Raw genomic sequence first — 111858 nt, 5'->3', positions numbered from 1 at the left:
CACTCGGACGGCAGCTCTGACCCGTGCGCGGGGCTGAAAGGAAAGCAGGCTTTCTGATTTGTGATCCCTCAAGGGGTCGAGAAAGCAATCCCGGATGCGCTGGCAAGAACGTCAGGCACCGGCCAATCCAAGAAGGAACTATCCCATGTTCGCAGGAACCCTCACCCGCAATGTCGAGACCGCCGCCGCTGAATACACCGGCATGATCCACTCGTCACGCTTTGACATCGCCATCCAGCTCGAGGCACGGGCCAAGATGTCCGAACGCAGCCCGGATTACGACGTGACGGCGATCAACAAGTCGGGCCGCAAGGTCCGCATCGGCACGGCCTGGAACGAAACCGGCACGACCAGCGGCAACCCCTACATCTCCATGCAGATCGATGTCGGCCTTGGTCCCTTCCGGGTCAACGCGGTGCAGACGAAAGAGGCGCGCGCGGCCAAGAGCGGCGAATTCGAGATCATCCCGCTGGTCTCGAACGGCCTGATGAAATCCGGCTCGATCTCGGGCGAGCTCACCGCCATGGACGCCGACAACGCCTTCACCGGCTACATCGCCAACATGATGTTCGATCTGGAGTTCATGCTGATCGAGAACAGCTACAAGACCGAGGAGACCCACCCCGATTACCGCATCGAAGTCAGCTCGCCCCGGGGCACGCCGATCCGCGTCGGCTCGGCCTGGATGGCCAAGAGCAGCCGCACGGGCAATGACTACCTGTCGCTGCTGATCAACACGCCTGATGGCGACCTGCGTGTCAACGCCGTCCAGAACGAAGAACAGCGCGGTGGCCAGACTTTCTCGATCATTCCGTTCATCGACAGCGGTGATCAAGCGCAAGACGCGGGCGCGGGGCTGTCGCTGGTTGCCTGATCAGCGCGCGAGGTGAGACGATCTGAACCGAAAGGGGAGCCGTGGGATCACGGTTCCCCTTTTTCTGTGCTGATAGGGTGTAGATACGCACTTGAGTTTGTTGAGTGCCGAACCGCCCTACTGTGGTTCTCAGGATTATGCGCCGCCGTTGCCTCACGTCTAAAACAACCATCCGCCACAGTCACTCGGTTCCAACTCGGTTCACATCATACAATGAGATTAACAGCGGATTTTAGCGTTGTCGTTGAAGGCTGCGCCTCAACGCACGGTTGCTCTCGTTTGGGTCATCCTCTCCAGGGTGCTTCCCTCCGCCCTTCCATTCGTCCGATGCAAGCCATTCCTCGAAATAGATCAGCCAGAGGTGGGTCCAGGGGATAATGGTGAGGTCCAGACGCTTGCTGGCGTCCCATTGTCCGGTTCCGGGCAGATAGAGACAGAGCCGATCAGGGTCATGGTAGATATGTGGCAGGTCGCGTTCACCGGCGAGCAACCTCAAGTCAGGATCTACAACCCGAACGTCCGGCGTTCCGTCCCTCTCCAGGACAAGGGTGACCTGATACGTCCGAGAAAGCGGCGTAGGTTGTGCGTGAAAATGCCATTCCAACCGGCGCGGACCGAGCACCCCCTCGCCGGCTACTGTCTTGGACTTCTGCAGGAACAGGTACTGCTGGGGCAGTGTCAGCCGGTTTCTTGTGGTCGATCCCGCCATCGCGCTTAGTCCCCGAAAAACTCGTTCTTGGGAACGGGCGTCGACGCGGCCGATTTTTGGGTGGTCAGGCCAACACCCGCACCAAGCACGAGTGCCCCCGTCTTTCGCCCCTCGTTCAGCGCATCCATCCGCCGGTTCATGGTCCGGGCAACAAGTTTGTCACCCAGGCTGTCCTTCATGGAGCCTACAATCGCGTCGAGGCCAACGAGGTCACGCAGGGATTCGAAATTCGCAAGCGCCTTGCTGTGCCACTTGTAGAAGGCTTCGACCCGCGCGGGTTCTTCATTCCAACGCTCGGCAAAATTTTCACCTTCGGTGGTCTCGTTCCAGACCGCGTAGATCTGACGGCCATTGACTAGGGGCCGCTCGATGAAGACCGGCATCAGGCGGATCGTGTCGATCAACACCTGGAGTTCGTCTGCGAAAACGTGGCGCCTGACGCACATCTCATAGGATCGCATGGCCAAGGTCGTGATGATGATCGAGATCGGTGCGATCTCCTCCTGAACATGCAGGAATTCCAGATCCCGGTGACGCTTTAGGAGTTGCACGGTCCGCCGCAGAATGCCCTTGACGGACTGACGTACCGGGAAAGGCTCGGTCGTCGCCGCATCGCGCTGCGCCGCGATGATCGACTGCGTCATCTGCGGGACTAGGGCCGCCCTTTCGTCGAAAAGGGTCCGATAGGCCCGAGGATTCGTCGCGTGCCAATCCCGAAGCTTGCGATCGGGTACCAGCTCACCGCCGTTCATGCAGTTCGGGTTGGCAATGGTCGGGGAGATGTCGAGGTGAAAATCGCCGGCGTAGTTCAGGCGCCAGCAGCGCTTCTTTTCTTCCAGGATAGAGGCATAGTAGGCGTGCTCGCGCAGGCGCTTGCCGATCGCGGCCTTCAGGCGTGCCGGTGCGATTTCCGGGCCGAGGCCGAGGATGAAGCTGATCAGGTCGACATCGAACTCGTCGCGCCCGATCGGTTTGATCGAGGTGCCGAGTGCGCCGGAGCCGTGCAGGTAGACATGGAGGGAAGCAAGCATCGGGTCGCTCGATCCGGCCAACCAGTCTGCGACGGCTTCGTAACTGGTACGCGCCTTCTCGAACTGGGTCTGGGTCCATTCCAGCTCCTGGCAGATTTCTTCAAGGATCGTGAAGACCTGCGCCCGCCGCTGAATGGCGGTATCGGTGAGGGGGTGCGAGAAGATCTGGTTCATGCGGCGTTCCGTTCGAGTTGATGCACGGGCACGAACGGCTCGGCAGGTTGCTGGAAGAAGATGGGGGTCAGTGTGGGGCTCGCATGCCGGGCACTCGAGGCGCCAAGCCCCTTGAGCCTCTGGATCTTGGTGGTGTCGTCGAGGGAAAAGAAACCCTCCGGCACGCTCGGCGAATACCGGTGAACAGCCGTCCGGTCGTGCGGATCGCCTGTCAGATGACGGGCAATGCCGAGCGCTCCACGGGATTGCCCGTCCATGAGAAGACTGAGGGCCTTCAACCCGAGACCGGCCTTGCCAGGGGATTCAGGCAGCATGTAGACCTCGTCGACACAGCCGAGGCTCAGGATGTGCAATTCCTGCGGAGACCAGCCGAGCATCGAGATCGCTTCGACGGTCGCGACGCCCACCGGATTGTTGCACCAGGTGCCACCATCGAGAAGCCCGACATCATCCACCGTCTTGTGACGCGCGAAATAGGTTGGAGCGGCCGACGTCGCCATCGCGGCGTCGAGGGCCGGCTTCCGGTAATCCTTAGTGAGCCGCGGATGATGCGACGTCTTGTAGATGTAGACGCTGCGCTGGTCGGCATCCCAGGCCGGGATCAGCAACCGGGTCTCAGCTTCGCCGATGAGCTTGTCGCCAAGGACGGCATGGAGTTCGTCCCGAAGCGTCGATGCATCGTGCTTCGGCTTGACCAGGTGACGCAAGGCGGCACGCGCGTCCCGAGCCTTTCGCCCGAACCAGCTGTTGTCCCCCGCTTGCCCGAAAATCGTCGGCCCGCGATTTTCGTAGAGTTCGAGGAGGGTTTTGGCCGGGATGCCGAGGGCAAGGCCGATCGCGAGAATACCCCCGGTTGACGTTCCCGCAATCAGGTCGAAGTAGCGGCCAATCGGCTCATCAAGATCTTCTTCCAAACCCGCCAGGAAAGCCGCGGGTTGGGTGCCTTTGATGCCGCCACCATCGATGCTTAGGATGCGTCTCATGATGCACCTAGCTTTTCTAAGACTGGATCAACCAGCCCATTATCAGGCAGTCCTACGATGCTCTGAAACCTTGGTGTCAGCTCGCCCGTAAACGGTATGTTCATGGCTGCTTCCTCGCTTCGTTGCCTGTCTAACGCCTCTTGGGGCGATTGGGCGGTTTACAAATTTGCCTTCCTTTTGGCCTCGTGTTACAAAATAGGGACAAAAAGCCGCGCTTTCAAGCGTTGCAGTTTACAAAATATCAATCATATGGGTGAAATGTAAACCACCCACTGGGAGGACGTTATGATTGGCAATAGACTCAAAGGAGCCCGGGCGGCATCTGGCCTTTCGCTCCGTGCGCTTTCCGATGCCATGGAGAACAAGGTGTCCGCTCAAGCCATAGGCAAGTACGAGCGCAATGAAGACATGCCCGGATCGGGCGTGCTGCTGAGTCTTGCCCGAGCACTCGAGGTCTCTGTTGATTTCCTGCTGAGCGATGACGAGCTTGAGTTGGAGGGCGTTGAGTTTCGCAAGTCAGCCAGTTCGTCAGCCAAGGAGATCGCGACGATCGAAGCCAAGACGCTCAATATGGTTGAAAAGTACCTGGCTGTCGAAAGCTTGCTGAATCTTTCGAGTCAGGAATGGGATGCCCCGCATGAAGCGCCCTACTGGGTGACCGATGTTCGTGATGCCGAGGACGCGGCTCGCAACATGCGTGCATCTTGGCAGCTTGGTCATGACCCGATTCCAATGCTTGCCGAACTCCTCGAGGAGCACGGGATAAAGGTGTTGTCTCTGGACGTTGATCGGATTGATGGCCTTGCGGCCAAAGTCCGTCGAAAAGAGCATCACTCCGCACGTGTTATCATGATCAAGAAGAAGACCTGGTCTGAGCGGAAGCGCTTCAGTTTGGCTCACGAACTGGGCCACATGGTTCTTAGGGTCGCCGAAGGGTGCGATTCAGAACGCGCCGCAAATCGATTTGCTGGCGCATTCCTCGTTCCGGCAGAAGTGCTTCGGCAGGAGATTGGTGCCCGCAGAACTGACATAAGCATTGGTGAGCTCATTAGTCTGAAGGATCGTTTTGGCGTTAGCATTCAGGCGCTGACGTATCGATGCAAGGATTTGGAGATCATCAACCAGGCAACATTTGCGCGCCTCTTTAAGGTCTATAAGCAACGAGGTTGGCGGGATGAGCCGTTCGAGGAGCCGAATTCCATTCCTTGGGAACGAGAAGAACCGGACCGTTTTCAAAGGTTGTGTTTTCGTGCCCTCTCCGAGGGGTTGATTGGGTTGTCTCGCGCAGCTGAGCTTCTCGAAATACGAGTAAAAGAACTGGAAGAACGTTTGGACCACATGGCATAGTCGCTGTGTGCAAGTTCTTGTTTCTGATACTTCTGTCCTGATCGACATCGAGAGAGCCTCGCTGACCGCGAGGCTCTTTGACCTCCCCTATGATTTCGTTGTTCCAGATATTCTTTATGAAGCGGAACTCCTTGAGTGGATGGGCCCTGATCTGATCGATCTGGGACTGAGAGTGGAGGAGCTTACGCCAGAAGAAACCACACGCGCGACTGAGCTGAAGCGGGCGAAAGCTATGCTATCGACGCCAGATGTCTTTGCATTTTGCCTCGCGGCTGAGAGGGGCTGGGTTCTCCTTACCGGCGATGGAGCGCTCAGGGTTGAGGCAGAGCGCCAAGAAATCGCGATGCACGGCGTCCTGTGGGTCTTCGATGAGATGGAACGTCACGAGGTTTGTTCGACCGTCCTCCTCAAGTCGGGCCTCGAGGCGGTTCGTGATCACCCGAGATGCAGACTTCCCATTAGGGAAATCAATAGGCGCCTTGCGAGATACTAGCTTGTTTATTCGGCTTGCTGGAAGGAAATTGTTGCGAAGCTCTTCTTCGCTTTAGCCTTGCGGCCTCCCCAGCTCGGCTTCGCGTGTCGCAGTGGAGAACGGCCCTTCGGTCCGTCGCGCATTCGGCCATGCGGCCTCACCGCGGCGTTGCACCCAGGCCCCCGGTTTGCCCGCCTCGCGAGCACGCCCCTCCTCGGCCGCTCCGCCGGATTGCGCTTTGGTCTGTTTTGCGGGGCAAAACGATCCCGCCGCTTCATCCGTCTCCCGCGTCCGGTCGCGCCGTTTGCCTGCTCGGGTCGGGCAAACCTACCGTCAAAACACACACACATGAGCGTGGAAGCATATCCTCCGGATGGCCCCCAAATCAGCCCGCGTCAAGGATCGCAAAACTTTTCGGCGAGGGCGGGGCATGTAGCGTGGGCCGGTCCCGTGCGTGAGCGCGCGCATGTGTCGGGTGCCGCGCGCAGAAAACTTTTGCGCCCGGCAAGCCGGCGGCTGCGCCGTCCCTGACCCGGGCAGATTCGGAAACCAGGCATTCGGCCATGCCCCCACACTCACGTGGTGGCCTTGGAACCGAACACTGGAGACCAAACATGGCTTACGACACCGCAAACACCTACGAGACGATCGAACTTTTCGGGATGACCGAGAAGGACGCGCAGCTGCCGATCCCCGAGGATCACATCCTGACAGACCACATCATCCGCGAGAGCTTTGAGGCATTGCTCGGTCAGCTGCGCGGGACCGGGCTTGAAGCCGAAATCGAACCGCTGGCCCATGGGCTCGCGACGATCCTGCAGCGCCGCAAGGTGGCGCTCGGCAAGGAGGTCGACCGCACCGCCGACAAGATCGGCGCGCTGGCAAAATCCCACGACGGATCGGAGATCGCCGAGACCGCGCTCGAAGAGGCGCAGGCCCGTTTTCTGCAGCTGCGCGAGATTGTCGGCGCAATCGAGGTGATGAGCGAGGCGGCGGCGGAATGCTACGAGGTCGAGACGGGCCACGCCTTCATCCCGGCAGCCGGGTCGCGCGCAAGCGTCCGGGCGCAGGAGACGGGTGCCGTTTTCGAGGCGCGGCAGCTGCTGGAGCAGCACGACCGTGAAACCGCCGAGAAGTCGAAAGTCGCGGGGGTGCCCCTGATCGTCTCAGGCGCCACCGACTGGACCGATGTCGATGTGATCTTCAACACGCTCGACAAGGTTCGCGAACGGATCAAGCAGAACCGCAATCAGGAGATCTTCCTCTGCCATAAGGGTGGCAAGCACGGGGCGGAGATGATTGCGGCTCGGTGGGCCCGGGCACGCGGGATAGCACAGGCGCGCTTCGATCCGCGCTGGTCCGCGCATGGCCGGGCGGCACCGTTCAAGTGCAACGACGAAATGCTGGACGACAAGTTCGCGGCGACGGGGGTTGTACTCTTCGGCGGCAACGGGGTCGCGCTGAACCTCGGGCAGAAGGCGGAAGCCAAAGGCCTGACAGTCATGCGGGTTGCGGACCCGGCGAAGAAAACCGCGCAGGATTGAAGAGAGCGGGTCGCGCTTGGCGCGGCCCTTTCGTCATGTCTCATGGCGCGTGCGATCGGTCATGCGCGATCGGCAGTCTGCGGCGTCCAGCACCGTTATCCCTCTACCCAGTCCGTCAGAGTGCGGCCCATCCGCATCGGTACAGGATGGGGATGGTGAGCCCATCACGCACATCGTCAGTAGCGCAAGACGCGAGGGGTCGAGACGTCGCACATGAGGCTGAAGACCTGCACGTCCCTCGGGGCGTGTTTCGGAACATCGCATCCACGCGGGCGGGCTCCGTCAGCACCCCGGCCAGGCTCGGTGGGACGCGGACGCGGATGGTGGCGGCTGCGTGATAGCAAGGGTCATCCGGGTCTCTCCTTTTTGCTCATAGATGTGGATCGCACGGGGTCGGCCCAATCGTGCCCTCAGCTCACGCTTCGGCAAGCACAAATACGGCTTCCACGGCTAGCCGCGGACCCTCCGCATTTGCGCTTGCGACCGGCCCTCTTGCCCCCGTGCCGGGTGATCCCCATCGCAACAAGGAGAGACCCAAATGACCAACCACTACGTCGCCACCGTCCCCGTCAAGTTCACCGATACCGATGGCCAGGAGCGCACCCGCTTTCAACGCGTGGGCGCCATGTTCCGCAACACCCGCAACGGGGATGGCTCGGAGTTCTTCAGCCTCAAGCTCGATTTCCCGGTCGCGGTCTCGGAGCTGGTGATGTTCCCGCCGAGCGCGAAAGATCCCCAGGACTAAATCCTCTGGCGAGGATGGGCCGCCCCAGGACGATCTTGGGGCGGCCCGATCCCTGTTCCAGGGATGCCGTGTCCGGCGGTCAGTTCGCCCGAGGTGACCTCCTCTTGGTGCCGGTCGCTGCGCGCGCAACGGACGATCGCCGCTCGGAATGATCCGGCCGCGACAGACCGGCCAGTCAGCCTCAAGGGGGCCATCCACAAAAACAGGCAGGCCAGGGCCTCCCGGTTTTTGCGGCAGAGATTTGGCGGAGCCAAATCTGGCCCTCCTTGACCCTGCCTGTCCGCCCTGTCGGTGGGGTTTGCGCCCGCCCGCGGTTCCGTCCGAACACGTGCGTGTTCGGCCAGACCCTCGGGCGGTGCTGGGGAAGGGGACCCATTGGACAGGTGGGTCTCCCGATGGTGAGGGTGGCAGAGCCGCGTCCCTGCGGGCCGCGGCGCGAAGCGGACACCAAGGCTGCCTGAGCCTGAATGCTACGTAAGTATATAATTGACAGTGTAGTATATTATCGTAAGGTGGGGTCAGCCTTGGTGGAAGGTGGCAGGAAATAGGGGGTCTTTCTTCCGCATGTCCCGAACAAAACGCCTGACAGAGATCGAGAAGATGCAGATCGTCCGCGAGGCCGCGGAGGGTGTGTCGACGTCTGAGCTGGCTGAGCGTTTCGAGGTCACATCGCGGGCCGTGCGCTACGTTCTGAAAGCCGATGCCGAGCGTCAGATGGATGCCGCGATCCCGGTCTCGGCGGTCAGTGTGAAGGTCACGGCTGCGGAGCTTGAGGCGCTCGACGAGGTGTTGGCGAAGGCCGGGATCGAGAGCCGTGCCGAGGGGCTGCGGCGGCTCATTCAAGCGGCCGGCGGGGTGTTCGTTCCGGACGCGCAGATGGCGGCCGAGATGGCGCGCTACAGGGCCTCGCTCCATGAGGTCGGCAATGGGGTTGCGCAGATCGCCAAGCAGATGACCAAGGTCAACCGGATGGGGCAGGGGGCTGATGGCGGCACGCGTGCCGAGTTCTCCGAATTGCGCCTCGCGCAAATGCGCGGGCTGGCGCGGTTCATCCTCGATTCCGCTGACGAAATCGACCTGCTCCTGCGGCGCCGTCGGGACGCGATGCAGCTCGAGGCTACGGCCGCGCTGAGGGAGTTTGCCCATGCGGCTGAATGATGCCGTCGATGCCGTCACCGGCGAGGTCTTCCGGGATGGCTGGAGCCGGATCCGGGGCTCGATGCAGGGGCTGCATGTCGCCAAGCAGAGCCAGCTTGTGCGCGCGGCGGCAGGGCATCGGCCAGCCGTCTTCAAGGCGATCCGGGGCGGGGGCACGCATACCAAATCGCAGCTGATGAACCAGCTCGATTACCTCACCACCAAGTCCACCCATATCGTGGACAGTAGCGGGTTCCTCGATGGCAAGACGAAGCTCGAAGCGAAGGACATCAAGGACCTCACCGAGCGCTTTGCCAAGCGGTGGGATGCGGGCTTTAAGCCCAAGCTCGGGCAGACCACCCACATGCTCATGTCTTTCCCCATCGGCACGCGCGGTGAGGATGTGCGTGACATCGCGACGGATGTGGCCGAGCGGTTCTTCCAGAGTGACGCGGGGCATTTCGACTACATCATCGCGGTTCATGAGGACCGCGATCACCCCCATGCGCATCTGGTGTTGAACCGTCGCTCGCAGGAAGGCGAGTTCTTCTTTCTGGGGCGCAACCACCGCTTCAACTATGACGACTTCCGCCTCGCCATGGTCGTGGAGGCGGAGAAATACGGCGTGCGCCTGGAAGCCACGCGCCGGGTCGATCGCGGTGTCGTGCATTACCCCGCCCGGACCCGCGAGGTCTATGCGGCGAAGGAAGAGGGGCGCGCGCCCCGCGAGCGCGAACGCGTGGGGGCCGACCTGACGCGGACGCTGGCGGAGATCGCCAATACCAGAACCGTCTACCACTCGCTTGCCGCGGAGGCTTCGCGCGAAGCCCGCGAGGATATTGCGGCGGCGCTCTTCCGCGCGGGCGAGGTGCTGGCGCGCGGCGGGCAGGTGGATCGAACAGGAGATGTGTATATGGCCGAGGATCAAAGCTTCGAGGATCTGAGAAGCCTCTATGCGGAGAAGCTCGCGCGGGTGCAGGGCATGATTGCCGAGAAGCCCGATGCGGAACGTCCAGTGCTGGAAAAACGCCTCATCGAAATTCAGGCGCAGGTCCAGCACATGCAGCCTCTCGGTTTGCGATCATCCACGCTGTCAGAGACACCCTCGGATGGTGGGATCTATTCCGAGGCGAACATCGACACCAACCAGCTTGAGCGTTTGGCCGAGCCCGACCTGAGAGCGCGCATTGACGCGGCCCTGCGCGGCACCGGGATCAGCACATCGGAAGTGGTGGCCCGGATCGAAACCAGGGCCTCGAGTGCCGCGCTCGAACATCAATGGATCGCCGATGATCTCTCCAAGGTGGCCGAGGCGCGCGATCTGAACCTCGAACGCCGCGCCGATCTGGAACAGGCGCGCGACATTCTCAATGACGTGCATGTGGAACTTGGCACGCTGTTGGAGCGCGAGAACGTGCTGCGCCGGGATGGCGTCATGGAAGCGGAACCGGTCAGCGAGCGGTTCCATTATCACCGGGACGCGGTCCGGGCGATGGAAGGGACAATCCGTCAGGAGATGCGCGCCGACGGCCTGACAGCGCAGCAGATCGAGGACCGGGATTGGGAGGTGGTCTCAAGGGCAGAGCGCCGGATCGAGGCGGAGCAGCGCGCGTATCTCGAGGCACATGCGGAGCTGCTCGCACGCCCTGGCGATGTGATCGACCGGTCTGAGCCCTACCGGGAGACCATCACCGATGTAGCCCGCGCCAGTGCGATCACCCGCGAGGTCGACCGCATCATGGAGGGACGCGACCTCCGCACGCCCGTTGCAGATGCAGTCACGGATGACTTACGCGCGCGCTATCCGGACATGCCGTCCCACCTCGCCCGCGGGCTCGGCGCGACCTACGCGGCCGTCGCCCGGATACGCGACACGGAGGTCATCAATCAGGTCCGCCGTGAAACCGAGATGCGCGAGGGGCTGGGGTCTGGAGCGCGCGACGCTCTCCTCGCAGCCCGCGGTGAAACTGCGCCGCAGTCTGACCGTGCCGACCGCCTTGCAGACGAGATTGCGCGTGTTCTGGAGCATGAGCGGGCGGGGGAGTTGTCCGCGCCCTTCGAGACCGAGGCGGAGCGGGACGCCTTCCGGGGCGAGATCGCGCGGGTGCTGGATGACCGCCAATTGGGCCGCCTCACATCCGGCGATGCCGATGCGCTGGACAAGGTTCTCGAGGACCGTCTCGACCGGCTCTATGTCGCCAAGGTCTACCTGCAATCCGATGCGGCGACGGCCAACACCGAGGCCTTGCGCCAGGTGGTCGACGAACTTGCCGACGCCGAGTATGAAAAACACCGCGCGACAGACGTGGATGGCGAGACCGAGCGGGGCCAGGTCCATTGAGCACCGCCATGGGAAAAGCGCGGATCGCGACCGGTGTGCTTCTTGTCACGCTGGTGACCGCCGCCATGGGCTATACCATCGCCTCGGCGGTGCTGACCTACCAGGACCTTGGCTTCGGGGCCGAGATCGACTTTGCCTATATCGCGCAGAACTACATGGCGATCCGCGATCGCCGCCCCGAAGATGCCCAGCGTATCCACCTGATCATCGGCAGCTTTGCCGCCGCCGGCATGATGCTGAGCCTCGCCCTGTCGGGGGCCGCGCTCACACGCTTTGGCCAGACCCATTGGCAGAGCGCGCGCGAGATGAAGACCAATGGGTTTTTCGGGGCACCGGGAACCGGGTTCATCCTCGGCAAGCTCGGTACTCCAAAATCTCGCGCGAAACACATCTGCTCGAAAGTCTTCCCTCATGCGCTGATCGTGGCGCCCACGGGCCGCGGCAAGACCACGGGCTTCGTCATTCCGAACCTGCTGACCTGGCAGGGCTCCGCCGTCACCCTCGATGTGAAGGGCGAGTGTTTTGAGGCCACGGCCCGGCACCGCGCGGCCCAGGGCGACAAGGTCTATCGTTTTGCCCCAACCGATTGGGAGGGCAAGCGCACGCATCGCTACAACCCGCTCCTGCGCATCTTTGAGCTGAAAGACCCCGCGCGCCAGCAGATGGAACTGCAGCTCCTGGCGACGCTCTTCCTGCAAAGCGACAACGACAGGGTGCAGGGGCTTCTGAAAGGGGGGATCGATCTCTTCGTGGCGGCCGGATTGCTCGCCTTCCAGCGCAAGCGTCCCACCTTAGGCGAGATTTACCGCATCGCAGCCTCGGGCGGGAACAAGCAGAAGGAATATTTCGCGCGCGGCCACGAGGTGGACAACAGGGCTGCCAAGTTGATCTTCACTCGGCTGGCCTCGACCAATAATGACACGCTGACCTCCTACGTCTCGCTTCTGATGACCTCTGGGCTGGACCAGTGGCAGAACCCGGCCATCGACGAGGCGACGGCGGTGTCGGATTTTGATTTCCGGACCATCCGCAAGAAGCCCTTTTCGGTCTATCTCGTCGTCCAGCCTCTCATGGTGAAACCCCTCGCGCCGCTGATCCGCCTCTTCTTCTCCGATCTTCTGTCGGCCATGCAGGAAAAGGATCCCGGGCCAGACGAGCCGTGGCCAGTGATGATCATGCTCGACGAGTTCAATCGTCTCGGCAAGATGCCCATCGTGGTCGAGAGTATCGAGACCCTGCGCACCTATCGCGGTCACCTGGCCGTTGTCACGCAAACCATCCCCGCCCTCGATGAAATCTACGGTGAGAACACCCGCCGCGCGCTACAGGGCAACGCGGGCGTGAAGCTCTACCTAACGCCTTCGGATGAAAAAACCGTCGAGGAACTGAGCAAGGCGGTCGGCAAGACCACGAAGACCGTCATCACGCGATCCCAGTCCATCGGCAAGAACCCCTTTGAAGGGCGCAGCCAGTCGACCCGGACCGAAGAAAGCTCTCTCCTGCCCGAGGATGAGGCGCGCCGCCTACCGCTCGACGAAATCGTCATGGTCATCGATGCCCAGATGCCGGTCCGGGCAAAGCGGATCCAGTATTTTGACGACCGGCTGTTTAAGGCCATCCATGCAGCGCAGACGGGGGAGTTGCCGTTTCCGGAACCGGGGGGAGGGGGATCGCAAGGCACGCTGCCGTTGAGTATGCGGGCCATGCCGATGACACCGCCACTGGACGGGCCAGGCGGATCCGAGGCCGACGTTGAGGCCGCACGCCAGGCTGCTGATGGCCAATCGTCAGGGCAAACCGAGGTCGCCCCAAAGAAGACCGCGCCCGTCGTTCAAGCTGTTATCTCTGAGGAACAGCGACAGATGGAGATGGATTTTGGCAGCCAGGTTGCGGATGCCGAGACAATGGGGGTGGATGATGAGGCGCAGATGCGCTCTGCCGTCGATGGCTTGGACGATATGGAAGCGATGCTGCAGGAGGGTGATGTCGAAAAGCTGCTTGCTCGATAGCGTGTTGGGCATGATTTTCTGCTAGGCGGGGCGGGAAGCCGTCATCCGCTGCATGAGCATACTTTATGCACGGGATAGACCAGCACGGACTTCCAATCGCTTGGCACAGCCGCCGGCACATGATTTCAAGTATGGTCTTATGCTGCCTCGGCTTCTCCGGTAGGTTGTGAGGAATCTGGTTCAGGAAGCTCAGTATTTTGCCGAAAATTGTCTACTTAAATGTTCAAAACTTCAGATCGATAAAAGAATTATCGTGGAAGCCTAACAACGGCATGAATTGTTTGATCGGGGTCGGTGACAGCGGCAAGACTACTGTGTTGGACGCAATTGACTACTGTCTTGGTGCGAGACGCTCCGCACAGTTTTCTGATTACGATTTTCATAAGACGGACACCAGCGAGCCAATAAAGATCTTGGTTGCACTCGGTGCGCTTGAAACGTCACTTCTCTCAATTGATGCCTATGGCGACTATTTTTGCGGCTACAACTCCTCTACGGGAAAATTTGAAGATGAGCCTGGCCACGGATTAGAAACAATTTTGGTGCTCCGACTGAAGGTTGAAAAAGACCTAGAACCACAATGGTCACTTTTGTCGAAGCGGGCGAAGGCTAAGGGTGCCGAGCGAAATCTACGGTGGGAGGATCGCCAAACCTGCTCCCCATTGCGACTCGGAGATCACCCTGACTGGCACCTCGCATGGCGACGTGGTGCACTGTTTGAAAGATTGACGGATGAAAAGCTGGCACTGACAGAAGGTTTGTCCGATGCCGCTCGAAAAGCCCGAGCAGACTTTGGCAGTACAGCAAACAAGGAACTGACGGACAGCCTCGATGTGGTGAAGAAGTCTGCTGATGAGTTGGGCGTACCGACGGCTGGGTCGGTACACGCGTTACTCGATGCAAACTCAGTCAAGTTTGGTACTGGAGCGATTGCGCTGCATGACGCGAACAACATTCCGCTTTCATCTTTGGGTACTGGATCAAAACGCCTGCTGGTTGCAGGCTTGGCAAGAAAGGTCGCAACATCCGCTAGCATCGCCTTGGTTGATGAGTTGGAAACGGGTCTGGAACCGCATCGGATACGAAGCTTGCTCAACACGCTGGGCGCGAAGGACACGTCGGCTACCCAACAGGTTTACGCAACGACCCATTCGCCAGTTGTTTTGAGAGAGTTAGACCACACCCAGTTGACGTTGCTGCGTCTTGACAAAACCACCGGAAAACATCTTGCCCATTCTGCTTCTGATAGTGCTCAGGGATTGCTGAGAAGTAACCCAGAGGCATTTCTGGCCAAACGAGTGATCATTTGTGAAGGCAAGTCTGAGATAGGCTTTATAAGAGGGTTCGATCAGTATAGTTGCGGCCTTGGAAATGTTTCAATGGAAGCGCTTGGAACCGTGCTGGTTGACGGAGGTGGAGCGAAAAAGGTGCTTTCTCCAGCGAATGAACTTCTCCGCCTCGGGTACAATGTATCAATTTTCATGGATAGTGACGTTCCTCTCGGGGCCGATGATGAAGAGGCGTTTGTTTCTGGTGGAGGCACAGTATTCAAGTGGCCAAACCAATGTGCTCTAGAAGATGCGATTTTCCGGTGCGCCACCGGGCAGGTCATTGCGTCGTTGTTGGACTACGCCGTTTCTTTGCCAAACGGTGATAAGGTCGACGCACAGATCCGTACTGCATCAAAAAACCAATTCAATCTAGCACAAGCAAAGAGTTGGGCGGAAACAAATACGCTTCAGCCTGCAACCGCCGGCATACTGGGCCTCGCAGCGCGCAGTGGAGACGGTTGGTTCAAGCGGATTGCGCCATATGAACATATAGCAAAGAACATTTTAGCTCCCAGTTATTCCTCGCTACATGCCGATCTGACGGGCATTACTACAGCGTTGATGAATTGGGCTTGGGGTCACAATGACCGAACCTGATCCTCTCCAGATATCAAGAGGATGTATACAGGCTCCCGCTGGATGCGGGAAAACGCACCTAATTTCAGAAAGTTTAAAGCGCTGTAAAACTGAGAAACCAATCCTCGTTCTGACTCATACGAATGCGGCCGTAGCGGCGCTTCGGCAGAGGCTGGACAAGGGTGCAGTTCCTCGATCTAGCTATCGTCTCGCAACCATTGACGGGTGGGCTATGAGACTGGTCGGCATGTTTCCATTGAGAAGTGCCGCAGACCCATCCATTTTGGAGCTGTCCAGACCAGAAACTGACTATCCAGCTATCAAGCAGGCTGCGCTCTGTTTGCTACAAGGACGCCATATCGACAACCTTCTTGCAGCAAACTACTCTCGGTTGCTAGTCGATGAATACCAGGATTGCCTGAGCGCCCAGCACCGAATTGTATGTGAACTTGCGAGAGTGCTGCCGACTTGCATTTTCGGCGATGTCCTTCAAGGAATATTCGATTTCGGGGACACACAGGTAGACTGGAACACTGAAGTGCTTCAGGATTTTCCGTTGGTAAGTGAGTTATCTACACCGTGGCGCTGGAACCTCGCAGGGGCGGGATTATTGGGCCAGTGGCTGCTGGACTTGCGACCAACACTTCTGAGCGGTGGCCAAATTGACCTCTCTACGGCTCCATCAGAATTGGAATGGGTTCCCGTTGCGGGCGACCAGGATTTTGGAAAGATTCTTGCAGCAACACATGGTATGCCAAAGGGCATCGAGAGTTCGCTGATTATTTGCAGCAGCCGCAATCGTCAGAGGCAACAACAAATTGCTCAGTTTACAAAAGGTGCGTCAGTCGTAGAGAACGCTGACCTTACAGACCTAGTTTCTTTTGCTCGGCGTTTCGATTTTTCTTCAACCAACGCCACCGCAGAATTGCTCAATGAAGCCGCAAGCGTTCTTCGCGGAATAAGCGCGACCGAAATGATAACGAGAATTGCGTCACTCAAGGCAGGCACGAACCGAAAGCCAGCCACAGCTCAAGAAATGGCGGCACTGAGTTTCGACGCGGATAAGACCCCTCAAAAGGCGGCGGCCCTCTTGTCAGCTCTGAGCAATCAGTCCGGTGTGTCGGCCTTTAGAGAAGAAGTGTTTAGAAACCTTCTGAAAGCACTTCACGCATCTGCAAGCGCAAACGATTTTGCGGATATGGTGCTCAAGGCTCGAGAGGAGCGGCGCTTCCATAGCCGTGCCCTTGGAAAAAAATCTGTCGGCAGCACGCTTTTGGTAAAGGGCCTGGAAGCCGATCAGGTCGTGATTGTTGATACACATGAAATGAATGCCAAGAACTTGTATGTTGCGCTCACCCGAGGGGCGAAGAGAGTTGTCGTATGCTCAACATCTCAGTATTTGCCAGCCACTTAGCCAGTCAGTAAATTCCGCTTCGTCCGCGCTGTCTGTGTTCGCTTCTTGAAATTACTGCGCGATGCACAAATGACTGGTCCAGGTGACGCTGCGGCGCGGTATCGGTCACATCGACAAATGTCGGGAATGGGCCGTAGGTTGCGGTTCTAAGGAGCCGTGATTGGCGGTGGTTTTATTCGCTTGCCCGAAAGCGCATTGCCAGCAATAGCCACGAGCAGAACCGCACCTCCGATCAGTGTGTTCGCAGTCGCGGTTTCTCCCAGAAACATCCAGACCCAGAGTGGGCCGAGCAGGACTTCGGCTAAGGACAGCAGGGCAAGCTCTGCAGCGGGTAGGCTACGCGATCCCAACGTGTAGAGGATCAGACCTGCCCCGACCTGGAACACGCCCATGCCCATCGCAATTCCGCCATCACTGGGGCTCAACACGAAGGAGAGGCCGAGGCCCAAGCAAATGGCCGAAGTGATTACGATCGCGAAGAGGCCCGACAGGAAAACCGCGGGCAGCATTTCGCCTGTGCGTCCCCATCGCAAAGCCACGGTGAAGACAGCAAAACCGAATGCCGATCCAAGCGCGGCGAGGCTGCCTTTCAGCGCGACGCTTCCGGACTTGTCGGCGACCATGATCCCGATCCCGCCGATTGCGACGGCAATCGCTATCCAGGTTGCGGCGCGGACAGGTTCTCGCAGCACAATCCATCCGAGCACCGCAGCCATAAACGGTGCTGTCGCAAACAGAAGCATGGCATTTGCGACCGAGGTGTTCTGGATCGCGTAGATACCGCCTGAATAAGCCGCGACCAGTGAAAGCCCTGCAATCACGGCAGGGGCGCCGATGCGGCGGATCTGAACAAATGGGCTTTCGCCAGACCGCACGCGGATGAGCACGTAGAGAAACAGCGACAGGCTGATCGACCGGTAGAGCAGTATCTGCCACACGACGGCGTCTTCGATCAGGCGAATACCGAGGCCGACCGTCGACCACAGCACACCCGCCGCAAAAACGAAGAGCACACCGTACTTGTGGGCATCCGCAGTGGAAGGGGCTGTGGTGATCGATGTCATGTCCGGCCGATTAAAGAAGTCACTTCGTTAAGATTAACCTCCAGGCCAGTGTGCCGATCACCCATTTGCGACATTGCAGGCGGTTGCTGCCGAGTTCTAGCTGGACCAAAATCGCCATTAATTTCACGATCGGCTAAATTGGTGCCGTGGTACCAACGCACGTCATCTCATTGAAGACGGCCCAATTGGGCGCTTTCAGGCATAGTCGCTATCGTCATCGTCCCAAAATTTCTGTAGCATTCGTATGAGTTTACCGACGGACCCTAAATGAACCCGACAGAAATCGCAGACGCCTTGGAAGAAATCGCAAGCCGCCCGTTCGACGGCGGCGAGTTCGCGTTTGCGTTCGCTGCCGCCATGGGAAGTCCGCAAGCCACGGTTTCAAAGCTACGCAGTGGGACAATCAACAAATCGAAGGTGCCCGGCGCGGTCCTGATGAACCGCAAGTTCTATGCCATGGTCACCGACACGGGCGCGGTGGACCAGGGCCTGTCGATGATCCGGTCGGACAAGAAGACCACCAACCACAAACCGGCGATCCTTCTGGCAACTGACGGTGTTGACCTGTCCGCCGAACATGTCGCTTCGGGCGACAGCTTGCACATCAAGTTCGCCGACCTGCATCATCACTTCGGATTCTTCCTGCCAGCGGCTGGGATGTCCCGCTACAAGGCGGCGGAGGAAAACGAGGTCGACGTCAAGGCGGCGGGTCGACTTGCCAAGCTCTATGATGCGCTTCTCAAGAAGAACCCCGACTGGAAGACACCGGAACGTCGGCATGACCTGAACCAGCTGATGACGCGGTTGATCTTCTGCATGTTTGCGGAAGACGTGGGTATCTTTGATAACAACCTGTTTTCGCGTCTCATCTTCACCCATGCGGGCGACAAGGGGGAGGAGGCGCAGTCCTGCATCGCGTCGGCCTTCGCCGCGATGAACCTGCCAAGGGGCCAGCGTCAGAACCTGCCGGCTTGGGCCGATGCCTTTCCCTATGTGAACGGCGGGCTGTTCGCCGATGCACTGGATGTGCCGAAATTCGACCGCGGGGCCTATCGCTACCTTCAGGACGCCTGCCAGCTCGATTGGCAAGAGATCAACCCGGACATCTTCGGGTCCATGATCCAGTCGGTCGCCGATCCGGACAAACGGTCCGAACTGGGGATGCACTACACTTCGGTGCCGAACATCCTCAAGGTGCTGGGGCCGCTGTTCCTGGATGATCTGGATGAGCAGATCGAAAAGGCTGGCGATAGCCGCAAGGGGCTGGCGCGGGTGCTCAAACGGATCGAGGGGATACGGGTGTTCGACCCGGCCTGCGGATCGGGCAACTTCCTCGTCGTTGCCTATCGGGAACTTCGTGCGCGCGAGATGCGCGTGCTGGAGCGTCTGGCGCGGCTGGATGGCGGGGCATCGGCGCAGATGTTCTCTGGCGTGCGGCTGGCGAATTTCTACGGCATTGAGATCACGGATTTCGCAGCGGAGACGGCCAAGCTGGCGCTGTTCATTGCCGAGTATCAGGCCAATGCGCGCTTCGGCGAAATGTTCGGGAACACAGCCCCGGCGTTGCCCCTGCGGGACGGTGGGAACATCGTTTGCGACAATGCGCTGCGATTGGATTGGGAAGCGGTGTGTCCGCCGCCGAGGGAGGAAGAAGAGGTCTATATAGTTGGCAATCCGCCCTACATCGGAAAAGGGAAGCTCACCGACGACCAGAAAGCAGACATGGAGTCTGTCTTTGGCGAAAGTGGAGTCAAGTTCGGGTACATCGACTTTGTTGGCGCATGGTTCCTCTTGGGCGCGAAGTACTGCCAAGCGAAAAAAGCAGAGTTGGCCTTGGTCGGAACGAACTCAGTCGGGCAAGGCCGCCAAGCTCCTGTACTTTGGCCTCTGGTGCATAAATATGGCGTAGAGTTCTCATTTGTTAGGACATCGTTCAAGTGGGCAAATAATGCCGCAAAGAATGCATCCGTTTATTGTGTGGTTGTTGGCTTGCGGAACTTGTCAAAGAGACCAAAATTTCTCTTCACAGAGGACGTTCAGAAGGAAGTCTCCAACATTACAGCCTATTTTACGGAAGGAGAGACAATTTATGTGTCGCCGAGGAGCAAGCCCCTCGCGTCGTTCGTGCCAGAGATGGATCTTGGCAACAAAGCAAATGATGACGGCAACCTAATTCTGTCACCAGCCCAATATGAGAAAGTCTTGGAAGACTATCCCGAAGCTGAAAGATTCATTCGCCGCTATCTTGGCTCAAAGGAACTAAACAACGGAAAATCTAGATATTGTCTATGGATCGAAGATGCCGACCTCGACGCTGCAATGCGTATTCCCGAGATCAGACGACGAGTCGAAACCAACCGAGACTGGAGGGCAAAAAGACCTGACGAGGGAAACAGAGCACTGGCATCGCGACCTCATCAAATGCGAGAGATGAAGGTTGCATCACGTCATACTCTTTTTGTGTCGATAATGACGTCTCAGCGCCGTCATTATCTTCCTTGCGGTATAGAAGGCGCTGACGCGATAATGTCTGGACAAGCATTTGCGATTTATGACGCACCCGAATGGTGTCTCGCCCTAATCGCTTCGCGACTACACTTTTCATGGATTGCTGCAATATGTGGCCAACTGAAAGAGGACTACCGGTACTCGAATGATTTGGGTTGGAATACATTTCCGGTGCCTCGCTTCACAGAGGATCAGATGGAGGCACTCAACGCGTCCGCACGCGCGATCCTCAAGACGCGATACATGCACCACCCCAAGACCATTGCGCAGCTGTACGATCCCGACGACATGCCGGACGACTTGCGCGAGGTTCACCGCCAGAATGACGAATTGCTCGAGACGATGTATATCGGGCGTCCGTTTCGCAACGATACCGAACGGCTCGAGCGGCTGTTCAAGCTCTATGCTGCCCGGATCGAAAAGCTGAAGAAGGAAGAGGCCGCGTAAATGGTTGATCTTGTGCGTATGACCTATGGCCATTCCGGCGCGGACTCCAAGACAAACAGCCTCGGCCAGCGCCCGATGCAGGCCCGCGTCTATGAGGCGCGCGCCGCGCAGTTCCTGCTGTTGAAGGCGCCACCGGCAGCGGGCAAGTCCCGTGCCTTGATGTTCCTGGCGCTCGACAAGCTCGAAAACCAGGGCGTGAAGAAGGTGGTTGTGGCGGTGCCCGAAACCTCTATCGGCAGTTCATTCCGCTCGACCGACCTGACCGCGTACGGCTTCTGGGCCGATTGGGACGTGGAGCCGCAATGGAACCTTTGTCTGTCTGGCGAAGATGGCATGGCGAAGTCCCAGAAAGTGAAGGCGTTCGAAGCCTTCATGGATAGCGACGCCCGCGTGATCGTCTGCACCCATGCGACGTTCCGCTTTGCCTTCGACGCGATTGAGAAGGCGCGCGGGGTGGAGGCGTTCGACGATTTTCTGATCGCAGTCGATGAGTTCCATCACGTTGCAGCGGCGGATGACAACCGTCTGGGCGAGATCCTCCGCAAATTGCTTGCCCGCGAGAAAGCCCACATGATGGCGATGACCGGGTCCTATTTCCGGGGCGACAGCGTGCCGGTCCTGCGCCCCGAGGATGAGGCGCGTTTCAAGTCCATAACCTACAGCTACTATGAGCAGCTAGAGGGATACGAGCACCTGAAGTCGCTGGGGATTTCCTATTCGTTCTATCGGGGGCGGTATGTCTCGGCGATCCCCGATGTGCTCGACACCGACCGGAAAACGATCATCCACATCCCGCATCGCGGGTCTGCTGAAGCGTTCGGCGAAAAGCACGACGAGGTTGGGCTGATCATGGGCGCGATCGGCGAACACGTCGGCCGTGACCCGGACACCGGCTTTGATCTGGTGAAACGCGCCTCGGACGGCAAGGTTCTGAAGATCGCCGATCTCGTGGACGACGGCGACGGGCGCGACGGCATCAAGGCCGCGTTGCAGGCAGAGGCGAAGGGCCCCGATGGCAAGCGGGACGACGCGGCGGATCGAGCCAAGGTCGACATCATCATTGCGCTAGGAATGGCCAAGGAGGGGTTTGATTGGCCGTGGTGCGAACATGCACTGACCATCGGCTATCGCAATTCGCTGACGGAGATCGTCCAGATCATCGGCCGGGCCACCCGCGATGCACCTGGCAAGCCCCACGCCCAGTTCACCAACCTGGTCGCAGAGCCCGGTGTGGAAACAACAGTCGTCGCCGACGCGGTCAACGACATGCTCAAGGCAATTTCGGGCGCGATGCTGATGGAGCAGGTGCTGGCGCCCAACTTCAAATTCTATCGCCGAGAAGACGGGGATATCCGCGCGCCTGTGGAAACGATGAAAGACGGCACTGTGCATATCGGGATCAAGGGCTTGATGGAGCCGCCTACGGCCCGCGCCCGTGCGATTGTCGAAAACGACATGAACGAACTCGTGGCCAAGGCTTGCCAAGCCATGGACCGGCGCGTTGTCGCGGATGATGTGGCCCCGGAAGTCGCCACTCAGATGGTGCTGACGGATATCATCGAGACGACCTACGAAAACCTGTCCGACGACGAAACGGAATCCGTGCGCCAGGACCTCGCGGCGCGGATGAACCTGATCGGCATGGCGAAACGCGCGTCGCAAGAAGGCGGGTTTGCTGAAGAGGGCGAAGAGTACGACGCTGAGCCGTCAGAAAACCTGTCCCTGATGAACATGGTGAAGCGGTTCGTCAATGTTCGTGAATTGGATATCGATCTGATCGACAGCGTGAACCCATTCAAGGAAGGTTTCGACGTCGCCTCGCGCGCGTTCGACACGCCACTCCTGAAAACCATCCAGGACGCGATGATCTCGCAGCGCATTCAGATGAGCGAAAAGGAAGCGCTGACACTGTGGCCACGCATTAAGCGGTTTCGGGCGCAGGAAGGCCGCGAACCCAACCCGCATTCATCGGATCCATTGGAGAAGCGCCTCGCGGAAGCTCATGCATACATCAAGACGAAGAAGGCCGAACGCCAGCGAGCGGCTCAGTCGGGAACCTGAGCCACATGCCGCGCTATCGATCTCTCGATGAAATCTTCGAAGAGCCGGATGAATTCGGGCTTCTCGACATTAAGGAAACAAACCGCGGCGCGGCGGCAACACCAGATGCTCGAAACGCCGAGATCGTCTCGCAGGTGAATGCTTTCTACGAGTCGAACGGTCGGATTCCGGACGACAACAGCTTGGACCTCGAGGAGATGAAACTCGGGACAATCTGGCGGTCAATTCGGACCAGTCCATCGGCTGCGATGATGGCGGCAGACCGGAACCGGCTGCTTGGGCATGGCCATCCAGTGGTATCGATCGCAACCATTCCCGAAACGGAGTCTCCGGCTGTTCCTGAGCCCGATTGGCGCGAAGAAGTTGCCGACGAGGAAGTTCCGGCAAGCCTCGACGACATCTTCGGCGATGATGACTTGGACGTGCATGACGCGGTTCTCAACATCCGAAACGTGACGCCGGCCTCAGAGCGTCAGTTGCCTGACCACCGGGCTGACATGTTCCCGTGCCCGGATTTCGAACACTTCGAAGACGGCTTTGCCGAGATGCAGTCGAAGCTCGAGTCCGGAGATCGAAAGGTTCTCCCGGTTCAGGACAATGTTGAGATCACGGTCTATGAAGGCGATTTCTTCATTCATCGCGGCCTCCTGGTCTATGTCGCCGAAAAAACAGAACTGTCGCGACGAAGCGGCAAGCCTGATCACCGTTTGAGGATAATATTCTCCAATGGAATGGAGAACGATCCTCTGTCGTCGTCATTTCGCAAAGCGCTCGCAGCAGACAAGACCGCACGGATCGTCGAAAGGGCCGGGTTTGGGCGGCTCGATCCGGAATGGGATCAGGATAGCATGGCGGTCACCGGCACAGTGTATGTGGCGCGAAGCCTGTCGACAGCCCCGGAAATAGCAGAAGTATCAAGGATCCTGCACAAGGTCGGTGTGACCAGTCAGGATGTCCGGCGGCGCATCGCTGATGCGAAGAACGACCCAACATTCTTGCTCGCGCCTGTCGAAATTGTCGCCACCTACGAGTTGCACAATCTGGAGCGCATGAAGGTCGAAGACCTTTTACATCGCTTTTTTGATGCAGCGCGGCCGCAGGGTCTTGTGATCACGGACCGGTTTGGCAAGGCGGTCCATCCTCGAGAATGGTTCTACGTGCTCCCTGAGCATGTGAGCCAAGCCGTTCAGCTCATTCAGGAACGCAGGTTGCACGAGTACAGGTACGACAGCCAACGCCAGTTGATCGTCAAGGTGGAGCCGGGCAATTAGGCGTGCTTCTCTATTGAAACAGGTTCGTGCGGAGTAGGGCGCGTGATCCGAGTTCAGAAGAAGGTGACCTCCCGCAGACCTTGAAAGGCGCCTTCTTTGAACGCGCCAGCTTTATGCAGCTGCGGGAAATCCGGGAGCCTGTCTACCTCGACTAACGGAAGCAAAATGTCAGCGCTGAACCATGGCATTTTCGCGCATCGACTTTCATCATACATCTTCGAAAGTGCCCTTCCGACCGCATAAGCTCCGGCCAGGTCAATTTTGGAAACGCGTGTTCGATTTCGAGGCAGCAGGCTCCCAGTTGTCGATTTACCACCGACATTGAAATAGAGCAGGTCATGGCCCCACCCGAGCCGTATGATATGTGTCCGGTCGGACCGTTGGATTGAAACTCTCGGGAATAGGTCTCTGACCCAAACCTTATGTTCATCGCACCAGTCGAGGGCTTCCTTCAACATCGCTACGCCGCCTAGGTCTTTTTTCCAGATCGAACATAAATGCTGAAACCCGGCGAATTTGACCCGCTTCTCACTTCTGATGTCATTAGCAACGAAAGCGCCTTCGCGCGTGACCTTTGGAGACCACATTTGTTCCTCGAGCGCGGCTGCGTCCTCCAAACCTATTTGCATGTCATCAATCGCAACTTTGGTACTCGCAGAAATGGCTCTGTGTCGTGCTTCAAGCAGTGTGATGGGCGGTAGCGGTTTCCTCGGATATTGGTCGAGGATCGAAGGCCCGTTGGGTCGAACGATATCGTCAGAAACATCAACTGGTCTGTCCGTTTTCACGTCGTGGTCGACCAGCCAACGGTACGGTTTCTCGAGGTCCATAGGATCATCATTCATGAGCGAGAGATGTGGCAGACCCTTTTTGAGGAACGCCATGATCTCGCGCGTATCCTGACGTTCCGCCACCATGAGCCTCCCGTGGAAGGATTGGCGGTCTGACCTGCTTTGACGTGCCTTCAGTGCATTTTCGATGCGCTTGCGTTCGATATCGCTTAGCTGACGCCGCATGTACGCAATCGAAACATCTACGTCCCCGTAGTCGTCGCGCTCCTCGAGCGCGCTGCCGAATAGCTTCAAGGTGATGCGCTGCAAGCGATCGGGATCGCCGTTGATCACCTTGGCCCGGGCGAGAAGTGCAGAAATGATGGTCTGGACCTTGTCGCGACCGATACGCTTTCGCTTGGGTTCTAGTGCGAGGCGTGTCCCATTCGGGGTGAGCTGCCAATAAAACAAACCGTCTAGGATGTCGGCAGGCTCCAAGTACCCAGCCTCGGCCATCTGGCGCAAGACGCGGTTGGCATGATGCGCATCGCAGTCCAGAACCCGTATTGCCTCTTCAAGCCCGACAGATCTTCCATTGACTGCTGAACGCAGGATCGTTTGCACCAGCTCCAATGGTACCGTTTTTACTGGTGAATGTTTATGGGACCCTCGTTCATCCATGGCTCAGCGGCCTTGCAAAACAAAACGTCATCATCGTCGCCCCAGCCTTCCCAACCGGGCCAGTTGCGCCAGCATCTGAGACCCGGCCCCCGGTGACCCAGTGCCGCTTGCCTGACCTGTCTGTCCCATGCCTTGCCGCACTGGCATCTGCTGCACACCAAAAAACTGCCGCGCCCTGAGGGCTGCGTATTCGGCGCCACTGGCACCGCCGATCAGATAGCGGTTGTAGGCCTGCTGGCTGCCCATGGCGGCACGGGCGAAGTTGTAACCACCACCTAGACCGCCCGAGAGGGCGGGCATCATGATGTTGCCGGAGATCGCGCGGACGATGAATGGCGTTGCGATGATGAAGCCCTTGGCCATGAGCACCATCATGAAAAAGGGGATGAGCGCGCCGATGTTTGAGGCCCCTTCTGGGTCGCCAAGCTCACCAATCAGGGCGGAGGAAACGCCGGTGATTGTCGCGAACACGCCGGCCACGACGATGGGGTAGAGCGCAAAGGAAACCAGTGCCGAAAGCCATCGCGCGAAGTAATCCTTGGTCACTTCGAATAGGGTCAAGAATATCATCACCGGCGCGATCCCGATCAGAAGTGCGATCATCAGGCGGGATGCCACGAGTATGAAGGCGGCCAGCCCGCCGAGGATCGAAAGTAACAGCACCCCGACAATGTCGAGCATGGCACCTGCCATCCAGTTCAGCTCTGATCCGGCTGCATTGAGGTAGTCGCCGAGTTCCGCGATCAGCCGGTCAAACTCTTCGGCGAAAGTTCCAGAGGGGCCGGGAGTTCCACCACCAACCGAAGCAACCAACGAGCCTGCGATGCTGTCGATGCCCGTCAGGATAGCGGCGGAAAGCGCGTTGAACTGCACCCAGTTGGTCGCGAATATCCCGATCAGTCCGATCTTGACAGCGAGCCAGAAGGCCGTGCGGCCGTCCATCGCCTTATATTGGTAGATCATGTTCAGGAAGACGAGGATCACCACGAGCGTTGTTCCCAGGATGAGAAGCGTGCCGACCGTTGCCGCGACCGACCCGAACTGGGTTTCTGCGGCGGTGTCGAGATAGCCCTGGGAGGTTTCAACGAAATAAGTGACGACGCTCATAACGGGACTACTCTACCAATTGCCTGCAGCTTCGCAGATGGCTTTGGCGGCAAGGCGAACGTCGTTGGCGCGGCGGTTGTAGGCGTCCGAGGCCTGCAGCATTTCCCAGCGTTCGTCACTGGCGTGGTGCTCACGAAACGCCCCCTCGGCATCGTCCCAGGACGGGAACCGGATCTCGCAAGCGCAGCTGCCAGTCTCTACGATGCGTTCAAGATTTTGGGCTCGGTAGATGTCTTGAACCAGCACGCGCTGATAGGCTTGGCGCAGGGGGATCTCCTGCATCCACACGGGTTCAGCGGGCCGTTCTGGACAGACGTCGAAACTGCGCTCGAGGGTCGGCACGAGATTGCGCTCAGCGAAGCCGGGTGCCGATGTCAGGCCCAGGACCAGCGCAGTCAGTACGAGGGTACAGCCCGCCTGCCTCATGCCGTGGCTCTGGCGGGTGTGGTCTCGCGCTTCAGGAAGACAGTGTGTCCCACATTGGCGAATTCCGAGGAGCTGATCGACACGACCTCCCAGCCTTCGGCCCCCTTCGCGTTCAGGCTGGCCTGCATGTCGGTGAGACTGGTTTTTCGGGTCATGGGAAAGGACAGGATGTCGTATTCAAATGTCTTCATCGGGAAGTTCCAATCTCAGTTGCGCCGGGGAGGTAAAATTCGGTGATGCCGCGCCGGCCATCGTGGCGACCGGCCTGGATGATCACATCGATGGAGTTCTCGATGTATTGGATCATGTCGGCATAGGTCATCGGGATCTCGGTCTTGAGTGCGGCGATGGCCAGACGCTGCACGGCAAGTTGCGGGGTTTCTGCGTGCAGCGTGGTCATGGACCCGCCATGGCCAGTGTTGATCGCCTCGAGGAAGGTCATGGCCTCCTTGCCGCGCACCTCGCCCAGGATGATCCGGTCGGGGCGCATGCGCAACGTTGCGGTGAGCAGCACATCGGCGGTCTGGAACTCCGCATCGCGATTGGCGATGAGGGTCACGGCATTAGGCTGGGTCGGCAGAAGCTCGGCGGCTTCCTCGATGGTGACGATGCGTTCCTCGGATGGCACGTGCGAGAGGATCTTGCGCGCAGCCACGGTCTTGCCGGTGGAGGTGCCGCCAGAGACGATCATGTTGAGCTTGTTGTAGACGCAAAAGGCCAGCGCATCGTCGATCACGCCTGCGGCCACCACTGCGCGCAGTTCGTGGGTTTTCTCGAGGCGGAGTTCTTCGAGTTTGCGCTCCTTGCCAAAAAGGAAATCAAGCGCAATCCCGTCAAGCGGCAGGCTTGAGAAGAACCGAAGGCTGATCGACATGGCCGAGAGCACGGCGGGCGGGGTGATGACCTGTGCGCGGATCGGGCGCCCCTTGTAGGTGATCGAGACTGAAACGATAGGGCGGTCCTTGCTCATCGTGGTGTTGGCGGAGGAGGCGATCTGGTTGCCGAGATCCCTGACCTGAACGCCGGTCAGCCTCTGGTCCAGCGCGCGCATGAAGTGATCGCCCTGGAATTCGCCCCAGCAGGTTCCGTCTGGGTTGATGCAAATCTCGATGACATCGTCGCGGGCGGCGGCGTCGATCCGGTCGAGTGAGGTTTCGAGATAGCTCAGCGACATGGGCTCAGAATATCTCCAGATCGCGGTCGACCATGACCGTGACGCGCGCGCCCTGGTCGACATAGATGACGGGGCCGATGGAGAGATAGTCGCCGATGACGCTGTCCGTCGCATCTGCCAGATCATCGCCCACGTCTTCGAGAACGTCGGCGGCTGTTTCGTCCTGGACATTTGCGGCGGCGGCGCTTGGTGCGGCGGAGATCAGTGAAATCAGCGCTGCCGAGCCAAAGCGCTCATCAAAGCGCGTATCGACAAAGCCGGTCACACCTGAGCGACCCAACTCATCACCCCCGAAGGAGCTGATTTGGACGGTCTGATTATCGGGCAGGATGATCCGGTCCCATGCGATGGTGACCCGGCGCTGCGCGATATCTACGCCCGAACGATAGCGCCCGATCAGGCGGGACCCGCGCGGGATCAGGAGAAGGGAGCCATCGAAACTGAATACGTCCTCGGAGACAACGGCCCGGGTCTGGCCGGGCAGGGAGCTGTCGAGGGCGGTTTCCATGACGGCCTGGATCATCGTGCCCTGGATGATGGTGTTGGACGGGTTGGCGATGACTTCTGCCTGCGTCACCGAAGTGGGCAGCGCACCGTTCAGCACAAAATCCGTCACTTCGCCAAAGGTGCGTTCGGTCAGTGCCGTCTCATTTGCGCCCGAGGTACCGCCAAAGGCGATGGTGGGCGAGGCGATGCGGCGATCCTGAAACGCGCGCTCCTCGGCCGCGCGGCGTTCAAGTTCCGCAAGCCGTCTTGCTTCCTCCTCGCGGCGGAGCCGTTCTTCCTCCCGCGCGCGCAATTCGTCTTCCGTAGGCCCGACGGGTGCAGGGAGAGGGCGGTTGGCCTCAAGCTGTGCGAGTTCGAGGTCCATGCGGAGTTGCTCCAGTTCGCGATCGCGCGCCGTGAGCTCATCGCGAAATTGCTGCTGCGCGGCTTCCGACGCGGCTTGCAGAGCGGCGATCTGCGCGGTCAGCACATCGATGGCTTCGGCAGCAGCCGTGTCTTCTTCGACCACCGGTTCGGGCGCATTGCGCAGTTCCTCGATCTGGGCCTGAAGGGCGGCGAGCTGCGCCAGAAGTTCTGCATTGGGCTCCACCGGTTCGGGTGCTGCCAGAACCACTTCGGGTTCGGGTGGGGGAAGGGTTTCGATAGCTCCGAACCCGTCGCCTTCGTTTTGGAACACGTCCGGTGTCGCCGTGGGCAGGGCTTCTTCCTCCTCGGGTTGGGACATGAAATAGAGCAGTGAACCACCCGCCCCGATCACGAGGACAACGACCAATGCGAGCAGCGGCGAGCGTCGCGGGGCAGGGGGCGACCCTGCGCCTTTGCCTTGCTCGAGGGCGGCGAGACGTTTCTCGAGGTCTGCGTTTCCGGTGTCGCTCATGAGCCCACCCCCGCAGGAGGCGTGGCCTCGATACAGACCACCTCCTCCCCGATCCGCAGCACCCATTGCCCATTCACCCCGGAGACCCGGATCACGCCGTCCCTGGTCGCTTGCGTGTTGACCGTCCGCTCGCGACCATTCGTGTAGCGAAAGATCGCAGGTACCGGTGCGTTCCGCGGGAACTCGAAATACGTAAAGGTTCCGTCATCCCAGACGCGGGTTGGGGTGAATTCGGTGCGCGCGCTGGCACCATAATTGTAGTTCGGGGCCTGGGCCGCGATGGCACGTGTGGGCCGTGCATTGTCTTCGGGGTAGCGGAACTGGACCACGTAGAAGGTGGGGCTGCGGGTCTCCTGGACGTTGAAGTAATAGCTGCGGCGGTTGGTATAGACGGTCACGTTGGTATGGACACCGCGCGCGACGGGCTTGATCGCGAAGGCCTGCCCACCCGGCACGCCGTCGATCTCGAAGCCCTCTGTGTCGCCGGCGATGATCGAGCGGATGCTTTCGCCCTCGCCGAACTCGATGGTGGTGACATGGGTGAGCGAGACGTTGAGACGATAGACCTGACCTTCCTGGTAGGTGGCCAGCCGCACGCGGTTGTCATTGGGACCGCCGCGCGGGATGGCTTCCGCGAAGGCGAGGCCGGGCAACAGAGCAATGACAAAAACAAGCGATCTCATAAGCAACAACGTCAGTTCTCCAATCTGTCGGAGCGGATGGAATATTCGAGGACCGTGAAGCCGAAGGGGTTGGTCCAGACCTCATCGATGGAGCGGCGGGTCTCGGGGCGGAACTCGAAGAGAAGCGTGGCGGTGAAAAGCCCGGTTTGGACGCCGTTGATAGATGTCAGGCGCTTGCGCAGGCGGACCGTGGCGCGGTTGGTGCCGATGCGATTGATGCTGAGGATCTCCACGTCGAGCCGCGCATTGGGGCCATAGACCGTCGGCGGGTAGTTCTCATTGGCGCTGTTCCAGATCTGGCGCAATCCGCTCTCAGCCGCATCGTCCGAGCGACGCAGAACGCTGCGGATGCGCAGATCGTTGTCGAGCTGATTGTAGACCTCGCGGTCGGTCACATAGCGGAACACCTCCGCCTCGATGATCGCCTGGTTGGCAGTCACCGACGTCGCGCCCACTGAAGCCTCGGGCAGGGCAAACCCGGTGGCGGGATCATAGGGCACGACCACAGGCGGCGGATCGACATCGAGGATCGTGACAGCCGCGGCGCTCAAGCATCCGAGAATGCCGAAGATGAGCCCGATGAGGCCAAGGCGCTGCCAGAGCCGTTCGCGGCGCAGGGCACCATAGACCAGCTCTTCTTCGATGATTTCCTGTTCAGTAGCCACCCCTCATTCCCTCACGATCAGTCAGCCCGCAGGTCCGGCAGGGTGAAATCCATGAAGCGCTGCTCCTCGGCGATGGTGGCGGCATCGATCACGCCGCCGGTGCCGTCACCCACGGTTTGCACGGCTTCGAGTTGCCACATGGCGACCAGCGCGATCGCCAGTTCCGCCGTCACGCGCGTGTTGAGATCGATGCTTTCCTTGAGTTCGTCCATGTCATCGATGAGCCCGACGAGCCGGTCGACGCGTTCGAGCGACTGGCCCGCATCCTCATAGCTATTCTGGGCCGCCGCTGAGACGAGGGCACCGGTGGTGGCCTGCGTCGCCACGCGGTTCGCGCCCGGATTGCCGCTGGTGGCCATTTCCAAAAGCGTGTCTTCGTCAAACCCGAGATCGGCCAGGACCCGGTCCATCTGGGTTTCAATCTCGCCCGCCCCGGAACCCGACAGGCCCGAGAAGTCACCTGTCTTGATGGCTTCGATGGTGGCAAGGATGTCTCCGAATTCCTGATCGAGCAGGCCGTTCAATTCGTCTTCCATCTCGGTGCGGATGATTTCTGGAAGTTCGGCAAGACGGGTGAGCGCTTCATATGTCTGTTGCAGCTCCGCGAGTTGATCCGTGAGAAGGCCGAGCTGTTCGCGGAGCTGCGTCAGCTGCTCGTTTTGCAGGATCTCGTCTTCGATCATCTGCCGGAGCTGCTGGATATTTTGCGCAATGTTCTGGGTGTCGACGACGGGCACGCCTTGCGCCAAGGCAGGGGGCAGGGTGCCAAAATGCAAACCGATCCCAAGCGTCGTGGCCAAGGCCGTTCTCACGAGTAAATCTCTCATCAGTCTATCTCCCTGATCGTGAATTCCATGAACGCGCCCTCGGCCATACGGGCGCTGGCCTGGGCCAGCTCCTCGGCGGAGAGAACGCGGGTGCGCGCCGCCTGCAGCCGAATACGGGCGGCAATGAGGCGCACGAGTTCGGCGCGGGCATAGGTGTTGAGCGCGACGCTTTCCTGCACGTCTTCGGTCTCGGAAATCCGCTCGACGATGTCCGCGATGCGCAGGGCGGCCTGCCTGATCGCGGCGGGCGCGTTGTTGCCATAGAACGCCGCACCGTGCCCGGTGATCGAGAGGTTCGCATTGGCGAGAAGCGCCGGATCGATCGTGCCGAGCGCTTCGATCCCGCCGATGCGGCTCAGATAGAGATTGTAGCGTTCGGGGATGACCTGAACGTAGTGCTGGGTCTCAGTGAAGGGCGGCACCCCACCATATTCGAACACACGGCCGGGTCCGGCATTATAGGCCGCGAGCGCGTTGATGACATTGCCGTCGAAGGTGTTGAGCTGGGCTGCGAGATAACGCGCGCCGCCATGCACCTGTAGATAGGGGCTGTCATAGTATTCCGGGTTGATGCCGAGATCGCTGGCGGTGCCCGGCATGATCTGGGTAAGGCCAAAGGCCCCGACCGGCGAGCGGGCACCGATGGTGAAGCGGCTTTCCTGCCAGATGAGCGCCTGCAGAAGGGCGCGCCATTGAACCGGAGAAAGGCCCGCGCGGCCCACGCCCGCAAAGTCGCTGGTCTCCCGGGCCACGCGGATGATGAGCTGCTCGATGTTTTCCGCCGCATCCCCGAACATCTGTGCGCCGCCGGGATTGGGATCGATTTCGCCACTTCCGTAGACCGCCGCCACCGAGCTTTCGGGATCGCCGCTGCCGCTTTCCAGCCCCGAGACCATTGCCGGCAAGCCCTGACCGCCGAAGCTGGTCTGGGCATCGAGGATGCGTTGCAGGGTTTCCAGCTGCTCCCGTTCGATCTCGGCGATGAGCTCGCGTGCGGCAAGCTTGTCCGCCTGGACCGCGAGGTCAGCCTCGCGATCGCCAGTCTCGACGATGTCACGCGCGGTCAGCCCACTGTCATTGGTCGGCACGCCTTGGGACAGGGCGAGACCGGGCAGCAGGCAAAGCGCCAGGATATGTGGCAGCCTAGACTTCAATTGCACCCTCCGGTGCGCCGAGGGGTGTGAAGGTGCAATCTGGCGCGACGAGGGCCGTCGAGGCCAGGAAGGTGAAGCAATTGGCCTGCGGTTCCTGGTATTGAGCGCAGGAGGCCAAAGCGCCGAGCGCGGCGAGAAGCAACAAAATGCGGGTCATGAAAGCCTCCAGAAGTCCGGGCGGTCGCGGTAATCAGCGCCGACGAGCGCCTCGCCTTTCTCCATGCCGCCGAGGATGGTGAGATTGGGCCCGAGGGCACTGAGATCTGCATCGACCACGATCGAGCCCTGGTCGTCACGGATGAGGGCGAGACGGCTGTCGCTGCCGGTGTTGAGAAGCACGTCGAGTTCCTTCTCAAAGAGGTTCAGCATCGCGTAATCGGCGGCATGGGCGCGGATGTTCGGGAGCAGGATTTGCGTCGGCACGGCCTCAACGATGGTCTTGCCGGTCCGGGTACGTTCCAGTTGGCTTGCGTATTGCGTCATCATTACCGCAACGGTGTTCTGCTTGCGCGCTGTCACCAGCCAGTTCGACAGCCGCTCGGCGAAATACGCGTTATCGAGGGCCTTCCAGGCCTCGTCGATCACGATGATGGTGGGGCGGCGGTCCTCGATTTCGCGCTCGACCCGGCGGAAGAGATAGGACAGGACCGCCATCCGTTCCTTGTCGGCCTCGCTGTCGAGAATGCCGGTCAGATCGAAGCCCACCACATCGCCCTTGAGCGAGAACGTGTCCTCGAGGCTCTGCCCGAAGATCCAGCCATAGCGGCCGTCCTCGGTCCATTCGAGCAGGCGCTGGTGCAGATCGCCGCCATCGTCGGTGGACACAAAAAGCGATGCGAAATCCCGCCAGTTCCGCAGGGCCGGGTTTGTGGCCTGCGCGTTCTGGCGCACGACTTCCTGGATGCGATTGGTCTGGGCAGGAGTGAGCGGCTTGTCGGCGCGGTAGAGCAGGGTGGCAAGCCAGTCCGAGAGCCAGGCGGTGCCGCGCGCATCGGTCTCGGTCCAGAGCGGGTTGAGGCCCGTGGGCTGACCGGCGTTCAGGGACGCGTAGCGCCCGCCATTGGCGCGGACCGCCATCTCCATACCAAGACGGTAATCGAAGACGAAGATCCGCGCGCCTGCGCGACGGGCTTGCGTCATCAGAAAGGCGGACAGCACCGATTTGCCCGACCCGGGCCGACCCATGATCAGGGTATGCCCGCTGGTCGGTTCTTTGTCCGGGCTGCCCTGCTCGTGGTAGGAAAACCGGTAGGCGCTCTGCTCCGGCGTGGGCAAATAAGTGACGACCCGGCCCCAAGGGGTAAGTGCTGCGGGTTTGCCGAGCTGCGTCCGGTGGAAGGCCGCAAAATCCGCGAAGTTGCGATTGGTGACGGCGCTCGCGCGGACACGCTTGGGCTGGTTGCCGGGGTGCTGGCTGAGGTAATGGGCCTTTGCGGCGACCCGCTCGCCGATCATTTTCACGCCCTCGGTCGCGGCGGCATTCACGATCTCGGCGCTGAGCGTCTGCAGCTCTTCGAGCGTTTCGCAGAAGATCGTCACGACCATGTGGTGCTCACCGAAGCTCTGGCGTTTGGCCTCCAGATCATCGGCGGCGATGTCGAGCGCTTCCATAAGCGATAGGGCGGCGTCCTGGCTCGCCTGCATCTGGCGCTTTTGCCGCTTGATGCGGCCCGCCATGAGGTTCGAATTGATCGGCGTGAAGGAGTGCGTCACGATCATGTCGACTGGCAGGTTCAGCATGTCGAACATGGTGCAGGAGGTGCCTTCCGAGTATTCTCCGATGGTGAAGCTCTTGCCGTAGCGGTGGCCCACGACGCCCTCGGAGAGCTCGAAATGGTCGCCGTGAAACGTCACGCGGGTATTGGCGACGTTGAAGGACAGAAAGCCGTAGGTGTTGGCCGGGTAGAGCGGCAGCTCGGTGCCCGTGTTCAGCGCGCCCAAAAATCCCACCAACTCTCCCGATCCTGCTGACAGCAGGCGCGGCTTGAGCTCGGTAAGCCCCGAGAGGAAGACGTTCACGGCCTCACCGAGGCGCTGCAGGCGTTTGCGGGTCTCCTCCTTCAGTCGGTCCGGCGCGCTGCGGCTCAGGAACGGCAGGAGGCTTTTCGGGGGCGGACGGTGAATGACGGTGAGCGTCAGCGTCTTGTCGCGCAGCCCGCTGGTCTCGAGTTTTGCGCGCCAGCGCCGGTCCACCTCGCCTGCGAAGCTGTCCTCACGGATCGGGTCGAGATCAGGTTTGATGGCCTTGGAGACCTTGTGGACGTAATAGCTGAATTCCGGCCCGAGCTGCGCGACGATGCGGGCAAAAAGCGCCGTCACCTTGTCGAGATAGGCATCGTCTGTCGTGTAGCTATTGACCCCATCGAGCCGGATGCACTGGAAAAGCTCGTTGACCCGCGTCCGCACGGTGCGGTCATCAACTAAGCTCACATAGGGCAGCATATGCGCGAGGCGGGTTTCGCGGGCATACCAGTCCGGCGTCATGGTGCGGGGATCGAGCGTTTCGTCCAAGGCTGTATTAGGGCGCATAGCTGTCCCCGCCATGGATGGAGCGGTTCCGCGTCGGTGGCGTCTCCTGCAATGCCGTCATCATCACGTCGATGAAACGCGGATCCCAGTCCGCGGCCTTCCAGAGAACCGGGTAGAGCAGGGCGGCCACGCCCAGCACCGAAATGTGCTGGACCCAGACGAACAAGAGCACCGAGCCGAAAAGCCAGACCATCGCGTACATGATGGGCAGGCCCAGCAGCTTCGGCGGGCGCACGAGGCCCAGAAAGAGAGGTGAGCGCTCAGCCACCGGCGAAAACCGCGGCGACGATGGTGGGGGCGGCCGCAACACCAGCGATCCCGACGAGGACCCAGAGCGCCTGACGCAGATCGATGATATTGAAGAACCAGCTCAAGAAAACGCCAAGGACCGCGAGTGTGGCGATCACGACGCCGAGCGGGCCGGTTAGAGCATCGACAATGCCCTGCAACAAGCTTTGGATCGGGGAGAGATCGATGCTTTGGGCAAGGGCGGGCTCGGCAATGAGCAGGAATAGCGCCAGTGAGGCGACAAAGAGGTTTGAAATCTGTCTCATGAATTTGATCCTTCCAATCGGGCCACGACAGCCATGACGCGGGCCACGTGGTTCTGGGTTTCTCGGTAGGGGGGAACGCTGCCATACTGGCGGACCGCATCGGGTCCGGCGTTGTAGGCAGCCAGCGCCAGGTGCGGATCGCCGAACGTCTCCAGCATCATCGCGAGGTAGCGGGCGGAGCCGTCGAGGTTCTGTTGAGGGTCACGCGGGTCGACGCCCAGATCACGCGCCGTCGCTGGCATCAATTGGCCAAGGCCAATGGCCCCTGCACTTGAAATCGTATCCTGGCGGTAGGCGCTCTCAACCTCGATATTGGCCCTATAGAGAGCCAGCCAATCCCTCACGGAGAGCTCTGCGCGCCGCAGGCCCGGATGGCCGGCATAGCGCAAGGCCGTGGTCTGAATCCCGGAGAGGACATCGGCGCGGGGCAGGGGAGTCGGGCGGGCAAGGGCCGCGACTTGGACGCCCTCTTGCTCGGCCTCTACCTCGCCGAAGATCGCGATCCCATCGGAGGCCGAACTCTGACCAATCCCTTCATTGTAGTTTCGAGCAAAGCTGCTCTGAGAGCGGGACGGGGTCAGGGAGCCGTCGCTCTCCATGACCAGGACCATTTGCGCTGAGGCAGGTGCTGCGACCAGCCAGAGACAGACGAGGTTAGCTGCCAGCGCCCTTGTCTGATGGGGCTTTGTCTGGCGGCGCAAATTTGTGCGTACGGCTTGTCCCCGCCTCAAGCGGCAGGTCGACATGCGCAAAACCAAGGCCAATGAAGAAAGACACCACGCCGGAGATCGTCTTGAACTCGCGGATCTTGATATCGTTGTAGGTCGTCCGCGTGCGGGCGGTGACGAGGAGCTTTTCCACCCCGTCATCAGAGACAACACGCATGATCCAGACCCCGTAATAGCTGGGGCCTTTCTTGTGTGCCGACTCTTGGCACAGGATTTCTGCGCTATAGCCGCTTTCCACGAGTTCGCGGAACCTGGCTTCCGTAACCACATTTGGTGCTTCGATGTCCCAGTTCATGGCCCGGCTCACGCTTTCTCCAATGGCGCGACCCCAGGCATTCCTACTTGAAGCCCAGAGTTACGATAGTATATTATCAACCGCAAGATGTAATATCGTGCTTTGGCTGTAGTTTGGTTACGCAAACACTAGTCACGGCCAGTGTCCGCGATCAAGGAGATAACAGGTTTGAGAAACCCAAGGTTGACATGCCTGCTCCCATTGCAAGCTATGGCCCTTCTGATCTGCGTTCCTGGGCCGGTTTTGGCGGAATCCTGCTTTGCGCCATCCCGTCCTTTCCTGCCAAGCGATTCGCAGGCCGCGCGGGACTATGCGGATATCATCCGCGGCGACTTCGAAGATTACATTCAGGATATCCAGAGCTACTTCCGTTGCCTCGACGGTGAACGGGCCCGCGCCTTCGAGGAAGCGCGCGAAGTCAGCGAGGAATATGGCCGGTTCCTGCAATTGGTAGGGGATTGATGGGCAACCTCGGGAGCATCAGACTTGCAGCCCATGGAAACCAGACGCCGATAACACCCTCATATATCTACTTTTTAGATAACAGATTTCATCCGCTAGCGACGTCACAAAAGGTATGTGACGCGTGGCAAAGACAATCAGAAGCAAGGGACAAGTGGCACTCTGTCAGGCGTTGGTCGACGCCCGTGTCAAAGCGGGCCTTGGTCAGAAAGACCTGGCAGACAGGCTCAGATGCCACCAGTCCCTTATTGCCCGCCTTGAGAGCGGCCAGCGCCGGGTCGACGTTGTCGAGCTGGTCGTCTTGGCGCGCGCCATCGGCTTTGACCCGTTCGAGGTTCTGGCGATCGTTGAAGCCGCCACGGAGCCCGACCACAGGATTTGAAGCCAATGAATTGTTGAGAACACGGGAACCCACTTTCCCGGTCTGATGATCATTTCCTCATCGAGGACCAGTTAGCCAACATCAAAGAAGCCCGGCGCGCGGTCGTAGTGAACGCTCTGCAACCCCACGCCGCAATTCGCAGCGCCGCAGTGCAGGAAGCCAGTAAACAGTGAACGAAGATAAGGGTGAGGGCGTCGCGATCGCCAATCTGATCGGGACCGATGGGTGCAGTGTTGTTGGTTGGGTTTATCGCTGGAGGACAGGCTCACATGCGGTGATGTGGGACGTCCAAGGGCCCCAGCCGGTATCGGAAACCCGGCCGGATATAAGTGACGAACAGAAGCAAGAAATCGACTTCGATGCGCTGACGAGGATCGGAAGAAGCGACGACGGGTGAACAGAGCGAACCCGCGGTGTTTGCCTAAACGCCAAACAGCATGTGGACCGCGAAGCGTATGCGGTGCGGTCGTGCAAGCCAAAGAAGCCGTCTTCCATGACAAATCTACGTAGCGGCAGGTCAGTAGTTCACCTGCTCGAACCCGTAGTTGCCGTCATAGTCACGCCAATCGACGAAGACGGATCGGTGATAAATGCCAGGGCAATGCTCGCCCCAACGTTCAAGTCCCACATGGGCCTCGGGCAGGGCAGTTATCGAAGATCGCTGCCATGAGAAATCGCCTTGGGTCCCGTAGGTGCCGAGGACCACGGTCGCGCTTCGGTTACAATCCCCATCGCGCCCGGACTCGTGCTGTCGTGCATACCGTACATCGAAGACGCGGATGGACCGCACGAAATTGAACTCTGGCCCGCTGATATCGATGTCCGCGCGGTCCTGAACGAGCCGCAGGGCGAGGTCGGTGGGAACGAGATTATCTACTGGCAAGGATTGAAGCGGTCGACGGCTGTCGGTTCGGTACAAGGCTTCAAAGATGCCGCCAGCGTTGTTTTGTAACCGATCGTTCTCGTAGGAGGCGCCCATGGGACAGCGCCAGATTTGCAGCGGTGGTTCGACCGGCCAAGGTGTAATCCGCCGGATAAATTCGGCGCGGGCTCGGGCGCAAGGGACGGAAGCAGGCCAGCCGCCAGACAGGCACAAGAGGATCGCGCAATCGATCGGGTATGTCTGCGCGCGGGCGGGTATTGGCAGCGAAGAACCTGTCACGGTCAAAGCGACTGCGACCGAGGGGAGGAGCTTCTTGAGTAAATGGCGCATGCTGTGGAGCCTCCGTGATAGGAGTTCAGCATACATACAATAATATACTATCGCAACGCTAAGTATAAAGTCGCATAATGAAGTTTATGTTAACCAACTGGCACCCTGAGCCGCTAAAACATTACGATTTGGTAGTGCTCCGGCAAGTGCAGTGCCAACGTACTGAAGTTACTCCTTTGCGAAAGGAGCGACTATGTTTAGAAAATTCGGATTGCTCTTGGGCCTCGCAACTGCTGTAGTTCTTCTGTTTATGGTTTCAAACAGATGCTGCCTTCTGCGAAGGCATCTGATTGAAAGCTCCCCTACCTTTCACTTACCCAAGCGATTGCCGCATCCGTTCCCGAGGGGTCGAACTGGCGGAGTTCGGCCTTGGTCAGCACATCGGCGAACTTGGTGCCCCACTCCATCAAAGCCCCTTCGCCCACCACAGCAACGCGGTGGAAGTCGTTCCTATGGGCTGTGTCGATCTTCAGATCTTCGAGCAGAGCGGACGGCCCCTCGTAGCCTTCAAACCTCGTAAGATCGAGAACCAGGCCGGGCTTGCTTGTCTCTTGCAGGCGCTGATGAAGCAGGGCGTGCATCCGCTTCAGGTCGCTTTCGCTGAGCTTGCCCTCGCAGGCAAGGCCAATCATCTCGTCATGATCTGTCAGTGTCTCGGTGAACATGGTTTTTCTCCTCTTCTTCCGGCTTGCCGTGACCGTAAAGGTTAGCGTTTTGGTGCGCGCGGTCTTCGTGCTCAAATTCCAGACTCGAATGACCGATGCTGAAATCGTCCTTCAGCCGGTCCTTGATCGTGGCCTTGATCTTTTCGATTTGACCCCAGCCGTCCGCTGTCAGCACGACGTGGCAGTCCAGAGCCGCCTCGTGCTCCTGCATCTGCCACAGATGCACGTGATGAACGTCCGCGACACCATCCACACCCCGCATCGCCTCAACGACGGCTTCATTGTCGATGTCCGGTGGACTGCCGAGCATCAGCGTCCGAATCGGACCGCCGATCTCGGTAAATGCGAGGTAGAGGATGTAGAGAGCGATGCCGATGGTGATCGCCGGGTCGACCCACCGCATGTTGTAGAGGAGGATGAGCGAGCCGCCGATGATGACCGCCACGGAGGCCAAAGCGTCCGATAGGTTGTGCAGGAAGAGCGCACGGATGTTCACGCTGCCTTTCTGCATCGAATAGGTGAGCAGCGCCGTCAACGTGTCGACGACCAGTGCCACACCGCCCAGGATCACCACCGTCCAGCCCTGTACCTCTGGTGGGTCGATCATGCGCATGCCACCCTCGTAGATCAGGTAGAAGCCGATCAGGATAAGTGTCGTGTAGTTGATGAGCGCTGCGACGATTTCTACCCGCCCATAGCCGAAGGTCATGCGCTTGTCCGCCGGGCGGCGAGCGATCTTACGCGCGAAGAAGGCGATCACCAGCGACGCCATGTCCGAGAAATTGTGGAGGGCATCCGCGATCAGCGCGAGGCTGCCGGAAAGGATCCCGCCGACGATCTGCGCGACCGTCAGGAGGCCGTTGGCCCAGATGGCGATGGAGACGCGACGATCACCGGATTGAGGATCGATGTGGGCGTGGCCGTGATCATGCGGCACGGTTCGTCTCCTCATGGCGGTGGTTCGGCCGATTGAATCCGGGGACCGGCGGCAAGATTCCGCGGCGGATGCGGCGAACCCTGGCATTCATCCAGTGACGGATGACGTGGCGATAGAGCAAGTCGCGCACAAATCCGAAGTTCTGGCGGTGCTTTGAGTAAAAATCGTCGGGAGCGTCAAAGGTTCCGAGATCGCGAGCAATACCGGTTTTCTGGATGTAGGTGTCATTCCCGGTCCAGGCAACAGGCGGGGCGCTCAGACTTTCCGTTCCAACCCCGTAGCCGCACAGACTATCCGTGTCGCGGAATTCGTGCTGCAACGCTTGCAAGAAGGACGCGTCCAGGATGAAGCCTTCTAGATTGACCCATCCGTCCCGCAAGTGCACCTCTACCCAGGAGTGGAGGATTTCGGACGGCGCGAGGGGATAGACGAGTTCCGGAATGACGCCTCTCTGAAGCGCCTTGTGGATTGTGAATCCGTGCAGTCGGCAGCGAACTCCCACGCCACGCAGCAGGGCCATGAGGAGCGTGCCCTTGGTGTTGCACTGCCCGTGGCCATCTGCGAGGACCTCGGACGCCGGAATGTCGTCGGCGCGGTTGTAGCCGAAGGTAATCTCGTTCCTGACGAAATCGTAGATGGCCCCAATTCGGTCGTCGCTGGGAAGGTCTGCCCAGCCGCGCTCCTCGATCAGTTTTGCAATTGAGGTCGCGTCAAATTCCAGCAGCCGGGTTTTGGCCAAATGAGGGTCGGCGGGGTTCACGGGATATCTCCTCGAATCGTTCACGAGAATATGTAGTTGCTACAGTCACTGTAGCTTCAAGCCCCGATTTCAGGCGATGTCCTCACTTGCCTGATTGTCATCGTGCACCGCCTTGTGGTGTTCACCATGCGCGTCTTTCAGGATTCCGACGCCACCCCAGGCCGCGATGCCGGCGACAATCACACCCACGACAAGGTCCGGCCAGTTCGTTCCGAGCCAGGCCACGAGCCCGCCTGCGACGACGATTCCGAGATTGGCTGCGAAGTCGTTCCAGCTGAAGGTATTCGCCGCTCGGATGTTCACGTCCGGATCGCGAAGCCGCGCCAACAGCCAGACGCAAAGTGCGTTGATGGCCGCCGCTACCAGCGCCATGACAATCATGATCGTGCCAAGAGGATCCGATCCGCCGACGTAGCGGCGCCAGGCGTCATACAGGATGCCAAGGGCGAAGAGGATCAGCAGGCCGCCCGAAACATTTGCCGCTCCGCGCTTCCACTTGGTGGAGCGGGACAGCGCGAAGAGGCTGATCGCGTAGACGAAACTGTCCGACAGATTGTCGAGGCCATTGGCGATAAGCGCGCTCGAATCGCCGAATGCGCCCGAGGCGAAGAAAGCGATTGCCAGCCCGATGTTGAGACCCAGCACAATCCAGAGTGTGCGTCTTTCCGTAGCGTTCTTCTTCTCTACCACAAGCTATTGCCAATCCTCGAACCTTACCGAACTGCAACCACGAGCGACGAGCTAATGTTCTGAGAATCTTCCGTCGATCTTGAATGAATCAAAGGTAATCGAATCCGATTTCGCGCTTGAGCCGGACGAGCCCATTTCTTAATCGCCTCGCGGCGCGGCAAGAATAACTGTCGCCCCCAGCAAACAAACGGCTGTGCCAAGAAGATCCCACCTATCAGGCCTATGTCCTTCGGCCAACCACATCCACAGAACCGAGGACGCTATATAGACGCCACCATAGGCTGCGAATGCGCGGCCCGCGGCGACAGTCTCTACCTGCGCCAGGAGCCATCCGAACACCACGAGGGCAGCAATGCCAGGCACAACCCAAAGTGCCGAGGCGCCGAGACGCCACCAGGCCCAGATGGCGAAACACCCTGCAATTTCGGCAAGTGCCGCGAGCGGATAGGCAAGCGCAGCGGGCATCTCAGGCGCCGATTTCTTCATGCTCGGTCAGGCATTCGGAATGGTCGCGCAGCACCTCGAGCACACGGCAGTCGGAAGTCTGCCCGCCGCTGCACTCATGCACCATCCGCTTCAGTTCCGTCCGCAGCGCCTCGAGCCGCGCCAATCGTTGCTCGACCTGTTTGAGTTGCCGACGGGCGATTGCATCCGCCTCCGCGCACGACTTGTCTGGATGATCGCTCAGATCAAGAAGCTCACGGATTGCGTCCAGCGAGAACCCGAGTTGCCGCGCATGCCGGACGAAAGACAAGCGGTCAAGCTCACTATCTCCATAGCGCCGCTGACCGCCAGCCGATCGCCCGGGCTCGGGCAGGAGTCCGATCTGCTCGTAATAGCGGATCGTCTGCACCTTCGTCCCGGTCCTTTTTGCCAAAGTGCCGATTGTGAGCATATCACCTCTCCAAACTATCTACAGCCCGTGTAGCTTTAAGCGTTTTTTTGCACAAGTTCCGCTCGGCATCTCACAGGTCAGTGAACATCGCTCTTTCATCCAGAATAGGTCTTGAACCTACAGTAGCTAGAGGGTGTAAACGCGCCTAAAATATAGAATCAAATTCGGGCGGAGCGGCGTGCGGCTATCAGGTCTTCAGAAAGTACTACGGGTTTTGGCGGGTGTGGCGGCGCTCGTTTTCATCTGGTCGTTGTTGTGGTGCGACTATTTTGTCGCCCAGCATCGGGTCTCGACGGGCGCACTATCGTAAGTATCGTGAACAGACAAAAAAGGACTAACCTTGAAACGGCGCTAGCCTGAGAGCGCGACACCATGGAGAGCGGGTCCAGCTTGTGTTCGACGCGGAAAAACGACTGTTTTGTAGGAAGCCCAGACGAGCATCGCTGTCGCCTAGTTAGTCGGAGTCTTGGCTCTGCCCACTGTTTGAGGGGTCGACGCCGTCACAAAGGCGTTCGGGACTAGCACGTTGCTGTAACTTCCCGAGACTGAGCGCGAAGAAAAAGAGGTCAGAATATGCGTACAACCTTGGCAGGGTATCAGGGATTGCTTATCAGTCTCGCACTCTTTCTTGTTTTTGTGGCAAGCCCTGTTCGCGCCTTGGAATCCAATGCGTATCGTTCCGAAGTTCTGACGGCACGTTTGATCGTCGCGGAAGCAGGAATCGCCCCAGGATCGCAGTTCCTTTCGGCGGGTTTGAAGATTGAACTGGAGGAAGGATGGAAAGCGTACTGGCGGTCGCCAGGCGAGGTTGGCCTGCCGCCAGAGATCGATTGGGAGGGGTCCACAAACCTTGAATCCGTCGACATGCTTTGGCCCGCACCCACGCGTTTCCGCGCCTTCGGAATTGAAAATTTCGGCTATGCCAAACAAGTAATATTTCCATTGCAGTTGCGGCTTGCGAACTCTGATAGAGCGGCCGAGCTGAAGGGACTCGTCGATCTGCTGATCTGCTCCAATGTGTGCATTCCGGAAAGGTTTGAATTGACACTCCCTGTGCCATTGGGAACGGGCGTCGATGCGAAAGCCGCGACCGATATCGCGACATGGGCCGCTCGCGTACCTGTTGCAGGGCCAGAAAGTGCAATAGCGGTCTCGGGCGCATCGCTGAAGCAGGATCAGGCATTGGTTGTTCAAATGACGCGGCCTTCTGGCTGGAACAATCCCGATCTTTTTCCAGAGTTTGGTGCAGGCTCTGCATTCGGCGCACCCGACATCCGCCTTACAAGTGATCGCACCGGTCTCTGGGCAAGTATCCCGATTCTCGCGTTAAGCGAGGAACAAACCTCCCTTCGAATTACGGTCGTAGACGAGGATGTCGCGGTTACATTCGATGATGTGAACACTACCGACGTTGTACCTGCGCCACCTTACGCATCCGAGACCAGCCAAGATAGGGGTCAGTTTTTCCCGATTCTCTTGCTGTCCTTCCTGGGAGGGTTGATACTGAACGCAATGCCATGCGTCTTGCCAGTTCTATCGATTAAGTTCGGGTCGGCGCTCCGAATGAAGAATCGCTCCCTTTCACAATTGCGCGCGGGATTTCTCGCTACGGCTGTGGGAACTGTTGCTTTTATGTGGGTGCTGGCCTTGGCGGTCATAGCGCTGCAGACGCTCGGATATGCCGTTGGATGGGGTGTGCAGTTTCAGAATGCATATTTCCTAATTGCACTCATTCTCGTTGTCGGACTCTTTGCGGCAAATTTGTTTGGAGTTTTTGAAATTTCTTTGCCCAGCAGCTGGATGGTTAGGCTATCTGGCCGCTTTGGGCGGGGGTATGCCGAAGACTTCTCCACCGGCGCTCTGGCTGCGATACTTGCAACGCCTTGTTCAGCCCCGTTGCTGGGGACAGCCATTGCCTTCGCCCTTTCTGGCACGACAGGCGATATACTTGCGGTTTTCACAGCGATGGGGATTGGGCTTGCACTGCCATATATTCTGGTTGCCGCTTGGCCTGGTTTCCTGTCTCGACTGCCCAAACCGGGACCCTGGATGATAAGCGTGAAGATCGTTCTCGGATTGCTGCTTGCCGGAACCGTTGCATGGCTATGCTGGGTCTTGATTGGTGTGACGTCGCCAACTCTCACAGGCCTGGTGCTGCTGGGTCTTGGGCTCATCGTACTGGCGGCGAGAGCCTATCAGGTTCAGCCTCGTAACGGTTTGCTGTGGGGAATGACTGCGGTTTTGGGCATGACGTTGGCGGCCCCTGCACTGCTGCCAAAAAGCTCCGATGATGTAACAGCCTCGATCACTTCTTACTGGGTCGAGTTCGACCGGTCCCGGATCGCGCGTGAAGTGTCGCAGGGCAAAACTGTCTTCGTGGACGTTACTGCGGATTGGTGCATCACTTGTAAAGCAAACAAAACCCTGGTCCTGGATCGTGAACCAGTTTTGGGAGCACTTGGCGAGGAAGGCGTGATTGCGATGCGCGCGGATTGGACGCGACCGGACGCGAAAATCCAATCCTATCTCGAGGCGCACGGCAGATACGCAATTCCGCTCAACATCGTCTACGGTCCAGATGCTCCTGAAGGTATCATTTTATCTGAACTACTATCTGCGGATGCCGTTCTCGAAGCACTGTCGGCTGCCAATCTCAGCGCTGTCCGAAAACGATGACATAGTGCCGTTGCATTGCTCAAGGGAGGCAGAACCTACAGTGGTTTAGTTTCAGGTGAAAGGAAAGCTGTTATGTATCTGAGACCACGCGGCCCCAATTTATTTGTTGATCCGATCCAATCGGGCCGTGGCGGCGGCACGCATAGGGTCGGTTTCCGGAAGGCTTTCGGCCAAGGTGCGCGCATTGTCGGCGGCGTTCTGGGCAGCATCAAAGTCACCCAATACACTGTACGCCTCCGCAAGCCGAAGCCATCCTTCAAGATTGTCTTGGTCATCCAACAATCGCGCCGCCAAGCGGTCAACCATGGAGCGGACGAAAGCGCTGCGTTCCTCGACCGACATGTCCTGAGCGGCCTCGATATCGGCCGCACCGGGGCTACGCGCGTCCCGAGAGTCCGGAAAGAAATCAGCTAGGGTGACAGGGCTCTCTCCAACCTGTTCCCCCAATCGGTTGGCGACAGACAGGAAAAGTTCCATCCACGGATAGGCGCGATCCGCTCTCTTGAGGCGCTCGATCAAAAGCGTCCTCGCTTCATCTGGAACCCCGTCCTGTTCGAGGATCCGGGCTCTATAGAAAATTGGGCCTGGATCATCGGGGTCCATCTCCGATGCGCGTTCGATCACGCTTTCCGCTTGCGGCGTCACGATCCCGTTCTCGGCTGCGATCAAGGCCTCGGCATATAGCAATAGGGTTGAGATATCTGCATTGTCGCGGACAGTGACGCGTTCGAATGCATCGGCGGCATCATCGTAACGAGCCATACGCATATAGGTCTGACCGAGCAGAACCCAACCATCACTTGGTCCACCAGACTCGTCTGCTTCAAGCCGGGTTTTTAGTCTCTGGGTCAACTCTGAGAGGTTTGCGGCTTCCTGGGTTTCAGATGCGCGAGACGCCAGAGGCTGGCTTTCGATCTGTGGCGAGCCGATTTGAGAATACAGAGCGAAGGCTACCAATGGCGTGGCAATGGCGGACGCGAAGATGGTGCTTCGCCCACTTGCGCGCGACGATTCACGTGTCGCAAGCCGACCGGCAGCCAGAATGCGGCGTTTGATTTCAACCCTGGCCGCGTCGGCCTCGGTAACGGATATCAGATTCCGCTCTTGATCAGTATCAATTTCGGAAAGCTGATCCTTGAGGATAACCAACGCTCCATCCTTTCTGTTCAGGACTTCACCCGTTCGATAGAGACCGGACAAGAACAGAAGGACAGTGATGGATGCCATCGCGCCTAACACCAACCAAATCATGGGTCTCTCCGTCCTTCATTTTCATGAAAAATGGCTTCGAACTCACGCTCTTCATCGGGGCTCAGTGGATCAGCAGTGCCATCAAGAACGGCCCTGCTTCGGCACCTGATTGTGACAAAGACAACGCCAATCCCAACGGCAAAAAGAACCGCTGGTCCGAACCACAACAGATACGTGGCGGGTTTCAGTCGCGGCCTGAACAGGACGAAGTCACCATATCGATCTACGAAAAACGCAATGATCTCGTCATTTGTTTCACCTGCAATCAGACGTTCGCGCAGCAAGGTGCGCATCGTTCGGGCAACACCCGCATTTGAGCTATCGATATCCTGATTCTGGCAGACAACGCAGCGTAGCTGCTTTGAGAGCTCCCGGGCGCGCGACTCAAGCACCGGATCATCCAGCAACTCATCTGGCTCCACAGCCCATGCCGCGGTTGTTGCGGCAAGCATCAGCACCAGTGAATAGAGCCAACTCTTCATGATTGACCACCTGCTGCGGCCAACGCAGCACGAATTTCATCCTGTGCCTCTGGCGTCACAATGGGACCAACGTAGCGATAGACTACGATACCGTTCGCATCGATCACAAACGTCTCAGGCACCCCCGAAATACCCCATTCGATACCGACCCGGCCCTCGCTGTCTGATCCGATCCTCTCATAGGGGTTGCCAAGCTCCTCCAGCCAGTTTGCGGCATCTGCTGGTTTGTCCATGTAGTTAATCCCCATCAGCCGAACACCGTCCTGTTCAACAAGCCTGGTTAGCACCGCATGCTCAGCACGACAGGGCACGCACCATGAAGCGAATACATTGACCAAAACCGGCTCGCCAATGCTACGAAGGGCTGCGGCCGACAGTCCGGGGGTCTGCGTGCTCTCTACCGGTGGAAGCTCAAAATCCGGAACTGGTTCGGAGACCAAAGCGGAAGGAATTGCGTTAGGATCTCGGTCTGGGTTGAGCCCCCAGAACAAAAATCCACCCAAGACCACTGCGACCAGCGCTGGCATCGCGAGAAGGATTTTCTTCATCATATCATTCCGCCGGTTGAAGCGCTGACGACCGGCTTTTTGGCGACGGCGCACCCACCCGCAATCTGCGGTCCGATAGCGAAAGGGACCCGCCAAGCACCAGCATCGTCGCTCCGATCCATATCCAATTAACCAGTGGTTCGTAGAGAATGCGCAAATTCCACTGGCCCGACGCCTTTTCGGTCGCAGGCTCACTGATGGTGACGTAGAGATCACCTCTGAGCGTTGATCGGATTGCAGATTCGGTTGTGGACGTCCCCGCAACTGGATAGTTTCTGCGCTCCGGACGAAGAAGCGTAATCTCCCGTCCATCTTTCAAGACGCGAAGCTGGCCTTGTTGTGCGATGTAGTTTGGACCACGCAACCGTTCGACACCGTCGAATATTACCTCAAAACCGGCGATTTCCACGGTCGTCCCCGGTTCTGCGAAAAGAACACGTTCTTCCTTCCAGGCTGTGGAACCTACAAACCCAAGCACAAGCATTGCAACGCCAAGATGCGCGAGCGTCATACCGTGCGCAGCGCGCGGCAAGTTCCGCGCGCGACGCAGCGACTGTGAAAGGGGTAAATCAAAGAGCTTGATGCGCAACGCCCATTCGCGCAACGTTGCAACAAAAACCCAGGCTGCAATCCCTATTGAGACCACTGCAAGCAGGGGCCCGTCTGTCTGAAGGTACCAAACGATCCCCGCAACACCAATCGCGATACCAAAAACCAAACGCAGCCGCTGCCAGATACCGGGAAGATCGGCCCGTTTCCAAGACAGGAATGGGCCAATTCCCATGATGATGACTAGCGGCAGCATGAAAGGGATAAACGTCGCGTTGAAATACGGTGGTCCTACAGAGATCTTTTCATCAGTCACCGCTTCCACAAACAACGGATAGAGTGTTCCAAAAAGGACGGTCGCCGTTGCGGTCGCGAGCAGAAGGTTGTTGAGCAAAAGCCCCGCCTCGCGGCTAATCGGCCGAAATACGCCACCCGATCCAAGCTGAGGCGCGCGCCATGCGTAAAGTGTCAGTGAGCCGACAATGGTTACGCCAAGAAGGCCGAGAATGTACACGCCGCGCGCCGGGTCGACCGCGAACGCGTGAACGGATGTCAAAATGCCGGATCGGACGATAAATGTCCCCAGAAGTGACAGTGAAAAGGTCAGGATGGCCAAAAGAATGGTCCAGCTTTTGAACGTGTCCCGCTTTTCCGTGACGATAGCGGAGTGCAGGAGTGCCGTACCCAGCAGCCATGGCATGAAGGATGCGTTTTCCACCGGGTCCCAAAACCACCAGCCGCCCCAGCCAAGTTCGTAATAGGCCCACCAAGAGCCGAGTGCGATCCCCGCAGTGAGGCTGATCCAGGCCGTCAGAGTCCAAGGCCGCACCCAACGCGCCCATGCGGGATCCACCCGACCCTCTATCAGAGCCGCGACCGCGAAGGAGAAGACGATCGAGAAGCCGACATACCCAAAATACAAGAGCGGGGGATGCATCGCCAACCCGATGTCCTGCAGCAGAGGATTAAGGTCTGTGCCATCCAGAGGCGGCGGAAACACCCGCTCGAACGGATTGGATGTAAAGAGCATGAAGCTCAGGAAACCGACGCTGATCCAGGCTTGAACGGATAGAGTTCGCGCTTTGAGACCAACCGGAATGTTTCTGCCCAGCAGCGCGACCCCAGCCCCGAAAAGTACGAGAATAAAGGTCCAGAGAACTAGAGACCCTTCGTGGCTGCCCCAAGTGCCGGCAACCTTGAAGATCATCGGCTTCAGAGAGTGGGAATTTTCAACCACGTTTCGAACCGTGAAATCACTGACAACAAAGGAGCGCATGAGCGCGCCAAACGCAATTGCAACTAACGTCACCTGAAGCACCGCTGTTGTCTTTGCACTTTCCATCCAAAGCACGCGTCCCGTGCTTGCTCCGACAATTGGCAAGATGCTTTGAACAATCGCGACGGCAAGCGCGAGGGTAAGGGCGAATTGTCCGATCTCAGGTGTCATTTTGCGTCCTCCTGAGTAGCGCTTCTGCATCCGAGCCGGACAAGGTTTCCGCATCGGGATAGTTCAGCATGTTCATCGTCCATTCTAGTGAGATCATATCGCGACATTCTCCACTTTCCGCCTGTGTTCGCTTCTGTGAATCGCAACCGAGTTGGGGTTGGGCGGAAAACCGAATGGGATGAAGTTCTTTGCGCGTGCATGCCGTGAGCAGGATCCGACAGTTGATTCGCGTCCTTTGTAGTTCCTGCAGTCGCTGTAGGTTCAAGCGTTATTTTAGACTGATACCTTAAAAAATGACCCATGCTTGCAGTGCATCTGCGTAGCAGCTTTGTATCTGCAGGCCCGGTTTCCGCAGGCGTCGGATTTAGCGGAAATTGCCGTTGCCTTCCCTTGATGGCCACCTGCAGGGTCAGACGAAGCAGCGAAACATTGAGTGACGGCAGGTTTTGAAGCGCTGAATAGAGAGCATTAGCTTCACAGGTGCGTGACGTGCTGCCGCAGGGCAAGAATCACGCTTGAACCTACAGTAGCTAGAGGGTGTAAGCGCTCTGAAAATATAGAATCAAATTCGGGCGGAGCGGCGTGAAGCTTTCAGGTCTTCAGAAAGTGCTATGGGTTTTGGCGGGCGTGGCGGCGCTCGTTTTCATCTGGCTGTTACTGTGGGCGGACTATGGCGCCGATATTACCCAAGCCGAGAATGAACCACCTTTCCTTGCGCAGTTCGAACTGACGGACCATCGCGGCATGGTCCAAACAGACGAAGATTTCGCAGGGCGCTGGATGCTGGTCTTCTTTGGTTTCACCAATTGCCCCGACGTCTGTCCTACAACACTGTCCGAAGTCGCGGCCGTGATGGAGGGCTTGGGCGACGAGGCGGCAAAGGTCCAGCCGATTTTTATAACGATTGATCCGGAGCGGGATACGCCGACAGCACTTGCCGGGTATGTGCCCCTGTTCGACGCAGGGATCATCGGGCTGACCGGCACGCCGGAGCAGATCGCCGCAACATCCGAGACCTTCCCAATTTTCTTTGAGAGGATCGAAGAGGCCAGCGCGCCGGATGGCTATACAATGGGGCACACATCGCACCTGTTCCTTTTTGATCCGCAGGCGGGCTTCGCCGATTCCTGGCCCTACGGCACACCCGCCGAAGAGATCCTTGCGGATCTGAGAGAGAGGATCTGATCGCCATGACCCGACTTTCCGGAGAAACGGCCCTTGTTCTTGCTTGGATCATTGCGCTTATCTCATCGCTTGCCGTGCTCTTTATTGGCGAGGTTCTTGGTCAAACGCCTTGCGTCCTTTGCTGGTTCCAGCGCGCCTTCATGTTCCCCCTGGCTGTCGTTCTTGGGCTCGGGCTGTGGTGGCAAGATCCTCGCGTGGGGCGCTATGGCGTTGCGCTGGCGCTTGGGGGGGCGGCGGTGGCGTTGTATCACATCGGCCTCTATGTCGGGCTGATCCCCGAGGCGATCCAGCCCTGCAAGGCGACCGGCCCCTCTTGTACCGACGACAACCAGGTGGTCTTCGGCATTCCGATTCCGCTGATGGCGCTTGTCGCCTTCACGATGATCGGGGTGCTGTCGGCCATTTCACTGAAGGAAAAACAAACATGAATCGACGCGGTCTCGTTCTATCCGTTCTGGCTGTTGGTGCCGCAGGTTTTGGCGGCGCGGCCTGGTATGCCACCCGCCCCCAACCCATTGCAGAGGCAGTCCCTGTCGCGCCTGAAGTGAACGATGTGCTGATCCGGCCCTATTCCCCGATCCTCGGCCCCGAAACGGCACCTGTCACGATTGTCGAGTTTTTCGATCCAGCTTGCGAGGCCTGCCGCGCCTTCTATCCCGTGGTCAAGGATATCATGACTGAGCACGGTGATGCGGTCCGTGTCGTCATTCGATACACTGCCTTTCACGGGGACGCTTCGGTGGAAGCGATCCGTGTTCTCGAAGCTGCGCGGATGCAGCATGTGTTCGAACCCGTGCTGGAAGCGGTCCTGCGCGAGCAGCCGCGATGGGCGTCCCATGGCACTCCGGCACCGGGTTTGATCCTTGAGATTGCCGCAAGCGGTGGTCTGGATGTCGAAGCTGCTCGGACACAGATGCTGGCCCCCGGTGTCGTGGCCGTGCTCAATCAGGACCGCGCTGATGTCGAAGCGGTTGGCGTTCGACAAACGCCCACGTTCTTCGTCAACGCCAAGCCATTGGACCCGTTTGGTGAGGCAGAACTGCGGCGACTGGTGGCGGCGGAAGTTGCGGCCAGCCAAAGTTGATGCTCGGCCAGATACAGGAGAATTCTTCATGACAAAACTATCTTACATCAACGGTTTGACCCTTGTCTTACTGCTCTCGGGCATGTCGACTCCGGCATTTGCCGGTTCGGAGGATGTGGTCGTCGAAAACGCGTGGTCCCGTGCTTCAATCGGGGTCAACCGCCCTGGTGCCGCCTATATGACTGTGCGCAACACCGGTGAAGACACGGTCACGCTGACCGGGCTTACAACACCACTGGCCGTGATGCCCCAGATCCATGAGACGAAAACCAACGCCGACGGCGTCAGTTCTATGGCGCCTGCTGACGAAATCACGATTGAACCGGGCCAAAGCGTAGCATTGGAACCGGGCGGACTGCACGCCATGCTCATGAAGCTGCAAAACCCGATGATCGAAGGCGAGACCTTCCCACTGACACTGACGTTCTCGGACGGTGGTGAAGTGACTGTTGAGGTCCCAATTCTGGGGATCGCCGCGCGCGGGCCGGAGAGCTGATGCAGCGTCGGCATGTGGTCCAATACGGTGCAGCCGGTGTAGGCGCTGTCGCTCTGATGCTCGGGGTCGGCTGGTGGCGGGTAGACGGTCCCGGCGCACCAAAACCGGCCGGCCAAAGGCCTCTCCCCCTGTCGGCGATGGATTTCCGACTGACCGATCACGAAGGCAATGAAGTGGGCCCAGAAGCCCTGATTGGACGCCCGACCATGGTGTTTTTCGGGTTCACCTACTGCCCGGATGTCTGCCCCACGACGTTATCGGATATCTCAGGTTGGCTTGAAGATCTCGGGGACGACGCCGCGCGGATGAACGTGGTCTTCATCACAGTCGATCCAGAGCGGGACACGGCCGAGGCCATGGCCGAATATGTCGGCTATTTTCATCCGGCCATTCGCGGCTGGACGGGACCGGAAGACCAGATTTCCCGCGCTGTAGAAGCATTTCGTGCCTCGTATGAGCGCGTTCCGACCGAAGGCGGCGACTATACAATGAACCATACGGCAAGCGTATTCCTGTTCGATGCCAAGGGTGAACTCGTCACCATGATTGACTATCACGAGCCAAGAGAATTCGCAGTGCCGAAGATCCGGCGTGCACTGACAGAAGACGTAGAGGGGGCAACATGAATATTAGAATTGTTTTGGCGAGCGCTGTGGTCGCAGGCGCTTTTTCGGTGACCGCCATCGCCATATCTGGCGTTCTTTCCAAAGAGCCAGTGCCTCCTGCGATTGCTGAAGCCACCCTCTGGACTCCCGATCCGCTCTCGATGCCTCAGATCGCCGACTACGATGTGACACCGCCCGCTGCATTTCACGCCGACAATGCTAGCCCAATGCGACCTCTGCCGCTCTTGCAATCCGTCTTCGCAGAAACCGCCTTGCCCGAGATTGAACCGCCTTTGATAACCTGGTCGCGTGAGATCGCGTCGGGCGAGACGCTGGATGCGGTCCTGGCGAACGCGGGTATCGCTGCGCCTGCGCGTGCCGAAATCGCGCTCGCGCTTGGTGCAGAATATGACCTGCGCCGATTGCGCCCGGGCCATGAGATCACTGTGATCTCAAAGGTGGACGGAAATCCGAGCCGCGTGGAACTGGCAGTTGACGATGGGGTGCGGATCGAAACGGTCTTTGGTCAGGAACTTGTCACACGCGTGTTGGAGCCAGACCCTGAAATGGTGACGTTCGCGGGCGAGGCAGTGATCGAAAGCTCTGTCTTCGCGGCATTGGACAAGGCGGGCATCCCTGCTCGCTTTGCGGTCGACATGGCGCAGATGCTGGGCGGCACAGTGGATTTTCGACGCGAACTTTCCGGTGGCGAGACGATGCGTCTTCTTTGGCGCGAAGCGCGCGACGGAAACGAGAGGATCGGTCAGCCCGAACTTGCCTTTGCCGCACTGAATCTTGGTGAAACGGTCTACGAGATCGTCTGGCCGGATGACGGCAGCGGCAAAGCGACGATCTATGTTGATGGAGAGGTCCTGCGTGTCTTTGCCCAACCGGTGGAAGGAGCGCGGCTGAGTTCCGTCTTTGGCCGTCGCACACACCCAGTCTATGGGAATGTGCGCATGCACACCGGCGTCGACTTTGCTGCAGCAAGCGGTACGCCGGTGAAAGCGACGGCGCCCGGACGCGTGAGCTTCATCGGACGTCGCGGTGGATATGGCCGGGTGGTGGAGATAGCGCATGGATCCGACACCCTGACACGATACGCACATCTCAGCGAGGTGCCGGACACACTCGAACAAGGGCAGCGCGTGATGGCCGGAGACATGATCGGTCGCGTCGGTGCGACCGGCACCGCGACCGGCCCCAATCTGCATTATGAGGTTCTTGTCGATGGTCGCCCGACGGATCCTCTCTCAGACGACCGACTGGCAGAGGCGGCCGAGCGGGATGCGGATGACACGGCTGCACTTGAGCGATTGGCTGAGGCACGCACGCTACTGGCCGAGAGGCTCACCAGCGAATTTATGCAAACAACAACCGAAAGGCTTTAATCCATGAAACGACTGGCTCTCGCCCTTGCAGTCACGCTGGCCTTGTTCCCCGCGGCGCAAGCTGTCGCCGATGCGATCCAGATTGATGTCCGGAAGACAAACGGCTGCGGCTGTTGTCTGTCCTGGATGAAGCACCTCGAGGAAAGCGGATTCGCGCCGACAGGCGAGGACATGTTCGGGGGATCTCTTGTGCGCTTCAAACTCGACAATGGCGTGCCTCAGCGCATGGTCTCCTGCCATACGGCTTTGGTCGACGGCTACGTGATCGAAGGACATGTACCGGCATCAGACATTCAGCGTTTGTTGGATGAGCGTCCAGATGCAGTGGGGTTGGCGGTGCCCGGAATGCCCTATGGATCGCCGGGCATGGGACCGGAAGACGATCGTGAGGCTTATGAGGTCTTCCTGATCCGCGGCGATGGATCGACCGAGATCTTTAGCAGTTATTCGGCCGCTGACTGACGTATCGGCGAGACCTCAGCGCTTGGAACCCTTCTCCCCAATTACCCTTGGCTTTCTTGGAAGCCTGGCCGCCGGATCGCTGACCGCGGTCGGGGCGATCCCCGTTCTTTTCGGGCGCATCCCATCCCGGGCTACACGCGATCTGCTACTTGGCTTCGCAGCGGGTGTCATGCTCGCGGCCTCGTTTTTCTCGCTGATCATCCCGGCTCTCGATGCAGCCGAAGGACAGTTCGACAACGGTGCTCTCCCGGCGGCCATCGTTTGTGTTGCGATCCTGCTTGGCATGGGCGCGGTCGCTCTGATGAACGAATGGCTGCCGCATGAGCATTTCAAGACGGGGCGGGAAGGCCCAGACGCTGCTTCGCTGCGCCGCGTCTGGCTCTTCATCATTGCGATCACGATCCACAATTTCCCCGAAGGACTCGCCGTTGGTGTCGGGTTTGGGGCTGACGGTCTGTCTGGTGGCTTGCCGCTTGCGATTGGCATCGGGCTGCAAAACGCTCCCGAGGGTCTCGCCGTAGCGGTCTCATTGCTTGGTGAGGGTTATTCCAGGCGCCGTGCGTGGGGGATTGCCGCCCTGACAGGTCTTGTCGAGCCGGTAGGCGGGCTTCTTGGGGCTGGGATCATCAGCATCTCGCAGCCGCTGTTGCCATGGGGGCTCGCCTTCGCCGCCGGGGCGATGCTCTACGTCATCAGCCACGAAATCATTCCCGAAACCCACCGTTCAGGCCATCAAAACAGGGCGACACTCGGTCTCGCAGCCGGCCTCGTGATCATGTTGTTCCTCGATGTATGGCTGGGAGGATGAGATGAAACTGACCCATTTCCAAGGTTTCATTGCGGCTGGAACTGCTTTTCTTGTCGATCAGGTGACAAAAGCAATTGTCGTCGCCAATGCGGCAGATTTGAGCGCCGGAATTCCGGTCTTTCCCGGTTTCAATCTCATCTACCTGCGCAACGATGGCGTGACATTCGGATTACTTGGTGGCGCGCCATGGTGGAGCCTTACGGCGTTGGCCCTCGCTGTCTGCGGCTGGTTGACCGTCATGTTGGTGCGCACTGCCAACCCGGTTGAGGCTATCGCCTATGGTGCGATTATCGGTGGCGCGCTCGGCAACGTCCTCGACCGCATCCGGTTTCGGAGTGTGACGGACTTCCTCGATTTCTATGTCGGATCCACGCATTGGCCCGCCTTCAACATGGCGGATGTTTTCGTGGTCAGTGGCGTGGGCCTACTGCTCATAGCCCCTTGGTTGAGCGCCAAGTTGAAAACAGGCACATGATGGCGGGCTTGCGACCACTGACGGGTCGTGGCCGTTACATTCCCCTGCGATCAGGGATTAGCTTTGCAGCGGGCGGTTTAACGGTTTTAACCCTTCCACCATTCTCATGGCTCATCGTTGTTCCAGTCGCCTTCTCAGCACTCTTTCTCGTCCTCCGGCAGGTTTCGACAGCGCCTGCCTTCTTCATCGGCTGGGTCTTCGGAATGGGCCAGTTCGGGTTTGGAGTTTCCTGGATCGCCGAGAGCTTTTACGTCGATTCCGAACGTTTCGGTGCCCTTGCGATCCCGGCAGTCGCGGGACTGTCCGCCGGACTGGCCATTTTCCCGGCGATTGCGGCGATGTTATTTGCCACCATCATGCAGCGCCGTGCTGTCGGCGACACTACGGCAGGTCTTCTGCTTGCAACCTGCTGGGTTGCCGCAGAATGGCTGCGTGGTCATGTCCTGACAGGGTTTCCCTGGAACCTTGCCGCTTATGCCCTTGTCGAACACGCCGCTCTGCGCCAACCCGCCGCCTGGGTAGGAAGCTATGGGCTGAGCTTTCTCACGGTCTTTATAGGGCTGTTGCCCGGTGTGTTGATTGTGGCGGCACCAAACAGACGCGTGCCTGTTCTCGTGCTCTTCGCCGTTGTGGTGATGGGCCTCTGGGGTGGCGGCGCGCTGCGTTTAGGGACGAATGTGCCTCCGACGGACAGCGCTTTGCGCATCGTCCAAGGCAATGTGCCGCAAGTCGAGAAGTGGGCACCGGGCAGCCGCGAGCGAACGCTGGAGAAATATTTGGGCTTGTCGGCGCAACCTGGACGCTTCGACCTGTTGCTGTGGCCGGAAACGGCCTTTCCCGGTTTTCTGGACGAGGACGCCTTGGCGCGTAGGCGGCTATCCACGGTTCTGCCAGACGGCAGGATCCTTTTGACAGGCGTGCCTGACCGCGTAGAGGGCGATGGGGGAACCCGATATTTCAACACGGTTCAAGCCTATGACGGCAGCGGCGAAATTCTGACGGGATATGCAAAACATCATCTTGTTCCGTTCGGGGAATATGTGCCCCTGAGAGGCTGGCTGCCGATCGAGCGGCTGACCGAAGGTTTGGGTGATTTCACGCCAGGACCAGGGCCACGCACGCTGGCGATCCCGGGTGCGCCTCTGGTCGCGGTGGCGATCTGTTACGAAATCATTTTTCCGGGCCAGGTAGTCGATGACCTTTTTCGCCCCGACTGGATTTTCAACGCCACAAATGATGCCTGGTTCGGGACCAGCATCGGACCCGAGCAGCACCTCGCCTCCGCGCGCATGCGCGCGGTCGAAGAAGGGCTTCCTGTAGTCCGGGCGGCCAACACCGGGATTTCCGCGATCATCGACGCCAAGGGAGAGATCATCGCGCGCCTCGAGACCGGACAAACTGGAGTCATAGATGCCAGCCTGCCGACAGCGCTTGCGCCCACACCTTACGCACGTTTCGGTGATTGGACATCGCTGGCGCTCATCTGTGCGGTCTGGGCTCTAGCCTTTACCGTCGGATTGGTCAGACGACGTTTCAATTCAGAAAAATCAAAATCGGAGGAATCGTGATGCTGGTGCTCGCAGGCTTTGTCGGAGGGGCGCTCTGGGGTGGCTATCTGGCGCAACGGCGGAAAGGGAACCGCCTGGATATACTTCAATACGCGACAAGCTTCGGTATTGCTTTCGGCCTGCTCGCTTTTTTCGCCTCGGTGATCCTCTTGCGCATCACGTCTTGAGATTACTTTGGCACCGGCAACGAATTGAAACGACTATTCAACATATTACTGTACTTGCTCCTGGCGGTTTTTGCATTAGGACTGACCGTATCCGGTGTCGTCTACTTTCTTTTGCGCGCCTCCGTCCCCGACTATGACGAGGATTTCAGTGTTGCGGGTATCGAAGGTCCAGTCGATATTCTGCGAGATGCTGCGGCCATACCGCACATTTCTGCAGACTCCGCTCCGGACGCCTATTTCGCGCTTGGTTTCGTTCACGCTCAGGACAGGCTTGGCCAGTTATTGAGGGCAAGGCGGGCAGCGCAAGCCTTGATGCCACTTGACCGGACGATCGAAGTTGAGCCTTCGACAGCCCAAGCGCTCGACGCATATGCCGCAGGTGTCAACGCGTGGCTTGGCCTGGTGTCCGAAGGCGGGCGCGGCAGAGGCTCACCCGATCTGTTGATCGCGGATGAGAGAATGATCGCAGCCTGGAGACCCGTCGATAGTCTCAGACTTGCCCAAGCGTTTCTGAACGATCTTCAACCCGAGAGACGGCAGAATGACCTGTCCGGCTTGTCAGATCTACCGATCCCGTCGGATCGACCTCTTTTGCCCGAGCTGTTTGTGACCTCGCCCAAGGTCAGCCTCGATGCTTGGGCGTTGCCTGGAGACAGAACAGCTACCGGAGCACCAATTCTCGCCGCCGATATACGTGGCCCCTTATCGCTGCCTTCTGAATGGTACCTGGCGGATATTCAACTCCCGACCGGAGCCGCGATTGGGGCTACATTGCCGGGTGTGCCCTTCATTGTCGTCGGTCGCAGCGAACGCGTCGCTTGGGCGTTCCGATCTGTGTCCCAGAAAGCCGTTAAAGAGCCAGAGAATCCCACGGCCGCGCAGGCCAGCAATTTTCTGATGATGCTTGACCGTCTGGCGCGGTCCGCCGATGTGAACGATGCTATGGACGCATGCATGAACCTGTCACCAGCCGGATTGGAGATTCTTGCGATCGACCGAGAAACCCTTGCTCGCTGGCCTGACAGGGAGGTCGAAACTCCTTTATCGTTTCGAGACGCCCGTCTGGCTGCTCTTGATGAGCGGCAGCCGATATTCTCGGTCGAGGGCGCGATTACGGTGCAGCGCGACACGGTCAGCGCTGCCGCGCGGGCGCTTCTTCCTATAATGGCAAAAGAGCTTTGGTTCGTGGGTTCCACAGGTGCTCTCGAAGAGAACCGCGCAAATGAGCTTCGCGGCGATATTCTGGATCAACTTGCCCAATGGAATGGCGACATGGATCGCTTTTCACCGGAGCCGCTCGTGTTCTGGGCCTGGGCGCGCGCGTTGCAAAAGCGAATACTTCAGGATGAATTTCCATCCGCGACGAAGGTCTGGGCCAGGCCAAATCCCGATGTCCTATTTGCGGTGCTTTCAGATCGCGGAGGGAGCGCAATCTGGTGCGACATCCGCCCGTCTACCCGCATCGAGACCTGCCAGGATCAGGTTCGTGCGGCCCTGGATGATGCCATCGGCTGGCTTGTCGACCGCTACGGACCCGATCCGTCCGCCTGGGCCTGGGGCGAAGCACACGCTTTGAATATGGGGTGGGCACCAATCCGATCGAGCGGGATCATCAGCGATCTGCTGTCTCTCGAAGCCCCATCTTCCGGCGATCCCGACACACTGATTGCAACACTGTTCACTTCTGACAATGACCGCCCGTTCGCGACCAGCGCGGGCACCAATTTTCAGGCGGTCATGTCGTTTTCGGAAGAAGCCGGATCCTATTTCATCGCGCCCGCCGGTCAGTCCGGCCACCCGCTCTCACGTTTCTATGAAAACCTTTTCCCCATGTGGATGCAGGGCAAATACCTTCCGATGTCCACTGATCTGTCCTTGGCCCAAGGTGGCGCAGTGGGAACATCTCGACTTTCACCAGTGTCCGTCGATGGGCCAGCAATACAACATGACAGGAGCCAATGATCACCTACTTCCTTAATTTCGACCCGTTTGGATATGCGATTTCGCCAGTGTCCCTTGTTTCCGTCAGTTTGGCCGCATGGTTCTACGTGCGCGGCCTCGCGCGATCCGCTCGCATTCGCGGGACGGTTTCTGTTTGGCGGCAAGCTCTGTTCTTCGCTGGCTTGACCTGTATTCTCGCGGCCACGAATGCGCCTCTGGCTTCGTTGGGGCACAGCCTCTTTTCGGTGCACCAAGTGGAGCATCTTCTCCTTCGCCTTGCAGGACCACTACTCATCGCGGTCTCTCAGCCGTGGCGATTATTGCAAGCCGGTTTGAACAGACGGTGGCGTCGATACCTCGGCGCTCTTGGAAAATCTATTACTTTGGGGCTCTTGGCACATCCGGTAACCGCCACTGCCGCGCTCATCACGTCGCTCTTTATCTGGCAGATTCCAGTGCTTTACGGACTTGCGCAGCGCATCGCGGCGATCGAGGTGTTCGCCCATTTTGCGATGGTGCTGGCAGGGATCTGGTATTTCGGCATGCTCTTCGACCCGAGAGATCCCCCTGAGGGCGCGAGGCGCGGCGCAAGGCTGATCTCCGGTTTTGCGGTGATCGTTTCAAACATTTTTCTGGGTTCCTTGACGACACTCAAAGAGGTGAGCCTCTATGCCTCCTACCAAACGGCGGGAACCGGGTTGCTCGATCCCCTGTCCGACGAAACCATGGGTGGCTACACGATCTGGGTCCCGTCCTCGATGCTGATGATCGCCGCGATCATTCTGGTCATGAACGGGTGGAACGCGGCCGAGGTGCGTCGCTGGAATTCACGATACGAGTTGGTGCGAGGCTCGAACTCCGCGGCGCTCGAGTTTCCGGAAACGGCCGAAGAATTGCGTCTGAAAGTGGCAAAGCCAAACCGCGACATGGGCCGGACGCTCGCCATAGGCGCCTTGGTCATGTTCTTCATCGTCATGACGACGGTGGTGACTATTGTCTATGCGCTTTGAACAGAGGAGCAAATCAAAGGTTGTACCCACGTCTTTTCCCGCGATCGACATTTTCGCTGCACCGTCGTCGCAGTCAGAGATTTTGGGCACACTATCTCGGGCTGGCCAAGCTCAGAGGACACGAACGATTTTCTGCACTAAAGTTGACCATCAGAACAGACCCACCAGCCTTTGACTGCTGACGCCGCCGCCTCCTGAGTCTTGCTTTGCTGAATTTCGCGAGAACTTGATGCTGCGCTACTTGCCGCTCTCAGATTGCAGGAGGGCGTGTTCGAAGGCCTCCAGCGTGGTCGTGCTGACGTGATGCTCGATCCCCTCCGCATCGCGTTCCGCAGTCTCTTCGTCGATTCCCAGGCTGAGGAGAAACGCGACGACGATCCTGTGCCGCCGGCGGCAGGCCTCGGCCAACTCCCGACCGGCATCCGTGAGGAATATGGCGCGGTAAGGTTCCCGCCGCACCAGGCCAGCAGCTTTGAGTCGCGAGATGTTCTTGGTCACGGTCGGCGGCTTCACTCCAAACCGTTCGGCGATTTCCACCGGCCTTGCCTCTCCGCGCGACTCGATCAGTTCGGCGATCAGTTCAACGTAATCTTCCGCCATTTCGCTCTCATGTGCCTGACGCACGGTCGCGAATCCCTCAGCCTGTGCTTCGGGAGCCCTGTCGACAGTTTCGAACGGTTCATGTTCCTGTGATTGCAGCTTTGTCATACTTGGGACTTTGCAGGGAAACTGCAGGATTGACAACTTGTTTGCATAGGGTAGATAAATTAGCCGTGGCTAACTTTGAAGTTGGGAGACCACGGTGATTCAGAAATTCCTTGGAGCGTTCATTGCCGCACTCGCAAGTGCGCTCGTCCTGTCCGGACCTGTCGCTGCGACGCCCGCCAAGGAGGCCCCATGGCTTCCAGAGGCGGCGGCCTACCGGTTGACTCTCTTCCTCGCGAATCTCGAACCGCTGCCCTGGGATGACGTCGGGACCGCCTGGGCCGAATCCTACCGGGGTTCGGAATTCGCTGTCGGTGCATTGGCTTGGCTGAACGGCAGCAGCGACATTGGACCCGCGCCCCTTCTGAACGCCATAACTCGCAAGGACCGCCAGGCGGTCTTCGCCGAGGCGACGCGGCTGATAGCGCGCAGGATCGACGAGGAACTGGACCGGGCAGTCATGGCCGACGACCCTGCACGTGCACAGCAGGCCGTGCGGACAGCTCGAGAACTCTATCGCGCATTCGCGGACGGTATCGCGGCTGCTGATCCCGACGCTTCGAGACGCATCGGCCTCGCCTGGCTGGAACTCAACAGCAGCACAGGCTCCGCCGGTGTTCTTGGTGCTGGTGCCACACCCGCGAGTCGCAAAACCATGGAAGCCGCGCGCGAAGTCATCTCCGGCTATCTCGCCGAGAATTACCTCGTTGACGATTTCGCGCCCCGCCGGACGCTGAGCGCGCTGCCGGAAACTGTTGTCCTAAGTGGCCGCACCATCGAGGTGCCGCCAAGCCTGCCGCCGGGGTCTGACATGTTCGATCAGGATCCGCTGCCGCGCCTCGTCCTCAATTTCGAGGAGCAGGGCATCGACGAGACCGACCTGCCTTTGGTGGCATATGGCGACATGTTGTTCGACAGCGCGCAAATCTTTGGCAATCCGGCGCAGGACCTCGGGGTCGCTTGTTCGACCTGTCACAACCGCTCGGACGTCAACCAGCGGCTTTTCATTCCGGGTGCGAGCCATCAGCCAGGCGCGATCGATGTCGATGGCGCCTTCTTCAATCCGATCTTCAATGACCGGCGCGATGATCCGATTGACATCCCCAGCCTCCGTGGCCTGCGTTTCACCGGGCCCTACGGCCGCGATGGCCGCTTCGCCTCCTTGCGTGATTTCACCCGCAACGTCATCGTCAACGAGTTCGGCGGCGATGAACCGACGCCCTTCATGCTGGATGCTCTGCTCGCCTACATGCTCGAATTCGACTTCCTGCCCAACTCCATGCTGACACCGGATGGTCAGCTGACCGAAGCCGCTCCCGAGGCCGCGCAGCGCGGCGAAGCGATCTTCAATACGCCCTTCGCGGCGCTCGGCGACCGTTCCTGCGCCAGCTGCCACGTCCCGGACACGAACTTCCTGGACCGGCAGGCCCATGATATCGGCTCGGTTGCGTCGGCCTACGATGGCGCCCGCACCGGTGCGATGGATACACCCACGCTGCTCGGCACGGCCTACACCGCACCCTATTTCCATGACGGATCTCTGCCGACGCTGGCCGCTGTCGTGGACTGGTTCGACGAATCGAAAGCGCTCGGGCTGACCGCGGCGGAGAGGGCTGACCTGACGGCCTATCTGGAGACCGTGGGCGCAGCGGATGAGCCCTATGAGGCATTCGACGCCGAGAACACCGCCTTCCGGCTGGCATTCTCCGAACTGACGACATTCGCCTCGACGCTCAATACGTTGCTGCCACAGAGGGATGCGGAGCACATTCTGCTGCTGACCGACACCGTCGCCGCGGACCTTTCGGCGGACGCCAGCACAATGTCGAACTTGGCTGCGCGGCCCGAGGTCTACGCGTTGGCCGAGCGGCTGGCCGAGGTCGGTGCCGCCGTGCGCGGTGAAGACTGGGTGGCCGCCGAAGCCAGTTGGACCGCGTTCAAGTCCGAAGCCGACGCAATCGAAGAGAGGGCATTCTGATGGCAATCCATCTGAATCGCAGAACGATGTTGGCACTGGCCGGTGCGGGCGCAGTATCGCTCGCAACCCCGTTGGCCGCGCAGGACACTGCGTTGCGGCTGGCTTTCATCCCGCAGGAGAACCCCGAGAAGCTTCTGGGCGACATTGAAGCCATCACCGGCTGGCTGGCTAGTGAGATCGACGTCCCCGTCGAAGGGTTTGTTACCATCGACCATGCGGCAGCGGTCGAGGCGCTGCGCAATGGCGACGCGGATATCTCCTTCATGGGCGCCCTGCCTTTCGTCCTGGCCGAGGCCGAGATCGGTGCCGTGCCACTCCTGTCCGAGGTCTACCGCGACGCGCCGAGCTAAACGGGTCGCATCTTCGTCCGGCGCGATAGTGGCATCGCAGGGCTTGCCGACCTGCGCGGGCGCGACATCGCCTTTGCCGATCCGATCTCGGAATCTGGCTATCTCTATCCGCTCGCCGAATTCGTCGAGGCTGGGCTGATCGACGGTCCGGGCGCGGCGGAGGCATTCTTCGGCCGCGTCTTCTTCGCAGGCGGCTATCAGCAGGCCATGCAGGCGATGGCCGAAGGTCTGGTCGATGCCGCGGGTGCCAGCCAGTATGCGGACCTGCTCCTGACGCCGCAGCAGCAGGCACAGGTGACATGGATCGCGGAAAGCCCGCCAATCCCGAGCCATGTCGTGATCGCGCGACCCGGGTTGGATGCCGAGGTGCAAGACCGCTTCACCAACGCGATGCTGCAGCTCAACGAACCTGAGAACCGCGACAAGCTGCGCTATCTCTACGGGCCGGACGGCTATGTCAGGGCCGACTCCGCCGCCTATGGCGGCGTGCGCGACATGGCACGGCGATATGGGCTCCTGGAATGAACATTGCGATCCGGATCGACGACCTGAACTTTGCCCATCCGGGCGGGAGTGTTCCGGCGCTGGAGCGGGTCTCGCTTACAATTTCGACCGGCGAAAGCGTCGCTTTGCTCGGCCCGTCCGGGGCAGGAAAAACAACGCTGCTGGCATTGCTCGACGGCAGGCTTCAGGGCTGGCGCGGGCGCGTTTCAGTCTTGGGTGCGCCGCTCGATCCCGACCAACCGCCGCCGCGCGCAAGCCGACCTGATACCGGTTTCGTGTTTCAGGAATTCGCCTTGGTCGAACGCTCCACGGTTCTGCGCAACGTGCTGAACGGCCGCCTAGGCCGGATGGCGCCCCTGCGCGCCCTGCTGGGGTCGCCAACGCCACATGATCTCGACATTGCGCGCACAGCCCTCACCGATTGCGGCATTGCCGATCTCGCCGAACGCCGGGTCGACAGTCTCAGCGGCGGCCAGCGGCAGCGCGTGGCCATTGCGCGGTGTCTCGCGCAGGAGCCACGGCTGATCCTCGCCGACGAGCCGGTGAGCAACCTCGACCCCACCCGCGCTGGGGAGGTCTTGGCGCTGCTGACCGGGGCGGCGCAAGCGCGCGGCGCAACGGCGCTGTTTTCCTCGCACCAGCCCGACCTGGCGCGGCGTTTCGCGCAGCGCATCATCGGCATTCGTGGCGGGCGGATTGCCTTCGATGTGCCGGCCTCCGAGTTGAACGAGGATGCGACAGCGGAGCTCTATCGGGCGGTTGAGCCAATCCCCGGTATCGGCCTCAGGGCGGTGTCCTGATGGCGTTCCGCGGGTTTGGCGGCTTTACGACGAGTGGTCTGATCGCCGCCGCGATCCTGTGGTCCTTCGCCACGACCGATGTCGAGTTGTCGCGTCTCATGTCGGCCGGCCCGCGCATTGCCGATTTCCTCGGTCGGATGTTTCCGCCTGACCCGACGGTGATGGCCGAGATCAAGAAGGGCAGCGCGGAAACGCTGCGGATCGCGATCCTCGGCACCCTCGGTGCTGTGATCCTGTCCGTTCCCCTCGGCATTCTCGCGTCTGAGACGATGGTATCGCCTGCGGTGTTCCGGCCGATCCGAACGCTGCTTGCTTTCATCCGGGCGATTCCGCTGATCCTCGTGGCCATGCTCATGGTGGGCGCTGTCGGGCTCGGGCCGTTGCCCGGCATCATCGCGGTCGCCTTTCATGCCACCGGGATGCTCGCCAAGTTCTATGCCGAGGCGATCGACGGCGTGTCCCGCGCGCCGATCGCCGCACTGGAAAGCGCGGGCGCCGGGCCGCTCGTGCGGCTCAGATACGCGATCTGGCCGCAGATGGCGCCGGTCGTCGCCCGCGACACGATTTTCCGGTTCGAGTTGAACCTGCGCGAGTCGCTGATCCTCGGCATTGTCGGCGCGGGCGGGATCGGTTTTTACATCCAGACCTACGTGCGCTCTTTCCAGTATGACAAGGCGGCCAGCGTCACGATTGCCGTCGTCGTCATGGTCATCGCCATCGAAGCTATCAACGTTGCGCTGCGCCGTCGTTTTGCCTGACCATCAGGTATAGATGTCGATCGGTGTCCCGTCCCGCACCATGGCGTAGATATCCTCGATCTGCCGGTCGGTGACGGAGATGCAGCCCGCGGTCCAGTCGCGTTTGTTCATCGGGTCGATCCCCTTGCGGGGCCCCCCGTGGATGAAAATGTCGCCACCCGGCGATTTTCCTTGCGCCTCCGCGAACGCGATGTCGGCCTCATTGGGATATGAGATGCCGATGGAGAGGTGGAAGAGGCTGTCCGGGTTGCGCCGGTCAATCGCGTAGGAGCCCTCCGGCGTGCGGCCGTCTCCTTCGAACTGCTTGTGGCCTTCGGGCGCGAAGCCCAATCCGATGGGATAGGTCCGCAAGACATCATCCGCCCCGTCCAGAACCAGCAGCCGCTGCGCCTTGTACATACGCAGCCGGGTCACTTCGGGACCGTTGTAGGACCGGAACTTGCCGGCACAGCCTGACAGGAAGACGCCCAATCCGCCCAACAGCAAGACCCGCCGTGGAATTCTGGTATTCATCACCGCTCGACGCCCCTTTTGCGAGGTCTGGTTGATGTCAGACGTTACTCTACCGAAACCGCCGGATCAATGACCGTGCGCCAGTGCTCCCTTCGCCATCTGCTCGCCCACCGGTTCTCCGCCTGAAGGCCCGGCCTCAACCTGATGGCCGTTCAGGAGCCGAAGTGCGTTGGCGACCACCAGCAGAGACACGCCTACATCCGCAGCAATGGCGCCCCACATTGAGGCCATGCCGAACGCGGTCAGCCCGACGAACAGCGCCTTGGTCGCCAGCGATATGCCGATATTCTGGTGGATGATCGTCATGGCACGGCGCGAATGGCCGATAAGCCAGGGTACCTTGCCGATGTCGTCGGTCATCAGCGCGATGTCGGCCGTCTCGATCGCGGCATCCGATCCGACAGCGCCCATGGCGATGGCATAATGCGCCCGCGCCATGGCCGGTGCGTCATTCACACCGTCGCCGATCATCGCCACCATGTCGTGGCTTTCGACGAGTTCCTCAATGGCCGTCACCTTGTCTTCTGGCAAAAGTTCGGCGCGCACCTCGTCGATGCCGACTTCGGCTGCCACCGCGCGCGCGGTGCGTTCGTTGTCGCCCGTCAACATCACGATGGTCTTCACACCCTGCGCATGCAGGCGGGCAACGATCCCCTTTGCATCTGGGCGGATGCGGTCGCGAAGCTCCAGTACGCCGGTCACGCCGGTCTCGTCACCCACGGCAACGAGGGTGCTCCCTGCCCCTTCGATCCGATCCCGCAGATCCGCCGGAATGGCATTGCCGAACCCCTTCTCTTCGGCGAAGCGATCCGAGCCGAGCCAGATAACGCGCCCGTCGGCGCGTCCTTCCAGACCGCGCCCGGGCACGGTGCGGGTGTCCTCTGCGGCAGACACGGAAACACCATCGGCTTCGGCGCGCGAGAGGATGGCGCGTGCCAGCGGGTGTGAAGACCGCGCCTCCAGGCTTGCTGCCAGCGCCATGAGATCGCGTGCGGAAACGCCGACCAGTGGGTGAACCGCCGCCACCTCAGGCTCGCCCATGGTGATCGTCCCGGTCTTGTCCATCGCCAGTGCCGTGGTCCGCCCCGGCGCCTCGACATAGGCGCCGCCCTTGATGAGCACCCCCGCCCGTGCCGACGCGGTCAGCGCCGCCACGATGGAGACCGGCGTAGAAATGACCAGCGCGCAAGGACATGCGATGACCAGAAGGACCAGAGCATTGTAGAACCAGTAGTCCCAGGCGCCGCCGAGCAGCAGTGGCGGCACCAGCGCGATGGCGATCGCCAAAGCCATCACGATGGGTGTGTAGATGCGCGCGAACTTGGCCACCCACTGTTCGACCGGCGCGCGGCGGGCATGGGCATCGCCCACCATGCGAATGATTTTCGCGAGCACCGTGTCCGAGGCGGCCTTCGTCGCCCGCACCGTCAGTGTGCCCTCCCCGTTGATCGTGCCGGCATAGACCTCGTCGCCGGGTTCCTTGGGCACTAGCGCGCTTTCCCCAGTAATTGGGGCCTGATCGACGGCCCCTGCCCCGTCCACGACCTCACCGTCGAGGGGGATCCGGTCGCCGCCGCGCACGATAAACCTTGCATTGACTGCCACGGCCGCGGCCGGAACGTCGGATTCAGATCCGTCGTCGTAAAGAACCCGCGCCGTTGGCGGCGCCAGATCGAGGAGAGATGAAACCGCGTTGCGTGCGCGACCGACACTCCAGCTCTCAAGATAGAGCGACAAAGAGAAGAAAAACGCGACCGTCGCGGCCTCGAAGAATTCGCCGAGCCCGATGGCTCCTGCAACGGCCACCACCATCAGTAGGTTCATGTCTGGTGAAAGTCGCCGCGCCGAAGACCATGCCTTGGGCGCAACCAGCCAGACCCCAAAGAGGATCGCGACGGCGAAGATCCCTGCTTCCGCCATAGGCATAGGCACCTCGCCATGCCCCGCAAAGAGCCCGAGCGCGCCGCCCATGCCGGTCTCGACAATGTGAAAAAGGAATCCCGCCGCCCAGAAGCCGCCGCTCAACGAGGTAAAGCGCTTCTGACGTGCCAGATGCGCGGCCTGATCCTCTGCTGCATTGTCGGCGTCCCACGGTTTTGCGCTCATGCCGGTACTCGCGACCAGTTGCGAAACCTCGTTGTCCGAAATCCTGTCTGCGGTATCCAGAATCGTCATCCGACCATTGATGACATCGAACGCCAGATGCTCAGTCCCGCCGACTTTTGGACCGACCACCCTATTCAGGATTGCCACCTCTTCGGCACAATCCAGACCGGAGACTTGAAAATTTCGTCCATTCGAGGGGATGGCTTGTGCCAATTCCGTGTTGGCTCCAGCACCGCAGCACGCAGCACCTTCTCCATGAGAGTGGGAAACTCCGCTCGCATGTTTGTGATCATCACCATGATCGTGACTGCAGTCAGAGCTGTGCTTGTGGTCGTGGCGGTGGCCATTGGAAGACATGGGATTGACCTCGGGATTCGTTCATTCCACATTGAAATAACCCCTACAGTAACTAGAGCTTCAAGAGCTAAAACAAAAATTTGGTCAAGTAAGGACACAGACCTGCGGAACCTTGAAACGCGCCGCTAAGTCTGAAGACGCGGCTGACCTGCCAAAGAGTGAGATAGATATGCTTCAAAAATATGCGGTGATCATGGTTGCAACATTGGCCCTGGCTGGCTGCGCGGTGCCTTCTAAGGAAGACAACGATCCATTCAGGATCGGCAATGTTCCAGAATCTGTCGCAGCCCTCGCTGCACCCGACCAGGATCTCATCACGGCACGGCTACGTCCCGAAGATAATTGCTATTGGTATGCCCATAGTGGGCCGGTGGAAACGACCTTGGTCCCGTTGCGATCGGCAGGCGGCAATCCCATCTGCGTCGCGCGCCAATCCTGATTGACGCGTCCAAGCGTCGGATTGACGGCGCGGCTTGGGTCAACTCTGCGGAGTCACGCTGTCCTCGGCCGAATATAGGAACGCCGTCGAGCCAATCTCCACATTCGGATACAGATCGTTTATGTGCGCCATGACCATCCGGACGCAACCGGAACTGGCTCGGCCGCCGATGCTTCGCGGCTGTGGTGTACCGTGGATGCGCAGATAGGTGTCTCGGTCCCCGACATAGAGATAAAGCGCCCGTGACCCGAGCGCGTTCTCAGGTCCGGGTTCCATACCGTCAGCGATGTCGGCGTAGAGCTCCGGGTCGCGGTCAATCATGTTCTGTGTTGGCTGCCAATGCGGCCACCTGACCTTGCGCTTGATCGTGTAGACGCCTGGCTCATAAAGTTTGCCACGAGCAATCGCTACGCCATAGCGCATCGCCGTGCCGCCTTCCTCGATATGGTAAAGATAGCGCGCGACAGCATCGACATGGATGTCACCGGCCACAAGACCATCTTTAGTTATAACCCGCTGCGGCAGAAAGCGCGGGTGCAGGCCCCACGGGTTTGATGTGGCTGGGTTATAGCCCGGCGGTGTAATCTGTGCATCCCAAGCCGCCTTTTCCGCTTCAGTGGGCCAGGTGTCAGCGAGGAGCGGACTCGAGATAGACGCCGAGAACAATGCGGCAGTCGTCTGGATGAAGTGTCGTCTTGTCAGCATATAGATTGCTCCGTTCACGCATTGGACGGCAAACCGAACCTTACCCCGAACGCAGTGTTGTTCGCCCGGGAAAGAGTGAGGCGTTATTGGCAACTTGCTCCATGGTGCCGTTCTATGTCGGTGGCTTAACTCCTAAAGCTACTAGAGGTTCAAGAGAAATTTTGATGCCAGACGATCTCGGTAATACTTCGGGCCCGTTCGTTTCTTTATCAGTCTAAGCGCTGTCACGATCTGTGGGGTGAAACCAGGCTACTGCCACGATGCCGGGCCTCGTCTTGATCTTCGCTTCAATTGTGATCCTTAACTCGCTATGCCGAGCAGTTAAATTGAGCGCTTTCAATAATGGGTCTTTTCAACACGTTTGGCAGCAAGCCCCATATAAAATTTTGCCTCACGCGGAAGTGGTCGTGATGACGTGCATTGGGATATTATCGTTCACGCTTCGCGATAATTGTCACAAGCCCCAACACCTTCTGCGACCACATCAAGCAGGGCGTCTACATCATTTAAAAGAGCTGCTATGCGCGGACTGCTGATCCGGTAGCGAATGAAGCGCCCATCGCGGTCGCTGGCGACAAGTCCGCAATCCAGAAGGCATCGCAAATGATTTGACACGTTGGGCTGCGATAGCCCTGTGCGTTTGACGATCTCGTGAACAACCAACGGTCCTTCACACAGCACGCCCAGTATCGCCAGTCGGCTCGGGTCGGCAAGACCGCGAAAGAGCTTTGCCCTACGCTCGATGCCAGCGGCCGCAGCATTGCGGTCGGCGAAGACTTGCATCATATCACTCCTTGCTGATATGTTTGAACTTGATCCACTTTAGCAGGAGTATTGCACCGATGGCCAACACCGAAAGCACCGGATCGACAGCAGATACGCCGCCCCTCCGTTACCGGGTTTCCGGAATGGATTGCGCCAAGGATGCCGCCCAGATCGAGCGGGCGGCGCAGTCTGCGGGTGTCGCGCCCGACGCAGTGAAAGTATCAGCGGCGACCCATATCATGACTCTGAAAGTCCCTGAAGCAAGCCTGCCGGAGATTGAAAAAGCCGTTGAGACAACGGGATATGGGTTCGACCGCATCGAGAGCGACGAGGACCTTCAGCAAAGTGCGGCCCATCAGGACCCGGGCTACCGCCGCGCGCTCTGGATCGTCGTGATTCTAAATGTCGGTTACGGCGTTCTGGAAATGATTGGTGGGTTTATTGCCGGGTCACAGGCGGTGAAGGCCGACGCGCTGGATTTCATCGGCGATGGCGCGATCACCTTCCTCGGCCTGCTGGCCATCGGTTGGAGTCTTCTCTGGCGGGCGCGGTCGGCCCTGATCCAAGGCATCTTCCTTGCCCTGCTCGGTCTTGGCGTCTTTGGGACAACCATCATGCGGGCATTCGAGCCGACAACCCCAGACGCCACGCTGATGGGGCTTCTGGGCCTGATTGCTCTTGTGATCAATATCATCTCCGTGCTGCCGTTGCTGCATTACCGGAAGGGGGACGCGAACATGCGTGCCGTCTGGCTGTTCTCGCGCAACGACGCCATTGGCAATGCGGCAGTCGTTGTCGCGGCCGGTCTGGTGGTTTGGCTGGGCAGCGCTTGGCCCGACCTCATTGTCGCCTTCGGCATCGCCGGGTTATTCCTGCATTCTTCCTGGTCGATCATCCGCGACGCGCGGTCCGATCTGAAGGCGGCGGCATGAACAACCGCGTTCTGGGTGGGCTCTGTGCGATTGCAGCTTTCGGTTTCGATCAGGGCACCAAGGCGCTTGCCCTGAACACCCCGGCGCTTGAACATGGGGTCGAGGTTCTGCCCTTTCTCAATCTCGTGCGGGTTTTGAACGATGGGGTCAGCTTCGGTATGCTCGGCGGGGTCGTACCCTGGTGGGGTCTGGTCGCACTTGCTGCCGTGGTCGTGGCATGGCTGCTGATCTGGCTGTGGAAGGCTCCGGACAGGCTGACAGGTGCGGCGCTCGGTCTGATCATCGGAGGCGCGCTTGGCAATATCCTTGATCGTCTGCGCTATCAGGCCGTCCCTGACTTTCTCGACTTCCATTACGGGTCATACCACTGGCCGTCCTTCAACTTGGCTGACGTGGCGATCTTTTGTGGGGCAGCATTGCTGTTCTGGGACAGCTTTCGCACCTCGAAAGTCAGGCCGGAAAATCGGGAACAAGACAATCGCAAGGGAGATGTCACGGGGGGATAACAGCTAACAGGCAAAGAACTTTGGGAGGGAATTCGGCTTGAGATTTTTGGATTGGATTGACCGTGGCATTCGCGGCATCGGCGTCGTGACTGCGTGGCTGACAGTTGTTTCGATTGCTGCTTATGGCGCGCTTCAGATGCTGGATCGCAAGCTACAACTTGGCGTGTCGAGCTATTTGCCGGACCTGTCCACGTCACTGCTGTTCATCCTAATTTTCTTGACCTTTGGGTATACCTATCTGCGCGACGGTCACGTGCGCGTTGATGTTCTTCGCAGACATTGGTCCGCCCGCCGCATTGCTTGGATCGAACTGATTGGCGGCCTTTTTGTCCTTCTGCCGCTCGCCGCCATCCTGACCTACTACGGATGGGACGGTTTGATGCGCACCACGAAATACGCGGAAACCCAGTTGTGGGCACAACGCATTGCCGGGGTCATCGGCCCCATCCTGCTGGCTCTTGCCGGGATGATCGTAGCCCTTCGCAACATCGCCTTTCTGACAGGGAGACGTGCGCAAGGTGCACCGGAACAAGCAAGCGGCCTGCACAATGGTGAATGAGGTCCTCACGGTTGCCATGCTTGTCGTGATGGCGATTGGGGTTTTCAGTGGCTTTCCGGTGGCGCTGGTGCTCGCGGGGACAGGCTTCTTGGGGTTTGTCGCTGCGGTTTGGGTGGGGATCACTGATTTTCAGCATCTGGGGCTGATCTACCTGAGGGCCCGTGGTGTACTGACCAATGAATCAGTCCAATTCACCAGCGTTCCAATGTTGATTTTTCTTGGCCTGATCCTGAATGCCAGCGGGATTGCCGAAACCATGTTTCGCTTGCTGGGGCGTCTTCTGACAGGCGTTCCCGGTCGCTACGCCATTGCGACTTTGCTGATCGGCCTCGTTCTTGCGCCCGCCGCCGGGGTGATCGGTGCTTCCGTCATAACTGTGGCGTTGGTGGCCTATGCCCCGATGATGGCGTCGGGCTACGCACCGCGAACCGCAGGAGGCGCTGTCGCAGCTTCTGGAGCATTGGGTGTCGTGTTCCCGCCAGCCGTGATGCTGTTCTTCATCTCGAACGTGTTCTATCTGCGCATCGGATTGATGTATGTGGCCCTCATCGTACCTGTGCTTCTGATGGTCATGGCCTTCGCGGTCTACTTTGCGGTCACCTTGAGAAAAACGGTCGAAATCCCGCTGGACACACCCAAGACCAATCTTGTGTCAGACCTCTTGTTTGTACTCGCGTCTGTCGCGGTCATCGCATCCATTCCGCTCAGCATCATTCTGGGCTTTGCGACACTAACAGAGGCGGCTGGAGTAGGGGTTTTTGGCGCGCTATTGGTCGCGCTGGCGCGAAAGCGCTTGTCTTTCTCATCGTTGAACTCTGTCACGGTGCAGACAAGCACGATGACGTCGATGGTCTACTTCATCGTATTGGGCGCATCGGTATTCTCGCTGAGTTTCCACCTGGTCGGTGGACCGGACGTCATCTTCGAGTGGATATCCGCATTCGATCTCACCCGGTGGGAACTGTTGGCGATCCTCCTTGGCGTGATCATCATACTTGGGTTTGTTTTTGACTGGATCGAGGTGCTGCTGGTCTTTGTACCAGTGTTGATGCCGATCTTTTCGGAACTCGACTTCGCAGATCACGTCGGCTCTGCCTACTTTGCGCAAATCTGGATCGCTGGCCTGATAGCACTGGCCTTGCAGACGTCTTTTCTGACGCCTCCCTTCGGCTATGCCCTATTCTTTGCCAAGATGGCGGCACCGAAGGGTATCAACCTTTCCGATATCTATCGCGGCGCGGTACCGCTTGTCGCCATCGAGATCGTATTGATCGCAGCCCTGATCTCGTTCCCTCAGCTTATCACTTGGTTGCCTGAAATGTCCCTTGGGGATGTGGATGCGCCGCAGCTAATCCAGCGGTGAAAGATGTTTTGAGCGCGGATGCAGTGATTTCCTTCGAAGCGGCACTGCTCTTTCGGGGCCACTTCCGCACCGCGAACAGAAAGGCTGAACGGGGCCTGAGCACGGGAAAGCAAACAGGAGGATAACGAATGTCCAGCATACCATCCGCAGAGGGCTTTGACAGCACACTCACCCTGCTGCGAAATCCGTATGGATTCATCTCTCAGACCTGCCGCGCGCTCGACACAGATCTGTTTGAAACCCGCATCCTCCTTCAAAAGACGATCTGCATGACCGGGTCGGCGGCTGCGGAAGTATTCTATTCCGACGATAAGCTGATCCGCGCGGGCTCGATGCCAGGCCGCATACAGAAGACCCTGTTGGGTGAAGGCGGCATTCAGGGATTGGACGGCGCTGCCCACCAGCACCGCAAGAAGATGTTCATGTCGCTGATGGGGACCGAGCATATAGCCGCGCTTCAGGGAATGTCGCTTCACATGCTAGACAATTATGCACCGGATTGGGAGGCGAGGAACGAAGTCGTTTTCTACGACAAAGTGCGCGAAATGCTCACGAGAGCCGTTTGCGCCTGGTGTGGGGTTCCGCTTCCCGAGGCGGAGGTGGCGACCCGAACGGCGCAACTTACAGCGCTTTTTGAGGACGCCGGGGCCATCGGCCCGAAACATTGGGCTGCACGTCTGGCGCGCCACCGCCTGGAAAAATGGGCAGCGGGGATGATTCAACAGGTCCGCGATGGCGAGCTTCAGCCGACGCAGGAAAGCGCCCTTCATGTCATCGCGACGTGGCGTGATCTTGACGGCGCGATACTGCCCCCGAAAGTCGCCGCCGTGGAGTTGTTGAACGTCTTGCGTCCGACCGTGGCGGTGTCTGTATTCATCGTGCAGACGGCGCACGCCCTGTACAGGTACCCAGAATGGCAGGAGAAACTGCGGAACGACGAAGGACTGCTCGAACCCTTCGTTCAGGAGGTCCGCCGCCTCTATCCATTCTTTCCTGCGGTCGCGGCACGAGTCAAAAGTACTTTCGAGTGGCAAGGGTATCGCTTTCCCAAAGGACACCGGGTTCTGCTGGACCTCTATGGTACGAACACCGATCGGCGTTCATGGGATGCGCCACTTGAGTTTCGGCCCGAACGGTTTCGGGGCCGCGCCGAAAACCCCTACGACTTCATTCCACAGGGCGGCGGCAACCACTACACGAACCACCGCTGCCCGGGTGAATGGATCGCGATCAGTCAGATGAAGGCGTTTTGCAGGTATCTTGTGAACGACATCGACTACGATGTGCCGGATCAGGATTTGGAGCTTGACCCAGGAGAGCTGCCATCACTGCCCCAGAACCGGTTCATCATGCGCAACGTCAGGCGTCGGCAGTAGCTTCGGCCTCACCCGGCCCGACCGACCGCGCATCCTTCGTGGCCTCGAACGCCTCCCACGCAACGTAGGGCACGATCAGAAGCGCCGCGACCGGATCGGCCCACCACCAGCCCATCCATTGCGTCAGACCGATTCCGGCCAACACCACAATGGTCTGGTATTCGCAGATCATGGTATCCTTGGCATCGTATTTCAGGGCGGGTGAATCGAGCCGCTTGCCGTAGCGATACTTGCCCCAGGCCAATAGCGGATTGACCACTAAAGAGACAAACAGGATCGCGATCCCCCACCAATTGAAGCCCGGTGCCTCCTGCGAGATGAAGGCGGACACCGCCTCGTAGAGGATCGCGGCGACGACGATCCAGAAAGCACAGGCGACCACATAGAGCGCGACCTTCTTGCGATGCAGGACCGTGCGCTTGTCGCCACCGTCCTTCTCGGCCTTCAAGCGCCAGATCAGCGTCCCGGCTGAGGTGGCTTCGACCGTGCTGTCGAAACCCCAACTCACTAGTGCGGCGCTGCCGGTCAGAAGTCCAACGGTGACGGATACGACGACCTCGATCAGATTGTAGACAAGGCTGGCGATCTCGACGCGGATGCCGCGTGTCAGATTGGTTTGTCTATCATTTTTCTGCTTGCTCATGATGCGGTAACCCCTGATATATTCTATAAGTTCCCGCCGAGAGTTGGTTACCTTGTCATCAGTATCTCGCCATTTGGAAGCCGACATTGTTCTCCTTCTAAGCTGCCTCAATAAAGGCGAGCTTGCCCCTCATACATGAAAACAAAGGGTTTCGGACCTTTCGCGTAGCCGGTGTCGAGCCGCTCCATGCGGAAGCCGTTCTGTTCGACCAGAGTGTCTGTCTGGCGGTCAAGGTGACAGTTTCCGGCACAACGTTTCCAGGCAAGCGTGAGCCAGCGCTGCCAACGCTGGACGCTGGGTTCCGGCGCTGTTCCATGCTCGACGAAGCGGAAGACGCCGTCAGGTTTGAGAACGCGCTGGATCTCGGCCAGCACCTTCTCCGGTTCCGACACGCTGCAGAGCGTCCAGGTAGCAATCACGCAGTCAACGCTGCGATCTTCCAGCGGCAATGCTTCGGCCACGCCCTCGATCATCTCCGTTGTCGGTGTCAAGCCCTGAGAAGCCTCCGCGGCCTGATTAAGGAGTTCTGGTGAAGGGTCCACACCGACGATCTGATCCACGGCGTCGGGGTAGAGCGCGAGGTTCAGGCCCGAGCCGATCCCGATCTCCAGCACGCGCCCCTTCGCACCTGAGACTGCGCGCCTTCGGTAGGGAAGAAGCTGTTCCTGACCCATGGTGAGATGCGTGAGGCCCGGAAGGATGTGTTTTTCGTAGAACCGCATGAGCTGTTATCCTATTCGTCCAAGAACCGGAAACGCATCAAGCATCCAGTACGACAACGCGCTCAACTGTCCCGTCATCATCGCCACGCCCATGAGGATCATGACGACGCCCGCAATCTGGTGAAGGCGACGGCCGACCCGGCCGATGGCGCGGAGCCGGCCCGCGATCTGATCGGTGAAACCGGCAACGATCAGAAATGGTATCCCGAGGCCAGCGGAATAGACGGCAAGGAGCATGACGCCTTCGCCCATCGTGGCGCTGGCCGCGCTGGTTGTCAGGATCGCGCCAAGAATTGGGCCGATACACGGAGTCCAGCCGAAACCGAAGGCAAGCCCGAGGACATAAGACGCAGCGGGTTGGCCCCCGGGGATGTTGAGATTGAATCGGAAGTCGCGTTCCATGACCGAAACACGCGCGGCCCCGATCATGAAAAGCCCGAAGACAATGATGATGCCGCCCCCAACGAGGTTGAGTTCATACCGCCACTGAAGCAGGGCCTGACCCAATGCTGTCGCGGATGCGCCAAGCCCCATGAAAATGGTGGAGAAGCCGAGGACAAAACACAGGCTCAGCCAGACCGCGCGCGACGGCGAGGCCGCAGCCGCCCCGCCTTCAGCGGCTGTGCGCCCGGCCACGTAAGAGACATATCCTGGCACAAGAGGCAGCACGCAGGGAGACAGAAACGATATCGTACCGGCCAAGAGCGCGGCGGTGAGCCCCAGAAGCGAGATATCTACCATGAACCACGTTCACCCCTGAATAGCTTGCGCAAGGGCACTCTTGTGGCAGCCCAATATGCCAGGGTCGGGACGATGATCCATTGCAGCAGGGGCGTGAGACCGGCGTCGATGACGGGGACCACCGGCATGATGTCGCGATAGGCCCAGGCCGCCCGGATCACGATGTTCAACCACTCGCTGAAGATCGTGTAGGAGACGCCCAGGGCCACCGCCAGAAGCAGGACGCGCCCTGCGCGTTCCGACGGCCATGCGTGCACCCCGACAAGAAACAGGGCGAGCAGGAGCGTGCTCATGGCGATTAACAGATCTCCGCCGGTGCAGTGGACGACAGCGAACACAATTTCTCCCCAGGTGCCTTCGACCCAGATCGTGTAGAGCGGAATATGTGCCATTTCCCAGATCAGATGACCGACAGCGGTATAGACAATGTATCGGCGGATGACGGAGAGCCACCCGGTGTCGTTCATCTCAGTGGTTTCGGTATTCGCTGTCATGCCGGGGGTCCGTTCTTCGATTAATGTGCGTTTGTCAGGCCGTTGACGTACAGGATCATGTTGATGTGCCGGAAAGCGGAACCCGCAAAGACCCCGGAATGGCGGTTGCCGCGCGCGATAACATGCACAAGCGGAGCCTCGGGATCTGGCACAATCGCGCGATACTGATCGATCAGATTCTCCATCGGCTCTTCTGCGCGAGCAATGACCACGTTCTCGGCAATCGGTCCGGGAACCGGATCACTGGCGTCGGTCACCACAAGGAAGGTCACCATGTCCAGCATGGGAGATGCATTCACTCCGCCCCTCACCTTTTCAAGAAGTGCCTGCTGATCAGCACAGGGCAACCCGCAGTTGGACGGGACGAAACTAAGAACGACGACCTGATCGGAGAGGCTTTCCAAGTCCAACGGTTTTCCGTCAGCGTCGACCAGATTCAACGTCGGCAATTCGTTGAGGTCAACGGCAGTGAAAGCAGGTTCTTTTTGTGCCATCACCTCGTCAAGACGGTCGCCAGGATGATCTGCGTAGGCCGGGCGGCCCGCGACGAGGGCTATCAGCAGGAGTATGTTTTTCATGACTGTTACTCCTGCGGTCCCATTGCGCCCGGCCCGAGAACCGGGACGCTGATTTCCATTCGGGCACCCGATGCGAATGTCAGGATCAATGGCAAATCGGTGCCTTCTTCGAGTTTTTCCGACAGGCCTATCAGCATCAGATGCATGCTGCCGGGCGCGAGGGTCACTGGTTCTCCGGAGGGCAGGTCCAAGGCGACGACCTCAACCATTCGGCTAACATCATCGCCGCCGGTCTCGACGGCGTGAATGGTGACGTTTCCAGCGATCGGCGTCGTGATTGCGACCAGTTGATCACTTTGATTGCTCGTGAGCGTGAGATAGGCCGCAGCCGGACGCGAGGCGAGGATGCTCGCGCGGGCCCAACCGTCCGATATCGTTACATCGGCCGATGCGAAAAATGGCCAGAGAGTTAGCGCGGTTGCAAGTGTCGTAATTTTCATTTGGCAAGTTCCATTGTTTATAGCTTTTTGCGGATTTCCTGCGCCAGCGCCTCGGGCGGTTGGCCGCCTTCCTGATAGACCGCCTCAAATTCGCCACCGGGCCGCATGAGGTATATGTGCCCGGCATGCGCCATGAAATAACCGTCCGGCGCGCTGTCGTCCTCGGTCCGCTCGTACCATGTGCGGAAATTTCTGGTGGCCTCGGCAACCTGCGCTTCGGTTCCGGTCAGGCCGATCAGGCTCGGATGAAAGACTGATACATATTCCGCCATGACCGGCACTGTGTCGCGTTCCGGATCGACCGTGATGAAGATCGGCGCCACCTGGTCCGCATCTTTGCCGAGCAGGTCCAGCACGCTGGCCATATATGCCAGTGTCGTCGGGCAAACATCGGGGCAGTTGGTGAAACCGAAGAAAACAAGCTGCCAGCGGTCGGCGTAGTCAGCCTGTGTCACCTCTTGTCCGGTGTGATCTATCAGTGAAAATTCGGATCGAATATCCGCCTCACCCGAATAGCGGACGGCCTTCGATCGGTTGCCAAGATAGTTATCCAAAGCCCAAAAGATCGCTAGCCCAGCGAGCGCAACAGCTATCGTGCTCCACAATATGGATCTCAGGAGCCGCGATTTCGGAGGGGTTTCACCGGGTTCAATCGACATCTTCGGCCTCCGAAATCAGCGCCTGAAGATCGGCCTTTTCCAACAATCCAGGAAGAAGTGTTTCCCCGATCAGAAACGTCGGCGTGCCGGATATTCCAAGCTGCCGTGCGAGATCGTGAGACTTTGCGATATGGGCATCGACTTCAGGCGCGTCCATGTCTGCCTGCAACTGGTCGTAGTCCAGCCCCGCCTGCTCAGCGGCCCTTCTTATAAAGACGGTATTGGCGCGCGGATGTGCCATCAGCGCCTCGTGAAATGCTTCGAACTTGTTCTGTTTTATCGCCGCCAGCGACGCTCGAGCCGCCAGTTCGGAGTCGGGTCCGAGAATTGGCCATTCCCGCATGATGATGCGCAAGTCCGGGTTCTCCTCTATCAATTCGAAAAGGACCGGGGCCGCGCGTCGGCAATAGGGGCAGTTGTAGTCGAAGAATTCGACAAGCACGATGTCGCCCTCAGGATTGCCCATCACGCCGGTGTTTCCGTCCGCAAGCAGGAGGTCACCCACGCGCGCAATAGCAGCATGTTGTTCGGCCTCGGCTTGTGCCTGAGCCTCTTCCTCGAAGGCCAAGAGCGTATCCACTAGAACTTCCGGGTTCTCGCGGATCGTTTGCAGGATCAAGGCTTTGATGGCCTCTTGCTCAACCTGGTCGAGCGGCGTCGATTGCTGGGCCAGCGACGTCGTGGGCGCAGAGATCAGCGCCCAAAGCAAAACTCCAAGCATTTGGTGGGTAGTTTTGAATGTCATCTCGATTTTCCGCGCCTTCTCGCCGGGGGCATCAGCCCCCGGCGATGGCTGTTCAGCCCTTGTCGGTCGAAGGGGCGGTTTCATTCTTGGAGTTGTTCATTGCCTCCATCATCTCGGTGCAGGCCTCCATCATCGGGCCCATTTTCTGCATCATCTTCATCATGGGCATCATGCCGTCCATGCCGGACATATCGCCGTTCATCATGTTGCCGGCCATGCCGCTCTCACCGTCCATCATCTGGCCGGACAAACCGGTGTTGTCCTGGGCAACCACGCCGGTGGCCAAAAGTGTGGACACGGCAGTCGCCATGCTCAGGTTCTTGAAAAGTGTCATTAAGTTTCTCCTTCAGGTTTTCTAGAGCTTTTCGGGTTCAGTCCCTCGACAAGCTCGGCTCTGCGGCCGAGTTACTTTTTTCGCATGAGTTGGATTTGCACATCACGCAGACGCCAAGCCCGCACATCACGGCGCAGGGTGCCACGGCCAGGATCAGCGGCGCGGCTCCGATGGCCGTCACCCAGCCCCAATTCAAGTAAAGCCCGGCGCCAATGATCGCCATTGACGCAAGAATCAGACTTCGCCGTCCCAATTGCGGCCGCCACGGACGTGCCTCCGGCGTTTCGGTGTAAGGTGATGTTTCGGACATTGGCTATTCACTCCTTTCGTTGATGATGGTCTGGATTTGGGCCATGACTTCATGGCTGTCCCATTCGGCCGGCCCCACAAGTCGTCCGCGCTCGAAACCGTTGCGATCGATCAAGATCGTGGTGGGAAGGCCCAGTACACCGAATGCCAGCATCGCCCTTGTGCTGTCGGCGAGGTACATTCCCAGATGGCGAATGCCGATTTCCTCGTAGAAGCGGCGCACCACCTTCATTCCCGCGCGGTCGATGGACAGTGGCAGGACATGGAAATCGTCCCCGCCCAGCTTTTCCTGCAAAGCGTCGAGCGTTGGCATCTCTTCACGACAGGGAACACACCAGGTTGCCCAGATGTTCAGCAGAACGACCCTGCCCCGGAAATCCGCCAGCGTGAGATCGCGGCCTTTTCCATCGACGAAAGGTGGCGACAGCATCTCCCGCGGCTTTTCGTGAAGCGGCATTAATGGTCTGGCTTGAACCGGCCCCGCGACGCCGAGCGCCGCCATACCAGCCAATAACTCGCGTCGTTTCATGATCCGGCTCCTTCCTGAAGGCGCCGCACCACGGGAAGGATGTCTTCCTCCAGGGAACGACGGTCAAAGGGGCCGATATGCTTGTAGGCAATTCGGCCCTCGGCATCGATCACGAAGGTCTCGGGCAGGCCGTAAACGCCCCAATCGATGGAGACGCGCCCGTTCCGGTCGGCGCCGATGCGGGTGTAAGGGTCACCAAGCTCATCAAGAAAGCCCAAGGCTTCTTCGGGACGATCCTTGTAGTTGATGCCGTATATTGCGACCTCGTCCCTGGCAGCCAACTCGTTCAGGAGGGGCATCTCTACCCGGCACGGCACGCACCAGGACGCCCAGACGTTCACGATGGACACCTGCCCTTTCAGGTCGGCGGTCGACAGACCGTCGGCTCGTCCCTCTATCGGCGGCAGGTCGAACTCGGGCACCGCCTTGCCGATAAGTGGTGAGGGTAGAGTGTCGTCACCATTGAACAGCCCCCAATAAAAACCCGCGCCGATGAGGGCGAAGATCGCGACTGGCATCATAGTTAGTAGCCGACCCTTCCGGCGGCGGGGTTCCTCGGTCACGCTCATAAATCACCTTTGTCGTTGGCAGATACTTCCGCCTGGAATTCGCGCTGTCGATCCGGCCAGGTGCTTTTGATGTAAGAGAGAACATCGGCAATCTCGTCGTCGGTCAGAATGCCATCGTACGCCGGCATGTCGCTTTCGTAGCCGGGCACGACGGCGCCGACGCCGCCTTTGGTCACAATAAAGAGGTTCCGGTCCGAATGGTGCCAGGTATGGCCGGTTTCGTCATGTGGCGGCGCGGGCATGCGCCCATTGTCCAGACGCCGCCGCCAATCGGGCTGTCCTTCCAGATCGGCACCGTGACAGGATGCGCAATTCTCAGCATAGAGCGTCTGCCCTGCCGCGATGTCGGCTACAGTCACGGGGTCGCCAAGGAAGGTCAATCCGTCCACCGAAGCTTCGTCGCTTTCCGACTGCGCGAGGACGGCAACACCGATCGCGGTCAATGTGGCAACAGCGGCACCGATTGTTGCGGCCCGCCTCATGTCGCACTCCTGAGGTATTTCACGAGTGCGACGATGCTGAGCAGCAGAACCGCGGCGACGAGCAGGAGCAAAAGCCCTCCACCGAACATCATCACCCCCATCATCGGGCCGGTCATCATATCCATGCAGTTACTCATCGGAGTAAACGGTGATCCCGCCCTCGCCGAACGCATAGGTCTTGAGCGTACCGGTCTTTACGCGTGCCATTCCTGGCGCGTTCGAAGGCATGCCCGGCAAAGTAATGCCGGTGATGTCGGGCTTCTCCGTGACCAGCCTTTCCAGGATCTCCGAGGGTACCAATCCACTGACATAATAGCCTTCGATCTCGGCCAGATGACAGCCGAGCCCCTGCTCGGGAACGCCGACTTCGATTGAGCGCTTATCAAAATCCCGATCGTCGATGCGTGTCACCTGATAGCCGTTCTCTTCCAGATAATCGGCGTAGCTGTCGCAGCAACCGCAGCCCGGATCGCGCCAGATCGTGATCTGCTTCGTTCCGTCTGACACGTCGGTACTTGCGGGACCGGTCGCGTCTTCGGTGCTTTGTGCCGAAGTCAGCGTCGTGAAAGTGAAGGTTCCGCCGACGCCAAGTGCAGCAAGCGAAGCCAGGACATATCTTCTGTTCATGGGGTTCTCCATCATGCGACCGCGAGCGCGGCCCAGGTAGCGCCGCCATCGCGGCTGAGGTTCAGGGTGCCGTTGAGGAGGGCGGCTATGTGATTTTCGTCCCTTGGGTGAAGCGCGATGGCCCTCCCCTGCCCTTCTGCCTTGTGCGTCCAGACCACGCCGCCGTCCTGCGACGCCCAGACCCCCGAGGGCAGTGCCGCGTAAAGCTTAGACGGTGCCGTCAGGGCACTGGCCAGCGACAGGACCGGTTCGTCCGCCGGCAGGGGTGCCTCGGCAGGCGGTGCGTCGCCCGCCGCCAGAGCGTCCATCGCATTGCCCGGCTGAACGTCCTGCCAGCGGCAGAAACAGTCCGGAACGCGGGTCAGGCCCTTCTCGGTTCCCGCATAGATCCATATGCCGCCCATTCCGGTATCGAGATCGACCGATACCAGCGTCAGCGGGTCGCGCTCGGCCGCGTCGAGCCAGGGCCGGTCCATGGCCAGGGCCCAGGTTGCGCCTGCATCCTCGCTCTTCCAGAGGCCGTCGCCGCGGATCGCGGCATAGATCATGTCGGGGTTTCCGGCGGCCACAGCCAGCGCCGTGACCTCACCGGAGGCAAGCCCGTCGCTTCGGGTAGTCCATGACGATCCGCCATCGCCGGACACGGCCACCCCTCCCCGCGCCAGTCCGGCAAGGAGACGTCCGGGACGCGCAGGATGCGTGGCGATCGAGGAGACCGGGGAAGGTGTCGGTCTCTCTTGCCAGCTGCGACCGCCGTCGAGGCTGGCCCTCAGTGTTGCGCCTGCGATCAGCAGCGTGTCGCCGTCGAAGGCGAGCGTTCGAATATCGGCCGCCCGGTCGGCCGCGCGCACCGCGCCGGGCAATACGAGCACTGCGGCTGCACCCATACCCAGTGCCAGGAAGTGGCGTCTGTCCGGCTCAAAATTCAAGGTACTGTTTGTCATATCTTGTCCTCCTCCGGAGCTCATGCGACGCGGATCACGCCCATCATTCCCGCAGCCTGGTGTTCGAGAATGTGGCAGTGGAACATCCAGTCGCCGAGGTTGTCGGCGACGAAGGCGATCTCGACCCGTTCGCGGGGCGCCATGAGCACCGTGTCCTGCCATTCCCGATGCGGCGTCGGCGCACCGTTTCGGCTGATTACGCGGAATGAGTGGCCGTGCAGATGAATCGGGTGATCAAAAGCGGTCGCGTTGGTCATTTCCAGAATGTGACTTGCGTCGCGTTTAAGCGTCAGGAACGGGTCGAGCACATGCCCCTCGGCGGCTTTTCCGTTGACGAACCAGATGCCGCGTCCGTCATGCATCATGCCCATCATCCCGCCGCCCATCATGCCGCCACGCCGCTCCAGGCCCATCTCCCGCTCCACCATCATGCCCATCATCCCGCCGGTGAACGTCACCTCATGACGCTGCGCAGAACTCAGGTCTGGTTCCGGAATGGGGTTGGCGGGCAATGCGATCGGCCAGTCGGGTGTGGCCTCGCGCAGGGCGGTATCAGCGTAGGTGAAATCGAGGACTCGAAAATCGTTCCCGCGATAGGCACGGTCTACAAGCTGGGCTTGCGCGCCGGGCTCACCGATGCAATCCAGGATTACGTCGGCGCGCATTGCGGGTCCAAGAACGACAAGACCGCCCGGCGGGTCATGTGGCGTGACGGGTTGGCCGTCGAGCGCGATGATGCGCGGTGTATGGTCCCCGAAATCGAGCGCGAAGATCCGGGCATTCGCGGCGTTAATCAGGCGGAGGCGGATCCGCTCCCCTGATGCCACCTCGAATGTCTCCGGCACAAGACCGTTGATCGTCACGGTGTTGCCGAGGCGGCCCGCGTGACTCACGTCATGGGCATTGCCGAAATCGTCAGAAATCGATGCGTCGTCGGTCAGTCGCCAGTCGTCCAGCACCCAGGTAACTTCGCGGTCGACACGAGGGGGATTGGCCTCCTCGACGATAAGGGGACCGTAGAGACCGCGCCCGACCTGCTCGAAGCTGCGCTGATGTGGGTGATACCAGAAGGTGCCGGCATCGACTGCATCGAATTCATAGACGAACTTGTCGCCCGGGGCGATCGGCACCTGTGTAAGGTGCGGCACCCCGTCCATTGCGTTCGGAAGCCGGATACCATGCCAATGCACGGTGGTTTCCTCTGCAAGGTCGTTGGTAACCTCGACCTGCAGGCGTTCGCCGTGCCGGATGCGGATCTCCGGGCCCGGTACCTTGCCGTTGTAGCACCAGGCCGCGGTGTCGGAATGTGGCTCAGGAACAATCCTTGTTCTTCCCTGTGCGGCCCGGAGCGAGAATTTCTGGGTGGCGGCTTCCGCCGCCCCCGGAAAAGGCAGAGTGGTGGACATGACACCCGCGAGCGACGACGCGACAAAGGCGCGGCGCGTCACGGTAGGTTTGCATTTCAAAGACATCGGTCTGGGGCTCTCTGATAATTCGGTCCTCCGCCGGAGCCAAAGCGGCAACTGCGGTTGGGGAATACCTGCAACGCGGAGCGGCATTGCTCCGGCGTCACGGCATGACACTGCGGCCGCGAAACCGCGGCGCGTGTCAGATCAGAGAAGGATTTTTGGAGGCTGTTTGGCAGGTGGGCTGGTCAGACCGCGAAGATCCCGCGCGATCGGCAGTCCATGAGCGCTCGAAACTGCAAGTGGACCAAGTTCCGCCGACGCTTCCACGACCGCGGCGGCGGCCGCTGAGTTGCAGACAAAATCACATGCGACGCCCAAGGTTCCCGCCGTATCGTCATCACATGCCTCGCAGCCGACACCTGCCATTTCAACTCCGGCTGCGATCATTTCAGATGCCATCCTGGCCGAACCGGCCGCATGCGCAACCGAGCTTACCGCGAAGGCGGCAAGGACGGCTATCATGATGAGGCGGGCGACAAAGTGCATGCGGCTAATTTACCAGTGTTCAGAGGGTTGTTCCAGCGGGATGTTTTCGCGTCTCCGGACGTCGGAACGCGTCAGATCATCCATTATCGGGCAGTCCGGACGATCATCGCCATGACACCGAACAACGAGATCACGAAGCGTCGCGCTCAGCGCCTGCAACTCCTCGATTTTTTGGTCCACCTGCGCGAGATGGCTTTGTGCGATCGCCTTGACGTCGGCGCTGGACCGCTCGCGGTCCTCGTACAATGACAACAGCGTGCGACATTCATCGATGCTGAAACCCAATGACCGCGCCCGGCCGAGAAACGCCAGCTTGTGCAGATCCTGAACAGCGAAATCGCGGTACCCGTTTTCACGCCGCGACGGTTGCACGAGTCCTATATCCTCGTAATACCGGATCGTTTTCGCCGGCAATCCGCTCTGTTCCGAAACATTTCCAATGTTCATGGCTGACAATCCTCTCCTTGAAACACTAGATAGGGCTTCCACCTACTGGAAGGTCAAGAACACTCGGATACTTTTTTGTGATTACCCTTCAAACAATAAACCTGTCCCAACTCCCATAGTGTTCCTCGCTGCGCTTCCCGCGCGGCAGGCTGAGCGCGATGAGAGCGATACCGGCGAGGATACCGACAAGGCTGCCTGACACCGTGCCTCCGTCCAGGGACCAGGGCGCGATGACGAGCCAGAGGCCGAAGAGGATGTTGAGGAACCGCAGAGGACGCGCGACCTCGGCCCAGGCGATGACCGCTGTAGTCAGGACCAGTGCGCCCAGCAGGTGATCGCTGTTCGCCATTGCCGCTTCGTTACCGAAGATTGGGCGCGACAGCATCAGGAAGGCCCCGATCCCAGCACTCAGCCCGAGTGTCCATGGAACGGTAACGCCCCGCGCGCTTTGTCGGAAAATCTGCATCGGTCGCGCGTCGAAACTCATTTCGCCCCCCGTTGTACCACCGGGCAGAGCATCGCCCCTGAAGAACGCGCGCCAGAACGGTCTGCCCCGGCGCGTATTCCAGACCATGAACTGGACCATCGCGACGATTTCATCGAGTGAGAATGGGATCATGATCAGCATGGCCAGCGCCGCCATCAGGCAGATCGTGCAATAGGTGCCGATGGTGATCGGCTGGATGATGATGAAATAAATGCTGACCACACCGAGCGGCCCGACGACGATGCCGAACAGTGCGACCATCCAGGGCATCGTGCGCCAGCGAAGGCGGCTGCCCATGACGCCCATCATGATTTCGAACATGTAACTCATCGCGCCAAGGCCGCCGTCGGCAATGGGCCAGGCTTTTGAGACATCGGAGGTGATGATGTATTCGGTGCCATTCAGCGCGACCGGCGATGAAAAGAACGGCTCCCACACGCCGTCTACATGGCCGAGCTGGTAGGCCGACAGGATGCGCGACAGGATGAAGCCCACGACACCGAGCGCGATGATCGGCAGGCGCTGGACGTATGTGGAAGGGCAATAAGTCCAGCCGGGCGGGATGTCGGTATCGTCCATCATCCCCTCACGCGACATCCCCGGCATCATCGGGATCAGGATCGTCAGTGCGATCACCAGCGCGCCGATCAGCGTGTCATTGGCATAGACGGCCGCGTTTGGCGTCCAGAACACCAGCTGTCGCGTTGCCCTTAAATCGGTTCTGCCTCACTTTGTGTGGCGCAACTATCCTGAAACTGGAAAATTCAGGAGGTATAGTTGTGAGTTCGAAGAAGCACTGGTCGCCCGGGAGCGATGTTGCCGTTCAAAGCGTTGAGCGAAGTGAAAGAGGCGGGTGGATTGTATCTGGCGTCTTGGCTCCCAACGGCATTTGCCCAGACTGTGGATTGCATTCACGCCGACGTCACGGCTGGCGGCGTCGGCGGCTGCAGGATTATCCCGCGCATGGAGACGAGGTAACGGTTGATCTCGCAATTTGCCGTTGGCGATGTCAGGCACCCGCTTGCCCACGCCGGACATTCTCAGACCAAATCGCCTCGATTGCGCGTCCATTTGCACGTCGTACTTCGCGTGTCGGGGAGATTTTCACCCATCTTGGGCATGCGACCGGCGGACGGCCAGCCGAGCGGTTGTTGCATCGTTTGGGCCTTGGAGTCAGCGATGACACGGTGCTTAGGCAGCTGAAGAACCGTGCCCAAGACAGTGGCGAGTCGCCGACAGTCATCGGGATCGACGACTGGAGTTGGCGGAAATCGCAAACCTACGGCACGATCATTGTGGATCTGGAGCGTCGCGTGGTGATCGACATTCTTGAGGATCGAGATGTCGTCAGCTGCACCAACTGGCTGAAGCGACACCCCGAGGTGGAAGTGATCAGCAGAGATCGCTGCGGTCTCTACGCCCAGGCAGCACGGCAAGGGGCACCGCAGGCGAAGCAGGTCGCTGACCGGTTCCATATCGTACAAAACCTGCGGCAGGCCATCGAGGAGCAAATGAACCTTCACGGCCGTGCGACCGGCAGGGCGCTGCTGTCCGACGCCGACAACATCACCGCAGCCGGCAGCCTTCTGAAGTCACGCCTGGCGCATAGGACGTCTCGGGAAGAGATTTTCGCCACCATTCATGCGCTCCGAAATCAGGGGCTTTCATGCAGCGAGATCGGGCGGCGAACAGGGTTCCCGCGTCGCAGCATCGCGAAATGGCTGCAGTTCGAGACACCACCGGACCGCAGGCGGGCCGCTTTGAAGCCGACATCGCCGTGGTACTTTGAAGAGTTCCTGAGCCAAAGCTGGAAGGAGGGCATTCGAACTGGCAGCGCCCTGTTCCGTCTGATCCGAGAGCGCGGTTACGAGGGGAGTCAGTCGCATTTGCAGCGTCTGTTGGCGGGCTGGCGAAAAGCAGAACAGCAAGGGAGCGACTCCAAGGTAGAGCACGAAATCCTTAAGCCAGTCCGGGACCCGGAAACGGGGCACGCGATTTCCCCGGTCATCGCAGCCGCGCTGTGCATCAAACCCCGCGGAAAGCTCACCCCGGATCAAGCGCGGAAAGTCGACGCGCTCAAGGCCGGTTCTCCCGCCTTCGCAACGATGCGAAGTCTCGCCATGCGGTTCAACGGTATCCTGCGCAGCCGCCAAGCAGACCCGCTCCCAGCATGGATCGACAACGCGATCGAAACCGATCTGGCGCCCATCGTGCGCTTTGCCCGCACATTGAACCGGGACTTCGATGCAGTCAAAAACGCCATCGAGATGCCATGGAGCAACGGCCAAGCAGAAGGTCAGATCAATCGCCTGAAGACGCTCAAACGCGCCATGTACGGTCGAGCCGGTCCAGAATTGTTGCGGGCGAGAATGCTACCGTTCCGCCACACAGATTGAGGCAGAGCCCAATTAAGGGTTACGCGACAACCGCATTTGCTGCATTACTGATCTGGTGTGCGGAAAGGCTGACAAGCCTATAATTGAAAATGCATTGGTTCGGAAATGGTCGGTTGCGCAACTGCCCGAAGCAATCGAGTTTCGACAGTTGCAGCACCATGGCGGGGGTTCGCCTTGCGCTCGAAGCGTTCCTTCTGGTTTAAAGAAATCTGTTGGAACCAATCAGCTATGGGAGTGTTGGATCACCGATGGCCGGTTCGAGTTTCAAGCGACAGCTGTTGGTATATGCCCAACTTTTCTTCGGCATGGCCCTGTTCGGTACAGGTACCCCGTCAGCCAAGATCGTGTCAGAAGCCTTTCCCGTGTTCCTCGGACCCTTTCTCCGTCTGACAGTAGCGGCCCTGGCATTGACGCCCTTTCTCTTCATCTACCGGAAACAACTGTCCCAAATATCCCGACAGAACTGGATCAAGATCGTCGTAATCGGCGGTGTGGGCATCGTTGCCTTCACGCTGTTCCTGCTCTACGGCATGCAACGCGTGAACGGTGTGGTCGGTTCGGTTGTGATGAGCCTGAGTCCTGCGGCAATGGCCACGGCTGCCTTTATCTTCATGGGTGACAGCTTGGGCTGGCGCAAGCTTCTGGCCATTACGCTGGCCATCGCTGGTGTGCTCGTGATCAACGTATCGGGTCAGTCGATACAGTCCTCGGGATGGACATTGGTCCTTGGCAGCGTACTGGTTTTCTGTGCGGTCGCCAGCCAGACGCTTTATTCGATTCTGGGCAAGCAGATGATACGGGAACTGAGCCCTGTCGTGGCCTTGCCTCTGATTGTCTGGGTCGCAACGTTGCTCTTTGCCGGGCCAGGCCTTTATCAGGCGACAAGCTTCGACTTCTCCGAACCTTCGCTGAACGCTTGGATCGCGCTGGTCGTCTGGGGCATGGGGCCGCTCGCAATCGGAACGTTGATCTGGTTTCGCGGGCTGAGCCAGATATCGGCAAGCACGGCCTCGGGCTACATGAGTGCAATGCCCGCATCGGCGTTGGCTCTGTCATACCTCTGGCTCGGGGACAAGTTCTACCCGGTCCACCTGGTCGGCTTCGTACTCGTTTTCGCGAGCATCGGGCTAGTGACCTGGGCGCACCGCGTCAAGGAAGCAAGCCAGGAGGGCAAGCAAAGTGCGGCAGATAGCAACAGCTGTGCCCTGCCGTGTTAAACGCAATGGACCCTAAGGCCGGATGGTTGTTGTCAGGGAAAACGACACCGGGTACCCCGTGCGGACCTAGGAGGTCTCATGGACGCGACTGCCCTTTGGATGAAAGTGGTGCGGTCGGTTCTCCAAGTTAGGGCGATAGCCATCAAGCGATGTCATGCTGGTCTAGAGAACTGAAAATGTAAAAAAGGGCGCCATGAGCGCCCTTCTCTGAAGACTTTTCTTTCGCTTCAATCGCCCTGAGGCGCAGCTATAGCCTAGTGTTTCATGAAGCTGATGTCACCGACCATACCGGACTCACGGTGTCCGGGCACGTTGCACGCAAAGCCCAATTCAGTCTTTTCGCCGAAGGTCCAGGTTACTTTGGCCTTTTGACCTGGCTCCAAAAGAACGCTGTTGGCATCGTCATGCATCATGCCAGCCTGCATCATCTTGTCATGGTCGATTTTGTCGACCGTCATCATGCCGGTGTCCATCATCTTCATCATCTCGTCCATATGGCCCTGCCACATTTTTTCCGTGCCGAGATTGAATTCATGCACGAATTCACCGTCGTTGCTGACCACGAAAGTGATGGTTTCCCCTTCCATGATCTCAATGTTCGACGGGTCGAACGCCATCTCGGTCATGCTGACTTCGACAACGCGATCCGCCTTTGCCGGGTCGCCAGGTTGTCCCATCATGGCTGCGTGTCCATCACCGTGACCGTCGTCGTGGCCTGCCCCTGCGAATGCCGCTGATGTTGTTAGAGCGAACACGACGCTTGTGATCGTTTTGAGATAAGGTTGCATTTCAGTTTCCTTGTATTGGTCGAGTATAGAGTTCTGGGTTGAAATCAGACCGCTCGTCGCGGAGGTGGCGGGTCAAACACTGGCGTGAAACGGTTCGCCACCAAGGAAAACTTCAGCGGCTTCACGTCAAAGACACGTTGTGTTTGGGTGATATTTTTCTGTTGGGTGCCAATTGCCATTAAGGAACAGGCCATGCCGGGATGACAGTCTTCTGATTGGTCGGTTTCGCCATATTCATGATGCGCCGAGGCGTTGGCTTCTGATGCAATGTGCACGTGCTGGAAATCAGTTGTCCCAAGCGACATCTCTGTTCCGCCTGAAAGAACGACCGAGATCGCAAATATGGTGAGGCAAGCGATAAGGATTACGCCCGAGCGTCGCGTCAAGTTCATCAGAAAACCCCATTTTCCTTCTGAAGCGCGCGCACATAGGCGGTGATCGCTTTCACGTCGGCGTCTGTCACGCCGTCCACCGGCGGCATGTTTCCGAAGCGCCAGTGATGTGATCGGACGCCATTCTTCGCCGCCATCACGAAGGCCATATCCGAGTGATGGTTGGGTTCGTAAATCTTGTGCACCAGAGGCGGTCCCTTCCCTTCACGACCCGCTGCATTGGCCCCGTGGCAGACTGCGCATTTCGCGTTAAAGGCGCGCTCTCCCATTTGTGCGAGGGACGCCAAGTTGTCCGGCAGTTTCACCTCGACGATGGGCGCACCTTCAGCAATACCCGACATGTCGGGCGGCGTCATGGAATGCCCCGTCTGACTTGGTGCAGGACGCATGACCTGCCATAGAAGCGCACCGCTCCCGACGACCAGAACTCCGGCGATGATCCAACCAAGTTTGCTCATGTTGCAGCGACCATTTTAAATGTGGCGGGAACAACCGAAGCGACGACGCTCCGTAGCTCATAATATTTGAACGATGAGCTTTCGCGATGGAATTGGATTGGCTGTTCAAATTTCTCGAGCCATGGCTCCTGCGAAACGGGGTAGTGAACGTCGTTACACTTGAGCTTTGTTTTTGAAAGGAACCGGGACCGTTCAGGCGAACCCTTTGGTAAATGTCGCATATCCGGCCTCAGACTAACCCACCATTTGTCGGAGGGGGCTATGTTCCAGCGCTGGAAGGTCAAGAAAAACCAACATCTTAGGGGCTTAATTATTGTAACGAAATGTATCCTTGATCTTTGTTGGCAATCGCGCTTTTTTAGCCACGAAAGGGTACGGGACGTATGCGTTTTTTCAGATTTACACGAATGGCTCATATTCTGTCGCTCATCGTCTTGATGGTAGCGGCCATGCCGTTTGTCGGACCTGAAGCTGGCTCGCCGCAAGAAGATTGGAGCCACGTTGCCGCGATGGACGTTCGTGATTGTGACGCACATCTTGTGTCGGACGATACTATCCCCGGTTGCCCTGGTATGATGGTGCATTGCGTCACTTTTTCTAACGCCGATCATGCACTACCCGAACCGAAGCTCTTTGTCGTGCACGTTTATCATGGGTCTCGCGCGGTCGACGCAGAAGGCTTGAAGCCGGAAGCGTCTTCGCCCCCTCCGCGAGTCTGAACGCGCTTCGATTCTCATCCCTGCATCTTACGGCTCAGGTTTCCGGTCTCGTCCAAATAAGAAACGGCGTGAACGTGTGAAGGGCTCCCCTGTTCGGGTGGTCCTGAAACACCTCGGGTACTCGCGGGATCACTTCTCAGAAGCTACTCGAGGTCTGCCTTGATCGGGCGAACCTTCGACTCAATCATCACAAAGGAGAAGAGTATGCAACTCTTCAAAGCAAAACAGTGCGCGCTTTCCGATACAGCGCTCAGTTCGTCGGAACATCTGGCAAAAGGTCTGTCCCGGCGTCAGTTCGGTTTGACTGCGGCTGCCGCGCTTGCCATGCCGACGGCATTGCGCGCGCACGGATCGCCAAAGATCACATCGAAAGGAACCTATGATATCACTGTCGACCGGGTTCGGATCGACACTGGGAACTTTCGGAAAATGGGCGTCGGTTACAACAAGAGCCAGATTCCAACGATCCTGCGGTTCAAGGAAGGCGAGGAAGTCACCATAAACGTGACCAATAACCTTCGCGAGAGCACCTCAATTCATTGGCACGGGCTGATCCTGCCCTTCCAGCAGGACGGCGTTCCCGGTATCAGCTTCAACGGTATCGCTCCGGGTGAAACCTTCACTTACCGGTTTCCGATCCAGCAGGCTGGCACTTACTGGTTCCACAGCCACTCGGGCTTTCAGGAACCCGATGGCGCTTACGGTGCCATCGTGATCGAGCCGCGCGACGGTGAACGGATTCGGACGGATCGCGATTATGTGGTGCAGCTGGCCGACAAGCACCCGCATCCGGGCAGCCGGATCATGCGGAATCTCAAGAGGATGCCGGATTACTACAACCGCTCGCAACGCACATTGCAGACCCTGATCGAGGACTCGCGTCAGGACAGTCTAAAAGCAGCCCTCAAGGATCGCGGTATGTGGGGCCGGATGCGAATGATGCCGACCGACATCGAGGATGTGCAGGGATTTACCGCCTTGATCAATGGACGAAGCACATCACAGAACTGGACAGGGCTGTTCCGGCCCGGTGAGAAGGTTCGTCTGCGGATCGTCAATTCTTCGGCCATGACCTATTTCGACATGCGTATCCCGGGCCTGAAGATGACCGTGGTCCAGGCTGATGGCAACGACGTCAAGCCAGTCACGGTTGACGAATTGCGTGTTGCCGTGGCCGAGACGTATGACGTCATCGTCCAGCCGCGAGAGAACAAGGTCTATAGCATCATTGCCGAGTCAATGGGGCGCACCGCCCTGGTTCGCGGGACGCTGTCACCCAGAGAGGGCTATGCCGGGGCCGTGCCACCGCTCCGGCCCAAGCCTTTGCTCACCATGGCCGACATGAGCGGGATGATGGGCGGCATGGATATGGGTGACCACGTCATGCAGAACGCGGGCGGCATGCAAGACATGACCGGTATGGACCATTCGGCCATGCAGGGCATGGACCACTCCAACATGGGTTCCGCGACCGCCCCGGCAGCGCAGGCTATGGACAATTCAACCATGAAAGGCATGGACCATTCCAAGATGGAGATGTCGGCGCAACCTGCGATGAAAGGTATGGATCATTCCGGCATGGCGATGTCAGACGGAGGTGATCCGTTCTACGCACCTGGTAGCGGGCTGACACCCAAAGCCTATAATGGCGGAAAGTTCTTGTCCTACAAGGATTTGCGCGCCGCACGCCCGCTCTATCGGAATCGTGCTCCGTCACGCACCATTGAACTCCGTTTGACGGGCAACATGGAGCGTTACATCTGGTCGATCAACGGAGTGAAATACGACGATGCCGACCCAATCGTGCTGAATTATGGCGAGCGGGTGCGTATCCGGTTCATCAACGAGACAATGATGGCGCATCCAATGCACCTGCATGGGATGTGGTCGATCGTCGATACCGGTCAGGGCGCACGTAACCCCATCAAGCACACGGTGAGCGTCCAGCCCGGCACCACGACCGATATGGAGGTCGAGGTCGATGCCCCCGGACAATGGGCCTTCCATTGTCACCTCTCCTACCACGCCGACGGTGGCATGTTCCGCAAAGTCGTGGTCAGAGGGCGCCCAGCCTGAGCCAGTCAATATAAGGAAAAGCATGATGAAACGTTTCAAACTGGCCGGACTAGCCGGCCTCCTTCTACCCTTGGCTCAGGTTGCGCAGGCCGAGCCGCTGATCTGGGGTTTTCAAGCGGAGCAGTTCGAATATCGCGCGATGGATGGCGAGGATGCCTTCGTCTGGGATTTTGATGCCCTTGCGGGGTCGGATGAGCTAAAATTCGTCTGGCGAAGCGAGGCGGAACTCGGTCTGACATCGGATGATTTTGAGAAGCTGGAAAATCAGCTGCGTCTGCAGTTCCCGATCTCGACGTTCTTCGACGCCGTGGTGGGAGCCTATGCGGACACGCCTGATGGCGCTCCCGACCGCTACGCTGGCGTGGTGGGCGTCAAGGGTCTTGCACCGCAGTGGTTCGAGATCGATGCTGATCTCTTTGTCTCCGATCACCCCTTCTTCCGTTTCGAGGCAGAATATGAGGCGCTTCTGACCAATCGGCTGATCCTCACGCCGAGTATCGAAATCGATCTGCCTCTCAAGGATGATCTGGCGCGTGAACGGGGCGCGGGCGGTGCGGTTGTCGAGCTCGGGGCACGGCTCAGCTACGACGTTATCGACCGCGCGTTCTCTCCCTATATCGGCGTCAACTATGAAGCCTCGTTTGGCGACACCAAGGATATTCTCCGCGCCAATGGCGACGATACGGATGCATTCTCGATCGTGATCGGTACGCGTCTGATGTTCTGAAAATTGGCCGCCCCGGTTGAAGGCCGGGGCGGCCCGAAGATGCTTTTCTTCCCAGAAGATGCATCGAAGTTCAAACAACCAAACTGAAAAGGAGACCATGATGGGCGGTAAGGGACACGCAGGTCACATGCCACAGAGCGGACGAGGCATGGCAATTTCCGCTTGGTTAACGGGCGTCTATTTCGTCATCGAGCTGGCAATCGGCCTCTGGACCGGCTCCATTGCTGTGATTTCGGATGCGTTCCACACCTTCTCCGCTGTGGGAGGCGTCCTTGTGGCCATCATTGCAGCACGACTTGCCCGCCGTCCGGCAGATGAGGATCGCAGTTTTGGCTGGTATCGCGCGGAGATAATCGGCGCGCTGGTCAATGGCGGGTTCCTGCTTGCCATGGCGATCGTGGTGATCGTTATGGCGGCAATGCGGCTGGGATCTCCTATTGATCTGCCGACCGGTCCAATGCTGTGGGCAGCGGCTGGCGGCCTTGTGACCGAGTTCATCTCGCTCGGGTTGATCTGGAAGCAGAGCCAGAGCGATCTGAACGTCAAGGGTGCGCTCTGGCACATCATCCAGACCTTCGTTGGGAGTCTGCTGATCATCATCACTGCACTGGTCATAAAGTTTACCGGTTTTCTGCTCATCGATCCAATTCTTGGTATGGCTTTTGGCTTCGTTTTGGTTTGGGCAAGCTGGGGGATTCTGCGTGATTCCATGCACTTGCTCATGGAGGGTACCCCGGGCGATGTAAGCCTTGGCGAGGTCACGCGGAACCTGGAGGCGGTGGATGGCATTGCGGACGCACATCACGTCCACGCGTGGGCATTGACCAGCGGCAAATATGTCTTTTCGGCTCACCTGCGTGTCGGTCAAGGGGCCGATCCGCAGGAGACACTGAAGACAGCCCATAATATGTTGCGCAAGCGCTTTGGCTTCTTTTTCATCACCTTGCAGGTCGAAGACCGTTGCATTGATGAAAGCGGTGCAGAAGCCATCGACATAACTTCGGGCGAGAACCACAATCAGGCCTGACCGCACCCGATGCGCATCTATGACTGCCGGGGTGCGAGACCCCTGGATTAATTGGGCCGCTTTGCGCGTCGCCTAGCCACGCTCTTAGCCAGATCGGAAACCGGATATGAATACTATATTGCTTCTCCTTCTGATCACCTTGTCCGAGGCGACGATCGGTGTCTTCGTCAAGCTGACCGACGGCAGAATCCCGATTCAGACGTTGAATTTCTACGCGATCCTGACAGCTGCCGCCTTCCTGATGCTCGCGCTGCCGGCCGCCACAGGCCGACCGATCCGCCTGCCCTGGGGGAATTTGAAAGACACCATTGTCATCGGTGTTCTTATCGCGACGCAGATCAGTGTCTTCAACTACGCCATGACGCTGGTGCCGATCGCCAATGCCGTCATTTTCTGGAGCGTGGCACCCTTCTTTACGTTCATATTCTCGGCGATGTTCCTCGGCGAGAAGGCAGGCTTCGGCCACGTTCTCGTTTTCGGTATCGCCATCGTCGGCATCGTGCTCGCCAAACCCCTCTCAGGTGGATACTTGATCGGCAATCTCGTCGCGCTTACCGACGGCGCGATCTATGCGGCGATGATCACCTACATGCGATACGAGGGTAAGTCAGAGACGGGCAACGATATCGCGTGGTCGATGCTGACGGCGGCTATTGTCCTCTCGCCGGCGCTGTTGATCTACGGCACCGGAGATGTGCTGGGCATGGCGGAAAACAAGAGGCTGGGCATCATCGTACCGGCTGGTGTATGGGCGCTGGCGCTTGGGTTGGTATCTACGGGATTTGCCTATTTCGGAATCTCTATCGTCCTAAAGACGTTAAATGCGAACGTCTATTCCCTCGTCGACATCATCGTCTCACCTGTCGTCGCGAGTACACTGGGTTTTTTGGTCTTTGCCGAGGTCCCGGCCAAGGGCATGATCTATGGTGGCGCGCTGTTGCTTTTGGCCGGGTTTCTGCTGACGCGGATGATGACCCGTGACCGGCCCGATATAGCGGCCCATCCCTGTCAGTGCGCAGAGTGACACGCGCTGTGGAGCTGGACGAGTAAGGCCGCTGCCACGCCCCTCGCTACCTACCAGATCGCTAAGCCGTTTAAGCAGGCGATTGGTCAGCTCTGTGATGTTGGCCCGCTGTGCACGTTCTCACTGGCGCTCGGTGAAGGCGAGGCCCGGCAATTGTGGGGGTTCAAGAAAAGCCAGTTTGGTCATTCGGATTCGAGTGCCAGAGTTGTTTTTGGAAGCGCGAATCAAATCCGTGTGAGGAACTTCTGCCCAGCATTTCGATACAAAACGTTACACCAAAGTCTGGAGGCACCAGCTGACACGGGCCTTTGTAAATCATACCTCGGGGTGGTGATTCAGCAATAAAGGAGATCACCATGTTTCGACACTCATTTCTCGCCCTGTCGGTGGTAGCTGCAACCGCGCTCGGTGGGGCCGCTTATGCGCAAAACGACCATGGTCATGGTTCCAAACCCAAACCCGCCGGAGGTGGAATGATGATGCAGGGCGACGGCTCCGGCATGATGGGCGATATGCCCGGGATGGGCGACATGCCCGGCATGATGAAGATGATGATGAAGATGCACCGCATGCATGGCGACATGATGGATGGCGGCATGATGGGCGGCCACGGCGGCGGCATGATGGGCGGTGCCATGATGCCGATGCTCGACGCCGATGGTGACGGCAACGTGACGCCGCAGGAGATGCGGGAACAGCTGCAGGCCAAACTGTCCGAATATGATAGCGATGGTGACGGCACGCTGTCCATCGCCGAGTTCGAGGCGCTGCACAGCGCGATGATCCGCGAGAAGATGGTCGACCGGTTTCAGCATCTGGACGCGGATGGAGACGGCGCCATCACCGGCGATGAAATGACCGCCCCGGCCAAGAAGATGGAGCGCATGAAGAAGATGCGTTCCGGCATGGGCCAGATGCAGCAGGGCCAAGCTGGCAGCGGCCAGGGCATGGGCTCCGGCATGGGCAATTCCGGCGGCACCGGCAGCAACTGAGGATAGCGGCGCCGGCCCCCGGGCCGGTGCTGTCGCCACTCCCGAAACAGGAAATCGACATGATGGGTTTTGGAATGGGCGGCCTGTGAATGCTGCTCATCTTCGTATTGGCTGTGCTGGGGGTCTTGGCACTGGTTAAATACCTGTCCAAGTGAGCGAAAAGGCAATCGCAATGAGTTATACCTATGATCGCACTCTGCAAGGTGCCGATATCGACGAAGCGGAAGCGCGAGTCCGTGAGGCGCTGGCCGAACAAGGCTTTGGCGTTCTGACCGAAATCGACGTCAAGGCGACGATGAAGAACAAGATTGGTGCCGACATGGCGCCCTATCGCATCCTCGGGGTCTGCAACCCGGACATGGCGTACAAGGCCATCGAAATCGAGCCGCGCGTCGGCGCGATGCTGCCCTGCAATGTCGTCCTTCGAGACGTCGAAGGCGGCACCGAGATCAGTGCCATCGACCCGGTGGCATCCATGCAGGCCATCGAAAGCAATGCGCTGCACGGGGTCGCGGGTAAAGTTCGTGACATGATGCGAGCAGTGGTCAACGCCGCCTGACGGCGCGTCGGCATCAGACCTTGACCTTCTAGCTGCTGGAATCCCTATGGTTAAATGGAACCGCCGAATCGACCAGTTAAAATGGGGTACCCGCAAGATGACAACCGACGAAACCCGGACCTGGACCCTTGTCCGAACGCTGGGGCCGAGCGCCGTCGGGGCAGGGCTGTTCCTCGCCTTCGCGCCGGTGCACCTGCTGGTGAGCGAGGACGTCTCGGTGGCGATCGCGGCCCTGACCTTGGCCCTGATCGGGGGGACCTATATCGGCTTCGGCGCGTCCGACGGTGCCACACGGATCTTCTGGATGGAGCTTGGCGTCGCCATCTTCTACGCCATCATGGCGCTGGCCGGCTTGCTGTGGTCCCCGCTCGCGCTGCCGCTCGGGCTGGCGGCGCATGCCGTCTGGGACCTGCTGCACCACAACGGGGCGTTCGGCGCGCCCGTGCCGAAATGGTACATCCCCTTCTGCGTCGTCTTCGACCTGCTCGCCGCCGCGTTCTTTCTTGTACTTTATCTGGAATGAGGCCCGTTTGTTGGCGCATGGCATCCCCGTCCGAACCATCGTGAAGATCGCCGTGGCGACCGTACTAATTGCGGCCGTCGCGGCGCTGTTTCTCGGCCCACTCTCCGGGCTCGTCGAAAGCCTGAGCGGCGAACGGGTCTCGGCCTGGGTGAATGCCGCAGGTGCATGGGGGCCCACCGTCATCATCCTGCTGATGACGGTCGCCATCGTCGCGACGCCGATACCGAGCGCCCCCATCGCCCTCGCGGCGGGTGCGGCATATGGCCATACGATCGGCACCATTTACATCGTCATCGGGGCCGAGCTGGGCGCGATGGTGGCTTTCGCGCTGGCGAGGCTCCTCGGCCGGGACGTTTTGACCAGGTGGCTCGGCGACAGCGTGGACAGGGGGTGGCTGGGCTCGCAGAACGCGCTGACGTTCACGGTGTTCGCCAGTCGGCTGATGCCCTTCATCTCGTTCGATATCGTGAGCTACGCCGCCGGGCTGAGCTGCCTCCACTTCTGGCGGTTCGCCCTCGCGACCCTCGCCGGAATCATCCCGGCCAGTTTCATCCTGGCCCATTTCGGCAACGAAGCGGTCAGCGGCGAGCCCGGGCGGGCCGCCTGGGCGGCCGTCGGACTGGGCGTGCTGACCCTGACCCCGCTTGTCGTCGTGGCAATCAGGGAGCAGCGCCGTAAGGAGGCAGCGCATGACTGACCCGCGCACATCACCGCAGCAACCCGCGCCGTTCCACTGGAGGACGGTGCGCTGGTGCCTGAGGCGGGAACTGCGCCGGACCTGTCGCTGGCATCTGGCGAACCGGACGCTTTACGACGAGGACGGCGGCACGATGCGCTGGCTGCGGCAGGACAGGGACAGGTTTCTCGAGACTTTGGACCGGGTCGTTGAAGAGATGCGGGAGATCGCCGGGCTGCACGCCCTCCCCAACAGCGGAAGCCGTCTGATGGTCGAACTCGCCGTCTATACCCTCGCCGCCGATGCGGCGCTGCGACGGCACGGGGTCGGAACGGATTGCGCGCATTCGGTCGTGGCCGATATCGGTTGGGATCTCTACAGCCGCATGCTGCGCCTGTCATCGCTACCTGCGCGGGTCGTCAGCCGCAATCCCGGACGCAGGCTGCGCTGGACGATTCGAACCCTGCTGGTTTTTCCGTTCCGCCCGGTCGGCGCACCCGGCTACGAAACGCGCGTCTTCCGGGAGGGTGACGACCTGCAAACGCATTTCACCCATTGTCCTCCGCAGAGTTTCGCGCGCAAGGTGGCGACGCGCCGCGCGGACCCCGAACTGCTGGAGGCGTTCCGACAGAGCTGGTGCCTCTATGACTGGCCCGGCGCGGATATCATCGCCGGCGACGGCCGGCGGGGACACTACCGCAGGCCCAGGACGCTCTCGGCCGGTGATCCGGTTTGTGACATGTGCTGGCGCGCGCGCGGCGCGAGGCCGTCGGCCCGATCCGGCGATACCCATGATCAGGCGGAGGCATTGAAATGAAGTCGGAATACAAGGCGAACAGCATCACACTGGCTGGCGCGATTGCGATGGGCACGGGCGTGATGATCGGAGCGGGCATCTTCGCGCTGACCGGGCAGATCGCGCAGCTTGCCGGACCGCTCTTTCCGCTGTCGTTCATCGCGGGTGCGCTCGTCACCGCGTTCAGTGCCTACACCTATGTCAAGATGTCAAATGCCTACCCCTCGGCCGGCGGCATTGCGATGATCCTGCAAAAGGCCTATGGCCCCACGACCATCGCCGCGGCCGCCGCGCTTCTGATGGCGTTGTCAATGGTCATCAACGAAAGCTTGGTGGCACGGACCTTCGCCACCTACCTGCTGGAAGGCATGGGGCTCAAGCGAACGGGATGGGCCGTGCCGGCCCTCGGCGTAGGGCTGATCGTCTTTTCCTATTTCATCAACGCGGCAGGCAACCGATCCGTTGGCCTGTTCTCCATCGTCATGGCCATCCTGAAGGTCGGCGGCATCGCGTTGTTCGGCGCGGCCGCGCTCTGGGCGGGTGGCGTCTCGTTCGAGGCGGCGACGGACGGTCAATCGACACAGATCGGCGGTTTCGTCGCCTCCGTAGCCCTGTCGATCCTGGCCTTCAAGGGGTTCACCACGATCACCAACAGCGGGGCGGAAGTGACCGACCCAAACCGCAATGTCGGCCGGGCGATCATCGCCTCCATCGGCATCTGTGTGATCGTCTACCTTCTGGTCGCCTTCGCCGTCGGCTCCAGCCTGACCCTGGAGGAGATCATCGCGGCCAAGGACTATGCGCTGGCCGAGGCCGCAGGGCCGACCTTGGGCCGGACGGGCTTTTACCTGACGGTTCTTCTGGCGATCGTCGCCACGTCCTCGGGTCTGATCGCGAGCATCTTCGCGGTGTCACGCATGCTGGCCATGCTGACGGACATGAAGCTGATCCCTCACAGCCATTTCGGAATGAAGGGTGCGATCCGCGATCACACCCTTATCTACACGGTGGTGATCGCGGGCTTCCTGACCGTATTTTTCGACCTAAGCCGGATCGCGTCGCTGGGGGCGTTCTTCTACCTTGTCATGGACATCATCATTCACTGGGGCGTGTTCCGCCATCTCCGGCACGAGATCGGCGCCGCGGGGGCCGTCCTGGTGACAGCGATCACCCTGGATATCGTCGTGCTGTCGGCCTTCGCGGTGCTGAAATGGCAAAGCGACCCGCTGATCGTAGTAATCTCCCTCGTGTTGATGGCAGCTGTCTTCGCCTTTGAACGGTTCTACCTGCGCCACCTGCGGGACGGCGATGCCCACCATGACTCTCACGCTAAAACCTAGAAGGACAAGACATGCTGACCGCTGCTATCCCGTTCCCGGATATCGGCACCGAACTTTTTTCGGTCGATATCGGTGGCTTTCACCTCGCGCTGCGCTGGTATGCGTTGGCCTATATCGTAGGTATCCTCATCGGTTGGCGGCTTTGCGTCCGGGCGGTCAGGCGGGCTGCGCTGTGGCCGGAGTCGGGACCGCCAATGACCGCGAAGCAGCTCGAAGACTTTCTGACATGGGTGATACTGGGGGTGATTCTTGGCGGGCGCCTCGGCTTCGTCCTGTTATACCAGCCGCAATACTACCTGCAAAACCCCCTGGAAATCCTGATGGTCTGGCAGGGCGGCATGTCGTTCCATGGCGGCTTTCTTGGCGTAGCGATCGCGGCGATTGCATTCTGCATTCGGGAAAAGAGCCCGATGCTTGGTACGGCAGACCTTCTTGCGCTTGCGACACCTCCGGGCCTCTTTCTCGGGCGCCTCGCCAATTTCACCAACAACGAGCTTTGGGGACGTCCGACGCAGATGCCCTGGGGCGTGATCTTTCCCGGCGATATGGCCCAGGCCTGCCCGGGGGTTGAAGGACTGTGCGCAAGGCATCCCTCACAGCTCTACGAGGCGCTTCTCGAAGGCTTGGTGCTGGGCATCCTGCTGCTGGTTCTGGCATGGCGAAAAGGTTGGCTAAAAAGGCCCGGCGCCCTTACGGGAATATTCCTTGTCGCCTACGGCCTGTCCAGGGCCTTCGTCGAGTTCTTCAGGCAACCGGACATGCAGTTCGTGAGCGTGGGAAACCCAGTTGGGCATGCTCTGCATTTCGGAGACTGGGGTCTGACCATGGGGCAGGCGTTGTCTTTTCCGATGGTCCTGATCGGGTTGGGACTGATCTGGTGGGCTTTCAGACCGCCGACACGGAACGCCGCGCAGAGGGTGGACCGAACCGCCTGACCTTCCGGTCGGCCGGTGTCGGTGTTGGCTCGGGGCGCGGCTGCCCCAGCCGCCCGCCACCCCGCCGGTGGTGCTGTGTTCGCCCTCAGTCCGCCTCGGCGATCATCGTCCCTGCGCGGCCTTGCAGCATGGCAAGCGCATCCTCCAGGCGGCCGACGCAGGCGAAACGGTTTCGGCCCGAGACAAAAGTCGCGGCGGCGGCCACCTTGGGTGCCATCGACCCGTCGGGCAGATCGAGATGCCCGGCGTCTTCCGGCGTTATCCTGTCGATGGCCGATTGCGCCTCGGTGCCGAAATCGCGAAACACGGCCTCGACATCCGTCAGCAGCAACAGCGCGTCGGCGTTCAGCTTGTGCGCCAGAAGGGCTGTCGCGTGATCCTTGTCGATCACCGCCTCGATCCCGATCAGCGATCCGTCCGGCCGACGGACGACCGGAATGCCGCCGCCACCTGCACAGATCAGCGTCACATCCTGCTCGAGCAGGAGCTGAAGCACCCGCAAATCCGGAATGTCCATCGGCATTGGTGAGGGGACGACACGCCGCCAGTGCGCACCATCCGCGGCGATGCTCCAACTCCGCGCCTGCGCAAGCCGTTCGGCTTCGGCCTTGTCATAGACCGGGCCGATGAACTTGGTCGGTCTGGCGAAGGCAGGGTCTTTGGGGTCGACCTCGACCTGGGTCAGCAGTGTCGCGACCGGGCGGTCATGGCCCAGGGCGTTCTCGAGCTCCTGCTCTATGAGATAGCCGATCATGCCGTCGGTTTCCGCCCCCAGCACATCCAGCGGGAACACCTCATCGGGTTTGTAGGCGGCACCCTGAAGTGCCAACAGGCCGATTTGCGGCCCGTTGCCATGAGTGACAACCAGTTGGTGGCCGGCCTCGATGATCTGTGCCAGCGATGCGGCCGCGGTGGCGACGTTGGTGCGTTGGGTCTCCGCGGTCAGAGGTTCGCCACGGCGCAGAAGGGCATTTCCCCCGAGGGCTGCAACGACAAGCATGGGCTAGTTTCCCAGCGTGGCGACGAGGACTGCCTTGATGGTGTGGAGCCGGTTCTCGGCCTGGTCGAAGACGATGGAGGCCGGGCTTTCGAACACCTCCTCGGTGACTTCCATCGCCGTGATGTCGAATTGGCTGGCGATTTCGGCACCAAGCTCGGTCTCGGCATTGTGGAACGCCGGTAGGCAATGCATGAATTTGGTGTGCGGATTGCCGGTTTGCGCCATTACCTGCTTTGTCACCTGGTAAGGTTTGAGCAGTTCTATTCGCTCAGCCCATTTTTCTTTTGGTTCGCCCATTGAGACCCAAACATCAGTGTAAATGAAGTCGACGCCCTGCGTAGCGTCGTCTACCGCATCGGTCAGCATTAGCCGAGCACCGGTTCGATCAGCAATTTCTGTGGCCTCGCTGCGTATTGCTTCCGTTGGCCAGAGGTTTTCCGGCGCACACAAACGCACATCCATGCCCATCTTGGCCGCACCGATCAGCAGGCTGTCGCCCATGTTGTTGCCCACGTCGCCCAGAAAGGCAAAGGCGACCTGACCCAGCGGCTTGTCCGAGTGCTCCTGCATGGTCAGGAAATCCGCGAGGATCTGCGTCGGGTGGAACTCGTCCGTCAGCCCGTTGTAGACCGGCACGCCGGCATATCTCGCGAGTGTCTCGACAATGGGCTGGCCGAAACCGCGATATTCGATCGCGTCATAGACCCGCCCCAGAACGCGGGCGGTATCCTTCACGGTTTCCTTCCTGCCCAGATGCGACCCAGAAGGACCAAGATAGGTGACATGCGCGCCCTGATCGTGGGCCGCAACCTCGAAGCCCACGCGGGTGCGGGTGCTGTCCTTTTCGAAGATGAGCGCGATTTCCTTGCCGGTCAGGCGCGGGACCTCGTAGCCGCCGTATTTGGCGGCCTTGAGATCGGCTGAGAGCTTCAGCAAAAAGGCGATCTCCTGAGAGCTGAAATCGCGCAGCGTCAGGAAATGGCGGTTTCGCAGATTGTAGGACATGGGGTCTCCTTTCGTCAGATAGGGTCCCGAATGGTGGGGCAACTCATGCAGTGGCTGCCGCCACGCCCCCGGCCAAGCTCGGCCCCGGGAATGGCCAGCACCTCGATGCCGGCCTTTTCGAGTGCGGCATTGGTATCGTCGTTGCGATCGTAGCCGATGACGACCCCCGGCGAGAGTGCCAGCACGTTGTTGCCGTCGTTCCACTGCTCGCGCGACTGCTCGGCCAGGTCGCTGCCGCCCGTGGGAACGAGGTTCAGGCGCTTGAAGCCCAGGATTTCGGCCGTGATCTCGAACAGGTGCCGGGCATCCCGCCGGATATCGAGCGGCGCCTTTCCTTCGCCGGGGCGCAGGTCATAGCAGGTGATCGCGTCAGCCACTTCCTTGAACGTGGTCACGACATCCCCCCCGCAATGGGTAAAAACGGTATCAAGATGCATCGCCGCGCGCGACCGCGGCATCTGACAGGCGATGACGCGCTGCACGTCGCCGCTGGCGAATAATGCCTCGGCAAGCTGTCCGACAGCCTGGGGCGTCGAGCGTTCGCCCATACCGACCATGACCACGCCGTGCCCGATCGGCATGATATCCCCGCCCTCCAGCGTGGCCGCACCGAAATCCCGCGTCGGATCACCGAACCAGACCCGCACCCGATCCGTGAATGTCGGATGGAACCGGTAGACGGCGGCCATGAGCAGCGTCTCGGGTCGGCGTGCCGCGAAATGCATAGGGTTCAGTGACACGCCGCCATAGACCCAGGCAGAGTTGTCGCGTGTGAAGATGAAATTCGGTAGTGGCGGGAGCACAAAACCGTGCTGCCCTAGATAGCTACCGAACATGCCTGAAGGGGTGAAGGGTAGATCATCTACCGTGAACCCGCCAACGAGGTAGCGAGCAAGTTCTTCTCCGGGCAATTCTTCCATCCAGGCGCGCAGGTCGTCACGCATGCCGACCCCCACATCGTTACGAGTGATGCGGTGGTCCAAAATCCAGGCCCGCGCGTCTTCGACGTCCAGAGTCTCGGCCAGCAGGGTCATGGCGTCCAGAACCTCGACCCCCCTCTCGCGCATGATCGCCGCGAAGACATCGTGATCGCGGATCGCCTGCTTGACCCAGAACACATCGTCGAACAGCAGTTCCTCGCGATTGTCTGGGGTCAGGCGCCGATGGGCTAGGCCGGGTGGCGAGACGATAACCTGCCGCAGCTTGCCGGTTTCAGAATTTACGCCAAGGGCATGATCTGTCATTGATATTTTCCTTTGGATCAGAGGGTCGCGGCAACGCTGAGCGCGGCCATGATGAAAATCGCGAGCATCAGCAGAAGCGGCCAGACGAACACCACCCAGCGGTCGAAGGATACGCGGCCGATCGCCAGACCGCCAATGACGACGGCCGAGGTCGGCGTGATCAGATTCACAAGGCCGCTCGCCGATTGATATGCTGTCACCACAAGATCACGGCTGACGCTGGCAAAATCCCCCAGCGGGGCCAGAATTGGCATCGACAGGACCGCGAGCCCCGAAGAGGACGGCACCAGAAAGCTCATCCCGATCTCGATCCAGAGCATCAGATTTATGAAGGCTATCTCGGATAGGCCACCCAACGTTTCTGCAGCGCTGTTGAGGATGGTGTCGGCGATCAGGCCCTGTTCCATGATCACAACGATTCCGCGCGCCAAGCCGATCACCAGCGCCACGCCAAGCAGGTCTTTCGCCCCGTCCACAAAAGCAGAGGTCAGTTTCTTCTCCCCCATCCGCGCGACCAGGCCTACGACGATGGCCATGCCGAAGAAGAGCGCCCCCATCCGTGCCATCCACCAACCCTGGCTCGACACTCCCCAGATCATCACCGCGAAGGTGGCGAAGAAAAGGACCAGCACCAGCTTCTGAGTTCCTGTCAGCTTCGGTTCGGTGAATTCGGCATCGTCAGCGCCCAGAAATATCCGACGATGTGCATCGTGCTGCTTGGCGACCACCGAGCGGGACGGATCGGCCTTCACCTTTGAGGCGTAGCGCATCACGTAGGCGATGCATGTCAGAAGCCCGCCGATCAGGATGACCAGCCGCAACGCCATGCCCTGGGTAAAGGGTATCCCCGCCGCGTTAGATGCGATTACGGTTGCAAACGGGTTGATCGTGGAGCCGAGGGTGCCGATGCCCGCCCCGATCAGGATGATCGCGACGCCGGTAACGGCGTCAAATCCCGCGGCTATGACTACCGGGATCAGCAGCGCATAAAAAGCCAGTGTTTCCTCGGCCATACCATAGGTCGTGCCGCCCACGGCGAACAGTGACATCAGGATCGGGATCATCCAGATCTCGCGCCCCTTCATGCGCCCCATGGCTGTTTGGATACCAGTATCGATGGCTTTGGTGGCGTTCACCACACCCAGAAACCCGCCGAGCAGGAGCACAAACAACGCAACGTCGATCGCATTGGCCGCATAGCTGTCCGGATCGTAGAACCCGGCGACGGGCGCAAGCATCACATCGACGAAACCCTGCGGATTGGGCTCGACCGTCTGATAGGTGCCCGGCACCGCGATCTCGCGTCCGACCTCTTCGTTCATGGCCCGGTCATACTGGCCCGCAGGGATAATCCAGGTCAGCGCCGCGACAACAATGATGAGCCCGAACAGGATGGAATAGGCGGTGGGAAACCGTGCCGCCATGCCATCTGCCTCGGGCTTCGAATGGGTGTTCAGATCACTCATCGGTTTTCTCCCTCCGTGTTCATTGAGTGGAGTCTTGCGTGGGTCTCAGTGCCGGAACGAAGGCAGGTACACTGGCTGCGTAGGCGTCGAATTCCTTTCCGAACGCGGCCCGTGTCTCGCGCTCTTCCGCGCGGGCCAGCCGCACATACATCCAGATAAGCACCGGATACATTGCCAGTGTTAGCAGTGTGGGCCACTGGACCAGAAAGCCGGTTAAAACCAGAACGAAGCCGACATATTGCGGATGACGCACGCGCGCATAGGGACCGCTGGTGGCCAGCCTTCCGCTCCTTTGGGCATGATAGAGCACGCGCCATGCGGCTGAGATCATCCAGAAGCCGAGACCGATGAAGACGAAACTGAGGATGTGAAACGGGCCGAAATGCGGGTTTGCCTGCCAACCGAAGAGCATTTCCGGCAAATGTCCGGCGTCGTGCGAAAACCAGTCAATTCCCGGGTAGGTCGTTTGCAACCAGCCGGACAACAGGAAAATCGTGAGAGGGAAGCCGTACATCTCAGCAAACAACGCCACTAGAAACGCACTGAAGGCCCCGAAACTGCGCCAGTCGCGCGCCGTTTGCGGCTTGAAGAAGCTGAATGCAAACATGATGAAAATGGCCGCATTCAGCAGGGCAAAAAACCATAGCCCATAACCAGGTTCGTGCATCATGACTTGTCACCCCCACCATGACCACCGTGGCCACCGTGCATGAAAACATGCATTACAACACATCCCAGAAGGAGCAGCGCGAGAAACCCGTTGCCTCCGAAAATGTGGACACGGTGTTCGAACGCGAGTAGGGCCGCACCGATCCCGAGAGCAATCAAGAGGTAGATGCCCGTGCGGGACTTCCAGAAACCCTTTTCGCGATTGTCGTGATGATTGTCCTGATCATGATGCTGCTCTGTCATTTGGTCTGGCCCTACTCAGGTTGAATGGTGGAATTGTCCGCGATAAGCGGTTCAGAATTTCAGTCGCCGCAGCCGAAGCGAGTTCACAACGACCGATAGTGAAGACGCGCTCATGGCAAAGGCGGCGAAGATCGGTCCGATCAGGATACCCAAGAATGGGTAGAGCACGCCGGCCGCGATCGGCACGCCCGAGGCGTTGTAGATCAGCGCGAAGAACAGGTTTTGGCGGATGTTGCGCATCGTGGCCTGGCTCAGCTTCCGGGCGCGCACGATGCCGTCAAGATTGCCCTTGACGAGGGTGAAGCCCGCGCTCTCGATTGCGACGTCTGCGCCGGTGCCCATGGCAATGCCGACATCGGCCTGTGCCAGCGCCGGGGCATCATTGACCCCGTCTCCCGCCATCGCGACTTTCCGACCCTGCTCCTGCAATTCCTTGATGATCCGGGCCTTGTCCTCGGGAAGGACATCGGCACGGATTTCGTCAATGCCAAGGCGGTTCGCGACGGCCTGCGCGGTGCGCTCGTTATCGCCGGTGGCCATGATGATGCGGAACCCCAGTTCGTGCAGCGCCTTGAGTGCGGCGGGCGTGGTCTCCTTCACCGGGTCGGCCACGCAGACCAGCCCGGCGATCGTACCGTCCAGCACAATGAACATGACGGTCTCACCTTCGTCACGCCGCGCATTGGCGGCATCCACCAGCGCACCGCTGTCCAGCCCCATGTCGCGGATCAGAGCCGCATTGCCGAGTGCGACCGATTTGCCATCGACCCGCCCCTTAACTCCCTTGCCGGTGACGGCCTCGAAGTCCTCGGCCTTGGCGAAATCCACGCCGCGCTCCTCAGCGCCGCGCACGATTGCCTCGGCCAGCGGGTGTTCCGACCCGCGTTCGAGCGAGGCGGCGAGGCGCAACACCTCAGCCTCGTCATGGCCGTCCTCGGGCAGCACCGCGACCAGTCTTGGCTTGCCTTCGGTCAGGGTTCCCGTCTTGTCCACGATCAGCGTGTCGACCTTCTCGAATCGCTCCAGCGCTTCAGCGTTCTTGATAAGCACACCCAACTGCGCGCCCCTACCCGTCGCAGTCATGATAGACATTGGCGTGGCAAGGCCAAGCGCGCAGGGGCACGCTATGATGAGCACCGCGACGGCCGATACAAGGCCATAGGCCATGGCCGGGTCTGGTCCCCAGATAGACCACGCAACGAAAGACACGATGGCGATCGCTATGACAGCCGGCACGAACATGCCTGCCACCTGATCGGCATATTTCTGGATCGGCGCGCGGCTGCGCTGCGCATCGGCGACCATTTGAACGATCTGGCTGAGCATTGTGTCGGCGCCGACGCGCGTGGCCTCGATCACGAGGCTGCCGGTGCCGTTGATCGTCGCGCCGGTGACGGGTTCGCCTGCGACTTTCTCGACGGGAACGGGCTCGCCGGTGATCATCGACTCGTCCACCGACGAGCGCCCTTCGACAACGACCCCATCGACCGGCACCTTGTCGCCGGGCCGGACACGCAGGTGATCGCCCAGTTGCACCTGGTCGAGTTCGATCTCTTCCTCGGTTCCATCGGGGCGGATCACCACCGCTGTCTTCGCGGCCATGTCGAGCAGGGCGCGGATCGCCTTTCCGGTCCCTTCGCGGGCGCGCAGTTCCATAACCTGGCCCAGAAGAACCAGCGTTACGATCACGGCGGCGGCTTCGAAGTAGACTCCGACATTACCGTTCTCGTCGCGAAAGCCCTCGGGGAATATCTGGGGCGCGACGACCGCGAGGATACTGAACACATAGGCCGCGCCCACGCCCATGCCGATGAGGCTGAACATGTTCAGGTTCATCGTCCGGAAGGAATGGTAGCCGCGCACAAAGAAAGGCCAGCCCGACCACAGGATGACCGGCGTCGACATTACCAGTTCCAGCCAGAGAGATGTGCGTTCCCCCAGCAGTTCCTTGAAAAAGGTGAAGCCGACGAACGGCCCCATCGCAAGGATCAGGACCGGGAT

118 protein-coding genes and 1 pseudogene (2 of these 119 only partly in view) are annotated in these 111858 nt (G+C 59.6%); 53 read left to right on the top strand and 66 right to left on the bottom strand.

Translation table 11 applies throughout. The features are described 5' to 3' along the window. Both ROH8110_RS12745 and ROH8110_RS12740 read left to right on the top strand, forming a co-directional pair. Positions 1–20 carry the 3' portion of a hypothetical protein gene (locus ROH8110_RS12745; protein ID WP_085818125.1) on the top strand. Its footprint begins 283 nt before the window's first position, so only the last 20 of its 303 coding nucleotides appear in the window; its start codon lies off the left edge, out of view; the stop codon is at positions 18–20. A 125-nt stretch (positions 21–145) separates the two neighbouring features. Further along, positions 146–874 carry a DUF736 family protein gene (locus ROH8110_RS12740; RefSeq protein ID WP_085818124.1) on the top strand — a complete coding sequence of 243 codons (729 nt, stop codon included), beginning with the start codon at positions 146–148 and terminating at the stop codon, positions 872–874. A gap of 232 nt (positions 875–1106) precedes the next feature. On the opposite strand, the gene ROH8110_RS12735 is transcribed toward ROH8110_RS12740, so the two are convergent. From ROH8110_RS12735 to ROH8110_RS12725, 3 genes are read right to left on the bottom strand one after another with little or no spacing between them, the layout of a single operon-like run. Continuing rightward, positions 1107–1583: a type II CBASS E2 protein gene (locus tag ROH8110_RS12735; protein WP_085818123.1), complete on the bottom strand. Its 477-nt coding sequence runs from the start codon at positions 1581–1583 to the stop codon at positions 1107–1109. A 5-nt stretch (positions 1584–1588) separates the two neighbouring features. Continuing rightward, positions 1589–2788, bottom strand: a complete 1200-nt coding sequence (locus tag ROH8110_RS12730; RefSeq protein ID WP_085818122.1) for a nucleotidyltransferase domain-containing protein — start codon at positions 2786–2788, stop codon at positions 1589–1591. Then, positions 2785–3771, bottom strand: a complete 987-nt coding sequence (locus ROH8110_RS12725) for a CBASS cGAMP-activated phospholipase (RefSeq protein ID WP_085818121.1) — start codon at positions 3769–3771, stop codon at positions 2785–2787. Before ROH8110_RS12725 ends, ROH8110_RS12730 begins: the two co-directional genes overlap by 4 nt. Positions 3772–4056: 285 nt before the next feature. Here ROH8110_RS12725 and ROH8110_RS12720 point away from each other — a divergent pair, with 285 nt between their 5' ends. The 9 genes from ROH8110_RS12720 to ROH8110_RS12675 all read left to right on the top strand — a co-directional run bounded on the left by ROH8110_RS12720 (position 4057) and on the right by ROH8110_RS12675 (position 16687). Beyond that, on the top strand, positions 4057–5118 hold the full coding sequence (locus ROH8110_RS12720) for a helix-turn-helix domain-containing protein (protein ID WP_085818120.1): 1062 nt from the start codon (positions 4057–4059) through the stop codon (positions 5116–5118). 7 nt (positions 5119–5125) lie between these two features. After that, positions 5126–5611, top strand: a complete 486-nt coding sequence (locus ROH8110_RS12715; protein ID WP_085818119.1) for a PIN domain-containing protein — start codon at positions 5126–5128, stop codon at positions 5609–5611. A 593-nt stretch (positions 5612–6204) separates the two neighbouring features. After that, the gene (locus ROH8110_RS12710) at positions 6205–7134 is read left to right on the top strand and encodes a DUF2493 domain-containing protein (protein WP_085818118.1); all 930 of its coding nucleotides are present in this window, start codon (positions 6205–6207) and stop codon (positions 7132–7134) included. Between the two features lie 538 nt (positions 7135–7672). Beyond that, the gene (locus ROH8110_RS12700; RefSeq protein ID WP_007120662.1) at positions 7673–7879 is read left to right on the top strand and encodes a hypothetical protein; all 207 of its coding nucleotides are present in this window, start codon (positions 7673–7675) and stop codon (positions 7877–7879) included. Between the two features lie 564 nt (positions 7880–8443). Continuing rightward, a complete protein-coding gene (locus ROH8110_RS12695; protein WP_085818116.1) occupies positions 8444–9037 on the top strand; it encodes a transposase in 594 nt (197 codons plus the stop codon). Then, entirely contained in the window at positions 9024–11357 is a 2334-nt protein-coding gene (locus ROH8110_RS12690; RefSeq protein ID WP_085818115.1) for a relaxase/mobilization nuclease domain-containing protein, read from the top strand. The genes ROH8110_RS12695 and ROH8110_RS12690 overlap by 14 nt, the downstream gene beginning before the upstream one ends. Positions 11358–11365: 8 nt before the next feature. Continuing rightward, on the top strand, positions 11366–13366 hold the full coding sequence (locus ROH8110_RS12685) for a type IV secretory system conjugative DNA transfer family protein (protein ID WP_085818114.1): 2001 nt from the start codon (positions 11366–11368) through the stop codon (positions 13364–13366). A 197-nt stretch (positions 13367–13563) separates the two neighbouring features. Further along, positions 13564–15294, top strand: a complete 1731-nt coding sequence (locus ROH8110_RS12680; protein ID WP_245962849.1) for an ATP-dependent nuclease — start codon at positions 13564–13566, stop codon at positions 15292–15294. Continuing rightward, a complete protein-coding gene (locus ROH8110_RS12675; RefSeq protein WP_085818112.1) occupies positions 15281–16687 on the top strand; it encodes a UvrD-helicase domain-containing protein in 1407 nt (468 codons plus the stop codon). Before ROH8110_RS12680 ends, ROH8110_RS12675 begins: the two co-directional genes overlap by 14 nt. Positions 16688–16833: 146 nt before the next feature. Here ROH8110_RS12675 and ROH8110_RS12670 read toward each other — a convergent pair whose 3' ends face one another. Next, positions 16834–17751: a DMT family transporter gene (locus tag ROH8110_RS12670; RefSeq protein ID WP_121143696.1), complete on the bottom strand. Its 918-nt coding sequence runs from the start codon at positions 17749–17751 to the stop codon at positions 16834–16836. Positions 17752–18018: 267 nt separating this feature from the next. Here ROH8110_RS12670 and ROH8110_RS12665 point away from each other — a divergent pair, with 267 nt between their 5' ends. From ROH8110_RS12665 to ROH8110_RS12655, 3 genes are read left to right on the top strand one after another with little or no spacing between them, the layout of a single operon-like run. After that, positions 18019–20706 carry a DNA methyltransferase gene (locus ROH8110_RS12665; protein WP_085818111.1) on the top strand — a complete coding sequence of 896 codons (2688 nt, stop codon included), beginning with the start codon at positions 18019–18021 and terminating at the stop codon, positions 20704–20706. Beyond that, positions 20707–22767 (top strand): DEAD/DEAH box helicase, encoded by a 2061-nt coding sequence (locus tag ROH8110_RS12660; RefSeq protein WP_085818110.1) that lies wholly within the window; start codon positions 20707–20709, stop codon positions 22765–22767. A 5-nt stretch (positions 22768–22772) separates the two neighbouring features. Then, entirely contained in the window at positions 22773–24038 is a 1266-nt protein-coding gene (locus ROH8110_RS12655; protein ID WP_085818109.1) for a GIY-YIG nuclease family protein, read from the top strand. Positions 24039–24091: 53 nt separating this feature from the next. Here the strand turns inward: ROH8110_RS12655 and ROH8110_RS12650 are convergent, their stop codons facing one another. The 16 genes from ROH8110_RS12650 to ROH8110_RS12580 are packed head-to-tail and all read right to left on the bottom strand — an operon-like array spanning position 24092 to position 37015. Next, on the bottom strand, positions 24092–25489 hold the full coding sequence (locus tag ROH8110_RS12650; RefSeq protein ID WP_139837415.1) for a hypothetical protein: 1398 nt from the start codon (positions 25487–25489) through the stop codon (positions 24092–24094). A gap of 30 nt (positions 25490–25519) precedes the next feature. Continuing rightward, the gene (locus ROH8110_RS12645) at positions 25520–26596 is read right to left on the bottom strand and encodes a TrbL/VirB6 family protein (RefSeq protein ID WP_085818107.1); all 1077 of its coding nucleotides are present in this window, start codon (positions 26594–26596) and stop codon (positions 25520–25522) included. Positions 26597–26608: 12 nt separating this feature from the next. After that, positions 26609–27022: a hypothetical protein gene (locus tag ROH8110_RS12640; protein WP_085818106.1), complete on the bottom strand. Its 414-nt coding sequence runs from the start codon at positions 27020–27022 to the stop codon at positions 26609–26611. Then, positions 27019–27213: a DUF4177 domain-containing protein gene (locus tag ROH8110_RS12635; protein WP_085818105.1), complete on the bottom strand. Its 195-nt coding sequence runs from the start codon at positions 27211–27213 to the stop codon at positions 27019–27021. Before ROH8110_RS12635 ends, ROH8110_RS12640 begins: the two co-directional genes overlap by 4 nt. Beyond that, entirely contained in the window at positions 27210–28196 is a 987-nt protein-coding gene (locus ROH8110_RS12630; protein WP_085818104.1) for an ATPase, T2SS/T4P/T4SS family, read from the bottom strand. The genes ROH8110_RS12635 and ROH8110_RS12630 overlap by 4 nt, the downstream gene beginning before the upstream one ends. 4 nt (positions 28197–28200) lie before the next feature. Next, positions 28201–29580 (bottom strand): TraB/TrbI/VirB10 family type IV secretion system protein, encoded by a 1380-nt coding sequence (locus tag ROH8110_RS12625; protein ID WP_085818103.1) that lies wholly within the window; start codon positions 29578–29580, stop codon positions 28201–28203. Further along, positions 29577–30263 carry a TrbG/VirB9 family P-type conjugative transfer protein gene (locus ROH8110_RS12620; RefSeq protein WP_176236610.1) on the bottom strand — a complete coding sequence of 229 codons (687 nt, stop codon included), beginning with the start codon at positions 30261–30263 and terminating at the stop codon, positions 29577–29579. Before ROH8110_RS12620 ends, ROH8110_RS12625 begins: the two co-directional genes overlap by 4 nt. An 11-nt stretch (positions 30264–30274) precedes the next feature. After that, a complete protein-coding gene (locus tag ROH8110_RS12615; protein WP_085818101.1) occupies positions 30275–30928 on the bottom strand; it encodes a VirB8 family type IV secretion system protein in 654 nt (217 codons plus the stop codon). A 17-nt stretch (positions 30929–30945) separates the two neighbouring features. Continuing rightward, positions 30946–31755, bottom strand: a complete 810-nt coding sequence (locus tag ROH8110_RS12610; RefSeq protein WP_085818100.1) for a type IV secretion system protein — start codon at positions 31753–31755, stop codon at positions 30946–30948. Next, positions 31755–32909 (bottom strand): lytic transglycosylase domain-containing protein, encoded by a 1155-nt coding sequence (locus tag ROH8110_RS12605; protein ID WP_176236614.1) that lies wholly within the window; start codon positions 32907–32909, stop codon positions 31755–31757. The genes ROH8110_RS12610 and ROH8110_RS12605 overlap by 1 nt, the downstream gene beginning before the upstream one ends. Beyond that, entirely contained in the window at positions 32899–33066 is a 168-nt protein-coding gene (locus tag ROH8110_RS18715; protein ID WP_170156504.1) for a hypothetical protein, read from the bottom strand. The genes ROH8110_RS12605 and ROH8110_RS18715 overlap by 11 nt, the downstream gene beginning before the upstream one ends. Next, positions 33063–35438, bottom strand: a complete 2376-nt coding sequence (locus tag ROH8110_RS12600) for a VirB4 family type IV secretion/conjugal transfer ATPase (RefSeq protein ID WP_085818098.1) — start codon at positions 35436–35438, stop codon at positions 33063–33065. The genes ROH8110_RS18715 and ROH8110_RS12600 overlap by 4 nt, the downstream gene beginning before the upstream one ends. Next, positions 35428–35706 carry a VirB3 family type IV secretion system protein gene (locus ROH8110_RS12595; RefSeq protein ID WP_065331735.1) on the bottom strand — a complete coding sequence of 93 codons (279 nt, stop codon included), beginning with the start codon at positions 35704–35706 and terminating at the stop codon, positions 35428–35430. Before ROH8110_RS12595 ends, ROH8110_RS12600 begins: the two co-directional genes overlap by 11 nt. Beyond that, positions 35699–35992, bottom strand: coding sequence for a TrbC/VirB2 family protein (locus tag ROH8110_RS12590; RefSeq protein WP_012187323.1), 294 nt, complete (start codon positions 35990–35992; stop codon positions 35699–35701). Before ROH8110_RS12590 ends, ROH8110_RS12595 begins: the two co-directional genes overlap by 8 nt. Beyond that, positions 35989–36603: a lytic transglycosylase domain-containing protein gene (locus tag ROH8110_RS12585; RefSeq protein WP_085818097.1), complete on the bottom strand. Its 615-nt coding sequence runs from the start codon at positions 36601–36603 to the stop codon at positions 35989–35991. The genes ROH8110_RS12590 and ROH8110_RS12585 overlap by 4 nt, the downstream gene beginning before the upstream one ends. Positions 36604–36646: 43 nt before the next feature. Continuing rightward, the gene (locus tag ROH8110_RS12580; RefSeq protein WP_008327368.1) at positions 36647–37015 is read right to left on the bottom strand and encodes a hypothetical protein; all 369 of its coding nucleotides are present in this window, start codon (positions 37013–37015) and stop codon (positions 36647–36649) included. A 210-nt stretch (positions 37016–37225) separates the two neighbouring features. Between ROH8110_RS12580 and ROH8110_RS12575 the strand changes: the two genes are divergently transcribed. After that, positions 37226–37477, top strand: a complete 252-nt coding sequence (locus tag ROH8110_RS12575) for a hypothetical protein (protein WP_008327366.1) — start codon at positions 37226–37228, stop codon at positions 37475–37477. Positions 37478–37601: 124 nt separating this feature from the next. Continuing rightward, positions 37602–37859, top strand: a complete 258-nt coding sequence (locus ROH8110_RS12570; RefSeq protein WP_017470289.1) for a helix-turn-helix domain-containing protein — start codon at positions 37602–37604, stop codon at positions 37857–37859. A 517-nt stretch (positions 37860–38376) separates the two neighbouring features. Here the strand turns inward: ROH8110_RS12570 and ROH8110_RS12560 are convergent. The 7 genes from ROH8110_RS12560 to ROH8110_RS12530 form a co-directional block, all read right to left on the bottom strand. Beyond that, entirely contained in the window at positions 38377–39072 is a 696-nt protein-coding gene (locus ROH8110_RS12560; protein WP_173674657.1) for a hypothetical protein, read from the bottom strand. A 302-nt stretch (positions 39073–39374) separates the two neighbouring features. Continuing rightward, a complete protein-coding gene (locus ROH8110_RS12555) occupies positions 39375–39737 on the bottom strand; it encodes a SpoIIAA family protein (RefSeq protein WP_037240108.1) in 363 nt (120 codons plus the stop codon). Continuing rightward, entirely contained in the window at positions 39709–40674 is a 966-nt protein-coding gene (locus ROH8110_RS12550; protein WP_037240111.1) for a cation diffusion facilitator family transporter, read from the bottom strand. Before ROH8110_RS12550 ends, ROH8110_RS12555 begins: the two co-directional genes overlap by 29 nt. Next, the gene (locus ROH8110_RS12545; RefSeq protein WP_037240114.1) at positions 40664–41434 is read right to left on the bottom strand and encodes a transglutaminase-like domain-containing protein; all 771 of its coding nucleotides are present in this window, start codon (positions 41432–41434) and stop codon (positions 40664–40666) included. The genes ROH8110_RS12550 and ROH8110_RS12545 overlap by 11 nt, the downstream gene beginning before the upstream one ends. Before the next feature lie 69 nt (positions 41435–41503). After that, positions 41504–42124, bottom strand: a complete 621-nt coding sequence (locus tag ROH8110_RS12540; protein WP_037240117.1) for a cation efflux transmembrane domain-containing protein — start codon at positions 42122–42124, stop codon at positions 41504–41506. Positions 42125–42262: 138 nt separating this feature from the next. Further along, positions 42263–42589 (bottom strand): YnfA family protein, encoded by a 327-nt coding sequence (locus ROH8110_RS12535; RefSeq protein ID WP_037240119.1) that lies wholly within the window; start codon positions 42587–42589, stop codon positions 42263–42265. A 1-nt stretch (position 42590) separates the two neighbouring features. Then, positions 42591–43019, bottom strand: a complete 429-nt coding sequence (locus ROH8110_RS12530; RefSeq protein WP_037240123.1) for a MerR family transcriptional regulator — start codon at positions 43017–43019, stop codon at positions 42591–42593. Between the two features lie 573 nt (positions 43020–43592). Between ROH8110_RS12530 and ROH8110_RS12525 the strand changes: the two genes are divergently transcribed. After that, a complete protein-coding gene (locus ROH8110_RS12525) occupies positions 43593–45695 on the top strand; it encodes a protein-disulfide reductase DsbD family protein (RefSeq protein WP_037240126.1) in 2103 nt (700 codons plus the stop codon). Positions 45696–45794: 99 nt separating this feature from the next. Here the strand turns inward: ROH8110_RS12525 and ccmI are convergent, their stop codons facing one another. From ccmI to ROH8110_RS12505, 4 genes are read right to left on the bottom strand one after another with little or no spacing between them, the layout of a single operon-like run. Next, a complete protein-coding gene (gene ccmI / locus ROH8110_RS12520) occupies positions 45795–46946 on the bottom strand; it encodes a c-type cytochrome biogenesis protein CcmI (protein ID WP_027263709.1) in 1152 nt (383 codons plus the stop codon). Further along, positions 46943–47428, bottom strand: a complete 486-nt coding sequence (locus ROH8110_RS12515) for a cytochrome c-type biogenesis protein (protein WP_037240132.1) — start codon at positions 47426–47428, stop codon at positions 46943–46945. The genes ccmI and ROH8110_RS12515 overlap by 4 nt, the downstream gene beginning before the upstream one ends. Continuing rightward, positions 47425–47976: a DsbE family thiol:disulfide interchange protein gene (locus tag ROH8110_RS12510; RefSeq protein WP_027263707.1), complete on the bottom strand. Its 552-nt coding sequence runs from the start codon at positions 47974–47976 to the stop codon at positions 47425–47427. Before ROH8110_RS12510 ends, ROH8110_RS12515 begins: the two co-directional genes overlap by 4 nt. A gap of 4 nt (positions 47977–47980) precedes the next feature. Next, the gene (locus ROH8110_RS12505) at positions 47981–49972 is read right to left on the bottom strand and encodes a heme lyase CcmF/NrfE family subunit (protein WP_008282980.1); all 1992 of its coding nucleotides are present in this window, start codon (positions 49970–49972) and stop codon (positions 47981–47983) included. A 618-nt stretch (positions 49973–50590) separates the two neighbouring features. On the opposite strand from ROH8110_RS12505, the gene ROH8110_RS12500 reads away from it, so the two are divergent. From ROH8110_RS12500 to ROH8110_RS12445, 13 genes are read left to right on the top strand one after another with little or no spacing between them, the layout of a single operon-like run. Beyond that, positions 50591–51157, top strand: coding sequence for an SCO family protein (locus tag ROH8110_RS12500; RefSeq protein ID WP_027263706.1), 567 nt, complete (start codon positions 50591–50593; stop codon positions 51155–51157). 5 nt (positions 51158–51162) lie between these two features. Continuing rightward, positions 51163–51585, top strand: a complete 423-nt coding sequence (locus ROH8110_RS12495) for a disulfide bond formation protein B (RefSeq protein WP_037239850.1) — start codon at positions 51163–51165, stop codon at positions 51583–51585. Beyond that, positions 51582–52241, top strand: a complete 660-nt coding sequence (locus ROH8110_RS12490; protein WP_008282983.1) for a DsbA family protein — start codon at positions 51582–51584, stop codon at positions 52239–52241. Before ROH8110_RS12495 ends, ROH8110_RS12490 begins: the two co-directional genes overlap by 4 nt. 28 nt (positions 52242–52269) lie before the next feature. After that, complete coding sequence (locus ROH8110_RS12485) at positions 52270–52737, top strand: copper chaperone PCu(A)C (RefSeq protein WP_008282825.1); 468 nt, start codon at positions 52270–52272, stop codon at positions 52735–52737. Then, positions 52737–53363, top strand: coding sequence for an SCO family protein (locus ROH8110_RS12480; protein WP_037275514.1), 627 nt, complete (start codon positions 52737–52739; stop codon positions 53361–53363). The genes ROH8110_RS12485 and ROH8110_RS12480 overlap by 1 nt, the downstream gene beginning before the upstream one ends. Beyond that, positions 53360–54733 (top strand): M23 family metallopeptidase, encoded by a 1374-nt coding sequence (locus tag ROH8110_RS12475; RefSeq protein WP_085818096.1) that lies wholly within the window; start codon positions 53360–53362, stop codon positions 54731–54733. Before ROH8110_RS12480 ends, ROH8110_RS12475 begins: the two co-directional genes overlap by 4 nt. Positions 54734–54736: 3 nt before the next feature. Next, on the top strand, positions 54737–55195 hold the full coding sequence (locus ROH8110_RS12470) for a DUF411 domain-containing protein (protein ID WP_008282828.1): 459 nt from the start codon (positions 54737–54739) through the stop codon (positions 55193–55195). Between the two features lie 22 nt (positions 55196–55217). After that, positions 55218–56003, top strand: a complete 786-nt coding sequence (locus tag ROH8110_RS12465) for a ZIP family metal transporter (RefSeq protein ID WP_008282829.1) — start codon at positions 55218–55220, stop codon at positions 56001–56003. Then, complete coding sequence (gene lspA, locus ROH8110_RS12460) at positions 55984–56478, top strand: signal peptidase II (RefSeq protein ID WP_008282830.1); 495 nt, start codon at positions 55984–55986, stop codon at positions 56476–56478. Before ROH8110_RS12465 ends, lspA (ROH8110_RS12460) begins: the two co-directional genes overlap by 20 nt. Then, complete coding sequence (lnt, locus tag ROH8110_RS12455; protein WP_050775788.1) at positions 56475–58046, top strand: apolipoprotein N-acyltransferase; 1572 nt, start codon at positions 56475–56477, stop codon at positions 58044–58046. The genes lspA (ROH8110_RS12460) and lnt overlap by 4 nt, the downstream gene beginning before the upstream one ends. Further along, complete coding sequence (locus ROH8110_RS18710) at positions 58046–58213, top strand: hypothetical protein (RefSeq protein ID WP_008282832.1); 168 nt, start codon at positions 58046–58048, stop codon at positions 58211–58213. Before lnt ends, ROH8110_RS18710 begins: the two co-directional genes overlap by 1 nt. Before the next feature lie 24 nt (positions 58214–58237). Continuing rightward, complete coding sequence (locus ROH8110_RS12450; protein WP_085818095.1) at positions 58238–60175, top strand: penicillin acylase family protein; 1938 nt, start codon at positions 58238–58240, stop codon at positions 60173–60175. Beyond that, positions 60172–61164: a cytochrome c oxidase assembly protein gene (locus tag ROH8110_RS12445; RefSeq protein WP_037275512.1), complete on the top strand. Its 993-nt coding sequence runs from the start codon at positions 60172–60174 to the stop codon at positions 61162–61164. The genes ROH8110_RS12450 and ROH8110_RS12445 overlap by 4 nt, the downstream gene beginning before the upstream one ends. Positions 61165–61401: 237 nt before the next feature. On the opposite strand, the gene mntR is transcribed toward ROH8110_RS12445, so the two are convergent. Beyond that, on the bottom strand, positions 61402–61872 hold the full coding sequence (mntR, locus tag ROH8110_RS12440; RefSeq protein WP_005641374.1) for a manganese-binding transcriptional regulator MntR: 471 nt from the start codon (positions 61870–61872) through the stop codon (positions 61402–61404). A gap of 94 nt (positions 61873–61966) precedes the next feature. Between mntR and ROH8110_RS12435 the strand changes: the two genes are divergently transcribed. The 4 genes and pseudogenes from ROH8110_RS12435 (at position 61967) to phnE (ending at position 66259) form a co-directional block, all read left to right on the top strand. After that, entirely contained in the window at positions 61967–63847 is a 1881-nt protein-coding gene (locus ROH8110_RS12435) for a cytochrome c peroxidase (RefSeq protein ID WP_085818094.1), read from the top strand. Next, positions 63847–64722, top strand: a pseudogene (locus ROH8110_RS12430) (phosphate/phosphite/phosphonate ABC transporter substrate-binding protein). The gene ROH8110_RS12435 and the pseudogene ROH8110_RS12430 overlap by 1 nt, the downstream one beginning before the upstream one ends. Further along, on the top strand, positions 64719–65501 hold the full coding sequence (locus ROH8110_RS12425) for a phosphonate ABC transporter ATP-binding protein (RefSeq protein WP_085818093.1): 783 nt from the start codon (positions 64719–64721) through the stop codon (positions 65499–65501). The pseudogene ROH8110_RS12430 and the gene ROH8110_RS12425 overlap by 4 nt, the downstream one beginning before the upstream one ends. Beyond that, entirely contained in the window at positions 65501–66259 is a 759-nt protein-coding gene (phnE, locus tag ROH8110_RS12420; protein WP_085818092.1) for a phosphonate ABC transporter, permease protein PhnE, read from the top strand. Before ROH8110_RS12425 ends, phnE begins: the two co-directional genes overlap by 1 nt. A 3-nt stretch (positions 66260–66262) precedes the next feature. On the opposite strand, the gene ROH8110_RS12415 is transcribed toward phnE, so the two are convergent. Further along, positions 66263–66772: a L,D-transpeptidase family protein gene (locus ROH8110_RS12415; RefSeq protein WP_085818091.1), complete on the bottom strand. Its 510-nt coding sequence runs from the start codon at positions 66770–66772 to the stop codon at positions 66263–66265. A 66-nt stretch (positions 66773–66838) separates the two neighbouring features. After that, on the bottom strand, positions 66839–69235 hold the full coding sequence (locus ROH8110_RS12410; protein ID WP_245962847.1) for a heavy metal translocating P-type ATPase: 2397 nt from the start codon (positions 69233–69235) through the stop codon (positions 66839–66841). 169 nt (positions 69236–69404) lie between these two features. On the opposite strand from ROH8110_RS12410, the gene ROH8110_RS12400 reads away from it, so the two are divergent. Continuing rightward, the gene (locus ROH8110_RS12400) at positions 69405–69674 is read left to right on the top strand and encodes a hypothetical protein (RefSeq protein WP_005613342.1); all 270 of its coding nucleotides are present in this window, start codon (positions 69405–69407) and stop codon (positions 69672–69674) included. 39 nt (positions 69675–69713) lie between these two features. On the opposite strand, the gene ROH8110_RS12395 is transcribed toward ROH8110_RS12400, so the two are convergent. Beyond that, entirely contained in the window at positions 69714–70379 is a 666-nt protein-coding gene (locus ROH8110_RS12395) for a L,D-transpeptidase (protein WP_005613343.1), read from the bottom strand. Positions 70380–70814: 435 nt separating this feature from the next. Beyond that, positions 70815–71162 carry an ArsR/SmtB family transcription factor gene (locus ROH8110_RS12390; RefSeq protein WP_425442834.1) on the bottom strand — a complete coding sequence of 116 codons (348 nt, stop codon included), beginning with the start codon at positions 71160–71162 and terminating at the stop codon, positions 70815–70817. A gap of 59 nt (positions 71163–71221) precedes the next feature. Here ROH8110_RS12390 and ROH8110_RS12385 point away from each other — a divergent pair, with 59 nt between their 5' ends. The 5 genes from ROH8110_RS12385 to ROH8110_RS12365 all read left to right on the top strand — a co-directional run bounded on the left by ROH8110_RS12385 (position 71222) and on the right by ROH8110_RS12365 (position 75880). Further along, positions 71222–72076, top strand: coding sequence for a cation efflux transmembrane domain-containing protein (locus tag ROH8110_RS12385; RefSeq protein ID WP_085818089.1), 855 nt, complete (start codon positions 71222–71224; stop codon positions 72074–72076). After that, complete coding sequence (gene lspA / locus ROH8110_RS12380; protein WP_036050142.1) at positions 72073–72582, top strand: signal peptidase II; 510 nt, start codon at positions 72073–72075, stop codon at positions 72580–72582. Before ROH8110_RS12385 ends, lspA (ROH8110_RS12380) begins: the two co-directional genes overlap by 4 nt. Positions 72583–72619: 37 nt before the next feature. Further along, the gene (locus ROH8110_RS12375) at positions 72620–73141 is read left to right on the top strand and encodes a TRAP transporter small permease subunit (protein ID WP_232279250.1); all 522 of its coding nucleotides are present in this window, start codon (positions 72620–72622) and stop codon (positions 73139–73141) included. Between the two features lie 16 nt (positions 73142–73157). Then, positions 73158–74504 (top strand): TRAP transporter large permease, encoded by a 1347-nt coding sequence (locus ROH8110_RS12370; protein WP_254903794.1) that lies wholly within the window; start codon positions 73158–73160, stop codon positions 74502–74504. Positions 74505–74632: 128 nt separating this feature from the next. Beyond that, on the top strand, positions 74633–75880 hold the full coding sequence (locus ROH8110_RS12365) for a cytochrome P450 (protein ID WP_085818087.1): 1248 nt from the start codon (positions 74633–74635) through the stop codon (positions 75878–75880). On the opposite strand, the gene ROH8110_RS12360 is transcribed toward ROH8110_RS12365, so the two are convergent. The 20 genes from ROH8110_RS12360 to ROH8110_RS12270 all read right to left on the bottom strand — a co-directional run bounded on the left by ROH8110_RS12360 (position 75864) and on the right by ROH8110_RS12270 (position 88278). Further along, positions 75864–76523, bottom strand: coding sequence for a cation diffusion facilitator family transporter (locus ROH8110_RS12360; RefSeq protein WP_175543425.1), 660 nt, complete (start codon positions 76521–76523; stop codon positions 75864–75866). The genes ROH8110_RS12365 and ROH8110_RS12360 overlap by 17 nt on opposite strands. A gap of 107 nt (positions 76524–76630) precedes the next feature. Next, on the bottom strand, positions 76631–77245 hold the full coding sequence (locus ROH8110_RS12355; protein WP_005613352.1) for a class I SAM-dependent methyltransferase: 615 nt from the start codon (positions 77243–77245) through the stop codon (positions 76631–76633). A 6-nt stretch (positions 77246–77251) separates the two neighbouring features. Next, positions 77252–77986, bottom strand: a complete 735-nt coding sequence (locus ROH8110_RS12350; RefSeq protein WP_027263685.1) for a cytochrome c biogenesis CcdA family protein — start codon at positions 77984–77986, stop codon at positions 77252–77254. After that, positions 77980–78480, bottom strand: a complete 501-nt coding sequence (locus ROH8110_RS12345; protein WP_027263684.1) for a hypothetical protein — start codon at positions 78478–78480, stop codon at positions 77980–77982. The genes ROH8110_RS12350 and ROH8110_RS12345 overlap by 7 nt, the downstream gene beginning before the upstream one ends. A gap of 20 nt (positions 78481–78500) precedes the next feature. Further along, on the bottom strand, positions 78501–79058 hold the full coding sequence (locus ROH8110_RS12340) for a thioredoxin domain-containing protein (RefSeq protein WP_027263683.1): 558 nt from the start codon (positions 79056–79058) through the stop codon (positions 78501–78503). Positions 79059–79063: 5 nt separating this feature from the next. Beyond that, positions 79064–79498, bottom strand: coding sequence for a copper chaperone PCu(A)C (locus ROH8110_RS12335; protein WP_085818086.1), 435 nt, complete (start codon positions 79496–79498; stop codon positions 79064–79066). 17 nt (positions 79499–79515) lie between these two features. After that, on the bottom strand, positions 79516–80157 hold the full coding sequence (locus tag ROH8110_RS12330; protein ID WP_027263682.1) for an SCO family protein: 642 nt from the start codon (positions 80155–80157) through the stop codon (positions 79516–79518). Then, positions 80147–80902 (bottom strand): DsbA family protein, encoded by a 756-nt coding sequence (locus ROH8110_RS12325; RefSeq protein ID WP_027263681.1) that lies wholly within the window; start codon positions 80900–80902, stop codon positions 80147–80149. Before ROH8110_RS12325 ends, ROH8110_RS12330 begins: the two co-directional genes overlap by 11 nt. 52 nt (positions 80903–80954) lie before the next feature. Continuing rightward, positions 80955–81236 (bottom strand): hypothetical protein, encoded by a 282-nt coding sequence (locus ROH8110_RS12320; protein ID WP_027263680.1) that lies wholly within the window; start codon positions 81234–81236, stop codon positions 80955–80957. A 37-nt stretch (positions 81237–81273) separates the two neighbouring features. Next, on the bottom strand, positions 81274–81546 hold the full coding sequence (locus tag ROH8110_RS12315; protein ID WP_074920681.1) for a hypothetical protein: 273 nt from the start codon (positions 81544–81546) through the stop codon (positions 81274–81276). Between the two features lie 3 nt (positions 81547–81549). Then, positions 81550–82074, bottom strand: coding sequence for a TlpA family protein disulfide reductase (locus tag ROH8110_RS12310; protein WP_085818085.1), 525 nt, complete (start codon positions 82072–82074; stop codon positions 81550–81552). Beyond that, positions 82071–82643: a DsbE family thiol:disulfide interchange protein gene (locus ROH8110_RS12305; RefSeq protein ID WP_176236609.1), complete on the bottom strand. Its 573-nt coding sequence runs from the start codon at positions 82641–82643 to the stop codon at positions 82071–82073. Before ROH8110_RS12305 ends, ROH8110_RS12310 begins: the two co-directional genes overlap by 4 nt. After that, positions 82640–83125, bottom strand: a complete 486-nt coding sequence (locus ROH8110_RS12300) for a c-type cytochrome (RefSeq protein ID WP_085818084.1) — start codon at positions 83123–83125, stop codon at positions 82640–82642. The genes ROH8110_RS12305 and ROH8110_RS12300 overlap by 4 nt, the downstream gene beginning before the upstream one ends. Beyond that, on the bottom strand, positions 83122–83250 hold the full coding sequence (locus ROH8110_RS18930) for a hypothetical protein (protein ID WP_254903793.1): 129 nt from the start codon (positions 83248–83250) through the stop codon (positions 83122–83124). Before ROH8110_RS18930 ends, ROH8110_RS12300 begins: the two co-directional genes overlap by 4 nt. A gap of 4 nt (positions 83251–83254) precedes the next feature. Beyond that, entirely contained in the window at positions 83255–83752 is a 498-nt protein-coding gene (locus ROH8110_RS12295) for a DUF411 domain-containing protein (RefSeq protein WP_093743767.1), read from the bottom strand. An 11-nt stretch (positions 83753–83763) separates the two neighbouring features. Next, complete coding sequence (locus tag ROH8110_RS12290) at positions 83764–84639, bottom strand: beta propeller repeat protein (protein WP_176236608.1); 876 nt, start codon at positions 84637–84639, stop codon at positions 83764–83766. Between the two features lie 77 nt (positions 84640–84716). Then, positions 84717–86144: a multicopper oxidase family protein gene (locus ROH8110_RS12285; protein WP_245962844.1), complete on the bottom strand. Its 1428-nt coding sequence runs from the start codon at positions 86142–86144 to the stop codon at positions 84717–84719. A gap of 165 nt (positions 86145–86309) precedes the next feature. Beyond that, positions 86310–86651, bottom strand: coding sequence for a hypothetical protein (locus ROH8110_RS12280; protein ID WP_027263672.1), 342 nt, complete (start codon positions 86649–86651; stop codon positions 86310–86312). 9 nt (positions 86652–86660) lie between these two features. Next, positions 86661–87098, bottom strand: coding sequence for a Cu(I)-responsive transcriptional regulator (cueR, locus tag ROH8110_RS12275; RefSeq protein WP_085818082.1), 438 nt, complete (start codon positions 87096–87098; stop codon positions 86661–86663). An 88-nt stretch (positions 87099–87186) separates the two neighbouring features. Next, complete coding sequence (locus ROH8110_RS12270; protein WP_245962843.1) at positions 87187–88278, bottom strand: vitamin K epoxide reductase family protein; 1092 nt, start codon at positions 88276–88278, stop codon at positions 87187–87189. An 86-nt stretch (positions 88279–88364) separates the two neighbouring features. Here ROH8110_RS12270 and ROH8110_RS12265 point away from each other — a divergent pair, with 86 nt between their 5' ends. Further along, positions 88365–89981 carry an ISL3 family transposase gene (locus tag ROH8110_RS12265; RefSeq protein WP_420537674.1) on the top strand — a complete coding sequence of 539 codons (1617 nt, stop codon included), beginning with the start codon at positions 88365–88367 and terminating at the stop codon, positions 89979–89981. 248 nt (positions 89982–90229) lie between these two features. Beyond that, entirely contained in the window at positions 90230–91198 is a 969-nt protein-coding gene (locus ROH8110_RS12260) for a DMT family transporter (protein ID WP_085818081.1), read from the top strand. A 254-nt stretch (positions 91199–91452) separates the two neighbouring features. Here the strand turns inward: ROH8110_RS12260 and ROH8110_RS12255 are convergent, their stop codons facing one another. The 3 genes from ROH8110_RS12255 to ROH8110_RS12250 are packed head-to-tail and all read right to left on the bottom strand — an operon-like array spanning position 91453 to position 92836. Beyond that, a complete protein-coding gene (locus ROH8110_RS12255) occupies positions 91453–91986 on the bottom strand; it encodes a cupredoxin domain-containing protein (protein WP_085818080.1) in 534 nt (177 codons plus the stop codon). 44 nt (positions 91987–92030) lie between these two features. Then, positions 92031–92378, bottom strand: coding sequence for a hypothetical protein (locus ROH8110_RS18520; RefSeq protein ID WP_139837414.1), 348 nt, complete (start codon positions 92376–92378; stop codon positions 92031–92033). Then, positions 92378–92836 (bottom strand): c-type cytochrome, encoded by a 459-nt coding sequence (locus ROH8110_RS12250; protein WP_085818079.1) that lies wholly within the window; start codon positions 92834–92836, stop codon positions 92378–92380. The genes ROH8110_RS18520 and ROH8110_RS12250 overlap by 1 nt, the downstream gene beginning before the upstream one ends. 1043 nt (positions 92837–93879) lie before the next feature. Between ROH8110_RS12250 and ROH8110_RS12245 the strand changes: the two genes are divergently transcribed. The 11 genes from ROH8110_RS12245 to lgt all read left to right on the top strand — a co-directional run bounded on the left by ROH8110_RS12245 (position 93880) and on the right by lgt (position 104230). Next, a complete protein-coding gene (locus ROH8110_RS12245) occupies positions 93880–95631 on the top strand; it encodes a copper resistance system multicopper oxidase (RefSeq protein ID WP_371931092.1) in 1752 nt (583 codons plus the stop codon). A gap of 25 nt (positions 95632–95656) precedes the next feature. Further along, positions 95657–96358, top strand: coding sequence for a copper resistance protein B (locus ROH8110_RS12240; protein WP_085818077.1), 702 nt, complete (start codon positions 95657–95659; stop codon positions 96356–96358). 148 nt (positions 96359–96506) lie between these two features. Beyond that, on the top strand, positions 96507–97385 hold the full coding sequence (locus tag ROH8110_RS12235; RefSeq protein ID WP_176236607.1) for a cation diffusion facilitator family transporter: 879 nt from the start codon (positions 96507–96509) through the stop codon (positions 97383–97385). 106 nt (positions 97386–97491) lie between these two features. After that, complete coding sequence (locus ROH8110_RS12230; protein WP_085818076.1) at positions 97492–98409, top strand: DMT family transporter; 918 nt, start codon at positions 97492–97494, stop codon at positions 98407–98409. Positions 98410–98765: 356 nt separating this feature from the next. After that, positions 98766–99401, top strand: coding sequence for an EF-hand domain-containing protein (locus tag ROH8110_RS12225; protein WP_176236606.1), 636 nt, complete (start codon positions 98766–98768; stop codon positions 99399–99401). Between the two features lie 172 nt (positions 99402–99573). Continuing rightward, on the top strand, positions 99574–99960 hold the full coding sequence (locus ROH8110_RS12220) for a DUF302 domain-containing protein (RefSeq protein WP_085818075.1): 387 nt from the start codon (positions 99574–99576) through the stop codon (positions 99958–99960). A gap of 97 nt (positions 99961–100057) precedes the next feature. After that, entirely contained in the window at positions 100058–100483 is a 426-nt protein-coding gene (locus tag ROH8110_RS18825; RefSeq protein WP_085818074.1) for a DUF6010 family protein, read from the top strand. Next, positions 100473–101180 carry a TVP38/TMEM64 family protein gene (locus tag ROH8110_RS18820; protein WP_370738118.1) on the top strand — a complete coding sequence of 236 codons (708 nt, stop codon included), beginning with the start codon at positions 100473–100475 and terminating at the stop codon, positions 101178–101180. Before ROH8110_RS18825 ends, ROH8110_RS18820 begins: the two co-directional genes overlap by 11 nt. Then, on the top strand, positions 101173–101976 hold the full coding sequence (locus ROH8110_RS12205; RefSeq protein ID WP_139837412.1) for a hypothetical protein: 804 nt from the start codon (positions 101173–101175) through the stop codon (positions 101974–101976). Before ROH8110_RS18820 ends, ROH8110_RS12205 begins: the two co-directional genes overlap by 8 nt. After that, the gene (locus tag ROH8110_RS12200; RefSeq protein WP_085818072.1) at positions 101973–103295 is read left to right on the top strand and encodes an APC family permease; all 1323 of its coding nucleotides are present in this window, start codon (positions 101973–101975) and stop codon (positions 103293–103295) included. The genes ROH8110_RS12205 and ROH8110_RS12200 overlap by 4 nt, the downstream gene beginning before the upstream one ends. Positions 103296–103306: 11 nt before the next feature. Beyond that, positions 103307–104230: a prolipoprotein diacylglyceryl transferase gene (gene lgt, locus ROH8110_RS12195; RefSeq protein WP_085818071.1), complete on the top strand. Its 924-nt coding sequence runs from the start codon at positions 103307–103309 to the stop codon at positions 104228–104230. A gap of 85 nt (positions 104231–104315) precedes the next feature. Here lgt and arcC read toward each other — a convergent pair whose 3' ends face one another. The 7 genes in view from arcC to ROH8110_RS12160 are tightly spaced (at most 51 nt apart) and all read right to left on the bottom strand, a layout consistent with a single transcriptional unit that may run on beyond the window. Then, a complete protein-coding gene (gene arcC / locus ROH8110_RS12190) occupies positions 104316–105230 on the bottom strand; it encodes a carbamate kinase (RefSeq protein ID WP_085818070.1) in 915 nt (304 codons plus the stop codon). 3 nt (positions 105231–105233) lie between these two features. Further along, complete coding sequence (gene argF / locus ROH8110_RS12185; protein WP_085818069.1) at positions 105234–106235, bottom strand: ornithine carbamoyltransferase; 1002 nt, start codon at positions 106233–106235, stop codon at positions 105234–105236. Positions 106236–106249: 14 nt separating this feature from the next. Continuing rightward, positions 106250–107479, bottom strand: coding sequence for an arginine deiminase (locus tag ROH8110_RS12180; protein ID WP_085818068.1), 1230 nt, complete (start codon positions 107477–107479; stop codon positions 106250–106252). 17 nt (positions 107480–107496) lie between these two features. After that, the gene (locus ROH8110_RS12175) at positions 107497–108945 is read right to left on the bottom strand and encodes a YfcC family protein (protein WP_085818067.1); all 1449 of its coding nucleotides are present in this window, start codon (positions 108943–108945) and stop codon (positions 107497–107499) included. A 19-nt stretch (positions 108946–108964) separates the two neighbouring features. Continuing rightward, positions 108965–109615, bottom strand: a complete 651-nt coding sequence (locus tag ROH8110_RS12170) for a methyltransferase family protein (RefSeq protein WP_199861181.1) — start codon at positions 109613–109615, stop codon at positions 108965–108967. Continuing rightward, complete coding sequence (locus ROH8110_RS12165; RefSeq protein ID WP_085818066.1) at positions 109612–109857, bottom strand: DUF2933 domain-containing protein; 246 nt, start codon at positions 109855–109857, stop codon at positions 109612–109614. Before ROH8110_RS12165 ends, ROH8110_RS12170 begins: the two co-directional genes overlap by 4 nt. Before the next feature lie 51 nt (positions 109858–109908). Continuing rightward, positions 109909–111858, bottom strand: the 3' portion of a protein-coding gene (locus ROH8110_RS12160) for a copper-transporting P-type ATPase (RefSeq protein ID WP_176236605.1). It continues 459 nt past the right edge of the window; only the last 1950 of its 2409 coding nucleotides appear in the window; its start codon lies off the right edge, out of view — the gene reads right to left on this strand; it ends in the stop codon at positions 109909–109911.

It is taken from the genome of Roseovarius halotolerans, from assembly GCF_900172255.1.
GTDB lineage: Bacteria > Pseudomonadota > Alphaproteobacteria > Rhodobacterales > Rhodobacteraceae > Roseovarius > Roseovarius halotolerans.
This window is presented reverse-complemented; position numbering and strand designations above follow the sequence as displayed.

Coding starts and splice junctions, on each gene's coding strand:
- ROH8110_RS12315 (WP_074920681.1), bottom strand. CDS start 81,546: ATGTCCGAAACATCACCTTACACCGAAACGCCGGAGGCACGTCCGTGG.
- ROH8110_RS18710 (WP_008282832.1), top strand. CDS start 58,046: ATGCTGGTGCTCGCAGGCTTTGTCGGAGGGGCGCTCTGGGGTGGCTAT.
- ROH8110_RS12355 (WP_005613352.1), bottom strand. CDS start 77,245: ATGCGGTTCTACGAAAAACACATCCTTCCGGGCCTCACGCATCTCACC.
- ROH8110_RS12485 (WP_008282825.1), top strand. CDS start 52,270: ATGACAAAACTATCTTACATCAACGGTTTGACCCTTGTCTTACTGCTC.
- ROH8110_RS18715 (WP_170156504.1), bottom strand. CDS start 33,066: ATGACCCGCATTTTGTTGCTTCTCGCCGCGCTCGGCGCTTTGGCCTCC.
- ROH8110_RS12425 (WP_085818093.1), top strand. CDS start 64,719: ATGAACATTGCGATCCGGATCGACGACCTGAACTTTGCCCATCCGGGC.
- ROH8110_RS12555 (WP_037240108.1), bottom strand. CDS start 39,737: ATGTTCACCGAGACACTGACAGATCATGACGAGATGATTGGCCTTGCC.
- mntR (WP_005641374.1), bottom strand. CDS start 61,872: ATGACAAAGCTGCAATCACAGGAACATGAACCGTTCGAAACTGTCGAC.
- ROH8110_RS12350 (WP_027263685.1), bottom strand. CDS start 77,986: ATGGTAGATATCTCGCTTCTGGGGCTCACCGCCGCGCTCTTGGCCGGT.
- ROH8110_RS12620 (WP_176236610.1), bottom strand. CDS start 30,263: ATGAGATCGCTTGTTTTTGTCATTGCTCTGTTGCCCGGCCTCGCCTTC.
- ROH8110_RS12305 (WP_176236609.1), bottom strand. CDS start 82,643: ATGAGCGTGACCGAGGAACCCCGCCGCCGGAAGGGTCGGCTACTAACT.
- ROH8110_RS12725 (WP_085818121.1), bottom strand. CDS start 3,771: ATGAGACGCATCCTAAGCATCGATGGTGGCGGCATCAAAGGCACCCAA.
- ROH8110_RS12635 (WP_085818105.1), bottom strand. CDS start 27,213: ATGAAGACATTTGAATACGACATCCTGTCCTTTCCCATGACCCGAAAA.
- ROH8110_RS12630 (WP_085818104.1), bottom strand. CDS start 28,196: ATGTCGCTGAGCTATCTCGAAACCTCACTCGACCGGATCGACGCCGCC.
- ROH8110_RS12290 (WP_176236608.1), bottom strand. CDS start 84,639: ATGGGTGCAGCCGCAGTGCTCGTATTGCCCGGCGCGGTGCGCGCGGCC.
- ROH8110_RS12220 (WP_085818075.1), top strand. CDS start 99,574: ATGAGTTATACCTATGATCGCACTCTGCAAGGTGCCGATATCGACGAA.
- ROH8110_RS12675 (WP_085818112.1), top strand. CDS start 15,281: ATGACCGAACCTGATCCTCTCCAGATATCAAGAGGATGTATACAGGCT.
- ROH8110_RS12720 (WP_085818120.1), top strand. CDS start 4,057: ATGATTGGCAATAGACTCAAAGGAGCCCGGGCGGCATCTGGCCTTTCG.
- ccmI (WP_027263709.1), bottom strand. CDS start 46,946: ATGATTTGGTTGGTGTTAGGCGCGATGGCATCCATCACTGTCCTTCTG.
- ROH8110_RS12730 (WP_085818122.1), bottom strand. CDS start 2,788: ATGAACCAGATCTTCTCGCACCCCCTCACCGATACCGCCATTCAGCGG.
- ROH8110_RS12525 (WP_037240126.1), top strand. CDS start 43,593: ATGCGTACAACCTTGGCAGGGTATCAGGGATTGCTTATCAGTCTCGCA.
- ROH8110_RS12200 (WP_085818072.1), top strand. CDS start 101,973: ATGAAGTCGGAATACAAGGCGAACAGCATCACACTGGCTGGCGCGATT.
- ROH8110_RS18825 (WP_085818074.1), top strand. CDS start 100,058: ATGACAACCGACGAAACCCGGACCTGGACCCTTGTCCGAACGCTGGGG.
- ROH8110_RS12400 (WP_005613342.1), top strand. CDS start 69,405: ATGCTTCAAAAATATGCGGTGATCATGGTTGCAACATTGGCCCTGGCT.
- ROH8110_RS12670 (WP_121143696.1), bottom strand. CDS start 17,751: ATGACATCGATCACCACAGCCCCTTCCACTGCGGATGCCCACAAGTAC.
- ROH8110_RS12685 (WP_085818114.1), top strand. CDS start 11,366: ATGGGAAAAGCGCGGATCGCGACCGGTGTGCTTCTTGTCACGCTGGTG.
- ROH8110_RS12510 (WP_027263707.1), bottom strand. CDS start 47,976: ATGAAGAAAATCCTTCTCGCGATGCCAGCGCTGGTCGCAGTGGTCTTG.
- ROH8110_RS12250 (WP_085818079.1), bottom strand. CDS start 92,836: ATGAGCAAACTTGGTTGGATCATCGCCGGAGTTCTGGTCGTCGGGAGC.
- ROH8110_RS12180 (WP_085818068.1), bottom strand. CDS start 107,479: ATGACAGATCATGCCCTTGGCGTAAATTCTGAAACCGGCAAGCTGCGG.
- ROH8110_RS12365 (WP_085818087.1), top strand. CDS start 74,633: ATGTCCAGCATACCATCCGCAGAGGGCTTTGACAGCACACTCACCCTG.
- ROH8110_RS12625 (WP_085818103.1), bottom strand. CDS start 29,580: ATGAGCGACACCGGAAACGCAGACCTCGAGAAACGTCTCGCCGCCCTC.
- ROH8110_RS12700 (WP_007120662.1), top strand. CDS start 7,673: ATGACCAACCACTACGTCGCCACCGTCCCCGTCAAGTTCACCGATACC.
- ROH8110_RS12530 (WP_037240123.1), bottom strand. CDS start 43,019: ATGCTCACAATCGGCACTTTGGCAAAAAGGACCGGGACGAAGGTGCAG.
- ROH8110_RS12310 (WP_085818085.1), bottom strand. CDS start 82,074: ATGAAACGACGCGAGTTATTGGCTGGTATGGCGGCGCTCGGCGTCGCG.
- ROH8110_RS12390 (WP_425442834.1), bottom strand. CDS start 71,162: ATGCAAGTCTTCGCCGACCGCAATGCTGCGGCCGCTGGCATCGAGCGT.
- ROH8110_RS12640 (WP_085818106.1), bottom strand. CDS start 27,022: ATGAGGCAGGCGGGCTGTACCCTCGTACTGACTGCGCTGGTCCTGGGC.
- ROH8110_RS12660 (WP_085818110.1), top strand. CDS start 20,707: ATGGTTGATCTTGTGCGTATGACCTATGGCCATTCCGGCGCGGACTCC.
- ROH8110_RS12395 (WP_005613343.1), bottom strand. CDS start 70,379: ATGCTGACAAGACGACACTTCATCCAGACGACTGCCGCATTGTTCTCG.
- ROH8110_RS12280 (WP_027263672.1), bottom strand. CDS start 86,651: ATGCACTTTGTCGCCCGCCTCATCATGATAGCCGTCCTTGCCGCCTTC.
- ROH8110_RS12740 (WP_085818124.1), top strand. CDS start 146: ATGTTCGCAGGAACCCTCACCCGCAATGTCGAGACCGCCGCCGCTGAA.
- ROH8110_RS12505 (WP_008282980.1), bottom strand. CDS start 49,972: ATGACACCTGAGATCGGACAATTCGCCCTTACCCTCGCGCTTGCCGTC.
- ROH8110_RS12585 (WP_085818097.1), bottom strand. CDS start 36,603: ATGGTCCTGGTCATGGAGAGCGACGGCTCCCTGACCCCGTCCCGCTCT.
- ROH8110_RS12655 (WP_085818109.1), top strand. CDS start 22,773: ATGCCGCGCTATCGATCTCTCGATGAAATCTTCGAAGAGCCGGATGAA.
- ROH8110_RS12320 (WP_027263680.1), bottom strand. CDS start 81,236: ATGACACTTTTCAAGAACCTGAGCATGGCGACTGCCGTGTCCACACTT.
- ROH8110_RS12590 (WP_012187323.1), bottom strand. CDS start 35,992: ATGAGACAGATTTCAAACCTCTTTGTCGCCTCACTGGCGCTATTCCTG.
- ROH8110_RS12360 (WP_175543425.1), bottom strand. CDS start 76,523: ATGAGCAAGCAGAAAAATGATAGACAAACCAATCTGACACGCGGCATC.
- argF (WP_085818069.1), bottom strand. CDS start 106,235: ATGTCCTACAATCTGCGAAACCGCCATTTCCTGACGCTGCGCGATTTC.
- ROH8110_RS12575 (WP_008327366.1), top strand. CDS start 37,226: ATGGCCCTTCTGATCTGCGTTCCTGGGCCGGTTTTGGCGGAATCCTGC.
- ROH8110_RS12340 (WP_027263683.1), bottom strand. CDS start 79,058: ATGAAAAACATACTCCTGCTGATAGCCCTCGTCGCGGGCCGCCCGGCC.
- ROH8110_RS12295 (WP_093743767.1), bottom strand. CDS start 83,752: ATGAACAGAAGATATGTCCTGGCTTCGCTTGCTGCACTTGGCGTCGGC.
- ROH8110_RS12260 (WP_085818081.1), top strand. CDS start 90,230: ATGGCCGGTTCGAGTTTCAAGCGACAGCTGTTGGTATATGCCCAACTT.
- cueR (WP_085818082.1), bottom strand. CDS start 87,098: ATGAACATTGGAAATGTTTCGGAACAGAGCGGATTGCCGGCGAAAACG.
- ROH8110_RS18520 (WP_139837414.1), bottom strand. CDS start 92,378: ATGAACTTGACGCGACGCTCGGGCGTAATCCTTATCGCTTGCCTCACC.
- ROH8110_RS12650 (WP_139837415.1), bottom strand. CDS start 25,489: ATGGATGAACGAGGGTCCCATAAACATTCACCAGTAAAAACGGTACCA.
- ROH8110_RS12710 (WP_085818118.1), top strand. CDS start 6,205: ATGGCTTACGACACCGCAAACACCTACGAGACGATCGAACTTTTCGGG.
- ROH8110_RS12495 (WP_037239850.1), top strand. CDS start 51,163: ATGACCCGACTTTCCGGAGAAACGGCCCTTGTTCTTGCTTGGATCATT.
- ROH8110_RS12535 (WP_037240119.1), bottom strand. CDS start 42,589: ATGCCCGCTGCGCTTGCCTATCCGCTCGCGGCACTTGCCGAAATTGCA.
- ROH8110_RS12490 (WP_008282983.1), top strand. CDS start 51,582: ATGAATCGACGCGGTCTCGTTCTATCCGTTCTGGCTGTTGGTGCCGCA.
- ROH8110_RS12330 (WP_027263682.1), bottom strand. CDS start 80,157: ATGTCGATTGAACCCGGTGAAACCCCTCCGAAATCGCGGCTCCTGAGA.
- ROH8110_RS12225 (WP_176236606.1), top strand. CDS start 98,766: ATGTTTCGACACTCATTTCTCGCCCTGTCGGTGGTAGCTGCAACCGCG.
- ROH8110_RS12470 (WP_008282828.1), top strand. CDS start 54,737: ATGAAACGACTGGCTCTCGCCCTTGCAGTCACGCTGGCCTTGTTCCCC.
- ROH8110_RS12735 (WP_085818123.1), bottom strand. CDS start 1,583: ATGGCGGGATCGACCACAAGAAACCGGCTGACACTGCCCCAGCAGTAC.
- ROH8110_RS12385 (WP_085818089.1), top strand. CDS start 71,222: ATGGCCAACACCGAAAGCACCGGATCGACAGCAGATACGCCGCCCCTC.
- lspA (WP_008282830.1), top strand. CDS start 55,984: ATGTATGGCTGGGAGGATGAGATGAAACTGACCCATTTCCAAGGTTTC.
- ROH8110_RS12235 (WP_176236607.1), top strand. CDS start 96,507: ATGGCAATTTCCGCTTGGTTAACGGGCGTCTATTTCGTCATCGAGCTG.
- ROH8110_RS12480 (WP_037275514.1), top strand. CDS start 52,737: ATGCAGCGTCGGCATGTGGTCCAATACGGTGCAGCCGGTGTAGGCGCT.
- ROH8110_RS12645 (WP_085818107.1), bottom strand. CDS start 26,596: ATGAGCGTCGTCACTTATTTCGTTGAAACCTCCCAGGGCTATCTCGAC.
- ROH8110_RS12175 (WP_085818067.1), bottom strand. CDS start 108,945: ATGAGTGATCTGAACACCCATTCGAAGCCCGAGGCAGATGGCATGGCG.
- ROH8110_RS12345 (WP_027263684.1), bottom strand. CDS start 78,480: ATGACAGCGAATACCGAAACCACTGAGATGAACGACACCGGGTGGCTC.
- ROH8110_RS12240 (WP_085818077.1), top strand. CDS start 95,657: ATGAAACGTTTCAAACTGGCCGGACTAGCCGGCCTCCTTCTACCCTTG.
- lgt (WP_085818071.1), top strand. CDS start 103,307: ATGCTGACCGCTGCTATCCCGTTCCCGGATATCGGCACCGAACTTTTT.
- ROH8110_RS12370 (WP_254903794.1), top strand. CDS start 73,158: ATGCTTGTCGTGATGGCGATTGGGGTTTTCAGTGGCTTTCCGGTGGCG.
- ROH8110_RS12600 (WP_085818098.1), bottom strand. CDS start 35,438: ATGCGCCCTAATACAGCCTTGGACGAAACGCTCGATCCCCGCACCATG.
- lspA (WP_036050142.1), top strand. CDS start 72,073: ATGAACAACCGCGTTCTGGGTGGGCTCTGTGCGATTGCAGCTTTCGGT.
- ROH8110_RS12610 (WP_085818100.1), bottom strand. CDS start 31,755: ATGAGAGATTTACTCGTGAGAACGGCCTTGGCCACGACGCTTGGGATC.
- ROH8110_RS12325 (WP_027263681.1), bottom strand. CDS start 80,902: ATGACATTCAAAACTACCCACCAAATGCTTGGAGTTTTGCTTTGGGCG.
- ROH8110_RS12690 (WP_085818115.1), top strand. CDS start 9,024: ATGCGGCTGAATGATGCCGTCGATGCCGTCACCGGCGAGGTCTTCCGG.
- ROH8110_RS12475 (WP_085818096.1), top strand. CDS start 53,360: ATGAATATTAGAATTGTTTTGGCGAGCGCTGTGGTCGCAGGCGCTTTT.
- lnt (WP_050775788.1), top strand. CDS start 56,475: ATGATGGCGGGCTTGCGACCACTGACGGGTCGTGGCCGTTACATTCCC.
- ROH8110_RS12170 (WP_199861181.1), bottom strand. CDS start 109,615: ATGATGCACGAACCTGGTTATGGGCTATGGTTTTTTGCCCTGCTGAAT.
- ROH8110_RS12255 (WP_085818080.1), bottom strand. CDS start 91,986: ATGCAACCTTATCTCAAAACGATCACAAGCGTCGTGTTCGCTCTAACA.
- ROH8110_RS12515 (WP_037240132.1), bottom strand. CDS start 47,428: ATGAAGAGTTGGCTCTATTCACTGGTGCTGATGCTTGCCGCAACAACC.
- phnE (WP_085818092.1), top strand. CDS start 65,501: ATGGCGTTCCGCGGGTTTGGCGGCTTTACGACGAGTGGTCTGATCGCC.
- ROH8110_RS12580 (WP_008327368.1), bottom strand. CDS start 37,015: ATGAACTGGGACATCGAAGCACCAAATGTGGTTACGGAAGCCAGGTTC.
- ROH8110_RS12335 (WP_085818086.1), bottom strand. CDS start 79,498: ATGAAAATTACGACACTTGCAACCGCGCTAACTCTCTGGCCATTTTTC.
- ROH8110_RS18930 (WP_254903793.1), bottom strand. CDS start 83,250: ATGGATATGATGACCGGCCCGATGATGGGGGTGATGATGTTCGGTGGA.
- ROH8110_RS12245 (WP_371931092.1), top strand. CDS start 93,880: ATGCCGACGGCATTGCGCGCGCACGGATCGCCAAAGATCACATCGAAA.
- ROH8110_RS12230 (WP_085818076.1), top strand. CDS start 97,492: ATGAATACTATATTGCTTCTCCTTCTGATCACCTTGTCCGAGGCGACG.
- ROH8110_RS12665 (WP_085818111.1), top strand. CDS start 18,019: ATGAACCCGACAGAAATCGCAGACGCCTTGGAAGAAATCGCAAGCCGC.
- arcC (WP_085818070.1), bottom strand. CDS start 105,230: ATGCTTGTCGTTGCAGCCCTCGGGGGAAATGCCCTTCTGCGCCGTGGC.
- ROH8110_RS12445 (WP_037275512.1), top strand. CDS start 60,172: ATGATCACCTACTTCCTTAATTTCGACCCGTTTGGATATGCGATTTCG.
- ROH8110_RS12695 (WP_085818116.1), top strand. CDS start 8,444: ATGTCCCGAACAAAACGCCTGACAGAGATCGAGAAGATGCAGATCGTC.
- ROH8110_RS12560 (WP_173674657.1), bottom strand. CDS start 39,072: ATGCGCCATTTACTCAAGAAGCTCCTCCCCTCGGTCGCAGTCGCTTTG.
- ROH8110_RS12410 (WP_245962847.1), bottom strand. CDS start 69,235: ATGTCTTCCAATGGCCACCGCCACGACCACAAGCACAGCTCTGACTGC.
- ROH8110_RS12415 (WP_085818091.1), bottom strand. CDS start 66,772: ATGAATACCAGAATTCCACGGCGGGTCTTGCTGTTGGGCGGATTGGGC.
- ROH8110_RS12205 (WP_139837412.1), top strand. CDS start 101,173: ATGACTGACCCGCGCACATCACCGCAGCAACCCGCGCCGTTCCACTGG.
- ROH8110_RS12300 (WP_085818084.1), bottom strand. CDS start 83,125: ATGAGGCGGGCCGCAACAATCGGTGCCGCTGTTGCCACATTGACCGCG.
- ROH8110_RS12165 (WP_085818066.1), bottom strand. CDS start 109,857: ATGACAGAGCAGCATCATGATCAGGACAATCATCACGACAATCGCGAA.